Source organism: Pyxidicoccus sp. M6 (assembly GCF_055568925.1).
Window position 1 is genome coordinate 13,222,264 of the sequence record NZ_CM145714.1, and the last position, 113,975, is coordinate 13,336,238.

The following is a 113,975-nucleotide window of genomic DNA, read 5'->3' on the forward strand; positions in this document are numbered from 1 at the left end:
CAACACCGTCGCCATGCGGTTGGTGGTGAGCGGGAAGATGGTGGGCCAGACGCGCCGGCAGTTCCACAGCGACGTCTTCTCGGGCCAGCAGACCCTCACGCTGCCCGACGACTTCCTGCCCTCCGCCGAGCAGGGCTGGGTACGGGCCACCTTCTCCGTGGCGGACCCGGCGGGGGCCGGCGCCACCTTCGTGGAGAAGGGCACCCTCGTGCTTCCGAACGGGCAGCAGGAACTGCTCTGGGACAATTTCAACCTGCCCTCGGGCGCGCTGGCGGACTTCATCAACCTCACCTGGGTCGTGACGGAATGAGGGCGGCGCTCACGGCCTTCCTTCTTCTCTGCTGCACGGCGGCGTGGGCGCAGGACGCGGGGACTTTCGACGCGGGCACGGCCGAGTTGGACTTCCCCAACTTCCTGCGCGGAGGCTCCGAGGCCGCCGCGGGCCTGGACATCGCCACCGCGGGCGAGGTGGTGCACCCGTCCAACCCCGCCGCGCTGGTGGCCAGCCTGCGCAACGCGGGCGCCGTGCTGGAGGGCGGGCAGACGTCCTTCGTGGTGCAGTTCAATCCCTACCTCCTCACGACGGGCTACGAACAGCTCTACCCGGAGGCGCGCGCGGCGCGGAAGCAGCGCCTCAACCGCTACCTGCAGGACAGCGCCGTCACCCTCGCGATTGCTGACGAGACGCCCTACGAGGGGCTCAGCTTCGACGAAGGCCGCTTCGCCACGGTGATGGCGGGCGCGTCCGTGGACGTCTTCGGTGAGCGGAGCATCTACGGAGACGCGTACAGCGCGTGTCTCGACAAGGTGCTCGCGGACGAGAGCCTCTATCAATTTCCCGACGAGCCGCTGCCGCTCGAGTTCGACACTCCCGAGGCGTACCAGAAGGCCAAGGCGGACCTCCCCGCGGCGATGGAGCGCGCGAGGCAGGACGGCATCCAGAAGGTGCGCCAGGGGTTGAGCGCGTGCGCGAAGCAGGTGCGCGCAGCCTCGAGCGCCCTGTTCCTTTCGGTAGGAGGCCGGTGGGTGACACCGGGGCTCAAGTCGCAGGAGGGCGACGGCGTGTCCATCCAACGCGGCTTCGGCGCGGCCACGCTGGAGCTGCTGTCCGGCGGCGACGCCAGCGTGGAGGCGACGCTCCAGCTGCGAGCGCTGTACGAGCGGCAGAGCCCGGGCGTGCCGATGAGCAAGTGGCTGGACGTGGGCTTCTCGGTGGGCGTCGCCTCGCCGCGCCTGCTGTTCCGGGTGGAGGCGACGCAGTCCTTCGCGAAGCTGGAGGACACGGACACGAAGCGCGCGAGCGTCGTGGCCGCCACGCGAATCGTCCTGGCGGATAACCTGACGGTGGGGCTCGGCATACAGGGGAACGGGGAGGACATGAGCGATGCGCTGGGCCAGGTGCATCCGAGCCTCACGTTGAACTTCGCGGACCTGCCGACGCTGCTCCAACCGCTGAAGCCTCCGGGGTGACACGTCCGCCCACCGCGCGAGCGGCCGGGCCATGTCGGCGGTGCGCGGGGCCTGACGTTAGCGATTGTCCTTTCGGGGCCCGAGGGGCCGGGGGGAGGACTTCGTCATGAGCACCGCGTTTCCCGCTCGCTGGTGGCACAAGCTGGAGGACGGGCGTGTGCAGTGTGATTTGTGCCCGCGCGACTGCAAGCTGAACGAGGGGCAGCGCGGCTTCTGCTTCGTGCGCCAGCGCGTGGGCGAGGGGATGGTGCTGGACACGTATGGGCGCTCGTCGGGCTTCTGCGTGGACCCGATTGAGAAGAAGCCGCTCAATCACTTCCACCCGGGGAGCAGCGTGCTGTCGTTCGGCACGGCCGGCTGCAACCTGGGCTGCCGCTTCTGCCAGAACTGGGACATCTCCAAGTCGCGCGAGCAGGACACGCTGGCGGACGAGGCCTCGCCGGAAGCGATTGCGAAGCATGCGGCACGGATGGGGTGCCGGAGCGTGGCCTTCACGTACAACGACCCGGTCATCTTCGCCGAGTACGCGATGGACGTGGCGGATGCGTGCCATGCGCTCGGGGTGGAGACGGTGGCGGTGACGGCGGGCTACATCCACGCGGAGCCGCGGCGGGAGCTCTACGCGAAGATGGACGCGGCGAACGTGGACCTGAAGGCCTTCACGGAGGACTTCTACAAGCGGATTACGTTCGCACACCTGCAGCCGGTGCTGGACACGCTGGAGTATCTGAAACACGAGACGCGCGTCTGGTTCGAGGTGACGACGCTGCTGATTCCGGGGCACAACGACTCGGAGGCGGAGGTGACGCGGCTGTCGGAGTGGATGCTGGAGCACCTGGGGCCGGACGTGCCGCTGCACTTCACGGCGTTCCATCCGGACTTCAAGATGCTGGACGTGCCGGCGACGCCGCCCGCGACGCTGAGCCGCGCGCGAGCGATTGCACGGCGCACGGGGTTGCACCACGTGTACACGGGGAACGTGCACGACACGGAGGGCGACACCACGCTGTGCGCGGGGTGCGGCTCGGCGCTCATCGTCCGGGACTGGTACCGGTTGCTGTCCTATCGCGTGACACCGGAGGGACGGTGTCCGGACTGTGGAGCGGAGGTACCCGGACGCTTCGACGCGGCACCGGGAGCGTTCGGGGCACGGCGGGTTCCGGTGAGGATTCCGTCGAGTGCAACGGGCGTCTGACCCGAGCGCAAAGCTCGACGCATCCCCGGCACGACCTCTAGCATCTCCGCTCAGCGGAGAGCGCGTGGACAGAGAGGCTCCTCCATCCAGCGCCGCATTCTCCGCTGGGGGCTTGATGAAGTGCGGCCAGCGGCGGTTGGGCCTGTTCACGTTGGGTCTTGCGCTCGCCTGCTCGGGCACGCGCCAGTACTACGCACATGCGGAGTCGCCGAGACAGGAGGACAACCCGCTCCTCGGCGTGGCGCCAGATGAAGGGACTGCTGCTGCGAGGCCTGGTGACCCCTCCGCGATTCCGTGGCCCGAGGAAGAGCTCACTCCACTGGCGACCTTGGAAGGTACCGCCATCGTCGCTGCACATGCGGCGCTGGAGCAGGTCATGAAGCGCTTTCCGAAGGAAGCTCGGAAGCAGTGCGCCTTCTCTCCCAAGTCACTGGAGGTGCTGATTGGTCAGAAAGCGGGGTGGTACTTCGTTCGGGTCAACCACCGCGTCGACCAGTGCCCGGGATTCGGTCCGGGCTTCCAAGCAGAGTTCGACTGGTTCGAGCTCTACGCCTACTCCCCCGACGGCCGCCTGGAGCGCTATCCGTACGCCCCTTGAATCGGCTCACCCGCGAGGCAGCGTGACACCGTGCCTCGCGAGGTCCTCGGGGGTGTTCACATTCACCAGGCTGCGCAGCTCCGGGTCCACCGTGCGCAGCGTATCCTCGGGCAACAGTCGCATGCGCACTCGGGACAGCAACTGACGCAGCGACGGGTCCTCCTTCAGCGCCTCGCCCCATGCCGCCGCGAGCACCGTCCGGTACGCGGCGAGCAACGGCTCCAGCCGGCCCGACACCTCGAAGCACACCGCGTCCACCGCGTCGCTCCGTGCGCCCAGCAGCACGCGCAGGGCCTCCGTCGAAACGAAGGGCATGTCGCACGCCACCGCCACCACCCACGGCGTGCGCGCCGCGGTCATCGCCGCGTGGACTCCGCCCGGCGCGCCCTTGTCCTTCACCACGTCCGCCACCGTGCGCAAACCAAAGCGCGCGTAGGGCTCCGGCGCGTTCGCCACCAGCAGCGTGTCCCCGAAGTGGCGTGACTGCGCCAGCAACCGCTCCAGCACCGTGCGGCCATCCACCGACAGCAGTCCCTTCGGCACTCCGGAGAGACGGCGGCCCTGGCCTCCCGCGATGATGGCCAGCGTCACGTCTGGGAACTCGGGTCCGGCGGGTTGCATCGCTCATGCTCCTGGCGGGGTACCTGTGGAATGCTGTGACTCAGCCCACCATGAGTGAAGTGTCCACGTCTCGCCGCTCACCGTTCTTCAGGGTCATACGCGTGGGACGCATCGCCGCCTTCGTCGGGGAGCTGGGTTCCCATCCGCTCCGTCCATCCAGGCTTCGTCCTCGGTCTGTATGTCGCTCCCGTGACGGGCGTGGGCGCACTCGTCGTCATGGCGTTCCGTCTCCTCCTCGGCGCGGAGAAGACCTCCTGACGAACAGTCGCCTGCTCGTGAGGACAGGGAGCAGACATATCGCGGGGCCCCGTGGACAACTGGCAGGGCCCACGGACTAGGCTGCGCCGCCACCCATGCCGCTCACGCCCCTCTCCACCGCCCGGCAGGTCGCGCTCGACGCCATCGCCCCGGCGGCGCCCGAGCGCGTGTCCCTGCTCGACGCGCATGGCCGCTTCCTCGCGGCCGGAGTCACCGCGGCGCGCTCCCTGCCCGGCTGCGACAACTCCGCCATGGATGGCTGGGCCGTGCGCGCCGAGGAGACCCGGGGCGCCAACCGCGACCGGCCCGCACGCCTGCGCATCGTCGATACCGTGTACGCGGGGGCGCTTCCCGCTCGCTCGCTCCAGCCCGGTGAGGCGGCCCGCATCTTCACCGGTGCCCCCATTCCCTCCGGCGCCGATGCCGTCATCCGCCAGGAGGCCGCGCGCGCCAGTGACGATGGCCTCCACGTGGACGTCTTCATCACCGTCCCGCCCGGCCACGACATCCGCCGCGCCGGAGAAGAGGTCGGCGCCGGCGCCCCCCTCTTCGCGCCGGGCCAGCGCGTGGGCGCCGCGGTGCTCGGCGTGCTCGCGTCGATGGGTGAGACGACCGCCTGGGTGCGCCCCTCGCCGCGCGTGGCGGTGCTCGCCACGGGGGATGAGCTCGTTCCTCCGGGGATGCCTGCCCTGCCCCACCAGGTCTACGAGAGCAACCTCATCCTCGTCGCCGCGCTCGCTCGCGAGGCCGGTGCCGACGTGCGGCACCTCGACCGGGCTCGAGACGACGAGGGGGCCTTGCGCGATGCGGTCTCCCGGCTCGCTCCGCGGGTGGACGTGCTCATCACCACGGGTGGCGCTTCCGTGGGTGACAAGGACCACGTGAAGCGCGTGCTGGCCGCGCTCGGTGCCCGCTTCTACGTCGACGGCGTGGCGCTCAAGCCCGGCAAGCCCGTGGCCGTGGCGCGACTCGGGGACACCGCCGTCGTCGTGCTGCCCGGCAACCCGGGCGCGGCCACCGTCGCGTTCGACCAGTTCGCGCGCCCGCTGCTCCTCAAGCGACAGGGCGTCCTCGAAGCGCGCCGCCGCGTCCGCGCTCGCATCTCCGAGGCGCGTCACAAGCAGGCCGGGCTCACGTACCTCATCACCGCCGCGCTGGAGTACTCCGGCGCTGGCGAGCCCGTCGCGCGGCTCCGTCCCCAGGGCGCCGGGCAGATTCTGCAGAACGTCCACGGCGAGGGCTGGGCCATCCTCCCTCCCGGCCAGGCCGACTTCGCCGAGGGCGACACCGCCGAGGTGGAGCTGTTCCACGACGCCGCATACGTCGCGGTGGATGCAGCGCCCGGAGTGCCGGAATGAGCGCCGGCATCTTCGTGGGCAGCACGCTCGCAGTGGCGTCGCGTCACCGTGCCACCAACGCCAGCGTCATCCTCACGGGCGGCGCCGGGCACAGCGTGTTCGCGGCACCGTCACGCAACCGCCCCATTCCCGGCGGCCCGGAGACGCTCTCATGAGCGCCGTGCCCGCGCTGAGCATCGTCGGCTGGTCCGGCTCCGGAAAGACGACGCTGCTCACGAAGCTCATCCAGGAGCTGTCCTCCCGAGGCCTGCGCGTGGCCGCGGTGAAGCACTCCTCGGACGCGCACCCGCTGCACCGCCCGGGCAGCGACACCGCGCGCCTCCACGATGCCGGCGCCGTGCTCACGGGCTTCGCCACTCCGTCCGGCGTGCAGCTCACCACCGGCGACGCTCCCGCGGACGCGCTGCCTCCGCTCCTCTCGCGCTTCGCGGGCGCCGTGGACCTCGTCCTCGTCGAGGGCTGGAAGGACGGCCCACTCCCCAAGCTCGAGCTCTGGCGCGAGGGCCTCGGCCCGCCGCTCGCTCCGTCTCGCCCGGAAGTCCTCGCCCTGCTCACGGACTCCGCCGCGCGTCCCCCGGGCCTCTCCTCCGACGTGCGCATCCTCGACCGCGACGACGTGCGCGCCATCGCCGACCTCCTCCTCCTGCACCTGCGCCCGGGCCGTCGCGGCCCGCTGCCTCCCGTGGACTCACGCGGCGTCACCCGCCGCCCCGTGCAGCGGTGGAGTGGCGTCACCCTGTCCCCCGCCGAGGACGACGACGTCGCCATCGAGGAGCCGCTCGAAATCCGCGTCAGCGGGGACTCCGTCGCCATCACCATGCGAACCCCCGGTCAGGACCGCGAGCTGGCCACGGGCTTCCTCTTCTCCGAGGGCATCCTCCAGAGCGCCGAGGACCTCGGCACGCTCGCCCACTGCGGCCGCCCCGGTGACGAGGGCTGGGGCAACGTGCTCGAAGTCACGCCCGCCTCCGGCGCCACCCTCGACGTGGAGCGCGTGCGCTCCGCCCGCCGGGGCACCCTCACCACGTCCGCGTGCGGCGTCTGTGGCCGGCGCAGCGTGGAGGACCTGCTCGCCGTCTGCCCGCCCGTGCCGCCCGGCCCCCAGCTCCGTCCCGACGCCGTGGCCCGCGCCACCGAGCGCCTACACGACGTGCAGCGAACCTTCGCCCGCACCGGCGGAGTCCACGCCGCCGCCGCGCTCGACGCCGACGGCCACGTGCTCGCCGCCTTCGAGGACGTCGGCCGCCATAATGCCGTGGACAAGGTCATCGGAGCCCTCGTCCTCGCCGGAGCCGTGCATGGCGTGCGGGTCCACCGCGCCCCACTGACGCGTCAACCGACGGTCCTCGCTGTCAGCGGACGCGTCAGCTTTGAAATCATCCAGAAAGCCGCCATGGCCCGCATCCCTGTCGTCGCGGGAGTTTCCGCAGCCAGCTCCCTGGCGATTGAACTGGCGCTGCGTTCCAGAATGACGCTGGCGACGTTCGTCCGGGACGGCCGCTTCAATGTCTACACCGGAGCGGATCGCCTCACCCGCTCGTAACCCCGCGATTCTCCGTCCCACCCCTCCCATGACGCCCTGTAGTCCTGTCGCCGGTGAGATCCAAAGTCAGACCGGCACCGTAGATGCAATCTCGCCCGCCCGGCACCACCTGTGCGGCTCGGAAGGGGGGTGCTCCAAGGATGAGAATTCGAGGGGCCCAATCGACCCGGGACTGGGGTCGGGACGATCCCAAGAATTCACCTCCTGTCACGTCTTACTTGCAGGGCGGCGGTTGCAACGCGACGCAGTATCGGTGATAAGCTTTTCTTTCCGACTTGAAGATTTCTAGCCTCAACGGCATCCTCTGCCTGGACTGAACAATAGCATGCACTCAGCGCAGAGGGGGGTGGAGACGATGAGCAGCGCAACGGCAAGTGCGGCGGTCGGGGCTCCTGAGAATACCTCTCAGGGCGAAGGGCTGGCAGAGGTCCAGGGACCCAAGCTGGCTCCGGGGTTCGCGGCGAAGCTGAACCTGACGGTGGACCTGGCGTTGATGTCGGCGGTGCTGGTCGCCGCCGCGTGGCTCGGCGGGCAGCTCACTGCCGAGCCTGGCTGGGTCGTACCCGGTCTGGTGTTGGCGGCGCTGGTGACGTGGATCATCACTGGCACCGCGCTGTGTCTCTATGACTCGCGCTTCGCCGAGCGCAGCAAGCTGGACCACGTGGCGCTCGTGTCCGTCACGACGCTGGCGGTGGTGACGGTGCTCGCGCTTGGGAGTCTGGCGCTGCCGGACCGCGTGACGATGACGGGCGTGGCGCCGCTGCTGGTCATCTTCTGGCCGGTGGCGCTGCTGCTGCGTCTGTTCGTGTTCCGTCCGGTGGCGGCGAACGAGCGCCCCATGGACTCCGTGCTCATCGTGGGCACGGGCGCCATGGGCCGCTACACGGGCGAGGACCTGGTGAGCCGCGGCCGCCGCCAGGTGCTGGGCTACGTGCGCTTCAACGACGACACCAGCTCGGGCGAGCTGCCCGCTCGCATCATGGGCTCCGTGGATGACCTGGAGCGCATCCTCCGCAACACGGCGGTGGACGAGGTCTACATCGCGGGCAACACGCTGAAGCAGGGCGAGTCCATGCAGGCGGCCATCAAGCTGGCCGAGCGTTTCGGCGTGCCCTTCGCGCTGCCGGCGCACAGCTTCCGCCTGGACCGCGCGCGTCCCATCGAGCGCCGCGCGGTGTCCGACGGCTTCCTGCACTTCGCGGCGGTGAGCCCCAAGCCGCACCAGATGGCGATGAAGCGCCTGTTCGACATCTTCGTGTCCGCGGTGGCGCTGTGGATGCTGCTGCCGCTGCTCGCCTTCGTCGCGGCCGCGGTGAAGCTCACGTCCAAGGGGCCCATCTTCTTCAAGCAGCTGCGCGTGGGGCAGAACGGCAAGCCGTTCTACATGCTCAAGTTCCGCTCCATGGTGGTGAACGCCGAGGAGCTGAAGGAGAAGCTGGCGGCGATGAACGAGCAGACGGGCCCGGTCTTCAAGATGAAGAACGACCCGCGCATCACCGGCATCGGCCGCTTCATCCGCAAGTTCTCCATCGACGAGCTGCCGCAGTTCATCAACGTGCTGCGGGGTGAGATGAGCATCGTCGGCCCGCGCCCGCCGGTGCCCAGCGAGGTGGCCAAGTACGAGACGTGGCAGCGCCGCCGCCTCTCCGTGCGTCCGGGCCTCACCTGCATCTGGCAGGTCTCCGGCCGCAACCAGATTTCCTTCGAGGAGTGGATGTACCTGGACATGCAGTACATCGACCACTGGAGCCTGACGAGCGACCTGACGCTCCTGTTGCAGACGGTGCCGGTGGTGCTCACGGGCCGCGGAGCCAGCTAGTCCGCCGGAGGCGGGCCCTCGCCGGGTCCACTGGCCATCCAGGCAACCAGTCTTGCGGCGGGGGCGGCATTGACGTGCCGCCCCCGCTCGTCTTCTATGCACACGGGCATGACCGGCCAGGGCCGGGGGGGCCCGCATCCATCGTGAACAGTCCCAGCCAATCGATTCCGCAGGACGCCGAAGCGCGAGGTGACTCCTCGCACGAGGCGATGGGCGCGGTCCGCAACGGGCTCCAGCTCGGAGGCTCGTTGCTGGTGACGTACGTCATCGCGATGGGCGTGCGCTTCCTCTTGCCCAAGCACATGGGCGTGGAGCGCTTCGGCAGCTTCAACTGGGCGGACAGCTTCTCCGCCGTCTTCTTCGTCGCCACGCACCTCGGCCTGGAGATGTACATCCGCAAGGAGGTCACCCGCCGGCCCACGCACGCGAGTGACTTCTTCGGCGCCACGCTGCTCATCCGCCTGGGGCTCACCGCGGTGCTGATGGGCGTGCTCGCGCTCGTCATGGCGCGAGACAATCACTCGCTGGAGGTGCGGCAGCTCGTCTACGTCTCCGCGGTGGCGCAGTCGCTGGTGATGATCAACGCGTCCATGGCCGCGCTGCTGCACGCCAAGGGCAAGGTGGCGGGCCTGTCCGTCTCCAACATCGTCACCAAGCTGGTGTGGGGTGGCGGCCTCTTCCTGGCCGTGGTGCTGGACGCGTCGCTGCCTTGGTACGCGGTGTCGCTGGTGGCGTCGGAGGCGGTGAAGCTGGCCGTGGGCTGGTACCTCGCGAAGCAGCACATGGGGCTCGCCTTCAAGGTGGACGTGCCGGCCACGATGACGGTGCTGCGCAAGAGCCTGCCCTTCTTCATCACCGGCGCGGCGCTGGCCACCAACGGGCGCCTGGACGTGATGATTCTGGGCCTGAAGGCCTCGCACGAAGAGGTGGGCTACTACGGCGCCGCGTGGAACATCGCGGGCCTCACCTTCTTCCTCAACCCCGTCTTCGGCTGGGTGCTGATGCCGCTGGCGTCGCGCGCCGCCGAGCGCTCCGAGCAGGAGCTCACCCGGCTCATCCGCCGCGCGCTGGAGGGCACGCTCGCCGTCACCGTGCCGATGATGATGCTCATCGTCCTGGGCGCGCCGCTGTGGGTGGGCCTCCTGGGCGGCAAGTTCGGCCCGTCCGCCATGTCGCTGCGGCTGATGTCGCCGCTGTTCGTGCTGGCCTTCGTGACGATGAACGCCGGCCTCTGGCTCACCATGACGAACCGCGAGTGGTGGGTCACCATCACCAACGTCACCGGCAGCCTGCTGGTGATTCCGGTGCTCAACCTGGTGCTGGTGCCGCGGATGCACGGTGCGCTGGGCGACGGCGGCGGCGCCGCGGGCACCGCGCTGGCGATTCTGCTGATGGAGATTGGCGTCACCATCAGCCTGATGGGCCGCATGAAGGGCGCGGCCTTCGACGCGCGCCTGTTGGGAATGATTGGCAAGACGGCCGCGGTGTGCATCGCCGTGGTCGCGCTGGACCAGACGGTGTTCGCCCCGCTGAATCCGTGGGTGCAGTTGGGAATCGAGGCGGTGGTCTACGTGGTTGGGGTGCTGGCCACCGGCGCGGTGCGGCCGGCCGAGGTCATCCAGGTGGTGCGCCTGGCGCGCCGTCGTGGCCAGCCCGCTCCCGAGGCACAGGCCGCTCCCGCCGTGTCCATCTCACCCGCGCCGTGAAGAGGAACCTCCGTACGCCCATGCCGGCCCCGCTCCGACAGCCTCCGCCCTCCTCTCGCCTCTCACCGCGCGCGCTCTTCGCCTGCGTCGCGCTGCTGCTGGCCTCCGGCTGCGGCGGGCTGGGCAAGTACGTCTGGGTGGACGAGTACCAGGAGAAGCCGCCCCCGCCGGACGCCACCTATCGCATCGCCGCGGGCGACTTGCTCAACATCCGCGTGTGGAACCAGGAGGCGCTCACCACGCAGGCGCGCGTGCGCGACGACGGGCGCATCAGCCTGCTCTTCCTGGACGACGTGGAGGCGGCGGGCCACTCGCCGGCCATGCTGTCGCAGCAAATCAGCACGCGGCTGAAGGACTACATCAACCACCCCGTCGTCACGGTGGCGCTGGAGCAGGCGCGCCCCATCAAGGTGACCATGGTGGGGGAAATCAACCGCATCGGCCCGCTGGAAATCGAGGTGGGCTCCAGCCTCCTCCAGGCGCTGGCGGGCGCGGGCGGCTTCACCGAGTACGCCCACCGGGACCGCGTCTTCGTCATGCGGCAGGAGGACGGCGCTCCGGTGCGCATCCGCTTCCGCTACGACGACCTCATCCGCGCCGAGGGCAAGGCCCCCACCTTCCGCCTGCGTCCCGGCGACGTCATCGTGGTGGAGTGAGCCCATGCTGGGGGGAGTCCTCACCGCCGCGCTGCTGGAGGTGTCCTCCGCCTCCGTCACGTACAGCGTGGCGGCGCGGGTGGACTCGCGCGTGCGCTCCAACGAGGGCGCGACGGAGGATGCCCCCTCCATCGCCGGTGACACGGACATCACCCCCACGCTGGGCCTGGAGTGGCGCGAGGGCAACACCTCCCTCCAGTTGGACTACGCGCCGCGCATCAGCCTGCGCGAGGTCACCGTGCAGCCGCGCACCGAAATCCAGCACTCGGGCCGGCTCGCGGCGAACTGGCGTCCGGACCGCGGGCTGACGCTGCGCCTGAGCGAGGAATTGACGCTGGGCTCCGTCAACCTCTTCACCACGGACGTGACGCCGCTGCCGGACACCGGCACCACGGACCCGGACGGGCCGCTGCGTCCGCCCGAGAACGGCGGCCCGCTGCAGCCGCTGCCCCAGGCGGACACCGTCTACTTCCTCGCCTCCACCAGCACGCTGACGGCCACCACCAACGCCCTGGGCCGGCGGTGGAACCTGTCCGGCTCCACCGGCTTCTCCATCAGCGGCGGCCTCAATGGGGCCGCGCGCGAGGCCGTGCCCATGCAGTACGGCCCGCGCTTCGACGTGTCGCTGAGCCACGCGCTGTCGTCGCTCAGCGCCATCAGCACGTCCGCGTCCGTCAACCACTCGCGCTTCTCCACCGGCGCCAACAACACGGTGGTGACGCTGACGGAGTCCTGGGGCACGCGGTTGGACCGGCGCACCTCCCTCCAGGCGGGCCTCGGCGTCAGCGTCGTGAATTCCCTCGAAGCTCCAACGACCGGCGGGGACGAGGAGCCCACGGGCGAGGAGGCGACGGACGCGCCCCGCACGGAGCTGCTGCCCAACCTGACCTTCTCGGTGAGCCACCGGGTTCCCTCGCGGATGGCGGACTTCAACGGCTCACTGAGCGTGCGCGTGACGCCTTTCGTGGACCGGCTGACAGGACGCGTGTACCCGAGGGCCGACTTCACCCTGGCGGGCACGTGGGCACTGGGACCGCGCGTGCGGGTGTCTCCCTCGGCGGGCACCGCCTTCGCGGTGGGCGGGGCCACGGGGGACCGCATCGTCAGCGGAGGGCTGACGGCCTCGTGGATGCTCACAAGATGGGTCTCGGTGGACGCGGATACGCGGATGACGTCGAGCCGCTCGCCCGAGCTACCGGCGACCCGCCTCACATGGGCTGCCTCGCTGGGCCTGTCCGTGCGGCAAACTGGTATTCTCTGAGGGCGGAAGACATGGCGAAGCTCATCCTGATGTCCGTCCTCTTCATGACCATTACCCTGCCGGCCATGGCGGCGAGGGACCCGCACCCCGTGCGGGGGTTGAAGAAGGCCATCCTCTGGTTCGTCCTCTTCAACGCGGCATACACATACGGCGTCCTCGTCTGGGTGCCGAGGCTCGGGTTCGGCTGAGCAAGAGTTTCCGAAGAAAGGCTGACGACGGATGGAGCCCCAATTGCAGACCGTCTTCCTGGTGGAGGACGCCCCCTTCTTCCGGAAGATGCTGGGCGACTACCTCCGCGACATGGGATTCGACCAGGTGGTGGAGTTGCCCAGCGGACGCGCGGCGCTCAAGCACCTCGAGACGGCCGCGTGCCCGGCCCTGGTGTGCCTGGACCTGACGCTGCCGGACATCTCCGGCTATGACTTGTGTGAGCACATCCGCCGCACCCCGGCCATGAAGGACGTGCCGGTGCTGGTGGTGAGCGCGCGGGATTTGCCCGAGGACAAGGCCCACGCTGAAGAAGCGGGTGCCAACGGCTACCTGGGCAAGCCCTTCACGCAGGAGGAGTTCACCCGGCGCGTGCAGCAGGTGATGAAGGGCTCCGGACCGAGGAGGAAGCCGTGACGATGTCCGCGCCCGGGACTCCCGGGCCGCGCCCGCCGCCGGTGCAGCAGCCCCCCATTCCTCCGATGTTCGTTCCGGAGCGCCCGGAGACGTACGCGCCCGCGGACCTCATCGACTGGGGTCTGGTCATCGACGCGGTGGGCTACCTGAAGAACGCGGTGCTGCGGCACTGGTTCCTCGCGATGGTGGTCGCCGCCCTGGTGTCCGCGATGGCGGTGGGCGTCAGCAAAATCATGCCGCGCAAGTACCACGTGGAAACGCGGATGCTGACGCAACGCAATTTCATCATCTCCTCGCTGGCCAACCCGGGGCGCTCCATCCCCGTGGACGCGGACCAGCCCACGCGCGCGGCGTGGGAGATGATCATGAAGTACGACAACCTCAAGTCCATCGTCCACCAGGCGAAGCTCGTCGAGTACTGGGAGCTGATGCGCTCGCCCATCTCCAAGCTGAAGGAGAAGGTGACGAAGAAGCCGCCGGCGCCCATGGAGGACAAGGCCAAGGAAGAGGCCCTCGTCGCCATGCTGGAGCAGTCGATGATTGTGGGCGTGGAGGGTGGCAGCGGCAGCGTCACCATTGGCGTGGACTGGGGGGACCCGCAGCTCGCGCTGAACATCGTGGAGGCGGCGCAGAAGAACTTCCTCGACATGCGCCAGGCGGCGGAGATGGGCGCGGTGTCCGAGGCGATTACGATTCTGGAGAAGCAGGTGGTGGACGACGCGGAGGCGGTGCGCAAGGCCATCGCGGACCTGGACGCCACGGTGAAGCGCATCGAGCTCAAGCGCCGCAAGGAGGAGGAGAAGGCGGGCAAGAAGGGCACGCCCACGGCGAGCGGCGGCTTCATCAACACGGACCACCTGCTGGCGCAGATGCGCTTCATGATTCAGACGAAGCGCCGCGCCATCGGTGACGTGGAGGAGTTCCGCGCGCGCCGGCTGACGGAGCTGCGCAACCAGCTCTCCGAGCAGCGGGTCATCTACTCGCCGCAGCACCCGGTGATTACGGACCTGGAGCAGCGCATCTCCGCGCTCCAGGAGGACTCGCCGCAGTTGGTGGGGCTTCGCTCGGAGCTGAACGAGCTCATCAACGAGTACATCCGCACCGGCGGCAACCCGGCGGAGCTGGAGTCGGGCCTCTCGACGGCGGGGCTGCCCACGGGCTCTCTGGGCGGGCCGGCCACGTCGGACAACCCCGAGGTGTCGGTGGCGGCGGACAAGGTGCGCATGCTGGTGATGCGGCACCAGGAGAAGATGCGGCGGCTGGACCAGGCGAAGACGGAGCTGGAGATTTCGAAGGCGTCCATGAAGCACCGCTTCAGCGTGCTGGCGCCGCCCGCCTTCCCGGAGAAGCCGTCCAAGCCGAAGGTGCAGCTCATCATCGCCGCGGGCGTGGTGGGTGGCATTGCCATGGGCATCTTCGCGGCGGTGGCGCTGGACATCATCCGCCGGCGGATTCTGGAGCGGTGGCAGGTCGAGCGGCTGCTGAAGCTGCCGGTGCTGGCGGAGCTGGAGCGGCGCTGACCGCGTCTTGAGCGGCGCTGGGCGCCCTCGGGGGAGACTGTCGTGACGGTGTGGACCTGGGTGGATGTGGCGCTGTGCGTGGGGCTGCTGCCGGTGGCGGTGGCATGCGGCTACCTGCTGCTGCTGACGCTGCTGTCGTGGCGGCGGACGGCGCCGGTGCCCCCGGCGCCCACGCGGAAGTTCGACGTGGTGATTCCGGCGCACAACGAGGAGCTGGGAATTGCCCGGACGGTGGCGAACCTGTCCGCGGTGGACTACCCGGGAGCGCTGCGCCGAATCATCGTGGTGGCGGACAACTGCTCGGACTCGACGGCGCAGAAGGCGCGCGAGGCCGGCGCCACGGTGCTGGAGCGGCAGGACAAGGAGAAGCGAGGCAAGGGCTACGCCCTCGCGTACGCCTTCGAGTTCAGCCAGAAGGACGGCTTCGCGGACGCGGTGGTGGTGGTGGACGCGGACACGGTGGTGTCCCCCAACCTGCTGCACGCGTACGCGGCCCGGCTGGAGGGCGGCGCGCATGCGGTGCAGGCGCACTACGGCGTGATGAACCCGACGGCGTCGTGGCGCACGCGCCTCATCACGATTGCCCTGGGCATGTTCCACAAGGTGCGCTCGCTGGGGCGCGAGGCGCTGGGTGTTTCGTGCGGCCTGCGCGGCAACGGCATGTGCTTCACGCACGCGGTGCTGCGCGAGGTGCCGCACGACGCGTTCAGCGTGGTGGAGGATTTGGAGTACGGCATCCGCCTGGGCCGCAAGGGCCACCGCGTGTACTACGCATGGGAGGCGGAGGTGCTCGGGGAGATGGTGTCCGGCGAGAAGCAGAGCCGCTCGCAGCGCCAGCGCTGGGAGGGCGGGCGCCGGCAGATGCGCAAGCTGCACGGGTGGCCACTCCTGGGTGACGCGCTGAAGCAGCGCAGCGGGCTGCTGTTCGACCTGGCCATGGACGTGCTGGTGCCGCCGCTGAGCCAGTTGGTACTGGCGACGGTGGGCGGCGTGGTGGCGGCGGCGGTGGTGACGTGGCTGTCCGGCGGCACGGCGGTGCTGGCGGCGGGCGTGGCGGCCTTCGGTGTCACGTCGGTGGGCGCGTACGTGCTGCGCGGCTGGTGGGTGTCCGGCGTGGGCCCTCGCGGCCTGTTGGACCTGGCCTGGGCGCCCGTGTACGTGGTGTGGAAGGTGGGGCTCATGCTGCGCGGCCCCGGCGCGGAGAAGCGCGGCGAGTGGGTGCGCACCACGCGCGAGGAAGAGGCCCGTACCGACTCCGCGCAGGCCTCGCCGCCGCCCGGCGCTCCCTGACGCCCTACCCCGCCGCCGAGCGCTGCTCCGCGGCGGACTCCAGCACCTCGCACGCCTCCAGGTACTGCTCCTCGGTGAGCGCGCCCGCGGCGAGCCGCTCGACGATGGCGCGCGGCTCCACCGAGACGTCGTCACACGTCATCCGCAGGTACGCGCCGGGACGCAGCTCGGGCGTGAAGCCCCGGTGCGCCAGCGCCGACTCGAGCCACCCCACCAGCAACTGACGCACGCGCTGACGCTGGCCCTCCGGCGACAGCAGCTCGATGCCCGGCGGGCGGATGCGCCTCCACAGCGCCTCGCCCTCCTTCAGCAGCTCCGGCAGCGCCCGCAGCGACATGCCGCGCGGGTCGATGGGCGAGCCCGCCCACTGCTTCCGCATCTCCGGCAGCAGAATCTTCTCCGGCAGCTCCTCCCACGTCAGCGCCACCATGGCGTCGGAGACGGCGCGCTCGAACCACGCGTCCTCCGCCGCCCGCTCGCCTCCGAGCAGCTCCAGGCACCCGGACAGCGGAAGCGTGGGCTCGGCGGCCCCGGAAGCCCCACCGCGCCCCAGCCCGCGCAGCCGCTCCTCCAGCGGCGGGTGCGAGTCCCACGGCGAGGGCGGACGCTCCAGCACCTCGCGGAGGCTCTCCTCCACGTCGTGGCGCCGGCGCGTCTCGGCGACGAAGCGGCGGAACCCCTCCAGCATCGGCACGCGCACGCGCTGCTGGAAGAGGGGCATCAGCTCATGGCTGAAGTAGGCGCTCCACCGGGGGCCCAGCACGTGCACCTTGCGCAGGGCCTCGGCCGCGGGCGCGGGCCCGACGAGCGACGCCGCGAGCGCATCCGCCGCCAGCTCCTGCTGCCGGGACACCGTGCCCGACATGCGCAGGAAGAACCGCCCGTACAACTGGAAGGGCACGTCCAGGAAGAACGCCGAGTCCTCCAGCGAGTCCACCGCCAGCGCGATGGAGCGGCGCGTGCGGTACACCCACGGCCCCAGCGAGAGGTCACCTCCCGTCTGGTGGCCGTACTCGTGCGCCAGGACGGACGCCAGCTCCTCGCGGGTGAGGAAGGCGAACAGCGGCAGGCCGATGCCCACCACCGGCTCGCGCTTCAGCCCCAGCCAGCGCCGCTCCATGCCGATGAAGGCCGTGGCCTCGCCGGACAGGTACACCTTGCGCGGCGCGGCCGTGCCCGCGCGGGTGGCCACCTGGTCCAGCAGCGCGAAGAGCTCCGGGAAGGCCTCGCGCGACAGGGGCTTCGCCTCGCTGCGCTCGCTGCTGAACCAACCTCGCGGGCGCAGCGCCCACAGCACCGTCACCGCGCCCAGGCCGGCCAGGATTCCGCCCAGCCCCGGCGAGCCCGTGTAGCGCGCCTCGGCGACGGGCACCCAGAGCAGCGCCCCCGCGACGGCCAGCCCCAGCAGCCAGAAGCCCGCCCACAGCACCACCGTCAACGCCGCGCGCCGGGCCAGGCCCGGAGGATTCACAGGCTCCATGAGGAAATCGCCTCGGTGACGGAGCCGTGGAGCCAGTCTTCCTTCCGCGCCTGCTCGACGAGCCGCTGGCGCTCGTCCTCCGGCAGCGACGCGTTGCGAGAGCGGATGAAATACGCCGCCGCGCGGATGTCCGGCGTCACCTCGTTCACGTCCAGCGACGCGCGCTCCCCGCGGACGAAGCGCCGCAGGTCCTCCAGCTCCATGGGCCGCAGGTACGGAGCGCCGGCCAGGGCACGCTCGCTGTCCGCCGCGCCGGTGCGCACCGCCTCGCCATACGCCAGCGCCCAGGCCTCCTCCGTCATGACGGAGAACTCCTCCAGGGTGACGCTCGACGCCACCTTCAGCGCCTCCTTCGGGTCCTTCCCAATCACCTGCATCAACCGGCTCCCCGGCACGGTGGGGTCCTCCTTCACCTGCAGGTGGGCACGCAGCCGCAGCCAACCGAGCTCCCGGCCCTCGCTTTCGCTCTCCAGCGCGGAGATGAGCGCATCCGGCTTCGCCCGGCCGGCGCGCGCCGCCACGAGCGCGTAGAGCTCCGCGCACCGGGCCCGCGTGGTCTGCTTCCCGGACTTGAAGACGTCGGACAGCAGCGCGAGCGCCTCCTCGTGGCGTCCGAGCGCGACGAGCGCGGTCGTCTGGGCCTCGATGATGTCCCCCGCCTCCTCCGCGCTCTCGGCGCGCAGCCGCTCCCACAACCGCGTCGTTCCCTCCCAGTTCCCCACGAGGTAGCGGCCGTGCGCCGCCGACCGCAGCAGGTTGACGTCCTGGGGGAAGCGCTCGACGAGCTGCTCCAGGGCGCGCGCGCCCTCGGACCCGCGCAGCAGGCGGACATGGAGGTACTGGGCCGTGGACGAGTCCGGCGCCGTCCGGGCGCGCTCGGCGTACTCGGCCATCATTGCGTCGAGCTGGCCGTTACGCTCGGCGGCCCACTGGTAGGTCCGGTGGGTGTCTGGGTCCTCCGGGTGCGCATCCCGCCACGCCCGCGCGACGCGGAAGAACTCCGCGGGGCCCACGGCAATCGACGCCTGGAGCGCGAGCTCCGCCTCGTCCTTGCCCCACTTCGACAGGCGCGCCGCGGCCTCCGCGAAGGGCAGCGCCTCGCTCGTGCGGGAGTTCCCCATCAGATACCGGAAGCACATCTGGAGCGGGGGCTGCTCCGACATCGCGATGCCCAGGCGGGTGCGGACCACCCGGCTGCCGCTCGACGGGAGGTCGACTGTTTCGGGCGGGTCCCTGAGGACGTAGTCCACCGGCCCCAGCTCCACCAGTCGCTGCCCGCAGAACACCGTCGACGGGTAGTTCTTGTCGTCGTCCTCGCTGGGCCGCTCGCTGTAGACCACGCTCGCCAGGTAGAGGGGCATGGCGCCCGCGACGTTCCACGCGAGCACGCCGGCGTGGGACGTGACGTTCAGCTCCATCGCGTCCACCTCCGTGCCGTTGCGCGTGACGGCGCGCGCCTGCTGCGTGCCCATGGCCACCGGGAAGGAGACCACCTGTCGCGGAGGGACGGTCTGCTTCGCATCGCCCACCGTGACGACGAGCGTCTCCTCGAAGCCGTTGGCGATGTGCACGTCGCGGTAGCGCGAGGCATGGAAGGCCCGCGCCGCGCCCGTGGCCACCAGGGCGATGACGGAGAGCGCCACCGCGCGGCTCCACAGCCACGGCAGCGTCCCCATGGGCACGCGCGCGAAGAACGTCCACGAGCGGCTCAGCGGATTGCCGCCGCCGTCCCCCGGACGCACCACGTAGGCGCCGAGCGGGAGCAGCGGAATCACGAAGAGCGCCACCAGCGTGTGCGTCGCGATGGAGGTGCCGTCGTGCGGGTCCGGCTCCGCGCCGCCGAGCAGGGTGGCGCCGAAACCATTGAGGGTGCCGAGGAAGAGGCTGTTGCCCTTGAGCGGGCGGGCGAAGAGGCGGCGCCGGCGCAGCAGCGTGTCCAGCACCTCGCGGTGCGAGCGCAGCCTGCCGAGCCACCGAGCCCACATGAGCGCCCGGTACACCTTGAACGGGTCACCACGCTCCACCGCGCGGCGCACCCTCGCGTCCTCGCACAACGCCCGCAGCTCCGGGATGCGCTGGAGCAGCCCCGATGGGTCTTCAATCATCATCGCTCTGTCTGCCTTTTCCCCTGGCACGCGCGAGCCGAGGCCGGGTGCCAACGACAGACTATCCACAAAGCATGCCCTCTTGAGGAGCCCCCTCCCTCGAAGGTCGTGAAACCTGCCCCGGAATTCATGGACTCACAGCCATGATGGAACCGTGATGAAGCGCGGAACGCCCCGTGCGGACCGGCGCGCGTGTCTTCCGGAACATGGCCACCTCCCGCTTCACCGAGGTGGCACCGATGCAATTGCTCTCTCGCAGCCTGCTCTGCGGTCTCCTGCTGACGACGGCGCCCGCCGTGGCCCAGCCGGATGCCGGCGCCGAGTCCAGCGTCATCATCGGCACCGTCATCGATGCCCAGAGCCGGCAGCCCGTTCCCGATGTCGTCGTCACCGCGACCTCGCCCAACCTCCAGGGCGAGCAGACGGCCGTCACGGATGCGCAGGGCAACTACCGGATTCCGCGGCTCCCACCGGGCGTCTACACGCTTCGGTTCGAGAAGGAGCAGTACAAGACGTACACGCGCACGGACGTCCAGCTGCGCCTCAAGCGCACCATCCGGGTGAACGTGGAGCTGCTGCCCGAGTCCTTCATTGAGCCGCCGCAGCCCAAGGCCACCGCTCCGACCATCGACGTGGGCGGTTGCGGCATGTCCGTGGGCGTCAACGTGGACCAGGAGTTCATCAAGCGCATCGCCGTGGCCCGGCCTGGCGACAAGGCCGGTGCGGCCCGCTCCTTCGAGTCCCTGGCCGAGCTGGCGCCCGCCGCGGAGTCTGACAGCCACGGCGTGTCCATCAACGGCGCGACGGCACCGGAGAACGGCTACGTGGTGGATGGGCTGTCCACGAGCGACGACACCTACGGCATCAACGCGAGCCCGCGGGTGGCGAGCGCCCCTCCGCCGACGCCGTCCCGCATCCGCACGTCCGAGCGCACCGCGCCGCCCGACGGCGGCACGTTCTTCGACATGTACTTCAAGGGCTACGGCGTGAATCCGACGGTGGCGGCGGAGGAGGAGCGCTTCTCCACGTTCTCCGTGGACACGGACACGGCCTCGTACGCGCTGACGCGCGCGTACCTGGAGCGCGGGGGGCTGCCGGACGAGCAGGCCGTGCGAGTGGAGGAGTTCGTCAACAGCTTCGACTACGGCTACGAGGCCGAGCCGGACGCGCCCTTCAGCGTGCACGTGGAGGGCTTCCCGTCCCCGGCGCGCAAGGGCTACCAGGTGGTGCACCTCGGCGTGAAGGCGCGCGAGGTGACCGCGCAGCAGCGCAAGCCGAGTCACCTCGTGTTCGTCATCGACGTGTCCGGCTCCATGGCGGGAGAGGAGCGGCTCGGGCTGGTGAAGCGCGCGCTGAGGCTGCTGGTGGACGCGCTGGACGAGCGGGACCGGGTGTCCATCGTCGTCTACGGCACGCGGGCGCGGCGGGTGTTGGAGCCCACGAACGCCACGCAGAAGGAGCGACTGCTGCGCGCCATCGACAGCGTGCGGAGCGAGGGCTCCACGAACGCACAGGAGGGGCTGGAGATGGGCTACGCGCTCGCGGCGAAGCACCTGGTGAAGGGGGGCATCAACCGCATCATCCTGTGCTCGGACGGGGTGGCGAACAACGGCATCACCGACGCGGACGGCATCTGGGCGCGGGTGAAGGACCACGCGGCGAAGGGCATCACCCTTTCCACCGTCGGCTTCGGGATGGGCAACTACAACGACGTGCTGATGGAGCGGCTGTCGCACGTGGGCGAGGGGAACTACGCGTACGTGGACCGGCTGGAGGAGGCGCGGCGCATCTTCGTGCAGAACCTCACCGGCACGCTGCAGGTGGTGGCGAAGGACGTGAAGCTGCAGGTGGAGTTCGACCCGAAGGCCGTCGTGCGCTACCGGCTGATTGGCTACGAGAACCGGCTGCTGACGAAGGAGCAGTTCGCGGACGACAAGGTCGACGCGGGCGAGGTGGGCGCGGGGCACAGCGTCACCGCGCTATACGAGGTGAAGCTGCGCGAGCCCGGCGCGTCCTTCGGCACGCTGCGCATCCGGTACAAGGCGCCGGAGGGCGGGGACTCGAAGTTGATGGAGAAGGCGCTGCCGGTGTCGCTGCTGCGAGCGGCGTACGGCAAGGCGGCGCCGCCCACGCGCCTGTCGTACGTGGCGGCGGCGTTCGCGGAGAAGCTGCGCGGCTCGTACTGGGTGCGGCCGCTGTCCTACGACGGGCTGGTGTCCCTGTGGGAGGAGGTTGGCCAGCCGCTCAAGGGCCGCGAAGACGTGACGGAGCTGGGCGAGCTGATCCGCAGGGCCCGCGGGCTGGATCAGCGCGAGGACCGGTTCGAGCGCTTCGCCCCGGTGAGCACCATGGACTTCGACCGCGTACCCACGGTGCCTTGACGCGTCCGTCAGTCCGCCAGCGGCATGCCCCAGTCCGGCTGCCCGCGCTCGCCGAGCAGCCAGCGGTACACCTCCGCCACCTGCTCGGCCTTCGCCTTCCACGTGAAGTACTTGAAGACGCGCTCCCGGGCGCGCTCGCCCATGGGACGGATGACGGACGGGTCCGCCGCCAGCTTCGCCAGCACCTCGCGCACCCGCAGCACGATTTCCTCCGGCGTCCCTATCGGAATCGCGAAGCCCGTCGCCGGGCTCACGATTTCCCCCGGCCCGCCGTAGTCCATCACAATCGGCACCAGCCCCAGCGCCATCGCCTCGCACACCACCGCGCCGCCGAACTCGCGCACGCTCGGGAAGCCGAAGACGTGGTTCTTCGCCAGCCGCCCCTGCAGCTCCGTGTGCTTCACCCACCCGGCGAACGTCACGCCCTTCTCGATTCCCTCACGCGCCGCCTGCGCCTTGAGGTTCGGCATCTCCTGCCCGTCGCCGATGTACTCCAGCACCACCTTGCCCTCGCGGATGAGCGGCGCCGCCGCCTCCATCAGCATGGCCATGCCCTTGTACGGCACGAAGCGCCCCACGAAGGCCACCCGCAGCGGCAGCTCCACCGGGCCCTCCGACTTCGCCGAGCCGAAGCGCCTCGGGTCGATGGCGTTCTCCGGGATGTAGACCGTCTTCGGCTGCCACTGCGCCGCAATCTGCCCGCGCGTCGCCCGCGAGCCGGTGAGGATGGCCGACGCGTTCTCCCGCGTGGACTTGTAGAAGGGCATCAGCTTGTACGCCTCGCGCACGTAGCTCAGCCACTCCTTCTCCCGCCGCCGCGCGCCGCCGAAGCCCTTGGGCCACGGCAGGCCTCCGTTCAGCGGCCCCATCATGAAGGGCACTCCCGCCTTCTTGCAGCGCGCCGCCAGCGTGCTCGGCGTGGTGGGGCTGATGGGCGTGTAGCGGTGCACCAGGTCGAACTCCCGCGCCTGGATGCGCGCGCCGAAGCGCTGCCACAACACCTCCTCGAAGTAGTAGTACGGCAGCGCGCTCAGCGCCGTGGCCGTCGTCCAGCCCACGCCCGCGCTGCCGCGCAGCAGGCTCCCCACCTTGTCGAGCGGCTTCTCCACCGGCGTCGAGTCCAGCGCGGTGAAGCCCGAGCCCTCCTGCACGCCCTGCTTGAGGATGTTCTCCCGGTTGCGGACGTGGGTGACGAGGTGCACGTCCGCCACCTCGGTCAGGGCCCGGTAGAGCGACCACCCTTCCAGCGGGACGCTCACCCAGTCGGGGTTGCACAGCTCGGCAATCAGGAGGACGCGAGGACGGGAGGCAGGCATACGTGCCGCTTCATCTATCCCAACCTGCCCCCAAGCTGTAGCCTCCCCCCGCTACGATGTACTCCCCCGAGCGCCCACCCTACCTGCGCTACCTCGCGCTCATCGGCTTCCTGGTGCTCGCCACCGTGGGAGGGGGGGCCATCCATCCCGTCGTCGCCCTGGCCCCCGTCCTCGGCGTCACCGTGGTGTGGGTCATCCTCAAGATTCCCATCCGCTACCCCGTCTTCGCGGTGACGTACCTGACGCTCGCCGTGGACTACGTGGCCGAGCGCCCCCAGTCCGGCCTGTGGGAGTCGCCCCTGCACCCCCTGGGGGAGCTGCTGTTCGCCCAGCTCAGCTACATCACCAAGATTGGGGCGCTGCGGTTTCCCCTCATCGACGTGCTCATCGTCGGGCTGATGGGGCTGGCCATGTACCGGCGGGTGACGAAGTCCACCATCGACCCGCCGACGCCGCCCATGCCCCGGCCGCTCGTCGCGGTGACGGCGCTGTCCCTCATCGCCCTCTTGTGGATGGAGGTGCGCGGCGTCGCCCGCGGTGGGGACTTCAAGCAGTCCCTCTGGCAATGGCACCAGGCCGCGATGATGCCGTTCATCGTGGCCATGTACCACTATGCCCTGCGCGGGCCGCAGGACTGGCCCACGCTGTGCCGGGTGGTCATCGCCGCCGGCATCACCAAGGCGCTGGTGGGCAGCTACTTCGCGCTCGTCATCGTCCCCGCCCTGGGCGTCTTCGTGGAGTACACGACGTCCCACTCGGACTCGATGACGTTCATCTTCTGCCTCCTCGTGGTGCTGCTGCGCTTCATCGAGAAGCCGAAGGCGGCGCACCTCATCAAGGGCCTGGGCGTCATCGCCATCATCATCACGGGGATGGTGTTCAATGACAGGCGCCTCGCCTACGTGAGCCTCGTGGGCTGCCTGCTGGCCGCGTTCCTCATCAACCCGTGGACGCCGCTCAAGCGCCTCATCGTGCGGACGCTGCCCTTCCTGGCCCCCATCATCGCCGTGTACATCGCGGTGGGGTGGAACCGGCCCACGGGCATCTTCGGGCCGGTGGACACCATCAAGTCGCTGATTGAAGGCCAGGGCGGCGAGGGCAACCTGGACTACCGCGACATCGAGAACCTGGACCTCATCGCCACGTGGGCGCAGTTCCCCCTCCTCGGCACGGGGTATGGACACGAGTTCCTCCTGCCCGTGCCGCTGCCGGACATCGCCTTCGTGTTCCCCCAGTACCGGTACCACCCGCACGACTCGCTACTGGGGCTGTTCGCCTTTGGAGGGATGCTCGGCTACACGGGCGTGTGGATGTACCTCGCCGTCACCGTGTTCATGGCGGTGCGCGCATACCACCGCAGCGACGTCTCCGAGCACCGCGCGTGCGCGATGATCATCGTCGGCATCGTGGCCACGTACATCAACCAGGTGTTCGGGGACATGGGCATCATCTCGTACATCTGCACGTTCCTCATCTCCATGTGCGTGGCCATGTCGGGGAAGCTGGCGGTGCTCTCGGGGGCGTGGCCCATGCCCAACAGCACGCTGCTGCCGCTGGCGCCGGCCGCGCCCGTGCCGCCGCCCGGGGCCATTTCCCTCCCCAACGAGGATGGAGTCCCGACGCCCGCCTCGAGCGCGAGCTACGGCCGGCGGCAGGCCTGAGCGCTACAGCAGCGCGCCGCGGAGGACGAACTCGGCGGTGGTGAAGTAGATGACCAGCCCGCTGACGTCCACGAGCGTGGCCACGAAGGGCGCGGACGCGCTCGCGGGGTCGAAGCCGCAGCGCCGCAGCACGAAGGGCAGCATGGAGCCGGACAGCGTGCCCCACATCACCACGCCGAGCACGGACAGGCCCACGGTGATGGCCACCTTGGTGGCGTGCTCGCCGTAGCTGTGGAAGGCGGCCTGCCAGAGCAGGATGCGGATGAGGCCCACCACGCCCAGCACCGCGCCCAGGGCGAAGCCGGACAACAGCTCGCGCCGCATGACGCGCCACCAGTCCTTGAGGCGCACCTCGGTGAGGGCCAGCGAGCGGATGATGAGCGTGGAGGCCTGGCTGCCCGCGTTGCCTCCCGAGGAGATGATGAGCGGCACGAAGAGGCTCAGCACGACGGCGCGCGCGATTTCCTCCTCGTAGCGGGACATGGCGGTGGCGGTGAGCATCTCCGACACGAAGAGCACCAGCAGCCAGCCGGCGCGCTTCTTCAGCATGGCGACGAAGCCCACCTCGAAGTAGGGCGCGTCGAGGGCCTCCATGCCGCCGACCTTCTGGATGTCCTCGGTGGCCTCGTCCTGGACGACGCTGACGATGTCGTCCACGGTGACGATGCCCTTCATCCGGCCCTCGGCGTCCACCACGGGGATGGCCGCGAGGCCGTGCTCGGCGAAGAGGCGGCCGACGACTTCCTGGTCCGTCTCCTCCGTCACGGTGACGAGGTCCGTGCGCATGACGTCTCGCACCACCTTGCCCGGCGCGGCCTGGAAGAGCTGGCGCAGCGAGACGACACCGAGGAGGTGCTGCTCGGCGTCCAGCACGTAGCCGTAGTAGACGGTCTCCACCTTCTCGCGGGCCTGCTTGCGCAGGTAGGTGAGCGCCTCGTCGATGCTCGAGTCTGGCCGCACGCGGACGAAGCGGGGATTCATCAACCCGCCGGCCTCGTCCTCCTCGTAGGCGAGCAGCGCCTGCACCTCGCGGCGGGAGGTGTCGTCGAGCAGCGCGAGGAAGGTGCCGCGCTCCTCCGGCGGCAGGTGCTGGATGACGTCCGCCGCGTCGTCGGGCGCGAGCACCCGCATCCATGTGCGCCGCTCTCCGGGGAGCAGCGCCATGAGGAGCCCGGCCTGCTCCTGCGGGGAGAGCGTGAGGAAGAAGTCATCCGCGCTCGCGGGGGGCAGCAGGCGGAAGCCCTCCACGCGGTCGCGAGGGGACAGCACCGGCCAGGCGTCCCGCAGCTCGTCTTCGAGGATGGGCTCCGTCTCCGGGCTCACAAGTCGCCTCCACCCACGCGGCCGGGCAATGCCGCCGCATGGCTCGCCTTCAATCACGGAGGCACGCGGGAGGGAACCGTTTCGCGCCGCCCCGGCACGGGGTGTCCTGATGGATACGGACAGGCCGGGACGGGGTGAATTGCTTGGAGCAGCGAGCAGGCGGGCGCGCGGGCCTCAAGCCAGGGGAATCGCGACAGCCCCATACGTGGCGGAGCGCACGGGCGCGGCCTCGGCGCCGGGCACGGGCAGGTGCTCCAGCTCCAGGTCGATGTGTTTCGCCTCGGGGATGGCCTTTGTCCCTGGACACAGGTGCCCGGTATGCCATCAGCACCGACGGTCGCATCCTGCGGCGCAGCTTCGGCGCGGAGCCCGACGAAGTTCCCACTCCAGCGCCATCCGATGCCGGGCCTTCAGCGCCCCCCTCGGAGCCTGACCTCACTCCGGGCTCCCTTCAGGACATGCCTTCAACAGGCGTGAACCCGGAGTCGCCTGAAGGGCGAACTCCCCCACCCGGCAGCGCTGATTCCGGCGTGCCCTGATTCCCCGCGCTCAGCCCGTCGGCAGCACGACGTGGAAGGTGCTGCCCTCGCCCTCGCGGCCGGAGGACTCCGCCCAGATGCGCCCGCCGTGGCGCTCGACGATGCCCCGCGAAATCGCCAGCCCGAGCCCCAGCCCGCCGTAGGAGATTCCATGCGCGCGACTGAAGCGCTCGAAGATGTGCTCCAGCTGCTCCGTCGGAATCCCCAGGCCCCGGTCCATCACCTGCACGTGCACCTGCCTCGGCTCCTCGCGCGCCGTCAGCCGCACCGGCCCGCCTCCGGGGGAGTATCGCAGCGCATTGGACAGCAGGTTGGTGAACACCTGCTCCAGCCGCTCGCGGTCTCCGTGCAGCCGCAGTGACTCCGGCGCGTCCAGGCCGATGGGGTGCGCCTCCGACATCGGCTGGAAGTGCTCCACCACGTCACGCAGCAGCAGCGCCAGGTCCACCTCGCCCCGCGTCAGGTGCAGCTCGCCCAGCTGGAGCCGGCCCACGTCGAGCAGGTTCTCCACCAGGCTCGCCATCCGATTCACGGTGCGGTGGATGCCTCGCAGCGCCTTGTCCACGCCCGGGTCCATCCCCGCGCCCGCCATCACCTTCGCCAGGTGCGCGTAGCTCCGCGCCGCCTGCAGCGGCGTGCGCAGCTCGTGCGCCGCCATGGTGAGGAACATGTCCTTGGCCTCGCTGGCCTCCTTCAGCACCTCCACCGCGCGCCGCGCTTCGTGGATGTCCGTCGCCGTGGCAATCCACCCGACGAGCTCGCCCTCCTCGTCCCGCTCGGGCAGCGTGCGGCCCAGGAACCAGCGGTACTCGCCGTCCCTCGCGCGGCGCAGCCGGTACTCCGCCTCCAGCGGGTGGCCCGTGCGCAACGACGAGACCCAGGCCTCGTGCACACGCGGCCGGTCCTCCGGGTGCATGAGGCGGTGGTTCTCCTCGCCGCGCCGCGCCTGCGCGGGCGTCAGCCCCGCGTACTCCAGCCAGCCGCGGTTGGCGTAGCTGACGGTGCCGTCCACCAGCAGCGCCCACACGAACTGCGGCATCGAGTCCACCAGCCGCCGGAAGCGCAGCTCGCTCTGCCGCTCCAGGACGTGGCGCTCGCGCTCCCACAAGGCCGCCTCCTGGGCTTGCAGGCGCCGCTGCTGGCGGTGCAGCGCGACGAAGGCCTCCACCTTCCAGCGCAGCACGTCCGGGTTGAACGGCTTCACCACGTAGTCCGCCGCGCCCGTCGTGTAGCCGTGCACCAGGTGCGACTCGTCACGGCTGTGCGCGGTGAGGAAGATGATGGGCGTGTAGCGCGTGCGCTGACGCTGGCGGATGAGCCGCGCCGTCTCGAAGCCGTCCATGTCCGGCATCTGCACGTCCAGCAGGATGAGCGCGAAGTCCTCGCGCAATAGCCACCGCAGCGCCTCGGGGCCCGAGGACGCCCTCACCAGCCGCTGACCGAGCGGCTCCAGGATGGCCTCCAGGGCGAGCAGGTTCGCGTCGTGGTCGTCCACCATGAGGATGCTCGTGGCGGCCGGCTCGGCCCGGACGGAGACATTCGCGATGAGCGGCTGGGAGCCTTCCAACGACATTGCCTCCCTTCTCTCTTCTCGCTGAGAACCTCGCGGTAATCAGCGCCGGTCCTGCCGACAACGGGCCCCCGAGACTCCGCCTCCGCGACGGACGAGGCGGGAAGGACTGCCCGGTCAGGTCCCCTCATTGTGTTCCTGCCCCCGGGCGTCAGCCAGTCCTCGGCCGCGCGTTACATACCCGGAGCGAAAAAGCCCCCCGGGAATTGTTCGAGACCGCACCGCTCGTGTGGGAGGGCATCCGGACTTCACGGATTTGGGATGACCTTGAGGACGCCCTCGGGCCGGGGCGGGTGCTCCGCGAAGAAGAGGGCCAGTCATCCTCGCGCAGCTCGCGCACGGTGACGGGCGCGTCGTGGGGGCCCCGGCCGGCCAGCTCGTTGAGGCGCACGTGCAGCCAATCCGTCAGCGCGAGGCTCGCCTCCGTCTCCAGCGACGCGCAGGCACCGTCACTGCCGGGACAGATGCCGAACTTCTGCGCGTCCTTCTGGTTCAGCCGGCCGAGGATGCGCATCAGCGTGAAGACGCTCACGAGGAGCGCGCCGAGCACGATGCTGACGCAGCAGCTGCCCAGCGCGAGGAACCCTTCCTCGCTCGCCGCGGCCATCAGGGGCCACATGCGTTCCGGAGAAGAAAGCAGAACGGCGCACATGCCGGAGGAGCAGGTGCACCGCCCGTCACGAAGGCGACGCACCTGGGCTTGCGCTGTGCAGGTGCGCGACTGCCCGGAAGTGGGACCCGCATTCCCAGGTCCGGTCAGGCCCACCCGGCAGCGGGGCGCCGTCCACCGGCCCGCCCCTCGGGTCGTGCCGCTCCGGAGACCATGAGATGGTGGCATCCGCCTTGCTCATCGGGCCCCCAGGAGCGAGCCCGCCCCCGGTGCTCCTTCCTCACCTGGAGCAGTCATGGACACCGTCGCGCAGGACCTCCGTCAGGCCTTCCGCAAGCTTCTCAAGAGCCCGGGCTTCCTGTGTGTCGCGGTCCTCACCCTGTCGCTGGGCCTGGGTGCCAACACCGCCATCTTCAGCGTGGTGAATGCGGTGCTGCTCCGGACCCTGCCCATGGCGGACGCGGATTCGCTGGTGCGCGTGTTCCACCTGCACCAGCGCGGCAGCACCCTATCGTCCTCGGGGCTCGACTACCTCGACATGCAGTCGCAGAACCGCTCCTTCAGCGGAATGATGGGAGTGGACGCCACCGACATCAGCCTCACCGGCCCGGGCGGAGACCCCGAGCGGCTGCAGGGCGCGCAGGTAACGGCGGGCTTCTTCCAGGTGCTGGGGGTGCAGCCGCTGCTCGGCCGGGGCTTCCAGGCGGACGAGGACCAGCCCGGGAAGGGCAAGGTGGTGGTGTTGGGGAACACGTTGTGGAAGCGCCGCTACGGCGGTGACCCGGACATCGTCGGACGCACCCTCACGGTGAACGGCGAGCCCTACACCGTGGTGGGCGTGGCACGGCCCGGCTTCGCCTTCCCGGACCAGGCGCAGCTCTGGATTCCCCTCACCTGGGAGGGGTCCAACATCGACCCCGGCAACCGCGGCGCCCACTTCCTGAGCGCCTATGGGCGGCTGAAGCCGGGTGTCACGCTGGAGCAGGCGGGAGCGGACCTGCTCGCCCTGTCGAAGCGCCTGACGGAGCAGTACCCCGAGACCAACACCGGGCTCACGACCCTGCTGAAGCCCCTGCGCGAGGAGCTGGTGGGGGACGTGGAGCCGGCGCTCCTCATGTTGCTCGGCGCGGTGGGCGTGGTGCTCCTCATCGCCTGCGCCAACCTCTCCAACCTCCTGCTGGCACGCGCGGTGGGCCGCGAGGGGGAGATTTCGGTGCGTCTGGCGCTGGGGGCCAGCCGGGGCCGCATCATCCGCCAATTGCTGATGGAGAGCCTGGTGCTCTCGCTGGTGGGGGCCTGCGGCGGCCTGCTGATGGCGGGCTGGGGGCTGGACCTGCTGGTGATGCTCGCCCCCCGGGACCTCCCCCGGCTGGCGGAGGTGTCCATCGATGGCCGGGTGCTCGCATTCACGTTCGTGCTCGGACTGGCGACCTCCCTTCTCTTCGGCCTCGTGCCGGCGCTGCAGATGTCCCGCGTGGACCTCCAGCGCGTCCTCCGCGAGAGCGGCAGGGGCGCTGGCGGACGCGGCAACCGGACGCGCCACCTGCTCGTCGTCGGCGAGATGGCGCTGGCGGTGATGCTGCTGGTGGGCGCGGGGCTGCTGTTGAAGAGCTTCATCCGGCTTCAACAGGTGGACCCGGGCTTCAAGGCGGACCGGGTGCTGGCGCTCGACCTGGCGCTGCCGGAGACCACGTATCCCTGGGCCAGCCCGGCGGTGCAGACCTTCTATGACACGCTGCTGGAGCGGGTGCGGGGCCTGCCGGGCGTGAAGCAGGCGGGCGCGGCGTTCCAATTGCCCCTGGCGGGCGGCTCCATCGACTCGTCCATCCGGGACTTGTCCAGGCCGCCGCCGGAGCCGGGGCAGGAGACCATCGCGAACGTCCGTGTCGTCACTCCGGGCTACCTGGAGACGCTGCGCATCCCGCTCGTGCGCGGCCGGGTCCTCACGGCGCAGGACACCGCGGCGCAGGGCGCGCGCGCCGTGCTCGTCAGCGAAGAGGCCGCCCGGCGCTACTGGCCGGGAGAGGACCCCATCGGTCGCACCGTGGAAATCGGCGCCAACTTCGGAAATGGCCTCCTCGGAGGGCAGGTGGTGGGGGTGGTGGGAAACGTGCGCCATGAAGGCATCGCCAAGGAGCCGTCTCCGGAGGTCTACGTCCCCTTCCCCCAGGCGCGCCCCAACATGATGCGGCTGGTGGTGCGGACGGAGGGCGAGCCCCTCTCGATGGCCTCCCAGGTGCGCGCCGAGGTGCACGCCCTGGACAAGGACCTGCCGGTCGCCAACGTGCGCGACATGGAGGCCGTCGTCAGCGAGGCCGTCGCCCAGCCGCGCTTCTACATGTTGCTGGTGGCGGTGTTCGCCGGGGTGGCGCTGCTGCTGGCCGCGCTGGGCATCTACGGCGTCGTCACGCACGCCGTCACGCACCGCACGCGCGAGCTCGGCATCCGCATGGCGCTGGGAGCGGACGGGCGGCAGGTGGTGGGACTGGTGCTGCACCAGTACCTGCGGCTGACGGGCATGGGCCTGGCGCTGGGTGTGGGCCTGGCCTTCGCCGCGAGCCAGATGCTGGGCAGCATGCTCTATGGCGTGGAGCGCACCGACCCCATCACGTACGCGGGCGTGGTGGCGGTGCTGGGAGGCGTGGCCATCCTGTCGAGCCTCCTGCCCGCGTACCGGGCGACCCGCATCGACCCCATCATCGCGCTCCGGCGCGACTGAATCCGCGGAGAAGCCACGCGCGGAGCGAGCCGCATCCCGCGCTCAGCCGGCGGCTCGGGCCTTCTCCACCTGCGCGAAGAAACGGGCGGGAGTCATCGTCGCCGCGACGTGCTCGGTGCCGGGCACTCCGAAGTCGATCCACCCCGAGTTGACCCCGTCCAACATCTCCTCGTAGGCACCGGTGGTGCCAGGAGCCATGCCCATGGCTTCCATGCTGGCCGCCCACCTGTCGCGGGGAATCGGCCGCGCCTGGACCGGACGCCCGAGCACCTCACTCATCGCGCGGGCGATGTCGTTCGGGCTGTACCGGGTGCCGAGCTCCAGAACCCTCCTGCCGCTCCAGCCGCCCATCAGCAGCCGGGCGACGAGATTGCCGATGTCCACCGTGCCGACCATCGGCACGGCGCGGTCCGTCGGGGCGAAGAAGCTGTCGAGATACCCGGTGGAGGCCACCCTCCCGAGACCGTGGACGTAGTTGTCCAGGAACGAGCCGGCCCGGACGAAGGCGGTGGGAAGGGGCAGGCCGTCCAGCGCTTCTTCGAGCAGGTGGGTTGAGGTGATGAGCCCGAGCCCGCTGCGCTGCTGCGAGCCGAACGAGGACAGCACCCCCAGTCGCTGCGGAGGCGCCCGGCGCAGGGCCTCGCGGAAGCTCGCGCTCAGGGCCTTCGCCTCCGCGAAGTCCGGCCCCGGAGCGAGGACCGGGGGCACCATCAGGAAGGCGCCTTCGACTCCCTCCAGGGCCCCGGCGACGGCAGCGACGTCGTTGAAGTCTCCCCGGCGGACCTCCACGCCCTTGCGTGACCACTCCGCGGCCTTGAGCGGCTCGCGGACCAGCGCGCGCACCCGATGCCCTTCTTCCAGCAACCGCCGTGCAGCCGCGCCACCGACCTTGCCGGTGATTCCCGACACGAGAAACATGAGCTGAGTCTCCTCTCCACCTCGGCGGCGCTGGGGTGTCCCAGGCCGGCCGCGTGTGTCCTTCCGTGCGGCCCACATGGCCACACGGGTGACTCGCCGGCTTTGCGCCGGTGTCTTCACGCACCGATACGTAGCCCGTGTCTCCACGCCGCATTAGTATGCGTTTCTGAAAGCGATTGATGCCATGGATGCACGAATCGATTTGGACCTGAATGACGTCGCGCTCTTCGTGCGCGTCGTCCAAGCGCGCAGCTTCACCGCCGCCGCCCGCGAGCGCGGTGTTCCGGGCTCGACGGTGAGCCGGCGCATCGCGCGGCTCGAGTCGGCGCTCGGCATCCGGCTCCTCGAGCGCACGACGCGCAGCCTTCGCCTCACGGATGCGGGGCGCACGTACTTCGAACATGCCGAGCGGGCGGTCGACGACGTCTGGCAGGGGACGGACCACGTGCGCGAGCTCCGCAAGGAGCCGCGCGGCCGTGTGCGGATTCTCGCCCCCGTCGTCCTCGGCGCCTCCGTGGCGAATGTCATCTACACCTGCCTCGCGAAGCATCCAGGCGTGTCCATCGACCTCGAGCTCGATGAGCGGCGGGTCGACCTGCTCGCCGAGGGTTACGACCTCGCGATTCTCACGGGGAAGGTGGACAGCAGCTCCGACTTCGTCGCGCGCGAGCTGTGGCGGTCTTCGCGGAAGCTGCTCTATGCGAGCCCTCGCTACCTCGATGCGCGCGGCAGGCCGCGGCGGCTGGAAGACCTCTCACGCCACGACTGCATCGCGACGCGCGCGACCGATGGGTTCGCGACGTGGACGCTCACCCGGGGTCGCCACAAACGGCGAATCACGTTCGCGCCGCGCTTCTACGTGAACGAGTTCTCCGCCGCCCACCGCGCGGTGCTCGCCGGAGTCGGCATCGCGATGCTCCCGGAGGTGCGCTGCACGGAGGACGTCGCCGCGAAGCGGCTCGTCCGCGTCCTCGACGGCTACGAAGGCGAGTCGGGCGGTGTCCAGCTCCTCTATCGCGCCCACCGCTCGCTGACCGCTGCGGTCCGTGCGTGCATCGACCACTTCCTCGCGGAGCTGCCGGCCACCGACCCGTCCCGCATCGTCCACAAGGGGCGAGCCTGAAGCACGAAGGCCCCGCGGCACATGCCGCGAGGCCCCCGTGAACCACACAATCCCCGCCGCCGGGCAGGGCCTTCGCTTCAGCCCGCCTATGCAGCCCGCCGGAGCATCAGCGCGAGCATGTCCGCGCTGCGCTCGCTGCTGAACGTCGTCTCCACCTTGCGCCGGCCGGCCTCGCCCAGGCGCTGGGCCTCCTGCGCGTCCTTCGCCACGACCTGCAGCTTCTCCGCGAGCACTTTCGGCTGCGCCGGCGGAACGAGTAGGCCGTCCCTGCCGTCATCCACCAGCTCCGGCACGCCGCCCGCGCCCGTCACGACGACGGGCACGCGCATGGCCATGGCCTCCATGATGGCCACGCCCAGCGGCTCCTGGAGGCTGGCCAGCGAGAAGATGTGCGCACGCTCGATTTCACCGCGCACCTTGTCCTCGCTCACCGCGCCCAGCAGCGTCACCGCGTCACCGAGCTTCGTCTCCGCGAGCTTCGCCTCCAGCACCCTGCGGTACGTGGTGCCGCCCGCCTCGTCCTCGCCGGCAATGGACAGCCGCGCGTCGATGCCCTTCGCGCGGAGGAAGCCCACCGCGTCGATGAGGTCCGCGTGCCCCTTGCATGGGTTGAGTCGGCCGCACGAGAAGATGCGCAGCGGCCCCTCGCCCGTCCACGGCGTGTACGGCACCGAGCGGTTGAACTTGCGGAGCTCCACGCCCATGGGCGCCAGCTCGATGCGCGGCGGCAGCGCGCCGGCCAGCTCGTGGTTCACCTCGCTGAGGAGCTTCTTCGTAATCACGAAGGCGAACTTCGCGTGGCGCCACTTCTCCTTCTGGTTGGGGCCGTAGTCGTCCAGCGGCCCGTGCAGCGTCAGGCTGTAGGGCAGGCCCGACAGGAGGTTGGCGAAGAGCGCCACATGCGCCGCGTTGGCGCACGAGTGCACGTGCACGTGCGACCAGCCGTGCTCACGCGCCATCGCCGCGAGCCGCCCACCCATGACGGCGTAGGCGAGGAGCTGCGCGCGGCCCTTCGCATCCAGTCCTTCCGCGCGGGCAATGGACGCCAGGCACCGCGCCCAGCCGCCAGGCATGGCGCGAGCCATCTCCGCGGCGGCCTTGGCGACGCCCAGCGCGCCCGACGGCGAGAGGTACTCGGTGCGTGCCATGGCCTCCTTCGCCCAACTGTGGCTGATGATGCGCGCGGGCGGCGGACGGGTGGACACCAGCTCTGGCGATACACCCTTTCCTGGCAACGCCTGCAACTCGCGCCAGAAAAAGATATGCGTTTGACCAGGAAACTCGGGAATCAGGTAACCAATCTTCGGCACGAGCAATGATTAACATGTATCGCCGCCAGCGCTTACCTGCCTGCTTATGGGTAGAGATTGACACAGACTCTCCGTCAGCCCTGGCCCCAGGCAACGCCTGCAACTCGCGCCAGTCTTGATATGTATTTGACAGGGAATTCGAGTTTCAAACACCCCACCTTCCGCACGAGCGCTTGATTGAATGTCTCGTCGGCGGCGTTCGCCTGCCTGATGAGTGTCCCGGCGGACACCGGGTCTCCCGTCAGCCCGCGCAACACGGTAGCGTCCGGGCGTCCCTCATGAAATCCACCGCATCCGTCCCTGGCTTCCTGCGCGTCTACGCGCTACCCGCCCTCTGGCTCTTCGCCCTCCCGCTGTTCGGGTTGTGGTTCTCCGGCCACGCCATTGGCCGCTATGACCGCGAGGTGCTCGCCTCCATCGAGCGCGACATCTCCGCCGACACGCAGCTCGACGACGCGCGCCGGCAGGAGCTGCTGGAGTACTTCCGCACCGTCCCGGCCTCCGCGGCCTGCCTCTCCGAGGGAGAGGAGCTGGCGGGCTTCCGCAACAGCCTCGGCGAGGCGTGCTCGGACATCCGGCAGTTCGACTGGATGCAGCTCATCGCGCTCGCCTCCGTCGGCCTGGGCATCGCCTCCGCGCTGATTGCCCTGCTGTGCGCGCTGGCGGCGTTCGTCTCGCGGCCCTTCCAGTACGCCAGCTTCGTGGTGGGCTGGAACGTGCTCCGAATCACAGGCGCGCTGCAGGCGCTCGCGCAGGGCGTGCTCGCCGTGTGGCTGTCCTACTGGGTGACGGCGCTGTGGCTCGAGCGCTACTCCCCGAAGCTCATCGGCGTCATCGGCCTGCTGGCGCTCGCGGCCATCGGCCTCGTGGTGATGGCCATCTTCCGCCGCCCGTCGATGGACTTCGAGGTGGAGGCGGAGGTGCTGGAGCCCGCGCGGGCGCCGGACCTCTGGGCGCACGTGCGCAGGCTCTGCGAGCGGCTGCAGACGCCGCCGCCGAACAACATCCTCGTGGGCATCGACACCAACTTCTTCGTCACCGAGCACGACGTGCGCGTCGGGGACCGCACCCTCTCGGGCCGGACGCTCTTCGTGAGCCTGTCCCTGCTGCGCCTGCTGGAGCGCTCCGAGGCGGACGCGGTGCTCGCGCACGAGATGGGGCACCTGCTCGGCGGCGACACGGGCCACAGCAAGCGGCTGTCGCCCATGCTCGCGCGCTTCGGGCAGTACCTGGAGGCCCTCCACGAGGGCGGCCTCACCCGGCCCATCTACCACTTCATGCTCGCCTACCGCGGCCTCTTCGAGCTGTCCCTCGGACACAGCCGGCGCGCGAGCGAGCTCGCCGCGGACCGGCTCGCCGCGAGCATCACCTCGGGCCGCGACATCGCCCGCTCGCTGGTGAAGGTGGGCGCCTACGCGAGCTTCCGCAACCGCGTGGAGGAGGAGCTCTTCTCGCGCAGCCACCAGCATGAGTCCGTGGCGATTGCCCAGCGCGTGGCGGTCGGCTTCACGCACTACGCCCGCTCCGAGGCTGTGCATGGCGACCTGCGCGGCACGACGACGCCCCACCCGTTCGACTCCCACCCGCCGCTCGACGTGCGCCTGGAGAACGTGGGCCAGAAGCTCGGCCCGGATGACGTGGTGCAGATGCTGCTGGAGCCGGCCCAGGACTCGTGGGTGAGCGCCATCCTGGAGGCGGAGGCCATCGAGGCGCGCATGTGGGGCGAGTACGAGGCGCGCTTCGCGCAGGCGCATGACCTGGCGCTCGCGTACCGCTACGTGCCCTCCACCGAGGCGGAGCGCCAGCACGTGGAGAAGCACTTCCCGCCCCTCACCTTCGAGGGCAAGGAGGACGGGCCGGAGGTGAATCTCACCTACGCCGAGGTGAGCAACACGGAGTGGGACGCGCCCGTGCGCCTGGAGGACGTGAAGACGGCCACCAAGGCGGAGCGTATGTTCAAGAAGTACCTGGACCTCCAGGTGCAGGGCCGAGGCCTCTTCAAGGGCACCCGCTCCATCTGCCTGAGCAAGCTCCAGGACCCGGATGCGATGCTCGACGCCTTCGCGCGCTACCTCGGCCGCCACCGGGCTATGGAGGCGCACCAGAAGGAGTCGCAGAACGCCGCGTAGCGCGCCGCCCGGGGTACAGAAGCCGTTGAAATCACTGGGAGCAGGGTGCTTGACACCCGCTCCCCCGCCTGCCCGGGCAGGTCATTGGGCCTCGCCACGGCTTGGGCTATACCGGGCGCCTTCCCATGGCTGCCGACCCCAGCGCACCTCCCAGTCCCACGGATGCCGCTCCGCCTGACAGCTCCGTGCCTTCGCCGGAGCTGCAGCGGCTGTGGTTCGCGCTCGAGCGCCGCGCCTGGTCCTACCTCACCGTCGTCCCCGCCCAACCCGATGGGCCCGCGCTGGAGGCCGCCACCGCCATCCTCGAGGCCGGTGCGCCCTACGCGTACTCGCAGAAAATCCACCTCCAGGACGCCACCGGCATTTCCCCCGCCGACGCCCCGCGCCTCGTCGTCGAGCTCCGCGAGCGCATCGCCCGGGGTGAGCGCGTCGTGGTCGTCGTCGACTCACTCCTCACGCACCCCGCCAGCCTGCCCCTGGCCCTCGCCGCGGACGGCGTCCTGCTGTGCGTCGCGCTGGGGGAGACGCAGTTCGGCGCCGCGCGCAAGACGATGGAGTACGTGGGCCCCGAGCGCTTCGTGGGCAGCGTCATCTTCCCCAAGTCCAAGAAGAAGAAGCCCAAGGCCGCGCAGGACAAGAAGAAGAAGCCATGAGCACCGCTGACCTCACACCCCGCCTCAGCGTCGTCATCGCCACCTACAACCGGCTGCCGCTCATCACCCGCCTGTTGTGGCAGCTCGCGGGCCAGACGCTGCCGCCCGAGGACTTCGAGGTCGTCGTCGTGGACGACGGCTCCAAGGAGCCCGTGCGCGAGCCGCTGCTCGCCCAGAAGCTCCCCTACACCCTGCGCGTGGAGGTGCAGCAGAACGCCGGCGCCGCCGCCGCGCGCCACCGGGGTGTGCTGGCCTCGCGCGGTGAAGTCGTGCTCGTCACCGACGACGACATGCAGGTGGCCCCGGACTTCCTGGAGCGGCACCTCGCGCACCACCCGCCCGGCTCGCGCAACGTGGTGCTCGGCCGCATCCGCCCGGACCCGTCCATCGGCGACATGCCGCTGTTCGAGCGCTGGTACGCGTACCTCAACGGCCGCATGGCGGATGAGCTGTCCGCGCCCGGAGCGCGCGCTCGCGGCAACCACCTCTACACGGGCAACGTGTCCTTCCACCGCGCGGACTACGTGGGCGTGGGCGGCTTCGACAAGTCGCTGGGCCAGTCGGAAGACGTGGAGCTCGGCGTGCGGCTGGAGAAGGCCGGCTGCACCTTCGTCTTCGCGCGCGACGCGTACGTGCTGCATGGCAGCGACCACGTGTCCTTCGAGCGCTGGCTCAAGCGCGCCAACCGCTACGGCATGTTCGACACGCAGGTGGCGCGCAAGCACCCGGACGTGAGCGGCCTCAACCCGTGGCGGCTGCTCTTCGAGACCAATCCGCTCGCCCGCCCGCTGCTCGCCGCCACCGTCGTCGCGCCCGAGGCCACGCGCGTGCTGACGAACACGGTGATGAACGTGGCGAAGACGGCGGACAAGCTGGGCCTGGAGAAGGCCGCCTTCGCCGGCACCTCCGTGGCGTACGGCATGGAGTACCTGCGCGGCGCGCGCAACGAGGCCGGCGGCTGGACGGGCATCGCCCGCGAGGTCGCTCGCTACCTGCAGGGGAAGAAGGACTGAGTGGGCACCATGACGCGAAAGAGTTCGATGATTGGCTCGCTCGTCACGGACGCGCTGGAGCTGGCGAAGGCCGCCAACGGCACCTCGGATGCGAAGTCCATCGCCAAGGTGGTGCTGACGAGCGACTCGTACCGGATTACCGCGCTCAACCGCGCGCGCGAGGCGGCGCTGGCGCTGCGGATTCCCCTGGTCAACCACGTGCTGCGCGTGGCGCAGACGGCGGTGATGGGGATTGAAATCGGCAAGGAAGTGACGCTCGGCAAGGGCGTGTACTTCGTGCACAGCCTGGGCATCGTCATCGGCGGCGACGCGAAGATTGGCGACCGGGTGCGCTTCTACGGCAACAACACCGTGGGCACCGCGAAGGACAACGGCTACCCCGTCATCGAGGATGACGTGTGGATTGGGGCCGGGGCGCGCATCCTCGGGCCGGTGCGCATCGGTGCGCGCTCGCGGATTGGCGCGAATGCGGTGGTGCTCCAGGACGTTCCTCCCGACAGCGTGGCCGTGGGCATTCCCGCCCGCATCTTCCCGCGCAAGGACCAGGACGACGACGTCGCGCTCTGAAGCACCACGGGGGAGCGACCTCGGGGGGAGACGAAGCAGATGGAGGACGGAGTGAAGCGTGCGCGGATGAAGGCAGGCGCGGCCGTGCTGTCGTGCGCCCTGCTCGCGGGCGGGACGGTGGCGGTGGCCCAGGCAGTCAACTCGGGCGGCCAGGCGGCTCCCCCTTCCACACCGAATGCGGCGGCGGGCTCCGCGACGGCGCAGTCCACCGAGCGCGTCATGCTCTACGACGGAGGCCTGTCCTCCGGGTGGAATGACATCGGCTGGGCGCCTCGCGAGCTGCCGAAGGGGGCGCCCGCGCGCATGCGCCTGTTCAACTACGGCGGGTGGATTCTCTACCGGCCGAAGCTGGCGGGCGCCTTCGGAGCGCTCTCGTTCCGCGTCAGCGCGCCGGAGTCCTACGGCGAGTTCCTCGAGGCGCGCCTCGACACGCCCGGCGCCGTCATCTTCCCGCGCGTGCCGATTACCCCCGAGATGAAGGTCCGCAAGGACGGGGAGTGGACGGAGGTCGTCATCCCCATGGACCTGCTCAACCCGCGCGGCGAGGCGTTCGACCGCGTGGTGCTGCGCGCGTCCAGGGAGGTGGGCCGCGACTGGGTGCTCTTCGACAAGGTGGCGCTCGTGCCGCTGCCGCCGGAGGTCGCCGCCGCGCTCGCCGCGGGAGGCGGCAAGACGGGCAAGGGCAGCGGCCGCGAGGCGCGCATGTCCATCGACTGCACCGCGCCGAGCCACCGCATCAACCCGCTCATCTACGGCATCGCCGTGGACGGCCTGCATGAGAAGCAGGACACGCACCAGTTCCGCATGGGCGCCACCGCGCGTCGCTGGGGCGGCAACCCCACGTCCCGCTACAACTGGAAGCTGGGCGGCGCGTGGAACACCGCCAACGACTGGTTCTTCCAGAACGTCGACATCGGCTTCAGCGCCGACGACTTCCTGGAGACCAACCGCAAGCGTGGAATCCAATCCGCCCTCACCGTGCCGCTGCTGGGCTGGGTGGCGAAGGACACGAAGTCCGTCGGCTTCCCCGTGTCCCGCTTCGGCCAGCAGCAGAAGGAGGACAACGGCAGTGGCAACGGCGTAAGCCGGGACGGCACGCCGCTGAAGCCCGGGGAGCCCTCGCTCACCAGCGTGGAGGCCCCGCCCTCCTTCGTCGCCGAGTGGGTGACGGCCATCCGCGAGAAGGACAAGGCCCGCGGCGCGCGCGGCGTCCAGATGTACATCCTGGACAACGAGCCCATGCTCTGGAGCTCCACGCACCGCGACGTCTTCCCGGAGCCGCTCGGCTACGACGAGCTGCTGAAGCGGACGATTGAGTATGGCACCGCGGTGCGCAAGGCGGACCCCGACGCCGTCATCGCCGGCCCCGCCGAGTGGGGCTGGACGAACTACCTCTGGTCCGCGCTGGACTTCGCGCCGGGGAAGATGCACCACTCGGACCGGCTCGCGCACGGTGACATGCCGTTGCTGCCCTGGTACCTGCGGCAGCTCCGCGAGCACGAGAAGAAGACGGGCACGCGCATCCTCGACGTGGTGGACCTGCACTTCTACCCGCAGACCAACGTGGGCGTGGGGCTGGATGGCAACACGGACAAGGACACCAACGCGCGCCGCATCCGCAGCGTGCGCGGCCTGTGGGACCCGACGTACAAGGACGAGTCCTGGATTGGCGAGCCCATCCGGCTCATCCCCCGCATGAAGGAGTGGATTGCGGAGAACTACCCGGGCCGGGGCATCTCCATCGGCGAGTACAACTTCGGCGCCTTCAAGCACATGAGCGGTGGCCTCGCGCAGGCCGAGGCGCTGGGCCGCTTCGCGCAGGAGGGCATCACCTCCGCGTTCTTCTTCCAGTACCCGCCGGAGGGCTCGCCGGTGTTCTGGGCGTTCCGCGCGTACCGCGACTTCGACGGCAAGGGCAGCCGCTTCCAGGACAACTGGGTGCCGGCGAAGGCGGCGGACGGGACGAGCCTGTTCGTGTCTCGGGATGATTCGGGGAAGAAGCTGGTGGCGGTGGTGCTCAACTTCAACCCGGACGAGGCCGCGCAGGCGCAGATTGAACTGAAGGGCTGCGGTACGCTCGACAGCGTCCGCGTGCTGGGTTACTCGGGCGCGCCCGGGGGGTTCGCCGAGCAGACTCCCGGCGCGAAGGCGGAGGGCTCGCTGACGCAGCGCCTGCCGCCATACTCAATGACTGTGCTCGACCTGACGGTGAAGAAGCCATGAACGCCGCGACTCCCTCGACGTCCTCCTTCTCCACGGGGCGCCCGCGCCTGCGTATCGGCCAGCTCGCCATCGACCAGCTCACCTTCGAGGACGCCATCCGCGAGATTGGCCGGCTGGTGGACCTGCACCAGGGCGGCTACGTCTTCACGGCCAACGTGGACCACGTGGTGCTGGCCGAGGACAACGTGGAGTTCCGCGAGGCCTACAAGCGCGCCACGATTTCGGTGGTGGACGGGATGCCCATTGTCTGGGCGTCCAAGGCGATGGACGTGTCGCTGCCGGAGCGGATTGCCGGCTCCGATTTGATTCTTCCGCTGATGAAGCTGGGAGCGGAGCACAAGTGGCGCGTGTACCTGATGGGCGCGGGCCCGGGCGTGGCGGAGAAGGTGGCGAACACCGTCCGCGAGAAGTACGGCATCGAGGTGGTGGGCTGGGACTCGCCGATGGTGAAGCTGGACGGCGGGGACGCGCAGAACGACCCGATTGTCGCGAAGATTCGCGAGAAGGACCCGCACCTGCTCTTCGTGGCGCTGGGCAGCCCGAAGCAGGAGGTGTGGATTTCGCAGGTGGCGCACAAGCTGGGGCCCACGGTGGCCATTGGCGTGGGCGCGGGGTTCGACTTCATCGCCGGCACCGCGAAGCGCGCGCCGCAGTGGATTGCCCGTGCTGGGTTCGAGTGGCTGTACCGACTGGTGAACGAGCCGAAGCGCCTGTGGCGGCGGTACATCCTGAATGACTCGCGCTTCGCCACGATTCTGCTGCGCGAGTTCTGGCAGCGGACGGGTGGGAAGGCGGAGTAGCGACGCGGGAGCGCTCGCTACTCAAACCGCAACCGTGTCACTCCTGACACCCCTGGGGTTCCTTGCTCCGGCGATATAACCGCTCGGCGAGGCTTTTCTCGAAAGCCCCCGAGCGAGGTCATGAGCGAGAGGGAAAAGAAGTTGGCTGGCGTGGCAGAGCTCGCCACGGACCCGCTGCTTTCGGCGAAGGTCGGCGAGTACCTCGTCCAGGAGCGCATTGGCTCTGGAGGCATGGGCGTTGTCTATCGCGCGGTCCATCCGCTGATTGGCAAGCAGGTGGCCATCAAGGTGCTGCGTGCGGAGCTCGTCTCCGAGCAGCAGGTGGAACGGCTGCTGATTGAAGCCCGCTCCGTGAATGCCATCCGTCACCCGGGCATCATCGACATCTTCGGCTTCGGCAACCTTCCCGATGGGCGCCCCTACATCGTCATGGAGCTGCTCCAGGGACAGTCGCTGTCGGCCCTCATCCGCCAGCAGGGGCGGCTCGACGTCGACACCTCAGTCTGGATTCTCGACCAGATGCTCGCCGCGCTGGGTGCCGCCCACCGGGCTGGCGTCGTCCACCGGGACCTGAAGCCCGGCAACGTCTTCCTCGCCGAAGGCGTGGACGGCAACCGCTCCGTCAAGCTGGTCGACTTCGGCATCGCCAAGCTGGTGCAGTCTCACGACGGGCCCACCACGGTGGAGGGTGCCGTCCTCGGGACGCCGGAGTTCATGGCCCCCGAGCAGATTCGCGGCGAAACCGTCACCCCCGCGACGGACCTGTACGCGGTGGGAATCATCGCGTTCCAGATGCTCACCGGTGCGCGCCCCTTCAACGGCGAGCACTTCCAGGTGATGTTCGCTCACATCGAACAGACACCGCCGCATCCCTCGTCACGGGCATCCGGCATTCCTCCCGAGTTCGACACACTGGTGCTCCAACTCCTGGCGAAGAAACCGGCGCTCCGCCCTGAGTCCGCGGAGGCGGTGCGCCAGGCACTGAAGCGCATTCCCCGAACGGCGCTTTCGCTAGCCTCCGCGAAGAAGCCTGCCCCCGCGCCTTCGCACATTCCGGAAGAGCGAACGCGAACCACCTCGTTGGAAGAGGCGCGCTCCCCTGCTCCGAAAGTAAGCCGGGCGCCGCGCTGGATTGCCGGTGCGGCACTCGTGGCGGGCGTCGCGGGTGGGACGTGGCTGCTCTGGCCCGCTCGACCTGATGACGGTCCAACGACGCCTGTCGTGGCGGAGCCTCGACCCGTCCCCACCATGGCCTCCGTGGAAGCGCCCCAGCCGGGTTCGCCCGAGCCTGCCGAACGCGCGCCCGAGGCGGCAGCTACGCCCGAGCAACCGTCGAAGGAGTCCGCGCCGAGGGTCCAGGAGATTGCATCCTCCGAAGATGCAGTCGAAGCCGCCCAGCCCGCGTCGGAGCCCCCGCCGACACGAACCTCTTCTTCGACGTCACTCGGCAAGAAGAACAGGCTGTACAGGGGAACGGGCCAGAAGTCCGGTGAGCGCCAACCCCCAAGCAAGGAAGCAGTGGCGCAGCCGAGCGAGAAGGCAGCGGGCCGGCTCCTGCATCTCCCCATGCCTCCTCCACCGGAGGTGCAAACCGCGCATCGGCAACAAGAGTCCTCTCCGCCCACAGCCAGTGCCCTCAAACCCACGGACGCGCCTCCGGCAGAGGCTCCACCACACGCTCAGCAAGCCAAGGAGCTCAGACCAACGCAGAGCGCGCCCCAACAGGATGAGCAAGCGCTCCGGGAAAAGACGGTCGCCGATGTAGCAAAGTTCGAGCAATGGCTTCGCAATAAGGCAGGAAATGCAGTCGATGGTTCGAACGCCCTGCAGCACCTCAACGGACTGCGCGAACGCGCGCGGACCATCACCACACTCAAGGAGCGCGGCATCATTCTTGATAAGCTTTACGCCTGGAAAGAGCAGCAGCTCAATCCAACAGCTCCGGTGCAAGCTTCTGCAGACACCCAGGGGGAAGCCAACCAACGTGACCTGCTCGCCTCTATTCGTGAGGCCAGGCAACGGCTGCGGGCCAAGGCAGGTAATGCAGTGGACGGCTCAGACACCCTGGCCAAACTCAACACGCTGGAACAGCGGGCAAAGAGCGCCTCCAAACCTGAAGATCGCGCCGCCATTCGCGATGAGTTCGACGACTGGAAGCGCCACAAGCTACGGGGGCTGGAGATTGGGGAGGCACGATAAGGACCGTACCCCGGACGGAGCGACACCTCCGTGAGCTTCACGCCCGTGGCCTGGATGCGCTCCAGCGCGGTCTTGATGTCCTCCCGCCTCGGTGCGGAGTCGCAGTCGGAAGCTCAGTCCTCCGGGAACGTCAGGTTCCCGGCCCGCCACTCCTTGAGCGTCATCTCGGCGTCGAGCCTCACGGTGCCGGCATCCCCCTTGGCGAGCTGTTCCAGCTTCGCTTCGGCGGCCGCGGGGGCGAACTCCAGCACGTGCGACGCCGCCCAGACCTGCACGGGTGGGCTGCCGCTTTCCATCAATCGCAGGAGTGCCGAACGGCCCTCTTCACCCCGGGTCCTCAGTTCCTTCCACGTGGCAAGGAGCCGCTTGTACTGCGCGTTGGCGGCGCGGTGCTCGCCATTCTGGGACGCCTCACCATGGCGGGTAGCGGCCTCCTCGTAGAGGACGGAGAGCTCGTGCACGGAAGCCTTCTTCAAGGACTCGGCTTTCACGGCGTGACTCCCATGTCGCGAAGAACCTTCAGGCCAAAATCCCGCTGTGCCTCGAAGGACTGGGTGCTCAGCCATTGGCGCACGGTCATTCCGCCACGGCCTCCAACCTGAGCCCCACCTGTTCGGCTCCCAGTATCGAGGCCTCCGTGAATCGGGGGAGCAGCGGCAACCCGCTGTTCCACAGGGCCGTCAGCGTCGCGCTGGCTTCCTGACGCCCTTGCCGCGAGTGCGGAGGAACTCCCTCACACCCGGCTGGTTGCGGCGCTCCGACTCGATGCACAGTCGAATGGACTCGAGCGCGCGCGCCAGGGCTCGCGGCCCGCCCGCGAGTCGTGCCACGCGAGGACTCAGCAGGGCCTCGAGCTCGGCACGGCGTTGCTCGTCGCAGAGGCTCCCCGTCAGCTCGATGAGCCCGTTGCGCTGGTCGGAGCGCAGCTTGCCGGCGAGCCAGTCGAAGTGCTGACGATAGAAGTCCCACGCCTGCCCGCGTGACTCGGGAGTGAAGAAGGCCCTGTAGAGAATGCCAAGCGTGTCACGCAGGTCGAGCGCATCCGCGGCCACCAGCGCGAGCGCCTCCTTCAGGAGCACCGGGTCGCGGAAGGCTCCGAGCATCCCGAGCAGCCTGGAGCGCTCGTTGCGGTCCTTCGTCGCACGGGCCTGTGCGAGCAGCGTGTCGAAGAGGGAACGGTCGCCATTGAGTGCCGCCGTCCGCATGACCACCCAGATGCCCTCGGAGCTCACGGACTCGCGGTCCGCGAGCCAGGCCCGGGCGAGCCGGTCCGCATCCTTGCGCAGGACCGGATCGCCCACGGTGGCCACGAGTCCGACAATCTGCATGCGCAACTGCTTCACGTCATCGCTCTCGCCAGGCCTGGGCGTCCAGCCCAGCTCGCGAGCCCGAGGGCCATACAGGTCGCGAATCCACTCGTGATAGCGCTGGCGGTCCGCCTCGGGGAGCAGGTCGACGTGGACGGAGGAGAGGAGCTCGACGCCGCGCTGGATGAAGAGGTGATGGGTGGACGGGGTGACAGCGGGGATGAGCCGCAAGGCCTCTCCGAGTGGCAAATCCCCTCGGTCCACGGCAGCGCTCACGTCGGCCAGGAGCGCGAGCCACTCCTCGGGCCTCAGCTCGTCCCTGGGAACGGACATGAGTCGTGTGAGCTGCTCGAGTGAGTAGCCAACGCGGTAGTAGCCGGTGCCGCCCGCGTTGAGCATGAGCCATGAGGGACAGGCCTCCATCGGCAGCTCCAGCGCGCCCGTGGTGGTGGTGAGCAGCGTGCAGACGGGAGATTGCATGGAGTTCTTGCCCGTGCTCGCGCGAACGCACACGGGGATGTGCCACGTCCGCGCCGGGGAGCCGCTCGAGCCGGCGGGCAGGAAGCGCTCCTGGGACAGCGTCACCTGGGGGGCCATGCCCGGCGTGCACCGCAGCTCCGCTGAGACGCGAGGGACTCCTGGCTGGTCGATGTAGCCGCGGAAGACACCGGCCGCGTCGGGCCCCAGGGCCTCGCTCATGGTGGCCAGGAGGTCATCCGAGGTCGCCACCCGCCAGGCGTGCTTGCGCACGTGGGTGCGCAGCATGTCGCGCACACGGGCCTTGCCCTGCCAGTCTTCCAGCATGGCGAACACCGAAGCGCCCTTGGAGTAGGTCGTGGCGTTGTCGAAGCTGCCGATGATGTCGTCCTGGGTGGCGATGGGCTTGCGCACGGACGGCGAGGTGGTGAGCGAGTCCGCGCTGAACGCGGCCGCGGCGGAGTCGGCCTGGCTCGCCCGCTCGTACAGCCAGGCCGGCTCGAACTGGTCCGTGAGCTTTTGCTCGAGCCAGGTGGTGAGGGACTCGTTGAGCCAGACATCGTCCCACCACCGGCACGTGACGAGGTTGCCGAACCAGTAGTGGCCCAGCTCGTGGATGGCGACGCTCACATAGGCCTCGTGTCGCCGCGGCGTCTCCTCTTCAGGGCGGATGAGGGTGAGGGGCTGCCCCAGCGCGACGAGGCCTGGATGCTCCAGGGTGCCCTTGTAGCGGGGCACGACGGCCACCTCGAGCTTCTCGTACGGATAGGTCTGGTCGAAGAAGTCCTCGAGCAGCGTGATGATGCGCGGGGTGACGCTGGCCGCGTAGGCCGTCTCCTGGCCGCGGCCACGAGGAACGATGAAGCGCAGGGGCACGTGGGCGCGCCCGATGGAACCTCCGTCGACCACGTCGAAGGGACCGACCACGAAGGCCACGAGGTAGCTCGGCATGGGGCGGCTCTCGGCGAAGGTGACTCGCTTGAGGCCGCCGGGCAGCGGCTCCTCGGAGACCACGGCGTGGTTGGCGAGAGCCACGTGCTCCTGCTTCACCGTGAGGCGCAGGCGCCAGGGCACCTTGAAACCCGGCTCGTCGAAGCACGGGAAGGCTCGACGCGCGTCGATGGGCTGGAAGACCGTGTAGAGGTAGGGCTCACCGCCTTCCTCCACGACGTAGAGGCCCTGGCTGCGCTCGCGGTCCGCGCGGCCCGTGAAGGTGAGCGAGAGCCGGGCCGGGCCGGCGCCGAGCGGCTCGGGGAGCAGCAGGCCCAGCCGGCCTTCATCGGCGGTGACAGCCCTGGCCTCCACGCTCCGTCCGCTGGTGATGACTCGCGCCCGGGTCACCTGGAGGTCCTGCGCGTGCAGCCATATCTGGCGCACCGGCTCGTGGACCTCCACGTCGATGGTGACGGCTCCGGTATAGGTGGGCTCGGCGGGGAGGAGCGTCAGGTCCACCGCATAGCGAACCGGCCGCACGGTGTCGGGCAGGCGCAGCCGGGGCGGCTGGGGCTCGGGCCAGCTCGGAGCGGTGGCTGCCGGCGTGGGTGCGGTGATGGCCCGTGGGGCTTCGGGCGCATGGGTGCAGTGGAGGCAACCGAGTGTGACGAGGAGGATGAGGTGCCAGCGCATGGGCGGAGAGGGACAGGGTTGAGGGTGGTGGGCATGGGCGAAAGGCGCCAGCGCGGCGTGGCGGCTCCGGCACGAGCGCGAGCCGAGCGCTAGCGGATGCCGCGCTCCCGCATCAGGGCCTCGCTGGTGGCGTCCCGGCCGCGGAACGCGCGGTAGCCCTCGAACGGGTCCACGGTGTTGCCCGCGGAGAGCACGTGCCGCCGCAGCCGCGCCGCCAGCTCGGGGTCGTGCAGCCGCCCGGCCTGCCGGAAGGCCTCGAACGCGTCGGCGGCCAGCACGTCCGCCCAGATGTACATGTAGAAGCCGGCGGCGTACGCGTCGCTCGCGAAGACATGGCCGAAGTGCGGCATTCGGGAGCTCATGCCGACCTCCGCCGGGGCCCCGAGCTGCTGGAGCGTGTCTCGCTCGAACGCATCCGGGTCCAGGGGCTGGTCCTTCGCCAGGTGCAGCTTCATCTCCACCAGCGCGGAGGTGAGGAGGCTCACCATGGAGAAACCCTGGTTGAACGTCGCGGCCTTCTGGATTTTCGCCAGCAGGGCCGGCGGCATCGGCTTGCCCGTCTTGTGGTGCACCGCGAAGCGGCCCAGCACCTCGGGCGTCGCTACCCAGCGCTCCAGCAGCTCGCCCGGAAACTCCGCGTAGTCGTCCACCACGCGGATGCCACTCAGGGACGGATGGGACACGCTGGAGCTCAGCACGTGCAGCGCGTGGCCGAACTCGTGGAAGAGCGTCTGCGCGTCGCGCCAGCCGAGCAGGGCGACCTCCCCGGGCCCCGGCTTCACGAAGGGCATGCTGTTCGACACGATGGGGGTGACTTCTCCCCGGAATCGCTCCTGCACGCGGTACGGGTCTGTCTGTCCGCCGTTGTACTTGCCCTGGCGCGCATAGGGGTCGAAGTACAAGAGCCCCACGTGACGCCCGCTGGCGCCCTCCTTCACCTCGAAGACACGCACGTCCGGGTGGTAGACGGGCACGCCGACCGCGGGGGCGAAGGTGTAGCCGAACAGCTCGCCGGCCACCCAGAACATGCCTTCCCTCAGCTTCTCGATCTGGAGGTAGGGCTTCACCTCGGTGTCGTCGAAGTCATACTTCGCCTTGCGCACCTTCTCCGCGAGGTAGCGGTAGTCCCACGGAGCGAGGTCCTCCGTCAGTCCGGAGCGCCGGGCCAGCGCCCGCATCGCGGCGACGTCCGCGCGCACCTGGGCGACGGAAGGGGCCCAGGTGTCCATCAGCAGCTTCAGGGCGCGCTCGGGCGCGGCCACCATGGTCCCCTCGAGCTGTCGGTGCGCGTACGTGGGGAAGCCCAGCAGCCGGGCCTTCTCGGCGCGCAGGGCGAGGATTTCGCTGACGATGGCGTTGTTGTCGTGCGCGTCGCCGTGGTCGCCCCGGCCGTCGTAGTTGCGCCACACCTTCTCCCGCAGCGCCCGGTTGTCCAGGTACGTGAGGAAGTCCGCCACGGCCGAGCGGGTATTGGACACCACCCATCGGCCTTTCAGGCCGCGTGCCTCGGCTTCGGTTGCCCCGGCCTTGCGCAGGGCCTCCGGCAGTCCCGCGAGGTCCGCCTCGTTGTCGATGACCACCGCGTTCGCCTCGTCGGCGAGCACGTTCTGCCGGAAGGACGTGTAGAGGGCGGCGAGTCGCTGGTTGAGCTCGGCGACGCGCTTGCGGCCCGGGGTGTCGAGCTTCGCGCCGGCGCGGGCGAAGTCCCGGTAGTAGTACTGGACGAGGCGCCGCTGCTCGGGCGTCAGCCGCGCCAGCTCGCGCGAGTCATGGACGGCCTGGACGCGCTGGAAGAGGGCGAGGTCTTGGGACTGCTCGTCCCAGAAGGCCGCCAGCCGGGGCGCCATGGCGCGCTCGACCTGCTGGAAGTCGGGCGTGTTCATCACGTTGGACCAGGCGTTGTAGACCTCGTAGACGCGGTTGAACGTCCGGCCCGCGTCCTCCAGCGCGGCGATGGTGTTCTCGAAGGTGGGGGCCTCCTTCGTGCGAAGGATGGCGGCAAGCTCGCGCCGGTTCTCCTCCATCGCGACCTCGAACGCCGGCTCGAACTGCTCGACCTTCACCCGGTCGAAGGGCGGCACTCCGCCATGGGGGCCCGTCCAGGGCTCCAGCAGCGGGTTGGCGGGGGTGGCCGGGGCGGCCCGGCGCTCTGGCGCGTCGAGGGGGCCTGGCTCGTGCCGGACCGTCTCGCCCCCGGTCGTCTTCACCGGCGCGGTCTCCTCTACCGCCTCGCCGGCCTTGTGCGCGCCCGCTGCGCAGGCCTGCGAGGTGAGGGTGGCAAGAGCGAGGGCCACGAACGCCCAGGCCGTGTGATTGGCCCCCGTCGGTTCGATGCGCGCGATTGATTTCTCCACGACCGGGTCCTCCTCGTGTGACGCGTGCGTTGGCTCGGACCCAGGCACCTCTCCAGCGTGCGGGTGACGTGGGGGTCCGTCGAAGGCTCACGCTACCCGCGGGCGTACGGCGGCTCTTGAACGCGATTAGGGGTCGTGAACGCGTCTCACGTCGGCGATTGCCGTCGCAGCGCCCCCGGCGGGGCGCCCCGCTCGCGACGAATGGCCCTCGTCATATGACTCTGATCGGCGAAGCCGACCGCCGCCGCCGCTTCGGCGAGCCCGACCCCTCGGTCGATGAGCTCCATCGCGCGAAACACGCGATGGGCGCGCAAGTAGTGGCGCGTCGTCACGCCCCAGTGAGCGCGAAACGATTGCGCGAGGTGCACGGGGTGCGCGCCGACGATGCGCCCGAGCTCGCTCAGCGTTGGCGGCCGGGCCATGTTCGCCACGAGGAGCTCGCGGGCCTCTTCGAGCCAGGCTGGCGGACGCGGTCGGGGCATTTCATCGAGCGTGCGCAGAATCATGTGGGCCGCATCGCGTACGAGACGGGCCCGGCACGAGCGGGGCTCGCCGAACGCCCGCACCAGGAGCTGTCCGAGCTCGATGGCGGTAGCGAGACCGAGGCGGGGCGGGTCAATCGCGGCGCGCGCCCGTCGGTCGTCGGGGTCCAACTGGACGAACAGCAAGTGAGCGCCCCGCGCATGGTATTGGTTTTCGTGAGAGCGAAAGGGGCGCCGCGTGAAGAGGGCGAGCGGCGTGTGACTCTCGAGCTCGAGCCCGGCCCGTTCACTGCCCCCGCCTGCCAGCAAGACGCCGATTTTCGCCGTGTCGTGCGCGTGCGTAGGCACGACGAGCGCGGGCGCGTGACGCACCTCTATGAGGCGCATCCCGTCGATTCGCATCTCGTCGTCGATGACCGCGTAGCCTCTGACAAGGTTCATCGCACGGGCCCCTTGTATTCGCCCGATACCCTCACCCCGCCGGGGAAACGCGCACGCGACGCCGCGCGACCAGGGCACGGGCGCATCTCCGATATTCGATTACCGCGGCATACGAGTGCCAGGTCCGGCCTGGGACTGCTCCAGTTTCGTGGCACATGATGTCACCAGATTACTTTGGCATATATATGTCAGATACAATACATCCATCCCTGCATGCCGACGGTGACGCGCTCCCATGAGGCGCGTCCCTCTCTCGTCCCTCTAGCGGAGCGTGGCACCTGACCTGCTCCGCGGCTCAACGCGCGCCCGCGCGAGCCACGCACTCGCCGGGCGCCGCGGTCCACCGCCGGTTCATGGCGCTCCAGGGAATGGGCGGTCTCGCGACACGTGTCAGGAGAGGGACTTCAACCGCGTGAGCTTCTCGCCCGCGGGTGGCCCCCCCGGTGCACCTCATGCGGGTTCCGGTGCGGGCACTCGCAATTGTCTCCGCTGCGCGGAGACAATGCGCGTGGATGCAATTCGCGCAGCACCCTCGTGGATTGCCACCAGCGGAAACCTCCCACGCATGCCACGCGAGCCTCCCATCATCCTCCCCGTCACGCTGCCGCTGCTCGGGCATGCGAATCCGTGGGCGCTGCTGCTCGCGAAGGAGGAGGGCTTTCCGCTCTCCACCGCCGCCCTCCTGTCCGAGCGCTATGCACTGAAGAGCGACGAGAAACCCTTCGTGCGCGAATTGCTGAGCCGCAAGCGGAACATGTGGGTCTTCCGCTGTGACCAGCGCCGCTTCGCCGGAGACTTCGTCGTCGTGGACATGTCGGAGCCACGCCCGGAGAAGCGCCAGGTCGTGGTGCTGGACCTCAAGCTGGGTGCACCGCTCGTGCTCGGCGGCGGTGGCGCCGGTGTGCAGCTCACGAACGCACAGCAGGCCGTGGATGCGCTCGCCGCTCGACAGGGCCTCGTGTCCGCAGGCATCCCCTACGTGCTGGCCACGGGTGACAAGGCCGCGATGCTCGCCTTCCTGCGCTCGGGACGGCACTCGCGGCGCTCCACGTAATCGACGCAGCAGGTCCCCGCTCCCGAGCCCCTGGACAATCACTCACGAGATGTGACGGTCTTCGGACATGGGTTCCGCCAATCCAGAGACCGTGGAGGCATCGTTCGTCCAGGCACTCGAGGACGACGGCTTCGCCCTCGCGAGCGGTGCCGCCTCCGCGAGTCTGCTCGAGGCCCTGGATGACGCCTTCGCCTCCTCGCACGGAGAAGAGGAAGGCAGGCGCCGTGGGGGTCAGCGCAACGTGCTCGACGTGCCCGCCACCATGTCCGCGGCCTCCAGCGAATCAGGGGTCCGCCGGCTGGCGCAGGCCGTCCTCGGACCGGAGTGCTTCGTGGTGCGCGCCATCCTCTTCGACAAGACGCCCGAGGCGAACTGGAAGGTGCGCTGGCATCAGGACCTCACCATCGCCGTGCAGGAGCGCCGCGACGTTCCGGGCTTCGGCCCGTGGACGCAGAAGGAAGGCGTGCTGCACACCCATGCACCGGACCCGCTCCTCGCGCGGATGCTGGCCCTGCGCATCCACCTGGATGACTGCGGCGAAGAGAACGGTCCCGTGCGCGTGCTCCCCCGCTCCCATCTCTCGGGCCGACTCTCCGAAACGGACATCGATGCTTGGAAGGCCCGTGCACAACCCGTGACGTGTCTCGCCCGACGGGGAGACGTGCTCGCCTTCCATCCGCTCCTCCTCCACGCCTCGTCTCCCGCGACGCAGCCAGGGCATCGGCGCGTGCTCCACCTGGAGCTCGCGGCCGAGCCACTCCCCGGCGGCCTGGAGTGGCGATGGCGCCGGTGAAGCCGACACACGGCGACACGCAGGACGACTTCGCCGTGTCCTTCCCACGGCTCGTCGTCATCCGCATCTGGTCCATGGTCCTGGAGCTGCTCACGCGGCTCGGAGACCTCTCGGTACTCCTCCTGCGTCCGCGCCTGCTCACTCCGTACCTCGGCCTGTGGCTCCGTGAAGCCCTCGTCTCGCCCTATCGCGCGCGCCGCTCCTTCGAGCTGACGCGCCTCCTCCAGGCCAGCGGGCAGACCTTCAACGAGCTCATGTACGGCGAGACTCCCGTCCACACCGCGCTGTGGCTCTTCCGGAAGTCCGGGCTCGACAGCCACGGCCACCTCGTGGACCTGGGCGCGGGACGCGGGCGCACGTTGATCGCCGCCCGGTGGCTCGGCGCTTCGGCTCGCGGTGTGGAGCTGCTCCCGAGCCATGTCGCGCTCGCCTCCGGTCCCCTGAAGCGCGCGGGCGCGGAGCTCATCGTCGGTGACGCGACGCTCGCGGACCTCTCCGACGCCACCCACGTCTTCACCAACTGGACCGCCCTCACTCCGGAGACGCGCACCCGCCTCATCGAGCGCCTCCGCACCTGCCGCCCCGGCACGCGCATCCTCACCGTGACGCGCCCCGTGGAGGCCCAGGGCTTCACCGTCCTCTCGCGCCACCGGCTGCTCTTCACCTGGGGCCTCGAGGACGTGTGGATTCACGAGTACATCGGCTGAGCCGTTCTCGGGTATTGCGGTCCACTCGAAGCGGTGTCTTCATCCGAAGGCGACACGGCACGGGGGCACAACGTGGGTTACGGCTTCATGGTGTGGGCGGTGGACACGAACAAGCTGAAGCAGGCCGCCGGCTCGAAGGACGAGAAGCTCCGCCGCATGATTGGCGGCCGCTTCAAGCGCGACCTCGCCCGGCTCGATGAGCTCTTCGAGGACTCCATCGCCTCCGGCGGACCCAACACCTACGAGGCGCTCCGGCAAATCATCGACGGAACCGTGCCTCCGGATGCGCGCGGCGCCGTCTACACCTACGGCTTCAAGCTCCTCGTCGAGCACTTCGGACGCTTCCTCGACAACGGCGCCGTGTACCCGTGGAGCTCGCCCGACTTCGCGCCCGTGAATGCCGCGCTGAAGAAGATGGACGTGCCCTTCGAGCTCGATGACCTCTACGGCTCGCGCCTCCCCATCAAGCTTCCCTCCCCCGACGACTTCCCCCTCACCGGCTGGGTCGGCGAGGCCGAGGTGAAGAAGGTCGCCGCCGCCTTCGAGGGCGCGAAGACTCCTCGCGGTGAAACCGGCGCCATCGTGGAGTGCGTGCGCGGCTGGTTCCGAGACGCCGCCGCGCAGGGCCGGGGACTGGTCAGCTACTATCACTGAGTGACGCAACCCTTCCGGCCCGCACTCGTTGGGCCTGAAACAACCAGGAGCACGAACAGATGAAGGCATGGATGGCTGTGGTGGCGCTGACGGTGGTTCCCCTCGTCGGGTGTGGCAGTTCCTCGCGCGAGCTGAACAAGGCCAAAATCGAGGCGAACACCGCGAAGAAGGACGCGGACTCGCTGCGCGCGGAGAACAAGGCGCTGCAGGAGAAGGTCACCGAGCTGGAAGGTGAGCTCGCCGCCGCGGTGAAGGAGCGCGACGACTTGAAGACCGTCATCGAGCAGTCCGTCACGCCGGCCGCCGTGCCCGCCTCGGGCAAGAAGAAGGGCAAGAAGTAGGCGCGAGGCCTCGGAAGCATGAGCGGGAAACAGCGCACCACCGCGGTCCACGTCCGTGACGGCTGTGACGTCTACGTGGGCCGCGCCTTCCGCGCCTACGCGAAGCCGAGCCCCATCAACCCGGTGCCCGGCCGCTTCGGCAATCCGTTCAAGCCCGGAGGCGTGCGCACTCCGGCCGCGATGCTCCGCAACTACTTCGCCCCGTGGCTCTCCGCGCTGCCGGCGGAGGAACAGGAGCGCATCCGCGCCGAGGCCCTGCACCGCATGGGCCCCGACGAGGACGCCTTCGAGTCCTTCCGCTGGTACCTGGAGCTGCGCGCGAAGCACGACGCGGACTACCGCGCCGCCGTGCTGGGCCTGCGCGGCAAGCGCCTGGGCTGCTTCTGCAAGCCCGGCCCCTGCCACGCGGACGTCATGGCCGAGTGGGTGGACTCGCAGCCGGCGAAGAAGGTGCGGAAGTCGTAGGCACGGGCGCTCCCACGTCAGCGCGACGAGAGCACGAACTGGTTCCCGTCCGGGTCCTTGAACATGGCGAAGGTGCCCCAGGGCTGCTTCTGCGGCGGCCCGGTGAACTCCACGCCGCGCGCGCTCAGCGTCTCGTAGGTCTTCATCACGTCGTCGCAGGCGAACGAGCCGTTGAAGAAGCCGCCGACGCGATTCTCATGGCCCTCGGGCGTGAAGAGGACGACGTTCGTCTCCGCCCCGGGGATGCGCAGCTCAATCCAGCGCTGCTTCTCGTTGAACTGCTGGTCGGTGGCCACCTTGAAGCCGAGCTTCTCCGTGTAGAACGCGAGGGCCCGGTCCTGGTCGCCCACCGGGATGCTGACGAACTTCACCATCTTGATCATGTCGGCTGTCTCCACGCCCGCCACCGCCGGGCTCGCGGAGATTCTGGTAGCGCGGATTGCGGGCCGGGGGAAGGCGCCGCTTATGCACTATAGTGCCGGGCACTATAGCGATATGGACCATAGCGCATGAGCACCGTCCCCCTGGACGCGTACATCGTCGAGACGCTGATGCCGGACCTGGTGGGACATGACCGCTCGCCGTCCGCGTTCCTCGTGTACCTGCACCTGTGGCACCGCTCGGCCGGCTCGCGTGAGCGCAAGGTGGCGGCGAGCCTCGCACAGGTCGCCGAGGACACCGGCCTGTCCAAGAGCGCGGTGCAGGCCGCGCTGCGCCTGCTCAAGCGGCGCAAGCTGGTGAAGGCCGAGCGCGCCAGCCTCACCGCCGTGCCCGTGTACGAAGTCCTGCGGCCCTGGGTGCGTCGGTAGCGCGCCCGACACACGGCCGACATGTCGCCCCGCGTTCTCCGACACGTCGCACGCGGCCCCATTCGACGCTCGAAAGCCCCCGACGCAGAGGAGAGAGGAACGCCCGCGACAGGCCCTGGCACATGCGCTGCACAAGGGGACGGCAGGCGCGAACGGAACTCCCGGCGCGTCCCATCTCGAACTCGAAGGAGCCCTGCCATGCCGACCGTCTCCGTCCCCAAGCCCACGAACGAGCAGCCCTCTCCCCAGACGACCGAGAGCCTCAAGGCCACGCTCGTCAATCAGACCTCGGGGTCCCTCACCCTCGTGAACTCCGCCTCCGCCCTGCCGTGGGTGCAGGCACCGCCGGCCTCCATCGCTCCCAACCAGAGCGGGCAGTTCATCAGCCCCGGCAATTTCTCCAACGCCGCCAACGGCTACGTCATGTACGCGGCGCCCAATGGCGAGACGTTCTCCCTCGAGTGGGCCATTCCTTCCGTCGGCAAGAACAACATCACCTGGAAGACCACCTCGGGCCTGTCCGCGCAGGAGAGCGGCTCGCTGGACGGCTGGAACGTGTCGGCCGCGTGGGTCATCTCCTGAGTGGAGCCTGGCCCTCCCCGGTGCTGGAGTAGAATGAATCCGACTGGCCCGGGAAGCACCGCCGGAGGCCCCGCATGTCCCGCTCACTCGCAGACGTCTCCACCGCCGCCATCCCGAAACGGAGTGGCGGCCCCCAGGAGTCCCGCACCGTCCCGGCGCTGACCGTCGTCTCCCATCCGCTGTCCCGGCGTGTCGGGGAGCGGGTGCTGCTCGATGCCGTCAGCGCAGGCCGCGAGGTGGCCCTGTCGCGCAACGGGCCGGACTTCACGCGCCCCGGCTCCGCGCTCGGCGAGCCGCTGCTGGACCCGTTCATCAGCCGCAAGCCGCTGCACTTCTCGCCCGGCACGGCACCCGGCCGCGTGCGGCTGAGCAACAGCGATGGCGGCACGCAGGTGAGCATCGCCGGCACTCCGATGCAGGGGACGTGGGAGCTGGCGCCCGAGGAGCTCGCGGACGGCGTGCCGTTGGAACTGGGCGGGCGCGTGGTGGTGCTGCTGCACCTGACGGACCTCGCGGAGGAGTCGCCGTCCGCCGACACCCTGGGCATGGTGGGCGAGAGCACCGGCGTGCGCCGCCTGCGCCGCCACATCGAGCGAGTGGCGGACCTGGACGTGCCGGTGCTGATTCGCGGCGAGACGGGCACGGGCAAGGAGCGCGTGGCCCAGGCCATCCACCAGCGCAGCCGGCGCCGCGACGGGACGTTCCTCAGCGTCAACCTCGGCGCCATCCCCAAGGAGCTCGCCGCCGCCGAGCTGTTCGGCACGCAGAAGGGCGCGTACACGGGCGCCACGCAGGGACGCGAGGGCTTCTTCCGCGCCGCGCACGGCGGCACGCTGTTCCTCGACGAGGTGGGCGAGGCCCCGCCCGAGGTGCAGGTCATGCTGCTGCGCGTGCTGGAGACGGGCGAGCTGTACCCCGTGGGCGGCAGCGCGCCCATCACCGTGGACGTGCGCCTGCTCGCGGCGACGGATGCGAACCTGGAGGAGCAGATTCGCGACGGGCGCTTCAAGGCGCCGCTGATGCACCGGCTCGCGGGCTATGACATCCACGTGCCTCCGCTGCGCGAGCGGCGCGAGGACATCGGCCGGCTCTTCCTACACTTCGCCCGCGAGGAACTGGAGGCGATTGGCGAAGCAGGACGCCTGGACAACGACGATGCGTACGCGGAGCCGTGGCTGCCCGCGCCGCTCGCGGTGCGACTGGTGCGCTTCGCGTGGCCCGGCAACATCCGCCAGCTTCGCAACCTGGCGAGGCAGCTCGTCATCGGCAGCCGGGGTCAGCCTCGGTTGCTGGTGGAGCCTCGGCTGGAACACGAGCTGGAGGCCGCGGCGAGGAAGGCTCCGGTCAATGTCGTGTCCGCGGCCTCATCGATGCGTGGCCAGGCAACGACGGCGGCGTCCGTCACTTCAGAGCCGTCTCCCGCCGGAGACGAGAAGGCCGCGCCACGGCGGAAGGCCTCGCAGCTCACGGAGCAGGAATTGCTCGCCGCGCTGCGGGAGAACGACTGGGACCTCAAGGCCACGGCGGAGGCGCTCGGCATCGCGCGGCCCTCGCTCTATGACCTCATCGAGAAGAGCCCCAACCTGCGCACCGCGGGCGACTTGAGCACGGAGGAAATCACCCGCTGCTTCCAGGAGTGCGACGGAGACCTGGATGCGATGGTGCGCAAGCTCGAGGTGTCCCGCCGCGCGCTGGGACGGCGATTGAAGGAGCTGGGCCTCACGCCGCGCAACGCGTGAGGCCCCTCAGCGCTTCGTGCCCGCGACAGGGGTGAGCGCGTAGTGGCGCATCTCCTCGATGCGGCCGACATAGGGGCGAATCTCCGCGAAGAAGCGCGCGAACTCGGGGCTCTTGCGGAATCCCTGCAGGTGGCCCTCGGCGGAGTCCCACTGGATGCGGAGGATGAAGCGCGTCGCGTCCTCCGTGCAGCGCGACAGCTCCCAGCCGTGACAGTGGGTCGATGCTCGGAGCGCGTCCTGCGCGCGGGTGTAGCTGGCGATGAACGCCTCCGCTTCGGACTCGGGAATCGTGTAGCGGATGTACTCGACAATCATGCGGTGTTCCTTCGCTGTGCGGGCTTCGGGGTTTCGATTCGGGCTCCGACCTCATCCGCGATGCGCACGCCCCAGTCGTAGAGCGCCTGGAGCGTGGGCCGCGCGGACTCGCCCCTGGGTGTCAGGGCGTAGACGGCCTGCTTCGCCGCGCCGGGCCGCGTGACGCGCCGGATGAGCCCCTGCTCCTCCAGTTCGCGCAGCCGCTGGGTGAGCATCTTCTCGCTCATGCGCGGCACCAGCCGCCGCAGCTCCGCGTACCGCAGCGGCCCTTCCTTCAGCCGCGCGAGCATCACCACCTTCCACTTGCCGCCGAGCACCTCCAGCGCCAGCTCGACGGGACAGTTGAAGGTCCGTTCCAGGGATGAGGCCATGCCCTTCCCTAGCCTCCGTCCTCCGCGCATTCAACGAACCATCTGGTGCGTGGACGGCACGACTTTCGCTTAGGACTCACACGGAGCCCTGTACGCTGGTGGCTCGTCATCCAAAGGGAGGGAGCAGCACCATGCACAAGCGATTCGCCGTTGTGGCTGTGGTGGCCGTGGTCTGGGGAGTGGCCTGCGCGACGCGCTCGAAGGGCTCGGCACCGGTTGAGCCGGAGACCGTCACGATGGAGTCCCCGGACGCCGGAATCCGGTCCGACTCGAACTGCACGAACGACCTTTCGATTGATGTGGACCCTGAAGACGCGGGCAAGAAGTTCGACCCGCCGCCCAGGTCGGAGTGGCTGCTGTGCTCCACCGGCAAGTTGACCGTGACGAACGCGCTGAGCTACCCGCTCTGCCTCGTCATCGTCGACTCCATTGGCGCGAACGCCATCACCCCCATGGCCCTGGCCGCCTCGTCGGGTCCCACGGACGTCCCCAAGCTGAGCTCGGACCAGCGCTACACGCTCGGCGTCTGCAGGCAGAAGGACGGAGGCGACGGGGGCGACTGCTCGAGCGGGTGCAAGGGCGTCTCGCTCCAGGCCGACGGCGGCACCTCCATCATCGACACCATCAAGGGCAACATCAGCGTCGTCGGTAACCAGTAGCGGGCACCAGGCGGGCCTGCTCGCGGACCAGGGCCCGCTTCCGTGCGTCGTCGCTCGCGAGGACGCGCGCCAGCTCGTCCCGCGCCGCGCGCCACTGCTCCTGACGAGACTCGGGCGGTCCGGGTTGCATCACCCGCGCGGACAGCAGGGCGGCGCGAATCGCGAGCGCCTCCGCCCATGCGGGCCGCGCCGCCACCGCCGCCTCCGCCAGCGTCAGCCCCCGCTCCAGCACGGGCGTGGCGTCCAGGTGGGACTGCGAGCGCCACGCGCTCCACGTGAGACAGAAGCGCGCGAAGGCGGCGCGGGCCTCCGGGCGCGCGGGCTCCAGGTCCAGCGCCTTCTGGAAGGATTGGGCCGCGGCGTCGAAGTCCTCGTCGCGGCCCTCGCCGTTGCGCGCATGCCAGCGCGCCTCCACCGCCTGCGTCTCACCGAGGAGCAGCCACGCCTGCGCCAACGCGGGGTTGAGCTGGAGCGCGCGGCGCAGTGCCTCCGTGGCCTGCCTCAGGGAGCGTGTCGCGTCCTGCCCGTGCAGCAGTGCGTCCGCGGCCTCCACCCTGCGCACCGAGCCCAGCCACATCCACGGCTGCGGCACGTCCGGCAGCAGCGCCACGGCCCGCTGGAGCGCGGCCTCCGCGGCGCGCACGCTCGGCAGCGGGGACTCCGCGCTTCCGAGGAGGACGTCCGCGTGCCACGCGTGAAGCTCGCCGAGGTTGTTGTGCGCGAAGCCCTGCGTGGGGGCCACGGTGATGGCCTGCTCGAAGGCCTCCGCCGCCTGGCGCAGGAGGGGCCCGGCGTCGTCGCCGCGGTCCCACGCCTCCTTCGCCTGCTCGAGGAGGACGGTGCCCACGCCGTTGTGCAGGGGCGGCAGCTTCGCGTTGATGGACACTCCCCGGCGGTAGGCCTCCAGGGCTCGCGTCCACTCCGGCCCCGCGTCCTTTCCCGAGTCGCGCAGGCGGCGAGCTCGCGCCTCGTACACCTCACCCGCGTAGAACCAGGACGCGACGAGGCTGGGGTTGAGGGTGCACGCGTGCTCCATCGCCTCGGCCGCGCGCGCCAGGTCGCCGTCCGCGTCCTTCGCGCGGGGATGCGAGGCCCGTGACACGTAGGCCTGCCCCAGGTTGGTCCACGCGTCGGCCCGGCGGGAGTCCACCTCCACGGCGGTGCGGAAGGACTCGACGCTGCGGTCCCGGTACGGCAGGGCATCGCCGCCCAGGCCGTCCTCGGAGTCGGCCCACACCTTGAAGACGAGCCCGAGGTTGAGGTGGAAGTCGCAGTCGCGGGCCTCGGTGGGGATGCGCTCGAAGGTGGCGGCGGACTCGCGGAGCAGCTCGCGCACGTCCTGGCCCTGCTCCTGGAGATGGTTGGCACGCTGCCACGAGGCCAGCGCCAGCTCCGCCAGCGCTCTCGGCTCCGAGGGCGCGAGCGCCATGGCCTCACGCGCCGACGCCCGGGCCTCGTCCAGCAGGGGCTCCACCTCGCCGCCCTGCCGGGAGCGGTGCTCCGCGAGGCGACGGTGGAACGCGGCCCGCAGCACGTGGCTCATCATGTCGTCACGGGCCGCCGTGAGCGCTCGGCCGGTCGCCTCGACTCCGCGCGTGAAGGGAGGCAGCACGTCACCCTGTCCGTAGACCTCCATGATGAGGGCCTCGTACTCGAGCTGCGCCAGGGCGCGATGCACGGAGGGCACGCTGCGGCCGATGTCCGCGGCCTCTGCGTAGGCCTTGCGACCGGCATCGAAATCCGCGCGTGCGCCCTCGCGGTCCCCCGAGTTCCAGCGCCGCGCGGCGCGCGCGAGGTGGATGTCTCCGCGCAGCAGGGGTGCCTCATGGAACCACGGCAGCCGCGTGCCGAGCGCATCCAGCTTCGCGAGCGCCTCGTCGGTGCGGTCCTCGTGGAAGGCGCGCAGGGCGGTGACGTACTCGGGGGCAGGCACCTCCGCGCCCTCGCTGCGGCGCAGATAGTCCAGCGTGGGTGCGCGATAGCGGGCCGCCACTTCACGCAGTCGGGCCTCACGCTGCGCGGTGTCCCGCAGTCGCTCCGCCTCCAGTCGTTGCTCCTGGTAGAGATGGCCGAGCACCAGCGCCAGCGCGTACGCCACGCGAGGCTCCTGGTAGCCGAGCTTCCACGCGGCCTCCAGGTGCTCACGAGCGCGGGGCTCGTCTCCGAGCGCGAGGAAGCCGCGCCCCAGCGCGTAGTGTCCCGGCCCTTCCGCCACGGGGCCCGCGTCGCGCATCGCGGACTCGATGTCGCGCATGCGCGCGCGCAGGGCCTCGCGGTCCGCGCGGGTGTCGTGCAGCGGCGCGGTGCCGGAGTAGCGGGCCTGTGCTTCGATTCGCTCGACGCCCTCGGTGAAGCGGCGGGCCAGGGCCTCGCGTTGCGAGACTTCGCGGCGGGCGAGCACGGCCTGGCCCAGGCCGAAGGACACGGCGAGCAGCGCGACGGACGCGGTGGCCACGGCGCGGCGGTGCCGGCGCAGCCACTTGCGCGCACGGTAGCCGGGGCCGGTGCGGGCGAGGACGGGGGCGCCGTCGAGGAAGCGGCCCAGGTCCTCGGCCAGCTCGCGCGCGGAGCCATAGCGAGCAGAGCGGTCCTTCTCCAGACACTTGAGGGTGATGGCCTCCAGGTCCGCGGGGATGTCCTCGTCAATGGCGCGCGGAGGCCGGGGCTCCGCGGTGGCGATGTTGCTGAGCACCTCCAATCCGTTGTCACCGGGGACAGGGGATTGTCCGGTGAGGAGCGCGTACAGGGTGGCGCCGAGGCTGTACACATCTGCGCGCCGGTCCAACCGCGTGACTTCGCCCCGGGCCTGCTCGGGGGACATGTAGTGCGGCGTGCCGAGCACCGTGCCGGTGGCGGTGACGCCCTCCTTCCAGTCGCGAGCGAGGCCGAAGTCCATGACGTAGGGCTTCAGGCCGCCTTCCGGAGTGCGCTCGACGAGGATGTTGGACGGCTTGATGTCGCGGTGGACGAGCCCCGCGCGGTGGGCGGCGTGGACGCCCTCGGCGGCTTCGCGGAGGAGCATGGCCTTCTGCTCCACGGTGAGCGCGTCCACGAGCGCATTGAGGGGCTGGCCGTCCACGTACTGCATGGCGATGAAGACGCGGCCCTGGACTTCGCCGACTTCATAAACGCGGCAGACGTGCGGATGGTCCACGCGAGCCTGGGCACGGGCCTCGGAGACGAAGCGGCGGGCGAGCTCGGCGTCGTCGTCACGGACGAACTTGAGCGCGACCTGCCGGCGCAGGCGTGGGTCCCACGCGAGGAACACGCGCCCCATGCCGCCCTGTCCGAGGAAACGCACCGGTTGGTAACGGTCCCAGCCTGGAATGGGGAACGCGGGCTCGTCGGCGCGGGGGACAGAGGGTGACGGTGCCGGCGCGATATCCGGTTCGCGGTCGGTCGTGGCTCGGGGCGGGAGCTCGGGAGGGGAATCCGCAGGGTCCGGCGACGCGTCGTCAGAGCGCGGATCCGCGGTGCGAGCCTGCGGCGCCGGGGGCTGGACCGCGGCAACAGGTTGAAGCGTGTCGCTGGCCCGAAGATCCGCCGCGCCTTCGACATGAGGTGCGGGATGCGCGGTGGTAGCTGGATGAAGCGTGTCGTCCGCCAGGGCCTCACGGCGCAGCGCGATGAGCGAGTCCTCGGAGAGCCGCCCCTGCTCGCGCAGCAACTCCAGCGGGCCGATGCCCCGACGCGCGGCCTCCGCGCGCAGCGCGTCCGCATCCTCGCGGGACAGCACGCCCTCCGCGAGCGCATGACGCAGCTCGGCTTCGTATCGCTCGCTCACGGGTGGCCAGTCCCTCCCATCGGGAGCGTACCGAAGCGCCCTCGTCTCGCCCAACCGTGGGCGTACCTACCGCGGTTCCGCTCAAGCATCCTCCGCGAACGCCGCCCGAAGGTCCTTCATCCGCAGGTACATCCGGCGAGGCCACTCCTGGCCCTCGGGCACGGATGCCATCAGCGGCCTGTAGCCATGATGCGCATAGAAGCTGGCGGCCTTCGCGTCCTTCGCATCCACGATGACGAACACCACGCCCACCTGCGCGTTGACATGAAGCGCACGCCGGTGCGCGTCGTCGAGCAGCGCCACACCGACCCCCAGGCCCTTCACACGAACGTCGCGCGCCAGGCGTCCGATGATGACGACGGGCAGCGGATAGAGAGGAAGGCGCTTCGTGACTTCGGGAGGAGCCGAGCTCCGCTGAACCTCTCCCACCGTGAGCGTGTAGTAGCCCAACACGCGAGGAAGCATCGGGTCGTCATCCGCGCTTCTGCGAAGCACCCACGTGCGGCTGACGTCCCCTCGCTGGTTCTGCCCCGCCTCCTGGCGGAAGAAGCGGTTGAGCGCCTCTGATTCCAAGAGGAGGTGCGTCAGGTCGCATCCCCTACTTATTACATCCTCTCCTTACAAAGGACCTCTAGGGTCTTTCACGCCGTCGACGGTGCGACAGCTCCCGAAGCGCGGGGGCAGGCTTCGCGGGTGCCTCCAGCGACGCCGCGAGCCTATCGAAGTCTTCGTCCGGGAGGACGATCTGCTCCTTCCCCGAATGTGCCGCCCACTCCAGCCGGGTGAGCGAGGGAGAGCTGTACTCACGAATGACGGAAGGCTGGGCCGGAGACATGAAGGCAAGCCGACAACCCCTCCGCGCCTCCAGCACGGCCTTGGCGAACAGGTCGATGGCCTCCTGCACCACGGCACTCGTATCGAGCCCCAGCTCCTCACGGAGGCGCTGGAGTTGCTCCATCGCCGGAGCAGGCAGCGTCGCCTGAAGGCGTTCGGACTGGGCCATGACGATAACTCCCTTGCACACCGGGGCCTACTCAGAACCTACTCAATTTCTACTCAGTTCACAGTAGTCCCCAACCCCCTTCCGAGCAAGGCACCCCACCCCGAATCACACCGGAATGTCCTTCCACGGCCGCACGGAGGGCAGCCGGTTCCGGAAGTCCTCGATGCGCTGGGACACCTCCACCATCGTCTGCGTGTCCTTCAGCACGTCCAGGTACAGGCACCGCCGCGCGAGCGCCGTGAGGTCGAACGCCCAGTACATGCTCATCAGCGGGTTTATCCAAAGCGTGCTGCCCTCGGTGCGCACCGTGCGGTGGACGTTCCCGTACTCGCCCTCAATCGCCGTCACCACCGACAGCGACACGATGCTCGGCGCGCGAGGCATCCGCTCGCACACGTACGCCACCGCTTCCTTGTAGAGCGCCACCTCGCGCATCGGCTCCAGCAGCGCCGTCACGCCCAGGTACCCGCCCTGCTTGCTCAGCGCCGCCACCGACTCCAGGAAGTGCGCGTGGCAGACGCCATGGTGGAAATCCACGCCGAAGCCCAGGCACACCACCAGCTTCTCCCGCACATCCAGCCCGTCCACCGCCGTGAGACTGCTGAGGTCCTCCTCCGGCGTGCCCAGGCCAATCTCATCCCCGCGCATCAGGATGTCCGTCCCGCCATCCACCAGCACCACCGCGTCGAAGCCCAGCTTCTCCTTCAGCGCCGCATACGCCGCGCGCAGCGGCACCACGCCCATGTGCGCGAAGCAGTACACCGGCACGTGCTCGCCCCTGCCGAGGAACCACGCCGACAGCAGCCCCTCCGGGAAGTAGTGCACCGGCCCCTGGGTGTGGCCATCCACCTCCACCAGTCCGGGCGCCAGCGTGCGCCCCTCCACCCGCTCCAGTCGCGTGAAGCTCAGGTTCGCCAGCGACACCGTCTTCCCCAGCTCGCGCAGCCGGAAGTACAGCGGCAGCCCGCTGAACACATCGAAGCCTCCGCCCGCTCCCGCGATGAGCACATGCCGCGCGTCTTTCAGCCGCTCGAACAGCGGTGAAGTCGACAGGTCCACGTCACAACTTCCTTCCCGGCGCCAGCCTCGCGCTCACACGCTATATAGCCGCGCCATGCCCACCCTCATCCTCACCGCGAAGGACCTGCGCAGCCTCTACTCCGTCGAGCTCGGCCTCACCGCCGTCGAGCGCGCCTTCCGCGCCCACGGCCTCGGCGAGGCGCTCATGCCGCCCAAGGTCTACCTCTCCCTCCCCAAGTACGACGGCGACTTCCGCGCCATGCCCGCGTTCCTCGACGGCTCCGCGGGCGTGAAGTGGGTCAACGCCCATCCCCGCAACCCCGAGAAGCACAACCTCCCCACCGTCCGCGCCCTCTACATCCTCAGCGACCCGGACACCGCCTCGCCCCTCGCCATCCTCGACGGCACGCTCCTCACCGCGTGGCGCACCGGCGCCGCCGCCGGTGTCGCGTCCAAGTTCCTCGCGAAGAAGGGCCCGCGCACCCTCGGCCTCGTCGGCTGCGGCGTGCAGGCCCGCGTCTTCATCGAGGCCCACCGCGCCATCTACGGCGAGCTGGAATTGCTCCTCTCCGACGTCTCCGAGGCCGCCGCCAAGGCGCTCCAGGCCGAGAAGGGCGGCCGCATCGTCAGCCTCCAGGAGGCCTGCGGCGCCGACATCGTCTGCACCTCCACGCCCGTGCGCAGCCCCATCGTGAAGCGCGAGTGGATTCGCCCCGGCACGCACATCAACGCCATGGGCGCCGACGCCCCCGGCAAGCAGGAGCTGGAGCCGCGCATCCTCACCGACGGCCGCGTCTACATCGACGACACCGAGCAGGCCACCCACTCCGGCGAGGTCAACGTCCCCCTCCACGACGGCCTCTTCAAGGAGGAGCAGATTGCCGGCACCCTCGGCGAAGTCGTCGCCGGCAAGAAGCGCGGGCGCTCCGGTGACGAAATCACCGTCTTCGACTCCACCGGCCTCGCGCTCCAGGACGTGGCCCTCGCCCGCGCCCTCTACGACGTCGCCCTCAAGCGCGGCGTCGGCCAGCAGCTCGACATCGTCGGGGGCTGAAAACACCCCACCCCGCTGCCACTGCAACTCAATCACTGTCACGGGCGCGTATCGGAATACCGAGGGGTCAATTAAACCCCTGAGCAACCAGGGAGGTGTCCGAAACGCGGCTACTGGACACTTCCGGTTTAACTGGAGTATTCCATCAGTACGCGCTGACTGAGGGGGAAGTCCTTCCATCTCGTGGAGACAGCACCCGTCGGAGGGAGAGCCACTGCTCCCTCCGCGAGGGCCGTCCTACGTCTCGAGACCGCTCCTGAGGATTGGCGCGTGGGGGTCAATTCCTGACACCCGCTGTTGCCCTGGAGAGTCCATGCATCCCAATCCCTCACAGCGGCCCGCGCCGCGCCGCACCGGCCTGCTCGGGCTGGTGGCGCTGGCGGTGTCCGTCCTCGCCCTCCCCGCGTCCGCCCAGACGCAGACCAACACGCAGGCCACGCAGCGCGCCATCAACTTCCTCAGCGCGGACGTCGTCAACTGGACCAACGCCAACGGCTGCGTGGCCTGCCACCGGCAGGGCGCCGTGGTGTTCGGCATGTCCAGCGCCAAGGCCAACGGCTACGACATGAACTTCGTCGCCGCCAACGGGCAGACGAACGCGGCCAACCTGTCCGCCCTCGCCCTGCGCATCAAGAACGACCAGCTGGCCAACGGCTCGTGGATTCACGAGGGCGTGAACTTCCGCTACGAGAAGACGTCCTTCTCCACCTTCGGCCTGGCCGGGTACGACCAGAACGTCTCCACGCAGTACAGCGCGTCGCTCGTCGCCGCGGCCAACTGGGCGCTGACGGCGCAGTCGGCCAACCGGTGGCCGTCGGACCACGCCAACTTCCCGGTGGACCACGGGAGCGTGCCCACCACGGCGCGCATCATGACGGGCATCGCCCAGGCGAAGCAGCGCGTGGACCCGGCGAAGGCCGCGCAGTACCAGACCGCCCTGGACAACGCCGCCGCCTACCTGCGCGCCAACCTCAACAACAACGACACCTCCGCCCCCGGCGACGGCATGCCGTACACGTTCCAGATGGCGTGGGCGATTGTGGGCCTGAAGGCCGCGGGCCCCGGCCCCGGCGGCGCGAACACCACCGCCATCAACACCCTGGCGGACCGCCTCATCGCCCGCCAGTCCACCGCCGGAATCCCGGGCTGGGGCAACCTGGCCAACGAGGCCGCCAACGACTTCGCCACCGGCAGCGCCATCTACGGCCTGTGCCTCGCCGGCCGCGAGCCCGCCACGGACCCGCGCCTGCGCAGCGCGATTGAGTGGCTGAAGACGCGCCAGGCGGCGAACGGGAGCTGGGGCAGCGGCACCGCCAGCGTCGACATCCCCACCACCTTCGCGGCCCTCGGCCTGTCCTGCTTCGGCGACTTCAGCGTGAAGGTCACCGTGGTGGGCTCGGACAAGAAGGAGCTGCTCATCGACCACAACGCGCCGCAGACGGCGGTCTTCACCTTCCGCGTGAAGAACCACGGCTACCAGGCGGACTCGTACACGCTGAGCGTCCCGGGCGGCCTGCCCGGCTGGTCCGCGGTGGTGAGCCAGCCCACGCTGTTCCTCGCCGCCGGTGACGAGGGCACCGTCAGCATCACCGTCACCGCGCCGCCGAACCTGTTCCCCGCGCTCACCTCCGAGTTCACCCTCATCGCGACCTCGGTCGGCGCCCCGGGCGTGTCGGGCTCGGCGCGCGTCAACGCGTACACCCCGCCGCTGCCTCCCGTGACGGGCCGCCCCACCGTCACCGCCATCCAGACGCCCGCCGCCAACTCGCACATCATCATCGGCACGGGCGGCACGCTGTCCGCGCGCGTGACGGACGCGGGCGCCCCCATCGTGGGCCCGGGCCGTGGCGTCGTCACCTTCTACGTCGCGGGCGTGCCGGTGGGCGCGGACGCGGACGCGGACGGTGATGGCCTCTTCACCACGCCGTGGGTGCCCGCGGTGGACACGTGGACGGTGACGGGCGCGCAGGACTACCGCGCGGTGTACTCCGGCGTGGAGCTGCCGTCGCCGCTGGCCAACCTGCTGGGCAGCACGGACTCGCGCACGCTCATCATCGACCCGTTCCCGCATGACACGCCGATGGTGACCATCGGCAACCCGCCGGCCTTCACGCGCGAGACGAACCTGGACATCTGGGGCTACGCGACGCCGCGCGCTCCCGGTGCCTACGTCAACTACGCGGCCTTCATCGTGAATGGCGGCGAGCCCATCGTCCTCACGCCGGGCAACGGCGGCCTCATCTACACCTCCATCGTCCTGTCGGAAGGGCCGAACATCATCCAGATGACCGCGCGCGACACCTTCGGCGGCGTGACGACGAAGCAGGTCAACCTCACGGTGGACCGCGTGGCGCCCGTGCTCACCATCCAGTCGCCCGCGGACGGCGCGTCCATCGGCCAGTCGATTGTGGCGGTGACGTCGTCGGTGCAGGACCAGACGCCGGTGCGCGTGGAGACGCAGTGGGCCAACGTGTCGCTGCTCGAGTTCGGCAACGGCACCGTCACCCACAGCGTGCCGCTGAACTACGGCGACCAGGGCATCATGGTGCGCGCCACGGACAGCGCGGGCAACGTCACCGAGAAGTTCATCATCGTCTGGGTGGACCCCGGCACGCCGGTGGTGAGCACCACCTTCGCGGACAACCAGCTCTACGGGCCGCTGCCGAACAGCGAGCTCAGCTATGGCGTCATCGTGCAGACCATCTCCGCCACCACCGTGCGCATCAACGGCGGGCCGGTGATGTCGCTGCCTCGCGGCGGCGGACAGATTGACACGACGGCCGCGCTGCTGCCCGGCGTCAACACGCTGAACATCACCGTGACGAGCGAGACGGGCGTCACCACCACCACGACGCGCCGGGTGAACTACGACGTGGCGCCGCCCCAGGCCACGCTGCTCAGCCCCACGGCGGGCAGCACCGTCAGCGGCACGATTACGCTGCGCGCCCGCATCACCGACAACTTCGGGCCGGTGACCAACGTGGGCTTCAGCCGCGACCGCTCCGGCATCCGCGCCGGCACGCTCCAGTCGGATGGCACGTGGACCGCCGAGCTCGACACCCATGAGCTGCTCGACGGGCTGCACACCATCGACGTCTGGATGAGCGACGGCGTGGGCAACGCCACCGTGCAGAGCTTCAACATCAGCGTCGACAACTGAGCCAGGGCTCGCGCAGTGAGGACGGGACGCCGCGAAAGGCTCGCGGCGTCCCGTTCGCGTTCCAGGCGGCCGGACACGCTCGGCTTCTTCGCCGCTTTCACGGCCGTCCCGTCCGCCGCCGCGGTGTGCCCGACGTGCGGGCCGGGTCAGCCCGCCCGCGTCACCACGGGATGACGCCCTCCTCGTTCGCGAACGTGCCCGAGGGGCCGTCCGGGCCGAGGAGCGCGACGCGCACGGGCTCTCGCGCGGCCTCCTCGACGCTGCGCGTGCCCTCGAAGTTGTTGAGGTCCGTGGCGGTGAAGCCCGGGCACACGGCGTTCACCTTGATGCGGGTCGACTCGAGGTCCAGGGCGAAGGCGAGCGTGATGGCGTTGAGGGCCACCTTCGACGTGGAGTACGTCCCGAACATCGTGCGGTACGGGGTCTTCGGGTCCGCGATCAACGCGAGCGAGCCGGTGCTGCTCGAGACGTTGACGATGCGTCCCGCCGGCGCTTCACGGAGGAGCGGGAGCATCGCTTGCGTGACGGCGATGACACCGAACACGTTCGTCTCGAACACCGCGCGGAACTCGTCGAGAGACGCGACGCTCACACGGCCTGCCTTCGCGATGTCCGCGAGCGGACGGCCCGGCTTGCCCGCATGAGAGATTCCCGCGTTGTTCACGAGCACGTCGAGGCGACCGAGCTCGCTCCGGATGCGCTCCGCCGCGGCGGCGATGGACTTCGCGTCCGTGACGTCGAGTGCGAGCGCACGGGCGTCACCGGCGATGGTCCTCGCCGCCGCCTCGCCACGGTCGAGGTCGCGCGTTCCGACGAGCACGGTGAAGCCGCGTGCGGCGAGGTCCTTGGCGATTTGAAGGCCGATACCCTTGTTTGCCCCGGTGATGAGGGCGACTTGTTTGTCGTGCATGCCCAAGGGTTTACGGAGCCAGAATGCGGCGGACTTGGATTTTCTTGGCGGAAATCCCCGCCAAGAATGCCCAAGCCCGAGCCACCGCGGCGCGCTACGCTGGGAGGATGTCCATCGACGGTGTGGTCCCGGTTTCGCTCCCCGGCCTGCGAGTCCTGCGCTGGAAGACCGATGAGCTCCACGTCGGCATGAAGGAGCACCACGCCGTCGCGCGCATCGAGCACGGGCGCAGCGAGTGGTGGGCGCAGGGCAAGGTGTGGAACGGCGGGCCCGGCTCGATTCAACTGAAGCAGCCGGGCGACGTGCATCGCGACGTCGCGCACGACGGGCCTGTTACGGTCCAGCTCATCCTGCTGCCCGCGAGCGACTTCGAGCGCGTCCGCGACGAGGGCAAGGTCGTCGCGTATCCGCAGCTCACGCCCGGAGACGAACGCGGCCTTCCCTTCCATCGCCTTCACGATGCGGTCGCCGCCGGCGCGGATCGCCTCTCGCTCGAGGTCGCGGTGACCGAAGCCATCGCGGCGTTCACGGTCTTGAAGAGCGCCCTGCCGGACCACACGCGGCCGGTGCGCCGGGCGATGGAGTACCTCCGCGAGCGCCTGGACGACGCGATTACGCTCGAGGACCTCGCGCTCTACTCCGGCCTGGACAAGTTCCATCTCTGCCGCGCGTTCCGCGCCCAGATTGGGATGCCGCCGCACTCGTACCTCACGCACCTGCGCATCGCGCGAGCGAAGGAGCTGCTCGAGAGCGGCGTCCGAGCGTCCGAGGTCGCACCGCGCGTCGGGCTCTATGACCAGAGCCAGCTGAATCGCCACTTCCGGCGCATCGTCGGAACGACGCCGGCGCGTTACGGGAGCACGTGGCCGAAGTCGCGCCTCCGGACGTAGGCGCTGGGCCCATGCCGGGGCCCCGGGTGAGCGCGCGGAGCTGAGCACACATCAGGTCCACGCCCGGACGTGGGCTGAAGCCACGGAGCATCCCGCGCGCATCCTCCCGACTCCGCCCCGTCCGGGGGCAGGAAGCGCCCCCCGATACACCTGCTCCCGGATTGCGTTACTCCGGCGCCCCCCGGAATGAACCGTGGCCGGATTTTCGGGAGGGGTGCGTCCTCACCAGGGTGACCCGTACGGCGCCCATGGGCGGGACGTGTGCCGGAGGAGAGCGTTGAAGCTCGAGGAGGCCTACGCGGCGTACTTCCCCCGCATCCGGGAGAAGTGTGGCCGCATGTTGAAGAATCCGGGCGACGCGGAGGACGTGGCCCAGGAGACCTTCGTGCGGCTGTGGCAGGCGCGGCTGCAGGATGCCGACCCGCGCCGTGTGGTGGCCTGGGTCTACCGCACGAGCACACGGCTCGCCATCGACCGGATGCGCCGCAACCGCACGGCCGCGGAGCTGCCCGGTGAGGACACGCTGCGGCGGCTGTCCACGTCCGTCCCGCTGGAGCGTGAAATCGCCGGGCGCGACGCGCTGGCCTGGCTGATGGACCAGCTCCCCTCGGACGAGCTGGAGGCCGTCCTCCTGCACCGGGTGGACCGCCTCACCCAGCCAGAGCTGGCCGAGGTCCTCCAGATATCCGAGCGCACCGTGCGCCGGCTGTTGAGCCGCTTCGACGCGCGGCTGGCAGCGCTGAAAGGAGCGTCCTGATGGAGCCCCGAGCCGAGCACCCCTCGTTCCTGGAGCTGGACCGGCTGGAGTGGAGCGAAGGCTCCGAGGCGCTGCGCGCGCACGTGGCCGGCTGCGCGGAGTGCTCGGACCACCTGGAGCACCTGGGCCGGCCACGCCCCGTGCCCCCGTGGGCGCGTGAGCTGGAGGCACGGCCTCGAGGGTGGCTCTCGCTGCTCACGGGAGGCAGGCGCTGGGCTCGCGAGCCGGGGGAGCGCTTGCCGTCGATGGGCAACAGGCGCTGGATGTGGAGCGGCGCGGCGGTGGCCGGAGCCCTGGCGGTGCTCACGGTTTGGGGGGTCTCCACTTCCCTCCCTCCAGACGCCGCGCGTCCCTACGTGGGAGTGAAGGGTGTCCCCGTGGTGGTCGTGCACGTGCGCCACGGGCAGGACGTGTCGCCGTGGGATGGCAAGCGCCTCCTCGTCCCCGGAGACAGCGTGCGCCTGGAGGTCTCCGCGTCCGGCCAGCCCCACGTGCTGGTGGTCTCGCGCACTCCCGAGGGCGACTTCGTGCCGCTCTACGAGGGGACGCTCCCGGAGGGCGGCGCGCTGCTGCCGCGGAGCTGGACCGTGGACGCCGAGGGAGCGCGCGAGCACCTCGTCGTGGTGCTGAGCCGCGAGCCGCTCGCGTCCCCGGCACTGCGGCGTGCATTGAGTGGGCGCGACCTGCCCCCGGACGTATGGGTCACGGAGCTTCAACTGCCCAAGCAGTCCGCGCCCTGAAGCGCGCCGGCACGGGCGGAGGAACCGAGGACATGGACAGACGCATTCGGAGAGGCGTGGCACACCGTGCACCGTGGGCATGGGTGCTGCTCCTGGTCCTGCTGAGCACGAAAGCAATGGGAGCACCGGCGCGCATGGCGGTGGTGGTGGGCAGCAACGGCGCCGCGGCGGGCCGCCCCGCGCTGCGCTACGCCCACGAGGACGCGCGGCGCATGGCGGAGGTGCTGGTCCAGGTGGGCGAGTTCCGCTCCGAGCACGTGACGCTGCTCCTGGACCCCACGCCCGAGGCCCTGCTGTCCGCGCTGGATGCGCGCATCCGTGAGCTCCAGGGCAGGCCGGGCGAGACGCTGCTCCTGTTCTACTACTCGGGCCACTCGGACCCGAGCTTCCTCTACCCCGGAGGCCGGGAGCTCGCGCTGGAGGAGCTGCGCAAGCGCGTGGACACGCCGGCCGCCACCGTGCGGCTGGGCATCATCGACGCGTGCAGCGGCGGCGGCTGGACGCAGACCAAGGGGCTGAAGCCCGAGGCCCAGCCCTTCCAGGTCTACATGCCCATGGTGGTGCGCAGCGAGGGCAGCGTGCTGATTGCCTCCAGCTCCGGACGGGAGAACGCGCACGAGACGGAGGCGCTGCAGGGCTCCTTCTTCACGCACCACCTCGTGGCCGGACTGCGCGGCGCGGCGGACCAGGCGGAAGACGGCGAGGTCTCCGTGGTGGAGGCCTTCAGCTACGCGCGAGAGCGCACCGTGCGCGACACCGTGCTCATGGGCATCTCCCCGCAGCACCCCAGCTTCGAGCTCAACCTGAGAGGCCGCGCGGACGTGGCGCTCACCCGCGTGGCCTCCGCGGACAGCCTGCTGAAGCTGGAGCAGAAGCGCGGACCGCTCACGGTGCTGCAGGCCGGCAGCGGAGGTCAGGTCACGGAGCTGCCTCGCGGTGAGCGCAAGGCCGTGCTGGCGCTGCCGCCCGGGAGGTACCTCGTGGTGCGCAAGGACGCGAACGGCCCCGCGCATGTCCGTGAAGTCTCCCTAAAGGAGGGCGAGACGGTGACGCTGGCCGAGGACAGCCTGGAGCCCGTGAGCGCCGCCTCCCTGTCCCTCAAGGGAGGGCCGCCGCCCACCCGCACCGTCTCGCTCTCGCTCTTCCCGAGCGGTGAGTTCATCGGCGAGGCCTTCGGCATCGAGCTCGAGCAGGGCCTGGGACGCCACTTCTCCGTCGCGCTCGCGCCGTACCTCACCAACCGCTCCGCGCTGGGGCTGACGCTGTCGGGCCGCGCCTTCCTCGTCGGCCGGGCCCCTTCGGGCTTCTGGGTGGGCGCGGCCGGCTACGCCGAGCTGGAGGAGGACTATCCGAGACGGGGCGTGGGGCCCACGGCGGGCTACACGTTCGTGTATTCGCACTACATGGCCTCGCTCGGCGCCACCGCCTTCGCGGAGTGGTACAGCACCCCGGCGCCGGCCTTTGCCGGCGAAATCCTGAACCAGTCTCCTGGCTGGCACTACGGGGGCATCAACACCAAGGTACACGCCAACATCGGCGTGGCCTTCTGAGCCGGCGCATGGCCGGGTTCCGGCACCGCGTGCGTCCTTTTCTTGCCGCTGATGCGGCAGGAGACCTTCACATGACGAAGACGCAATGCCTGGGTGCGGTGCTCGCGGTGCTGCTGGTGGGTTGTGGCTCGGAGTCCCCCCGCACGACGACGGACGAGGTGCAGCAGACGCAGGGTGACGCCATGACTGGCGTGACCTGTGAGGACATCGAGCAGGTGGTGGACGCCATCCGCGATGGACTGGGTAGCTGCAAGCCCACCTTCGAGAACCAGGAGCCGCTGGCCTTCAGCCGCGCCGCGTGTGATGCGGGGCTGAGCACCGCGTGCGACGCCAAGGAGCTGGAGCTCATCACGCAGTACGTGGCGTGCCTCCAGGCGGTGGCGGCGTGTGTCCCCGCGCAGCAGGAGGCCTTCGATGACGCCATCGATGCCTGTCTCGACACGCTCCAGAACAGCGGAGCGGACGAGGAATGCTACGAGCTCGCCATCGGTGACTGAAGGCGGGCGAAGCTCGCGCCCCCTGCCCGTTCGTCCGTGAGGCGACCGGGCGGCCCCGGGTGCCAGCCAGGGGGACTGGCACCCTCTAACTTGGATTGGCGTGAGTCGCGCCAACGCATCCGCCGACGTCCACGAGCCCCCCGGCGTGGACGTCAACCGCCGCTTCTACCACTCGCTGCGAGGCTTCCTTCAGGGCGTCACCCAGGTGGAGAAGCGCTTCTGGCTCCTCGTGGTGGCCGTGGGCCTCATCGCGGGGCTGGGCGCGGTGGCGCTGCTCAAGGTGCTCCGCTTCACGCAGCAGCTCTTCTGGCGCAACGGCGGAGAGGAGTTCCTCGCGGGCGTGGCGGCCGCGCCCACGTGGCGCCGCGTGCTCATCCCCATCCTCGGCGGCGCGCTCGTCACCCTGGTGTCGCTCATCGTCGGCCGCCCGCTGCGCGGCCACGGCACCGCCGGCATCATCGAGTCCATCTGGGTGAGGGAAGGCTGGCTGTCCCTCCCTCGCGCGCTGCTGCGCGGACTGGTCTCCATCCTCGCCGTGGCGCTGGGCGCTCCCCTGGGCCGCGAGGGTGCGCTGCTGTCCACCGGCGCCGCGAGCGGCTCGGCGCTGGCGCGGACCTTGAGGCTGGGGCCCGGACAGGCCCGCCTGCTGGTGGCGTGTGGCGCGTCGGCCGGCATGGCCTCGGCGTACAACGTGCCCATCGGCGCGGCCCTCTTCGGGCTGGAGGTGCTGCTGGGCAGCTTCGCGCTGGAGATGTTCGGCCCCATCGTCGTCTCGTGCGTGGTGGCGACGCTGGTGTCGCGCGTGCTCATCGCGGACCACCCCAGCTACGTCATTCCCCACTACGCGCTCACGCACCCGCGTGAGCTCGCGCTGGCCATCGTGCTCGGGCTGGTGATGGGCGTGGCCTCCGCCCTCTACGTGCGCGGCATCAACCTGCTGTCGGACCTGCTGGACCGCGCCGCCGGGTGGCTGTCCGCCTTCCTTCCCCTGGTGGCCATGACGGTGGTGGGAGTCGCCGCGGTGTGGCTGCCGCAGCTCATGGGCAACGGCTACGACGCGGTGAACGCGGCGCTGCTGGGCCACGTGCCGCTGGTGATGCTGCTGCTCCTGCCGCTGGCGAAGCTGGCGCTCACCTCGCTGTGCGCGGGCGCGGGCGTGCCGGGCGGACTCTTCACGCCGTCGCTGTTCTTCGGGGCGCTATTGGGCGGTGCCTTCGGCGTGCTGTCCGGATACCTGATACCGGGCAGCACGCCCAGCGGGGCATACGCGCTGCTGGGCATGGGCGCGGTGCTCGCGGGCACCACGCACGCGTCGGTGTCCGCCGTGCTCATCATCTTCGAGCTCACCGGCGACTACCCGCTCGTGCTGCCGCTGATGCTCAGCACCGTGGTGGCCGCGGCGGTGAGCCGCAGGCTGGAACCCGAGTCGCTCTACACGTCCGTGCTCAACCGCCGCAACGTGCGCATGCCGGCCACCGTGCCGCAGTGGCTGCGCCAGGAAGGCGCCCGCTCGCTGCTCATGCCCGTGCGCCAGCGCGTGTCGCCCGCGGCGCCCTTCCAGGAGGTGGTGGCGATGCTGCTGGAGCTGCCCGCGGGCGAGGACCTCTACGTCACCGACGAGCAGGGCCGGTACCGCGGCGCGCTGGTGCTGGACGCGCTCAAGGGTCACCTGCCGGACCATTCGTTGCTCCAGGCAACCATCGCCGAGGACATCCTCGACTCGAGCGTGAGCCCCATCACCCCGGACCTGTCCCTGGCCGAGGTGGCGCGGCGCTTCTCCGAGACGGCGCTGGAGCGGCTCCCCGTGGTGGATGGCGGCTTCCGGCTGCTCGGCACCATCTCCAAGCGGGACGTGCTGAGGCAGGGGACGTTCTGAAGGAGGCGCGACGTGGAACACAGGCAGATGCCCCAGGGCCCGGCGCGCGTGTGGAGCATCGTGGTCATGTCCGTGCTGTGCACGGTGCTGACGGTGGTGCTGCTGAGAAACCCGGCCCCGCCCACGCGGCCTCCCGCGCCCGAGGAGCCCGCGCCCCCCGCGCCCCTCACCGACGAGCAGCGGCGCGCCATGTATCGCGCGTGGCCCCTGTTCGGCGGCTGGCCATTGCCGCAGCCTCCTGGAGGCCCGGGCCCGGAAGCCGCGCCCGGGGAGTCCTCCGAGGCTCCGCCCGCGCCTGACGACCGCCGCTGAGCCCTGCATGTGCGGCCCGGTCCGACGCCATCGCGCGTCATTCCCTTCCATGCCCACGCGGAGTGACGCCAATTCCATACGAGCAGCGCGAGTGCGGGGGTGGGTCTGAATACACCGACGCGTCAAAGGCACGTGAAGACGGATAGGCTTTGCATCCGCGAGAGCGCCGCACGTCCGAGATTGTCTGTGCCCGCAACCGGGTAAACACAGACATCACGGGTCCTTGGCGCCGTGACGCAAGCGCTCTCGAGACAGACAGTGGACAGTGACGGCCACGTGCGACCGGGAACCGGGTCGCCAACGCCCGGCGTTGCGTCCGGAATGCCTCGGGGTGGACATGACTCCGTGAGGCTTGCCTGGGTGGCAGGTGCGCAGTCCGGCAGGCATGCATATTACCTCACGGTCACTTGCTTGTATTTGCAGTCGCGGCGGTATCCTCTCATTCCAGGCTGTCCGTCTCATGAGCGCGGGGGGCGCGCACGGGACGCAAACACCTCCGTGCCCCCATGCCCTCTCGCGTCGATTCATTGTCATCACATCGCGCCCAGCTCACGCGGAGTGGTTGTCTCATCGCCGCGCTGCTGGCGCTGTTCCTCACGCAGACAGCGCGCGCCGCCACCAACGCCGAAGCCGCGCAGCGCGCCATCAACTTCCTCAGCGCGGACGCCGCCAACTGGGCCACGCAGTACAACTGCACGTCGTGCCACCGCCATGGCGCGACGATGTTCGGCCTCTCGACGGCGCGCGCCAACGGCTACGACCTGGACGCGCTGACGTACAACGGCCGCACCAACCGGCAGAACCTGGAGGCCATCGCCGCGCGCATGCAGTCCGAGCAGCGGCTCGACGGCTCCTGGATTCACCAGGGCAACTGGTACCCCTCCGCGAAGACGAGCTACTCCGCCTTCGGGCTCGCGGGCTACGACGCGAACGTGGGCACGCAGTACTCGGACGCGCTGGTGCGCGCCGCGGACTGGGCGCTGAGCACGCAGGTCAACGGCCGCTGGAAGGAGGACTTTCCCTTCTACCCGGTGGGCTACGGCAACGTGGGCACCACCGCGCGGCTCATGACAGCCATTGCGCAGGCGAAGCAGCGCGTGGACCCGGCCCGGGCCTCGCAGTACCAGGCCGCGCTGGACCAGGCCGCCGCCTACGTCATCGCGCACATGAGTGATTTGACGGACGGGCCCTCCACCGACGGCCAGCGCTACACGCACCAGATGGCGTGGGCCATCGTCGGGCTGAAGGCCGCGGGGCCGGGCGCGAATGGACAGAACACGGCCGCCATCAACACGCTGGCCTCGAAGCTGCTCGCCACGCGCGCGCTCGGGGACGCGCCGGGTTGGGGCGGGCTCGCGGGCGAGGCCCCGGATGAGTACGCCACCAGCCTCACCCTCTACGCGCTGTGCATCGCGGGCCGGAAGCCCGGCGCGGACGGGCGCATGGCCGGGGCGCTGGACTGGCTCAAGTCGCGCCAGGCCACCAACGGGAGCTGGGGCGCGGGCACGCGCTACCCGGACATCCCCACCACCTTCGCGGCCATGGGACTGGCGTGCTTCGGCGACTACAGCGTCGGCGTCTCCGTGAGCGGGCCCACGCGCAGGCCGCTCGAGCATGACCTGCCCAGCGTACAGACGGCCTCGTACGTGTTCACGGTGCGCAACAACGGGTACAAGACGGACGCGTACACGCTGAACGCGCAGGGCGGGCTGTCCGGGTGGTCGGCGTCGCTGGACAGGACGACGGTGGAGCTGGGGCCGGATGCGTCGGCCACCGTCACCCTCACCGTCACCGCGCCCGCGGAGCTGGAGGCGTCGCTGTCCTCGGACGTCATGGTGGTGGCGGCGTCGAATGGCGCGGACGCGGTGAAGGGCTCGGCGCGCGTGACGACGTACACCACGCCTCCGCCGCCCACGGAGGGCGTGGCGACGACGACGACGCTGCTGACGCCCGTGGACGGCGCGTCCCTCACGGTGGCGCTGGACAACAGGCTGTCCGCGCGCGTGGCGGACGGCCAGGGCTGGCAGGCGCGAGGCCCCGGCATGGGCGTCGTCACCTTCATGGTGGCGGGCGTCACGGTGGGCGCGGACAACGACGCGGATGGGGACGGGCTGTACTCGGTGGTGTGGCACCCGACGACCGCGACGTGGAGCGAGCTGGGCGCACAGGACGTGCGCGCGGTGTACTCGGGCGTGACGCTGCTGCCCGAGCAGTCCAACCGGCTGGGCAGCACGGACTCGCGGCAGGTGGAGGTGCTCCCGTCGCCGTACCCGAATCCGTCGGTGACGCTGTGCGGGTTGCCGGGCTTCACGGTGCAGACCTCGCTGCACGTCTGCGGCTACGTGACGACGGTGGCGCCGGGGACGCGCATCGAGTCCGCGGAGTTCATCCTCCATGGGCAGCGCTACCCGGTGGTGCCGGACGCCAACGGCGGCCAGGTGCAGGCGGACCTGCCGCTGACGGACGGGGCCAACGTCGTCCAGTTGGTGGGCATCGACTCGTTCGGAGGCATCTACATCGACGAGGCGACGGTGATGGTGGACAGCACCGCGCCGGAGCTGACCATCGTCTCTCCCTCGGAAGGCATGGGGCTTGCGGTGTACAGCGTGGACGTGCGCGTGGTGGTGCGGGACTGGTCGCCGGTGCGCGTGGAGACGAACCTGGCCCACGTCACCAACGTGCCCGCGGGCGGCGGCTCGGTGACGCACACGGTGTCGCTGGCTCCGGGGCCCAACAACATCCAGGTGCGAGCAACGGACGCGGTGGGCCACGTCACGGAGAAGGTGGTCAGCGTGTGGGTGGATGCCCAGCCACCGTGGGTGGGCACGGGCCTGCCGGACGGGTGGCTCATGGGAGCGCAGCCGGGGGACACGATGACGTACAGCATCGGCGTGTACTCGGCGTCGGCGACGCGGGTGACGCTGTCCACGGGCGGGACGTACACGTTGCCGCGCGGCGGTGGCGGCGTGAATGCCACGCTGCACCTGGTGCCGGGGAACAACACGTTCACGATTGATGTCACGGGCGAGACGGGACTGACGACGTCGCTGACGCGCACCGTGCGCTATGACAATGCGCCCCCGGAGGCGGAGATGGTGGTGCCGCTGCCGAGCGGGACGTACAGCGGCCTGGTGACGCTGACGGCGCGAGTCACGGATGCAGTGAGTGGTGTGCGGAGCGTGGCGTATACGCGGGATGGCTCGGGCATCCGTGGAGCGACGCTGCAACCGGATGGCACGTGGACCGCGGACCTGGATACGCGCGAGCTGGTGGACGGAGCGCACACCGTGGAGGTGTGGTTGACGGATGAGGCGGGGAACTTCGTCATCCAGTCGTTCCCGTTCTCGACGAAGAACCGGTGATGGGAAGGCAGTGGCTCCGTTCCGAATGCCGCGGAGAAACGAAGCGTGCTCACGTCCCCTTCGCGAGCTGCCGCATCACCTCCGCGTGCTCCGGGTACTGCGTCACGAGCGACTCCGCGGACGGCATCTCCCAGTCGGAGAAGTCGAAGCCCGGCGACACGGTGCAGCCCACCAGCGTGTACTCGCCGCGAGGCACCGCCGCCTGCAGCACGCCTGCGTACACCACCACCTGTGGCTGCTCGCCCTTCGTCACGTCCCTTCCGAGCACCACCTTCTCCAACGTGCCACTCGCGTCCACGAGGAGCAGCTCCAGCGGGTGCCCGTCGTAGAAGTGCCACACCTCGTCCGAAGTCACGCGGTGCCACGCCGCGAACGAGCCTCGTGGAAGCAGGTAGTAGATGGCCGTGCCCGCCGAGCGAATGCCCCGCGGCACCTCCACCGCCAGCGCCGCGCGGTACGTCTCCTTGTAGAAGCCACCCTCGGGATGCGGCTTCAGCCCCAGCCTGCGCACGAGCTCATCGACCATGGCCGCGCAGTGTACCGTGTGGCGGACCGCTCACTCCGGCAGCGACGTGGCTACGTAGTCCCGGCCGTTGCTCGCATGACAACCGTGGCACGTCGAGTGGGCCCGGCCGTAGTAGTTGTCGTCGTAGTCCGGCCCAACCCCCTCGAAGAAAATCCAGGTGTCCTTGCCGGCGCCGTCGGCCACCTTCACGTCGAGCGCATGGCCTCGCGGCGTCCTGCCATCCGACTCGTAGAGCTCCTTCACGGTGATGCTGCCGCGCGGGTGCGTGGTGTTGCCCGCGCGCAGGGACTCCGCCAGCACGTCGTTGAAGAACACGCGGACCTTGGAGCCATGTGAGCGCACCGAGTCCCGAGGCGCGGGCTCGGCGAGCCACGTCTTGTAACGGCCGCCGCGCACGAAGGCGAGGATGCCCGCCTCCGACGTGTCGAGGTCCCCCACCAACCCGATGCCCTCGTCGACGGAGGATGACGGACCACAGGCGGCGAGCAGTACGGCGGCGGAGATGGCGAACAGTCGCATGGAAGGAGCCTCGTGACGGAGGACGGGCGCGAGGCCCGCGATGACGGCTGTGCCCGATACGCCGCGAACACGGCATCGGTTACGCCGCGAGCACTTCGCCCGTTATCTCCACCTCCGGAACAGCTGCGCTCCGGAAGCCCCGGCACAGGCCCGAGCGCAGCCTGGCCCTGCTCCATCACAGGAAATCCCCGCCCAATTCTCCTCGGTTCCAGACCTTGGTCCACCCTCTGGAGCCTTTCTCCGGCCCCAACCTCATGGGTCCCCACGCGTCACCCCACCCTGTTAGGGTAGCGACCCAGGAGGTTGTCAGGACTTGCTCCAACCATTTCCTCGGGTCATGCTGGTTCTTACCACCCTGGCAGGTATGACGGTGGTCGCGGGAGAGCCCGGCGAGGAACGGCAGATGCGGCAGCGGCACATCACCCTCTCCACGGAGAACCCGGCGGCGGTCCACGGAGTCCACGTCGCCGCGGGCACCGCCACCGTGCTGCTGTTCGACTCGCCCGTGCTCCCCGCCAGCCTGGAGCTGGGCGCGTCGCGCGAGCGCTTCGAGCGCATCGACATCACCGAACGTGCCCTCATCCTCCTGCCCCGCCTGGAGCTCACGCCGCACGAGCGCATCCCCCTCACCGTGCGCTTCGCGGACGGCCACTTCCCCCACCGCGCCACCTTCGCCCTCTCCACCGAGCCCGGTGAGGTGGACCTCCAGGTCCGCGTCTTCCGCACCGCGCTCGCGCCCGAGGCCCTCGTGGAACAACTCAGCGCGGTGCAAGCCCGCTGCGAGGACTCGGGGAGGTTCTCCAACCTGCTCTTCTCCCATGACCTCGGAAACGGCATCGCCGTGGAGCGACTGAGTCCCCGTGTCGTCTCGGATGATGGCCCGCCGCCACTCAACGTCGTCGGCATGCGCGTCTTCATCGCGCCCGGCCTCCTGGCCTTCGAGGTTCCCATCCTCCTCGCCGAAGGCCAGCCTCCCTGGCGCCCCGGCAGGGTCGTGGTGCGCCGCGAGGAGACAGACGAGCCGCTCTCGGTGCGCGCGATGGACCTGGATGTACAGACGCTCCATCCCGGAGCCAGGGGAAGGCTCGTGCTGGAAATCCGGCCTCGTCCTGCCGCGCCCGCGGAGCTGCTCCGCATCGAAGTCCACGAGCAGGGCGGCTCACGCACCCTGAAGTTGCAGGAAGTGCGCTTGCCGCAGTCGCGTCCCGGGGTGGCGCATTGAGGGCGGAACATCCACTCGCGCTCCGCCCGGGCATGGCGGTGGGCCCATGGCGCATCCTCGCGCCGCTGGGCTCGGGCTCCTTTGGCATCGTGTTCCAGGTCGAGCACGAGGGGCAGCAGCACGCCCTCAAGTTCGCCCTGCGAGGACCCGGCAGCGACGACCTCAATCGCACCGACGCTCGCGCGGCGAAGGAACTGGCCTGTCTGCTCCAGGCCGTCCACCCCAACGTTGCACGGGTCTGGGCACATGGCCGGTGGCCAGATGCACGGACCGGCTACCACTACGTGGTCATGGACTACGTGGAGGGCGTCACGCTGAACGACTGGGTGAAGCAAGCGCGCCCGTCGGCACGTCGGGTGGCACGACTCTTCGCCCGGCTGGCCCGGACCCTGGATGAGCTGCACGCACGCGACGTCTTCCACCGGGACCTCAAGCCATCCAACATCCTCGTGCGCACCGCCGATGAGGAGCCCGTCCTGGTGGACTTCGGCAGCGCGGACCATGCCGAGGCGCTTCCGCTCACCGAGGGCACGCTGCCTCCTGGAACGACGCAGTACCGCAGCCCGGAGGCGCTCCGCTTCCACCGCGAGCACCATGACCGTCCCGACGCGCGCTACCCCTTCCGCGCCACGGATGACCTCTACGCCCTGGGCGTCACGCTTCACGAGGTACTGACGGGCGCACCCGCGTTCTCACCGAGCCTGCCCCGGGAATTCCTCATCGAGCACATCGAGGAGCGCCTGCCGCCCCTGCCTTCCCAGGTGAATCCCCGGGTCCCGAAGGCACTGGAGGCCATCACCCTGCGGCTGGTCCAGAAGCGTGCCCGGGAGCGGTTCCCTCATGGCGAGGCACTGCACGCGGCTTTCGAGGAGGCGCTGCACACCGCCGGGCCAGAGTGGGATGAGCCCTTGTTCCCCGGAGACGGCCTCTCCGTCAGGAGCCTGTCGAAGGGCAGCGCCGCGGGCATCGCGCCGAGCCGGACTCCCGGACCGCCGTCCCCCCACGCCCCTGGGTTGCGTCGCGCTCCCGAAGCGACAGGGGTCCCAGGCCCTGCGTCCGCGCAGGTCCCGGAGACAGCCTCCACCCGGGACTCCAGCCCGGACACGGCCCACGACGTCCCCGGGGCTCCACGTCGGGCCTCCTGGAAGTTGCTGGGGGCGGCGGTGCTCCTTGGACTGCTGGCCCTGCTCGGGTGGAGGAGCACGGATGCAGGTATGGAAGTGGGCCTGGAGATGTCGACGAAGCCGACGACGCATGGAACGCCCAACTCGAAGCGCGCATGGCCGGTCTGCATCGCGGGAGTCGCCGCGGCCGCCAGCCTCCACTGCGCGAGCACGACCTATGCGACGCCGGTGGGAGAGCATCCCCGCAGGAACGAGCCCTGCTCTCCCAATGCCATGAGGAACATGGACAAGCTGTTACGGAAGTTCCGCGGCGCGTACAGCCTTCCGCTCGTCGGCACCGCCCAGCTCGACTACCACCAGGACTACGTCGACGGTGACGTGCTCGTCGGCGGGCTGAGGACCGGCGCCATCAGCAGCATCGTCCGGAACCCCGGCGCGTTTCCCTCCGGCACCATCCTGTACGGCTGGGCCTGGGTGGATGGGGAGAACGCGGAGATTCAGTGGTTCGAGGCAGACGTCCCGCGGTTCGGGAAGGAGTTCGCCAGCCGAATCACCGTCTGCGCCCGGGTGGGTGACGAGCGGCGCCGGACGGTGCGTCACGCACCGGGGTCCACCTCGAAGGACCCCATCTGGGTGCGGACCGATGACTACGTGGTGGTGGACCGGTGGTGACGCGCCGGCCCCCGCGCCACCCGCTCCGATGCCCGTCCCACGCGTGGGGCTGGCGACGCCCTACTTCTTCTTCTGGTGCATGGCCGAAGCCACCAGGTTCATCAGCTTGAGCTGCACGGGGGACAGCTTGCGCAGGTTGCGCATCAGCCGGCGCATCTCCGGCGTGTCGTCCTCGCGAGGCTTGGCGTTGGCCGGGGCCGCCTTGTCCTTGCCGGGCGGCGGAGCAGACAAGTCTTCACCCAGGCCGAGCAGCTCATGCGGCGGCACGTGGAGCACCACGCACAGCCTTCGCAGGTTCTGCACGCTGGGCAGCATGTGCCCGCGCTCCAGCCGCCCGTACACCTCCGACGCCATGCCAATCCGCTCCGCGACGTCGGCCTGCGTCAGTCCCATGCGCACGCGGGCGGCCCTCGACGCGGCTCCCAGCATGCTCGCCAATTCTGTGTCCATGCGCGTGTCAGTCCACGAAAGGAGGGGCCCCGCTCCAGCCCTCTCGGGGGGCCTATAGATAACCCTCAAGGTCGGGTACTTTCACCATACCTTCAGCGTTTTTTAAAACAAGGCTCCGCCCCACATCTCGGCCTCTTGCGGGCACGACGTGCGTTGCGTGGAGTCACGCGATTCCAGCATCCGCGCACTGCTGACGGCCGCGCGCTTCGTGACGACTCACAGGTCCGCGCTACGGGCCTCGGCCTCGGCGGCTTCCGTCGCGTCCAGCAGCGCGCGGCGGCGCTCGGCCGCGGTGAAGAGCATGGCCAATGGCAGCCCGAGGAAGACGGCGTACAGCACAATCTGCGGGAATTGCGGCACGTCGAGGAACCACGGGTAGTAGCCGCGGGCGAAGAACTGGAAGCTCACCAACCAGATGAAGATGCCGAAGAGCATTCCCACCGCGGCCTGGAACTCCCAGCGGCCGCGCCCGTCCGGCGGCAGCATGGCGTCCAGGAGCGAGTAGAGCAGTCCAGAGAGCGCGGACAGCGCCACGTGGACGCCGAAGCCCACGAGCAACGCCGTGCCGGTGGACACCAGCGGCGTGAAGACGCGCGGCCCCAGCACCACGCCCGCGGACATGCGCACGGGCCGCAGGGGGCTGTCTCCCGCCGCCACCGCCAGCACCACTTCCGCCAGCGCCAGCACCACGCCCGCGGCCACGCCGAACAGCAGGCCATTCGTCGCAGACCAGGGGGTGTACCTCCGCCGAGCCATCGCGCCTCGCCTCCTTGCCAGGGCCGCCGCGTGCACGGCCCTCTCTGGCGTCAACGTGGGCATGCGGCGCGCGGGCGGGCAGCCAGAGCGCGGCGGAGGCTCGGGGCTCCGCCTCCCCAGCGGGCGCGCGGGCAGTCCGCTGGTGGACGCGGGACGACACCGTCGAACAGTGACGGCTGGCCCCCGCGCTCCGCTATCCGGGAGGCGGGCGAGCCCTCCCCCGCTTCCGGACTCCACGGGCCCGTCCGAGGAGCTTCGATATGTCGCGTCTGACTGGCTGTCTGGCGGTGCTTGCCTGCCTCGCCCTCGTGCCTGGATGCAGTGACGATGATGACGACGACGAGGGCGGCGACGAGGTGGAGTGCCCGACTGGCGGCACGCAGCTCACGGAGCAGAACTTCGGCCGCGCCTTCCTGGACACGTACTGCACGCGCTGCCACAGCTCCACGCTCACCGGCTCCGCGCGCAACGGCGCGCCCGTGGGCTTCGACTGGGACCGCATCGAGTCCGTGCGCGAGCACGCGGACGAAATGAACGAGGAGGCCGGCGCCAACGCGGACAGCAGCGTGAATCGCGACATGCCGCCGAGCGACCCGCGCCCCACGGATGCCGAGCGCCGCCAGCTCTCCGAGTGGCTCGTGTGCGGAGCCCCCTGAGCCGCGCACGTGCCCACTTCCCGCACGTGCGCATCGTGATGACCTCGCCGCGCGCGTGCACCGTGCCTGGCGCGCCACACCCGTGCGCCGTGGCCGGCGCGCCGCGCGTCGGCGGCCCCACTCTGTCATTTCTTCCGCACCCCGGGCCTGGAGCCTGTAACTCCTCCACCCTGAGTCGCCGCACACCTGGGAATCCCCTCGGACTCCCAGCGCGGGTCGGCAGGCACGCCGTTGGCAAGGGAGGAGCCCCGGAAAGGAACGAAGACGCCGGGTATGCCGCAGCTCCGCCACCACAGCCAGGGTCCGCACCGCGTGCACTATGCGCCCCGGGCCTGGCGCGAGGTGGGGCGCATGTCCGCGGAGACGTTCCTCGCGCTTCAGGAGGTGCTGGCCAGCCTGGGCGAAGCGAGCGGGCGTGCTCCCGAGGCCGCTCACGGCATCGCCCGGCACACCCTCGCGCAGCACGGGCTGGAGCTCGAGTACACCTGGGAAGAGCGCTCGCGCACCCTCACGCTGCTGTCGCTCGTGCGCATTGCGCGCAGGCCGTGAGCGGGGTGCGCCTCAAAGCCCCACGTGGCAGAGCCTCTGCACCGCGTCCAGCAACTCCTCGACGATGAATGGCTTGCGCAGCAGGCCTCGCGCGCCTGGCGGTGCCTCCGTGGAGACGGCGGTCAGCACCAGCACCGGCACGTCCTGCATGACCGGCGTCTCGCGGATGCGCGCGAGGAACTCGTGGCCGTTCATCACCGGCATCATCAAGTCCAACAGGATGAGGCACGGCCGGCGCATGTGCCGGAGCTCCTCGAGCGCCTCGCTGCCGTTCGCGGCGATGGCTACGTCGTAGCCCTCCCCCTCCAGGATTTCGGCGATGGCGGCTCGGATGTCCTCGTCATCCTCCACGACGAGCACGGACCTGCGCGGCGCTGCGGTGCCCATGAGTGGAAGCATAGAAGCCCCGCAAGCCGCGACGCGACGGGAGTGCCTCTCGAGCCAGCATTAGTGGACAGAAACACCTCTCGCGGGCGCCTCCCTCAACAGACATTTCCGCTGAGCTTCAAAACGGAGACTCCGCGTCGAATCGAGGAAACGCGGGGCGTGCTGGTTCATCCAGGAGGCCGCCCTGGCGTCGGAGGAACGTGCAGTCCCACACGGGAGGCTCGGGCGGCGGTGGGCCAGGGGTTACCTGGGCGTGGGGCGCCTCCCTACTTTGGAGCGGTCATGTCCCGAATCGCAGAGGGCACCAGGGTGCGAGGACAGGGAGGCGGCGAGGCACGGCCGTGGAAGGCTCGCGCGTGGGCGGAGCTGGAGACGGCGCGCTCGCGCGTGCTGGGCATGCTCGCCGGGCTGCCGGAGGCGGAGCTGCTGCGGCAGCACTCGCCGCTGATGTCGCCGCTCGTCTGGGACGTGGCGCACGTGGCCAACTACGAGGAGCAGTGGCTGCTGCGCGCGCTCGGCGCACCGGCGCTCACGGACCCTGCGTTCGACGCCATCTACGATGCCTTCAGACATCCGCGCGCCACGCGCTCGGAGCTGCCGCTGCTCACGCCCGAGTCCGCCTTCGCCTACGCGGCCCGCGTGCGCGCGGCCGTGCGCGAACATCTGGACTCACTGCCGGAGACGAGCACCGAGCCGCTGCTGTCGGGCGGCTACGTCTTCGGCATGGTGGCGCAACACGAGCAACAACACGCGGAGACGCTCGCCGCCACGCTGCAGCTCATGACGTCCTTCGAGTACCGCCCGCCGTCACCTCGTGCGCGCCCGCGTCCCGGCGCGGTGCCGCTGTCCGAAGTCCTCATCCCCGGCGGCCCGGTGCGCCTGGGCAGCGACGGCGCGTGGGCCTACGACAACGAGCGGCCCGCCTTCACCACGCACGTGCCGGACTTCCTGCTGGACGCGCACCCGGTGACGAATGGCGACTACCTCGTCTTCGTCGAGTCCGGCGGCTACGAGGACTCGCGCTGGTGGCACCCGAGGGGATGGGAGTTCGTCCAGTCGGAGGGCTGGAAGCATCCCCGGTTCTGGCTGCCGCAGGGTGGGCATGTCTGGCTGCGGCGTCGCTTCGGCACGGTGGAGCCATTGCCGAAGGACGAGCCGGTGCAGCACGTGAGCTGGTACGAGGCGGACGCGTACGCGCGCTGGGCGGGCAAGCGCCTGCCCACCGAGGCCGAGTGGGAGAAGGCCGCGCGCGGCAGCGACGGCACGCCGCGCGAGCACCCGTGGGGCGACGCGGCGCCGACGGAGGCGCACGCCAACCTGGGCGGCGACACGTGGGGCCCGGCTGCGGTGGGCAGCTACCCGGCGGGCATCAGCCGCGACGGCATCTGGGGCCTCCTGGGGGATGTCTGGGAATGGACGGCGAGCGACTTCCGCCCGTACGCGGGCTTCGCCGCGTTCCCCTATCGCGAGTACTCCGAGGTGTTCTTCGGGGACGAATACAAGGTTCTGCGGGGAGGAGCGTGGGCCAGCGCGCCGGTGGCGGTGCGCAATGGCTTCCGCAACTGGGACTTCCCGCAGCGCCGGCAGATTTTCGCCGGCTTCCGCTGTGCACGGGACGTGAGGTGAGGCGATGCGTGTGAGGACGGCACAGACGACGGGGACTCCGGGCGGCGGCACGCAGGGCGCCGCGGGTGTGAAGGTGGACGTGTACGTGCGGCCGGGCGACGCGAAGCGCGCGCTGCGGGCGGAGGCGCTCCAGGGGCTGTGCGGGAGCCCGAAGGAGCTGTCTCCCAAGTGGCTCTACGACGAGCGCGGCAGCCAGCTCTTCGACGACATCACCCGCCTGCCCGAGTACTACCCCACGCGGCGCGAGCGCGAAATCCTGCTCGCCCACGCGGGGGACGTGGCACGGCTGAGCGGCGCGGACACGCTGATTGAGCTGGGCAGCGGCACCAGCGAGAAGACGCGCCTGCTGTTGGACGCCATGGAGGAAGCGGGCGCGCTGTCGCGCTTCGTGCCCTTCGACGTGAGCGAGGGCTTCCTGCGACGCGCGGCGTACGCACTTGCGCGCGAGTACCCGGGCATCACCGTGCACGCGGTGGTGGGCGACTTCGAGCGACACCTGGGCCAGTTGCCCGGCGGCGGGCGGCGACTGGTGGCGTTCCTCGGGGGCACCATCGGCAACTTCAAGCCGGTGCAGCGCGCGCTCTTCCTGCGCGAGCTGTCCGCGGGCCTGCAGCCGGGAGACGGGCTGCTGTTGGGCACGGACCTCATCAAGGACCGCGAGCGGCTGTACGCCGCGTACAACGACAGCGCGGGCGTCACCGCGGAGTTCAACCGCAACGTGCTCCGGGTGCTCAACCGCGAGCTGGGCGCGGACTTCGAGCCGGACGCGTTCGAGCACTTCGCGCCCTTCGACGAGAAGAACGCGTGGATCGAAATGCGCCTGGTGTCTCGGCGCGCGCAGGCGGTGTGGCTGTCCACGCTGCGGCGGCGCGTGGACTTCGCCGAGGGCGAGGTGCTGCGCACCGAGGTGAGCTGCAAGTTCAGACAGGAGCAGGTGGAGGCGGAGCTGGCGTCCGCCGGGCTCACCCTCACCGAGTGGTGGACGGACACCGCGGGCGACTTCGCGTTGTCCTTGGCGCTCAAACGTTGAGATTGGAAGAATATTTCACGAGGAACTCGCAACTCACGGGCGCTCGTGCCGAGAATGGTTCGATGCCGGACGGGTGTGGCCGGCAATCGGGTCCAAAGGGCCGGGGACCCTCGTGGTCGCCATCCTGAAGTGGGTACGCGCGTCGGAGTGACACTCCTTCCTCCTGCCGGAGAGGGAGCATCGGGAGCCTGACGTTTCGCCTCCTGGCACGGAGGCTCCCGGGGTCTTCTCGACCCGTTCGCGCCCCAGGGAGGGACGGAGAGGCCAACACATCCCGCCGGGGGGATGCATCGGGCGGGTGGCAGGGATTCACCCCGCCGCTCAGCCCGATGTCTTGCGGGATTCCCGAGCCCACGCGTCACGTTCCACGGAGAAGCTCACGCGGAAGGACTTCATGCGTGCCGCGCCAGGGTGAGCGGCGAGATGGAGGGAGTCCGCGGGCCGCACCGCCGGGAGAGGCGGGGCCGGGGTGGAGCGCCATCACCGAAGCGGTGAGGCTGGGGCGCGGCTTCTTTTTGAAGGCGCCGCGCGAGGAGCTGCCTGCGGACCGCGCGTCAGCGACGCGGCGGGTTGCGGCGGGACGACGCGCGCACGGGCACCGGGACGGGCTGCGCGTTGGGGCGGGTCCACGCGGCCCAGAGTCCGGCGACGACGGTGGCAATGACTCCGCCGGCGACAATCACCTGCTCCCCCAGAGGGCCAAGGTCCACGGTGGCGAGTGGGAGGGGGAGCATTCCGGAGAACGACATGCGGGGACTCCTGGCAAGGCACTGCGTGGGAGGTCCTGATGGGTCCGGGCGGGCACCCAACGCGGGCCGGGGAAGTGAAGGTTAAGTAACCGTGACGGAATGTGGAAGTCCCTCCGCGAGGATGACGACGTGGCGTGCACGGAAGTGCACCCCGCGTCCTGTCCTCCAGGGCATGAACCCGTCCTTCCGTTCATAATGCGTTGGACACGCGGCGCACGCCGGATGTTCACGCGGGCGCCGCGCCTGCCTGGTTCCTCCCTCGCGCGCACGGTGGCATCGGCCTATCCTGAGCCTCATGCCGTCCGACCTCCCGAGCACGTTTCAGGCCTTCCCGGGCAGGCGATGGACTCCCGAGGAGTACGACGCCCTCGTTCGCTCCGGCATCCTCGCGGACGACGAACGCGTCGAACTTCTCGAAGGAGCCCTGGTCCCGATGACGCCGCCCGGCCCTGCCCATACCAACCTCATCGCGCGGCTGAACCATGCACTGGTGTCGGCAACCCAGGACAAGGCCCTGGTGAGTCCCCAGAGCCCGCTGGATTGTGGTGACAGTCGCCCTCAGCCGGACCTTGCCGTCCTCCCGCTCTCGGAGAACCGCGGAGACCGGCTGCCGCGCAAGGCGCTCCTGGTGGTGGAGGTCGCGGACAGCTCGCTCGCGCGGGACAGGCTCAAGTCGGCCATCTACGCCAAGGCGGGCATCCCCGAGTACTGGCTGGTCGACGTGGCCGCGCGCACGGTCGAGGTCCACTCAGAGCCCACGGCCCGAGGCCACGCGCGCTACCGGACAGTCCATCTGCTTGGCGTGGAGGACACGCTGACGACGCCAGCCCTACCGAAGCTCAAACTCCCGCTCGCCACGCTCTTCGGGCGTAGCAGGCACTGACACGCGGGCTCAGGCCCGAGCCCCGGGCCCGCGGACTCCACCCGTTTCGGTTCGAGCGTCTCGACTCCAGTCCCGCGCCCCGAATCAGGTCCGCGCCCCCGCGGACGCCTCCCGCTCGTGGCGGAGCTTCGACAGCTCGATTTTCATGCACCGGTCCTGCACCACGCGGATGCCTGCGCGGGCCAGCTTCTCCGCGGCCGCGTCGTTCCGGATGCCGAGCTGGAACCACACCACCCGCGGCTTCTTCTTGAGCAAATCGTCCACGTGCCCGTCGATGTCCTCGGGCTTGCGGAACACCTCCACCACGTCCACCGCCCCGGGCACGTCCGCCACCGCCGAGTACACGGGCTGCCCCAGAATGGGCCCCTTCTCCCCGTGCACCGACACCGGGACGATGTCGTAGCCGTGCGACTGCAGATAGTGCGGCACCGCGTACGCCGGCTTGTGGGCCTGCGCCTCCGAGCGGATGCCCAACACCGCCACACGGCGGCTGTTCGCGATGATTTCCTGAACGCCGGCATCGTCCACGACGAGGTTGTCCTTCCAGTCCATGGCAGCCTCCTGCGCGGAAGGTTGCCACGACCGGGCCCGGCGGCGAGTGAGCAACTCGCCACTCCGGCCTCCGAGGAACACCACCGTCAGCGAGGCGTGGACTGGACCTCGATGTTGCGGCATGCCTCGGTGGCCTCGAGCACGTCCTCCGGCGAGGCACCGGGCAGGCTGGCGCAGAGGAACAAATCCTCCCCCAGCCGCCGCGCACCGAAGAACCCCGGCGTCTGGAGCCCGAGGCCCCCGTCCGCCAGCTTCGGCGCCATGGTGATTCGGAGGAGCGTGTAGCCCTCCGTCTCCTCCTCCTGGTCCAGCGAGACCTCGTAGCCCTTCAGCTCCGCGCGGACGCGGTCCGCCAATTCATCCGCCGAGGGCTTCCGCGCACCCTGCCCGCGCTTCCGGTCCATGCGCAGCACCGGGCGGCCGGGCGGGCCCGCCTGGACGCTGCCGTCGGAGGACACCTGCCCGGACCAACCATCCGGCAGGTGCACCTGCACATCCGAGCGCTGGGAGGCACCACGCGCCGAGCCGTCCTCACTGGGAGCGGCCGGCGCGGCGTCCTCCTGCTTGCAGCCCTTGCAGCCGAGCAGCGCGCAAAGCGCCAGCACCAGGGCCGGCGCGATGTGCTTCCGGGCGAGCACTACTTCTTTTCGCCACCCGGAGGAGGCGGCTTGCCACCGCCGATGTTCTCCATCTTCAGCGAGCCCTCGAAGATGACGCCGCGGTCCATGGACAGCGACGGCGTCTCGAGGTTGCCCTTCACGCGGCCGGGCGTCTTGAGCTCGATGATTTGGGTGGCCTTCACGTTGCCTTCGACCTGGCCGTTGATGATGACGGTGCCGGCCTGGATTTCCGCCTGGACGCGGGCACCATCACCGATGACGAGCACGTCCTTGGTGACAATCTGGCCGTTGAACTTGCCGTCGATGCGGACCTGCCCCTCGAAGGTGAGCTTGCCCTCGAACTCGCTCCCCTTGCCCAGGAGCGTATGAACCTCACCGGAACGCTGCGACACGGATTCCTCCTCCCGCCTGAACAGAGGCTTGCTGCTGGGTGCTTCGTCTTTTTTCCCGCCAAGGAGCGCCACGTCCTACTCCTTCCTGAGAAGCTTCAAGAGCCGGTCGAGGTCATCGTACGAGAAGAAGTCCACCTCGATGGTGCCCTTTCCGGGACTCCGTTCAGTGAGCCGAACCTTCGTCCCCAGTCGCCGCTGAAGCTCCTCCACCAGTGACTTCACCTGCGGGCTCTGCTTGGGCGGCGTCTTGCCCGCATCCTTCTTGCCCGAGGAGCGACTCTGCTGGACGAGCCGCTCCGTGTCACGCACGGAGAGCTTCTTCTCCGTCACCTGCTTGGCCAGGTTCTGCAGCTCCGGCAGCCGGGGCACGCCCAACAGCGCCCTGGCGTGGCCCATGCTGAGCGAGCCGTCCGCCACCAGGCCCTTCACGTCCGCGGGCAGCGCGAGCAGCCGCAGCGCATTGGCCACCGTCGAGCGGTCCTTGCCCACGCGCTGGCTGACCTGCTCCTGCGTGAGCTTGAACTCCTCGACGAGCCGCTTGTAGCCCTCGGCCTCTTCGATGGGGTTGAGGTCGGCGCGCTGGAGGTTTTCGACCAGGGCCAACTCGAAGGCCTGGACCTCCGTCACGTCCTTGACGATGGCGGGCACCTCCTTGAGGCCCGCGGCCTGGGAGGCGCGCCAGCGGCGCTCGCCGGCGATGATGCGGTAGCCGTCACCGTCCTTGCGGACGAGGATGGGCTGGAGGACGCCCTGCGCCTTGATGGACTCGGTGAGCTCCTTGAGCTTCTCCTCGTCGAAGTGCTGGCGCGGCTGCTCCTTGTCGCGGTGGATGGATTCGATGGGCAGCTTGAGGACGCCGGCCTTGTTGGCCGCCTGCTCGCCCCCCTTGCCGGAGGACGAGGGGGCGGCCTGGGGGATGAGGGCGGAGAGCCCTCGGCCGAGCGCCCGCTTCTGCATGTCTGCTTTCACCACGTCGTGACTCCAGCGCCGCTTGGGGCATTCACGGCGGCCATGAACGACAAAGGCTCCCCGGCAACCTCGGAGAGCCCCCGCTGCTTCCGCAAAGACTTAGCGCACTTCAGGCGACGCGGCGGCGCGGCGCCTTGGGGGTGTCCCGCTTCATGAGCTCGCGGCCGAGCGCGAGGTAGCTCTCGCAGCCCTTGGACTTGATGTCATAGAGGATGATGGGCTTGCCGAAGGACGGGCACTCGGACAGGCGCACGTTGCGCGGGACGATGACCTCGAAGACCTGCTTCTTGAAGTAGCCGCGCACCTCGTCCACCACCTGGTGGGCGATGTTGGCGCGCGAGTCGAACATGGTGAGGAGGATGCCCTCCATCTGCAGCGCCGGGTTGAGGCCCTGCTTCACCAGGTCGATGGTGTGCGTGAGCTGGGAGAGACCCTCGAGCGCGTAGTACTCGCACTGGAGCGGGATGAGCACCGAGTCCGCGGCGGTGAGCGCGTTGAGCGTCAGCAGGCCGAGCGAGGGCGGGCAGTCGATGATGACGTAGTCGTACTCGGCGGCCAGCGGGCGGAGGGCTTCGCGGAGGCGGAACTCGCGGCGCTCGGCGCCGACGAGCTCGACCTCGGCGCCGGTGAGGTCCGGCGTGGCGGGGATGACCTGGAGGTAGCGCAGCTCGGTGGGGTGGAGGAGCTCCTTGGCGGGGCGGCCGTTGAGGAGCGCGTCGTAGACGGTGCCGTGAAGATCGTCGCGCTTGAGGCCGAGCCCGCTGCCCGCATTGCCCTGCGGGTCCATGTCCACCAGGAGCGTGCGGCGCTCGGCGGAGGCCAGGCTCGCGGCGAGGTTGATGGCGGTGGTGGTCTTCCCCACGCCGCCCTTCTGGTTGGAGATGCAGATGATACGACCCACGTGGTCCATCCTCTCTCTGGCCCGGACAGTGCCAGGCCCCGCGCGTGAAGCCGTGCACGGTTGCGCGCTGATCCACGCTCCTAGCACTCGCTTCGGGGGAGGATCAAATTGTCGGCGACCCTTGCCTACCTGCTCTCTCGGCCGTGTTTCCGTGGGGGGTGGATGGAGGAGGTGGAGGCGGGTTTTCGGGGGTGGCGGTTCCGCGTGGAACGGGGGGTTGGACGAGACGCTTGGGGTGCCGAGGTTCCGCGTGGAACGGGATGGCGACTGGACGTTTCTGGAGCCGTGGTTCCGCGTGGAGCGGGATGACGACTGGGGCGCTTCGGAAAGAGCGGCCCGTGTCGGCGCGGCGCGGGTCGTAACGGTTTCGTGTCAGGTGGTTGGGCCGAGAGACATGCGCGCAGCGCGAGCGGAGACGCACGGCGAAGCAGCGCTGGCAGGCGTGCGCATCGCATGACGACCTGCGTATCGAGGCGATGGGAGCGCCGAGCATGCGGCGTCACCTGGGCGTGCGGGCAAGGAGCCGATGCGGTGGCGACGCTGAGCCGGTGCCGCGCGGCAGGCCCGATGCGCTACCGACATCGAGTTGGTGCCGAGCGAAGTGCGCAATTCAGTAACGGCGCCAGGCATGTGCACGCTGATGGATGGGCGATGCTCATGCGCGAGTTCCGCCGTGGGAACCAAACCGCGACGTGTTGCAGCGAAGCGCTGGCCGCATCTCGCGACCACTGGGGACAAGCTGCCCGGTGGGTGCAGCCGTGCTGACGACTCGAGGTGGCATCGACCGGCAGGGGAATGGGAGCTCGTGTGAGCCGAGCACGGTGGGCGCGGAGGTTCGCGATGACGCCTGTGACCATCCGGCTGCGACTTGCGATGGAGGTGCCCGACCGGTGGCTTCTCGCGCCCTATATAAAGGAGGCGGCGCCCGCCCCTGTCCTCGCGGCAGAAGGGAGTGCGCCGCAGGTCGCTGGCCCGGATGCTCAGGAACCAGGTGCACTGGCGCAAGATGAGCCGCGCCGAGTCCCTCGTCCAGCCCACCCGCCTGGACCACGAGGGGTCCGCTGCAAGGCCCCTCTATAAGGATACGGCCATGCGGTCAGGCACCAAGAACATGCCGCCCTGGTTGCTCCTGTCTCCTGCTTCGCGGCTCGCAGACCTGCGCCAAGCAATGTTCGCAGCTCCCAACAGCCCCTGGATTGCTGGGCCTTCACCAACTCGCGGTTCCGCTCCCGACTCGCTCGAGTGCCGTGTGCCGCGACCTCCCAGCTTCGTGCGTCGACGGAACTTCACGTGAGCACCGACCACGCGAAATGCGCGCCGGGCTACTCAGCATCAACGTGGTCGCGATGACGTCGTCCACCGGGTCTCCATTCCGGAGCATCTCGCCCGCGGCAGGTCATCGCACGATGCCGCCCTGCCCCTCCCCAAGGAGCCACTGACCTGACCACCGCGGCGGGATGAGCACGTACCGCACGCACCTTCATCCCGCTCCCGCTCGCGAGCCTCTGCCCACAGCGCCAACGGCACTTCAGCATCGCTTCCATGTGGAACGGGTTCGCGCCCAGACCCGGCCTGCCCCAGGCAGTGAGCTGAGTACCAACCCTGATGCCCGTACAAACCTGGAGGCTCGGTCGCGCGGTCCATGCAGGAGTGGCTCGAGACTCCGCGGATGCCGTTGCCGTCGCCCAGCTCGCACTGCACAGCGGATTCAGGTTCAAGCGGGGCATCGGAGCCGGTAGCGCGTGCTCACCGCATCACACCGCTGTCGTCGCGAACTGCGTTCGCACCGCGAGCCCTGGTCCTTCCATGAGCCCCGAACCCAAGTCGATGCATCACGACATCCCTGCACGGCGAGCACATGCCCCGTCTGGGGGGAGAATGGGCCTGAGCGTTCGTGCGTGACAGGTGAGGCGCGGAGCCAACGTCGCGCACTGTCGCCGCGCGAGTCCTCCGTGTTCCCCATCCCAGTGGACCAGGACCTCGCCGCCTCTTGCTTCGCGATTCCGACGTGAGCCGCGCCCCATGCCTGCGGACACTGCATGCCCGTGGCGATGCGACATCACCGTGGACCTCACTCGTCGGCGGCCACGCGACGCCACTGTGTAGCACTGGCGATGCCTGTGGACCTCGATCGTCCGTGGCCACGTGACTCCGCCGTGAACCACGGCTCCTTGCTCGGGGACCTTGCTCGTGCGCGGGTGCGCGACTCCGCTGTGGCCCCTGCTCCCTATCCATGGACCTCGCATGCCTTGCATCCACACGGGTGCGCGCGCCGCTGCCCCTTCATCACGGAGACTCCATCGTGGCGACCGCTGACAACCACGAGCGCGGCCTGCGGCGAGATGTGGTGACTCGCGGTTCCACGTGGAACCCGAGCACCTCTTGAGCCCCCATTCCGGACGCGGTGACGCATCTGGATGTCCGGCGGCCGGCTCGAACCGGGACGCCCTCTGTTTGCCGACCATGGGGCTGGCTCAGCGCGCATGAGTCACTGAGCCACCGCGAACATCCGCGGCACGCGTGACGTGGAGGGCGAAGGTCATCACGGCCGATGCTCCCGCAGCTCCGCGCGCGACGTCACCGCACCGTCCGACGCACCATGACTCCGCGACGGGCAGGCTCCACGGCCGATGCTCCCGCGGCTCCGCGCGCGACCTCACCGCCCCGTCCAACTCACCACGACCCCATGAAGGGCCGGCTCCACGGGACAGCGGCAGCAGGACATGAAGCGCCCGAGCCCACGCTGAAGCTGGGTCCACAGCCCGCCCGGGACGACTACCTCACCGAGCCCGTGATGCCTCCATGAGGTGGCAGGTGAAGTGCCAGACCGCCCATGTGGAGCAGGGCTTCGCGCTCAGGCTCGCGCGCGCCGGATACTCAACTCATGCTTCGCAGAGACCTGCCGGAGAGCACCGATGAAGCGCCTCCCCTCTTCCCCTGGTGCGCGGCATCGCATGCGTCGCGGCGACATCGGCATGGCCGTGGATGACCGGTGACAAGGGTCGAGCAGCGCCCCGCGCGTTCCACATGGACCGAGGCTTCGAAGCTCACACCTCCGCGAAGACCTCCCGCGCTCCGCGAAGACCGCGCGCGAGGAGTCCCGTGCTCTTCACCGGCTCACGAGTACCGCCCTGCCCTTTCGCACCGCGCGGCGGCTCGATGCTCGAACCGGTCGCGCTCATCTGAGTTCCACGTGGAACGGGTAACCGGACGCGGTGGTCCTGACCGCACGGTGGGTGGTCGCCCCGTGTCCATGGTGGCGGTGGGCCTCTGCGTTCCACGTGGAACGAGCCCTCGGCTTTCGCCAGACAGGCACCGCCAGGCTTCGACCCGCATTGATGGGCGGGCACCTCGCATCCGTGTTCCACGTGGAACCGGATGAGGTGCTCTTCGCGGCGAGCCATCGGGCCGTGCGACGCATCCACCGCGACGACTCCATGAGGAACCGTCCGCGTTCCGCGAGGCTCTCGGCCGCGCCCGCGAGCCCTGCGGCGAGAACACCGAGGCTCCGGACCGAGGCGCCGAAGCTCCGGCCGAAACCATCTTCGTTCCACGTGGAACGGGATGCCGCGTGGGCGGGCTCGGTCGTGGCTCGAACCGGAGCGCATGTCGAAGGCCTCCGCATGTCCGCGCTCCACATGAGTCGCGGTGCCGGGAGTGCCGGTCATGAGTTGGCTCGGCCTGAAGAGGTCGCGGCGGCCATCGGCCATCCGCGCTCCGCATGAACCGTGATGCCGCGCGGGGCCGTTCGACTTCGACCTGATGAGCCGGCAGCTCCGAAGCAGCGAAGGCCGCTGCCCACGTTCCACGTGGAACGAGAGGTCATGCGAAGTGGCTCGAATCGGAGAACCCGATGTGGCGGATGACGGCGGGTCGTGTTCCACGTGGAACGCGAGGCCTCGCAGGTCGGCGCAGCACTGGCTCGAGCCAGCCACCGCGAAGGCCCTCCTCGCCCCACCCATGCGGCTACCCGAGCACGCGACACCGCACCTGCCGGAGCAACCGCGATTCGAACCAGGTGTCATGAGGACGGGGTGAAGCGCGCGGTACTCCACGCCGAACGAGGCACCGCGCATGACCACGCGGCCCCGGTTCGGAACCGTGCGCTCGAACCATGGGATGGAGCCGCATGTGTTCCACGTGGAACTCAGCGCCACGCATCTCCGTGCATGCGAGCCACGCGCGCATTCGTGCGTGGGAACCAATGCGCCTCATCGGTTCCACGTGGAACACGCCCTTCCCCGCATGCGCGGCTCGAACCAGCGCACGCGCGTGACCGGAGGCACCGCCCCGGGAACTCCAAGGCGCGCGCATCCGCGCACGCGTGGCTTGAACCGATGCGCGCCGCGGATGGCGTGCGTGCCCTTGTGCCCAGGTTCCACGTGGAACGCGAAGTCGCGCGCATGCGCGCCTCGAACCCATGCGTGCGCGCCGCCGGATGTGGTGGCCGGGTTCCACGTGGAACGCGAAGTCGCGCGCATGCGCGCCTTGAACCCATGCGTGCGCGGCGCCGGATGCGATGACCGTGTTCCACGTGGAACTCGAAGTCGCGCGCATGCCCTGAACCGAAGCCGGCGCCATGTGCCGATGCACCATGGATGCAGCCGGCTGCGTTCCACGTGGAACGCGAAGCCGCGCAGGTCCGCGCAACCGCGGCGCGCACCGGTGTGCCCATGTGCTGGATGCGGCCGGCGGCGTTCCACGTGGAACGCGTGGTGATGGCCAACGCATCAGCCACGGCCTGGACCGGGGCACATGAGCAAGGTGAAGGCGCCTGCGTTCCACGTGGAACGCCTACGCCGCACACGCTTGCGGCCGTGGCGTGAACGGATGCGCGTGAGCACGCTTGAGGCGTCCGCGTTCCACGTGGAACTCAGCGCCTCATGACCTCGCGACCACGCATGGCTTGAACGGATGCGCGTGAGCGCACGCGGTGTCCGCGCTCCACGTGGAGCGCAGCGCCGCATGACCTCCCGACCGCGCGTGGCCTGAACAGATGCGGGTAAGCACGGGTGAAGCGTCCGTGTTCCACGTGGAACTCCGTGCCCAAGGCCTTGCGACCGTGGCTCACCTACACCGATGCGCGTGAGCGCGCGCGAGGCGTCCGCGTTCCACGTGGAACTCAGCGCCGCATGACCTCGCGACCGGCCTGACTTGAAGCACCTGTCATCGGTTCGCGTGGAGCGTCCGCGTTCCACGTGGAACTCCACGCCCCGGGGCCTTGCGACCGTGGCGTGCATCGATGCGCGTGAGCACGCACGAGGCCTCCGCGTTCCACGTGGAACTCAGCGCCACATGACCTCGCGACCTCGCGTGGCCTGAACAGATGCGCGTGAGCATGGGTGAAGCGTCCGCGTTCCACGTGGAACTCAGCGCCGCATGTCTTCGCGACAGTGCACGACCTGAAGTGCCGCGCGTCGGTTCGCGTTCCACGTGGAACTCCCCGCCCAAGGCCTTGCGACCGTGGCTCGCACCGATGCGCGTGAAGGCCTGCACGGCGCGACCTGCGTTCCACGTGGAACGCGTGGCCGCCTCGCTCCCGCCACGGCGTCCCGAAGTAGCCGCGCCAATGGCTCCCCACACCTGCTCGGACTCCACCCGGAACGTGATGCCTCACGTACCCACGCGGCTTCGGTTCGACCCGGAGATGTGATGCGCGAGATGTCGTCACCGCGTTCCACGTGGAACGCGATGCGCCTTCATCGCTGCGCTTCTTCGGTGCCTCCCGACGCCGCGCATGAAGGCGACGTACGGCACGAAGACCAGTTCCACGTGGAGCGCGCCACGGCACTCGTCGTTCCGGCAATCGCTTCAGACCATCGCTCCGGTGTGGCGGGTGAAGACGCGGGCGATGGGCGCTCAGCGGTTCAGTTCCTCGGCTTCAACGAGCGCTTCAACGCGTGCCACGGACGGACCCGGCACACGGTCATCCGCCACGAACGCGGTGGCCCGATCCCCACTTCAGCGGCGCATCGATGTCCGTGTTCCACGTGGAACGAGCCCATCGCTCGCGGCACTTCGATGACGGACCCGAGGACTCGAACCAACGGCGATGAGGTGATGCTGCGCGAGCCGCGTTCCACGTGGAACAAACGCCGCCCCATCCACATGCCGACGTCGGTGGGCGTCGGCATCACGTGCGAAGAGAAGCGGAGTCGCTTCGCGTTCCACGCGTGGAACCACCACCGCCATCGCAGACTCTGCTGCGCCCCCAAACCCCCACCGGCGTGGATGAAAGGAAGGTCGCCGCGGCTCGCGTTCCACGTGGAACCCGGTGCCGTCACGGTCCACTCCTGCGCACGCGGCAAGAGACGGTCGAGTCGCCTCGCGTTCCACATGGACCCCGCTGCCGTCACAGTCCACGCACGCGCGCGACGAAACAGTCGAGTCGCTTCGCGTTCCACCTGGAACCAACACCAGTGCGTTGGGGGTCGGCTCACGCCGGGGCCCACCAGGCCACCGTCGTCTCGTCGACGTGAGCCCCCGGCCTCATCGTTGACGGAGTCCCCCGCGTCGGCTCACCTCGAAGGCCGATGCTTCAGCGCTCTTCTCCGCCCGCACCTCCGACAGATGACGAGCTGCACTTCCGCACCTTCGCCGCGGCGATGCCGCAGATTGTCTGGACCGCCACCGCCAACGGCAACACCAACTACTTCAACCCCGCCTGGCATGCCTTCACCGGTCTGCCCACGAGCCTCATCGGCTCGGCGGCATGGGACGCCGCGCTCCATCCCGATGAGCTCGCCTCCGTCGTGAGCGCGTGCCTCCAGGCCGAGTCCACCGGCGCGCCCTACTCGCTCGAGCTGCGCCTCCGCCGCGCGGACGGCACCTTCCGCTGGCACCACGCCCAGTCCATGCCGGTGAAGAACCCTGACGGCTCCGTCCGCTTCCGGCTCGGCACCGCCGTCGACATCCATGAGCAACGACTCGCGCGCAGCAGACTCGAGGACAGCGAGCAACGGCTCGCCCTGGCGCTCGAGTCCTCTCACCTGGGCACCTGGGACTGGGACATCGCCACCGACTCGCTGCGCTTCGACCCGCGCGGCGAGCAAATCTTCGGCATGGCGCCGGACTCGTTCCGCGGCACCTTCTACAAGGACTTCATCCAGTTCGTTCACCCCGACGACCGCGCTCGCGTCATCGCGCATGTCGACGCCAGCATCCGCGAGCGCACCACCTACCGCCTCGAGTTCCGCACCATCTGGCGCGACGGAGGCATCCACTGGGTCCAGGCCATCGGCCGCGCGTACTACGACGCTGCCGGCGTGCCCTCGCGCATGGCCGGCACCGTCGCCAACATCGACGAGCGCAAGACGCACGAGGAGCGCTTCGAGCACATCGTGCAGACCACCGGACTCGGGCTCTGGTACTGCGACCTGCCGCTCGACGTCATCGCCTGCAACGCCATCTACCGCGCGCAGCACGGCCTCCCCTCCGATGGCCCGGTGACGCTCGAGATGATTCGCCGGCAAATCCATCCCGAGGACCGCGCGCTCGTGGCCAAGGCGGTCCGCCTCGCCATCGACGAGCAGGCGCCGTACGACCTCCGCTTCCGCGTGCTGCGCTCCGGCGAGGTGCGGTGGATTCGCAGCCAGGGTCGCGTCTTCTGCGATGCGCACGGACGGCCGAAGCGCTTCGACGGAATCACGCTCGACGTCACCGCCGAGCAGCAGCTGCAGGAGTCCCTGCGCCAGACGCTGCACGAAAAGCACGAGTCCCTACAGACGCTCGAAGTGGTGAACGCGGTGGGCCAGACGCTCGCCGCGGAGCTCCAGCTCGAGAAGCTGGTGCAGAGCGTGACGGACGCGGCGACGCGGCTGTGCCGGGCCGCGTTCGGCGCGTTCTTCTACAACGTGCTCAATGAGCGCGGTGAGTCGTACATGCTGTACACGCTCAGCGGCGTGCCGAAGGAGGCCTTCGCGAAGTTCCCCATGCCTCGCTCGACGCCGGTGTTCGAGCCGACGTTCAAGGGCACGGGCATCGTCCGCAGCGATGACATCACGAAGGACCCACGCTACGGACAGAACCCACCGCGCCGTGGGATGCCCGAGGGACATCTTCCCGTGCGCAGCTACCTCGCGGTGCCCGTGGTCTCCCGCTCGGGTGAGGTGATTGGCGGGCTGTTCTTCGGCCACCCGACTCCGGGCACCTTCACGGCTCGCGAGGAGACGCTCGTCGCGGGGCTCGCGGCGCAGGTGGCGGTGGCCATGGACAACGCGCGGCTGTTCCAGCGCGCGCAGGACGCCATCTCCGCGCGCGACACGTTCCTGTCCATCGCCTCGCACGAGCTGCGCACGCCGATTACGTCCATGAAGATGCAGGCGCAGTACATGCGCAGACGCATCGCCGCCGGAGACCCGGCCGCCTTCGAACCCGAGCGCGTCACGCGGCTCGTCGAGCAGACGGAGCGCTCCATCGGCAGGCTGAGCCGGCTCGTCGAAGACATGCTCGACATCTCGCGCATCGCCATGGGGCGGCTGAACATCCAGCTCGAATCGGTGGACCTCGCCGAGCTCACGCACGACGTGGTGGAGCGCTTCCGGCAGCAGCTCACCGAGGCGGGCCATGCGCTCGACGTGCGACTGACGTCTGGCATTGTCGGCCGGTGGGACCGTTACCGGCTGGAGCAGGTGCTGACGAACCTGCTCACCAACGCGCTCAAGTACGCGCCGGGCACGCCGCTGAAGGTGACGGCGCAGGCGATGAACAGCACGGCCGTGCTCGAGGTGGAGGACCGGGGGCCAGGCATCGCGCCGGAGTTCCAGCACCGCATCTTCGAGAGGTTCGAGCGGCTCGTCGGTGCCAGCGAGGTGAGTGGGCTCGGGCTCGGACTGCACATCGCGCGGCACATCGTGGAAGCACACGGAGGCACGCTTCGGGTGCGAAGTGCACCCGGTGAAGGCGCGTGCTTCATCGCCGAGCTTCCCGTCGCGGGACCTCCGGAGGGTGCGAGTCCGGCGAATCAGTCACGGACCGGTGCGTGACAGCGTGGGAGCCATCGCGCGCGACGCCGTGCTTCCCTTCGCGCGCGGGCTCGATGTTCCACGACGCCACATCTCCCCGGCGCTTCATCAGAGTGCGAGCCCGGCGAATCTGTAGCGGCCCGGTGCGTGACACCTTCGGTGAGGCATCTCTCGGGGACAACGCAAGACTCCGCGCGCCGTTCCCGACGCGGGCTCGAGCCTCATCGGACTGACGAGCAAGCGACGACGCTTCGCTTCACGTCAGGCTCGACACCCCATCGCACCGACGCGCCGGACACGGGGCGCCACCCCGCCCTCCCCTTCCGCGTACAAGCAGTTGCTCGTACGGGCACATGGCCTCAGGTCCGAGCCATGTGCCTCACTGCGTCCGCGCGTCTCTCGCTCCGCATGGACCGGAGTCATGCACGATGTTCCGCGTGGAACCGGCGGTCGGTCCGTCAGCGTTCCGCGTGGAACAGGTAGCCCGTGGCGAGCTGGTACAGCTCCCGCTCCAACAAGCCGCCCTCGAGCAATTCGGGCTGCTCGGTGACAGCCTTGTGGGTCAGCGCTTCGAGCGACGTCTCGATGATGACCGCGGCGACGGCGGGCTGCAGGCCTCTCGGCAGACGGCGCGCATGCGTGCGGAGGAAGCGCTCGATGAGCTCGGTGATGCGGCGGTTCGTGTCCATCACCTCGGCGATGCGGCCCACGCGCGGCACCTGCTCGAAGAGGAGTTTGTGGAGTTCGGGAGAGATGCGGTGCGTGTCCACGCCGACGCGGATGATGGCTCGCAGCCCTTCCTCGAGTGAGGCGTTCTTCAAGTTGGCGAAGGCCTCCTCCGCGACCTGCACCAGCTCACCCGTGTGCCGTTCGATGAGCGCGGCGACCAGTGCTTCCTTGCTCGGGAAGTATTGGTAGAGCGAGCCCACGCTCACGCCGGCCCGCTCGGCGACGCGCGCGGTGGTCGTCTTCTCGTAACCGTGCTCCACCAGAACCTGAGCCGCCGCTTCGAGCAGCGCGTCCACCGTCGCTCGCGAGCGCGCCTGACGCGGGAGTTTCCGAGGGGTTGTGTCGATGGAATGCATGCGCGCCTCGCGTTCCGGAATGCGAATACCGAATGTGACGAAACCTTCGCATATTGCCTCCCGCTTCAACAACGGAGGCACGCATGGACGGTCGCGGTACGTCGGAAGCTCGGAAGAACGGCAGCAAGGTGGTCCTGGTGACGGGTGCATCCTCCGGCCTGGGCCGGGCCACGGCGGCTCGGCTCGTCGCGCGCGGTCATCGCGTCTACGGCACGAGCCGCCAGCCCTCGGGTGACTCGGGCTGGCCCATGCTCGCGCTCGACGTGTGCTCGGATGAGTCGGTGAAGGCGTGCGTCGGCGAGGTGCTCGCTCGCGAGGGGCGCATCGACGCCCTCGTCAACAACGCGGGCTACGCGTTCATCGGCGCGGTGGAGGAGACGAGCCTGGAGGAGGCTCGCGCGCAGTTGGAGACGAACTTCTTCGGTGCGCTGCGGATGATGCTGGCGGTGTTGCCGTCGATGCGGGAGCAGGGCGCGGGGCACATCGTCAACGTCAGCTCGCTGTCGGGTGTGGCGGCTCCGCCGTTCCTCGGTGCGTACGCGGCGAGCAAGCACGCGCTGGAGGCGATGTCCGAGGCGCTCGCGCACGAGCTGCGCGGCACGCGACTGCGCGTCACACTGCTGGAGCCGGATGGCATGCGCACGAGCATCGGGTTCCATCATCCGCGCGTCGAGCGTCCAGACCTTGCCATCCGGAGGAAGCGACTGGTGTCACTGCTGGAGCGCGCGACGCGGGAGGACGGGAGCGACCCGGACGTGCTGGCCCGTATCGTGGAACAGGTCCTCGACGACAGCGCGCCGCCGTTGCGCATCGTCATCGGCGAGGGGGCGAAGCGGCTCATCGAAGCCCGCCGCACGTTGCCGGAAGCGGAGTTCGGCAGACTGCTGGCCACGGCGCTCCAGCTCGACGGCGACACGGCTACGGCCTGAGTGGAGACGCCGATGACGGGACTGTCCTTCACGATTGCCACGGAGCTCGCCGCGATTGCCGACCCTCGGCATGCGCGGATGCTCGCGGACTACACCGTGCAGCGCGAGGCGATGCTCGGAGTCATCCGGATTGGAGTCGAGGGTACGGAGGGTTTCTGGGAGCGCCACGACGGAGGCGATGAATTGCTCGTCCTCGTCTCCGGTCGCATGACGATGACGCTGCGTCCGTCGAGCGGTCCGGACCAGGCGCATGAGCTGGGCCCCGGAGATGCACTGCTGATTCCGAGGAGCGTCGCGCACTCCGCGCGGCTGCACACGCCCGAGGTCCACATCCTCTTCGTCACGCCCCGCGAGGGGAACGAGGCGTGGACCGAACATCCCGAGGGAAAGCGTCGGCACTGAGCCAGGCATCCCGGGCCTCCGCCGTCATGCGAAGGCCCGGGCCCTCCCCTACTCCTTCGTGAACACCGCGACCTGGCGCTCCGCTCCGGAGAACGGGAGCCGGTACGCCCGCGCGGACACGACGCGCAGTTGCCGCTCCGCCGCGCGCGCCTTCAGCTCATCATCCGTCTGCGCCTTGCCGAGCATCGCCACCACGCGCCCGCCCGGCGCCACGTACGCCGGCGCCAACGCGAGCCAGTCCGGCAGGTCCATGAACGCTCGCGCAATCAGCAGCTCCGCGCGCGGAATCCCCTCCGCGTCCGGATTGCCCTCCGCGCGCGCGTGCAGTCCGCGCACGCCCTGCAACCCGAGGCTCGCCGACGCCGCCTTGATGAACGCCACCTTCTTCCCCACCGCGTCCACCAGCGTCACGCCCAGCGACGGCAGCGCCAGCTTCAGCGGCAGTCCCGGGAAGCCCGCGCCCGCTCCCAAATCCAACAGCGTCGCCGCCCCCGTCACCTCGGGCAGCACCGCCAGCGAGTCCAGGAAGTGCTTCTCCAGCACCTCCTCCGGCGCGGTAATCGCCGTGAGGTTCACCTTCGCGTTCCACTTCAGCAGCTCGGCCATCAGCCGCTGCAGGCGAGGCCCCACGTCCTCCGGCACCGTCACGCCCAGCGCCCGGCTCCCGGATGCCAGCAGATCTACGAACCGCGCGTTATCCACAACGCCTCCACGGCCAACATGTCCACAAACCCCTGGAATCACTCAGGCTACGAGCGTCTCCAGAATTTCCCACACGTTATCCACAGCCCGGTTCCTGATCACTCCACCGGCTGTCCACAGCTCCCGGACGCCCCGCTGCCCCGCTTCAGCGCCACCAGCAGCAGCGACACCGCGGCCGGCGTCAGCCCCGGAATCCGCTTCGCCTGCCCCACCGTCCCGGGCCTGTGCGCCGTCAGCTTCTCCACCGCCTCCGAGCTCAACCCGCGCACGTCCCGGAAGCAGAAGCCCTCCGGAATCCGCCACCGGTCCGTCGCCTCCGCCTCGCGCGCCGCCGCCCTCGCCGCCTGGGCGATGTAGCCCTCGTACTTCACCTCCACCTCCACCTCCTCGGCCACGTCCTCCGGCAGCGCCGGCCAGTCCACCCTCCCCTCCCCCAGCTTCGCGTACGACTCCTCGGGACGCCGCAGCCGCATCGCCAGGCCCGTGCGCTTCAGCCGCGCCACCTCTTCCGCCACCGTGCGGGCACGAGCCTCCGCGCGCTCCAGCGCCTCGCGGGGCAACAAACCCACGCGGTGCCCGTGACGCGCGAGCCGCAGGTCCGCGTTGCCCTCGCGCAGCTTCAGCCGATGCTCCGAGCGGCTGGTGAACATGCGGAACGGCTCGTCCACGCCCTTCGTCACCAGGTCATCCACCAGCACCGCGCCGTGCGCCTCGTCGCGGCCGAGCAACAGCGGCGGCTCGCCCTTCACCGCGAGCGCCGCGTTGATACCGGCCCACAGTCCCTGGAAGGCGGCCTCCTCGTAGCCCGAGGTGCCGTTGAGCTGCCCCGCGAAGTACAGGCCTGAAATCGCCTTCGTCTCCAGCGTGGACTTGAGCTGCGTGGGCGGCGCGTAGTCGTACTCGACCGCGTAGCCGTAGCGGACCACCTCCACCTTCTCCAGGCCGGGAATGGTGCGCAGGAAGGTGAGCTGCACGTCCGCGGGCAGGCTGGTGGACAGGCCCGCCGGGTACACCAGCGGCGACGTGGGGCCTTCCGGCTCGAGGAAGACCTGGTGCCGCTCGCGCGCGGCGAAGCGCACCACCTTGTCCTCCAGCGACGGGCAGTAGCGCGGGCCGCGGCCGACGATTTCCCCCTGGTACAGCGGCGAGCGGTGCAGGTTGTCGCGCAGCACCTGGTGCGTCTGCACCGTCGTCGCGGTGATGCCGCAGACGACGTCGGGATGCCGGGGGAACGGCGCGCCCGAGGCAACCTCCACCTTCGTGCGCCAGGAGAACGGGCGCGGCGGGAAGTCTCCGGGCTGCGGCTCCACCGCGTCCCAGTCGATGCTCTCGCGAGCGAGCCGCGCAGGAGTCCCCGTCTTGAAGCGGCCCAGCGAGAAGCCGAGCGCGCGCAGCGAGTCGGACAGGCCGCGAGCCGCGTCGTCACCGAGGCGCCCGCCGACCTCCTTCTTCTCGCCCACGTGCATCAGCGCCTGGAGGAAGGTGCCGGTGGTGAGCAGCACCGCGGAGGCCCGCACCTGCGTGCCGTCGCCCAGCACCACGCCCGACACTCGGCCACCCTCGGCGACGACGGTGGACACTTCACCTTCGAGCACCGTGAGGTTCGGCTGCGAGAAGAGGACGGCGCGCATCCCGGCGGAGTACGCGTCGCGGTCGCACAGCACGCGCGTGGCCTGCACGGCCGGGCCCTTGGAGGCGTTGAGCGTCTTGAAGTGCGTGCCGGCCGCATCCGCCGCGCGCCCCATCTCTCCGCCGAGCGCGTCCAATTCGCGCACGAGGTGGCCCTTGGCGGTGCCACCGACGGCGGGGTTGCAGCTCATCACCGCCGCGCGGTCCTTCTTGAGGGTGAGGCCCAGCGTGGCCAGTCCCATCCGAGCGCAGGCGAGCGCCGCCTCGCAGCCCGCATGGCCCAGGCCCACCACGATGACGTCGTATCGGAGTCCCATCGCTCACGAGGGTCGCCTAAGAGCACCGGTGCCTGACAGCGCCCCGGCGTCCATGTTGGCACCCGGGCACCCTGGCTCCGCGCGCCGCGACCTTTCCGCGCCTGGGTATGTCTCCGGCGCGCGGGCTTGGCAAGCAAAGGCCTCGCGCCGGGGACGTTCGATGCTGGAGAGGTCCGCTCCTGGTGGGATGACGGGCAGGCGAAGGCCCGCCATTGGCGGTGAGCTTGCGGCGGAACGAGCCCCCTCCCCTCCCCTGCCCTTCCTCGCTGATGCGGACCGCGACCTGGCTCGCGCCCATGGGCCGCGGCTCCATTCAGCCAGCCACGGCCCGCAGGTAGCGCTCGAACGAGGCGACCACGGCCGCGCGCCCGCCCCCGAGGATGTTGCGCCCCCACGTGTAGCCGAACACGTCCTCGAAGTCGTAGGGCCGCAGCCGCTCGCGCATGCTCCGCACGTCGCTCGGCTTCATGGGGATGCAGTTGGGATAGCTGTACATGAAGGTGACGTGGCGCCGGTCGGACACGACCTGCAACGCGTCACCGGGGAACAGCGCCCCGCCGGCGCGAGGCCCCCGCTTCCAGTGCAGCGCGGTGCTGCCCGGGAAGTGGCCACCGCAGCGGATGAGCGTGACGTCCTCCGAGAGCCGGAGCACATCCCCACTCCAGAACCGGATGTTCGCCGACGGTCTGCGCACCCATTCCCTGTCGGCCTCGTGCAGCAGGACGGGCACTCCGCCCAGCGCCTCGCTCCACTCCACCATCGACGTGTAGAAGTGCGGATGCGAGATGACCATCTGGTCCACGCCCCCGCGCGCCTTCAGCGCGGCGACTGCTTCATCGGTGACGAGGCTGATGCACTCCCAGAGCAGGCGGCCCGCGTCCGTCGGCAGGTGCAGCGCCCGCTGGGGAATGGCGAAGTCCGACGGGAGGCTGAGGCCCAGCAGGCCCGCGTCCTCCTCGATGCGCAGGGTGTACTTCCTCGCGAGGGCCTCGTGCGTCGTCCAACGCTGGCCGTTCCAGCCCACGTACTGGCGCTCGTCCTCGCATACGGGACAGTGCTCGGGAGGCGTGGGCGTCTCCGCGTACTGCGTGCCACAGGTCTCACACAGGTAGAGAGGCATGATGGGGGCTCGGATGGATGGGGAACATCAACGCGTCGCCGGAGCAGTTCCCTGCTGGAACAGCACCTGACGGGCCTCGGCGGACAGGTCCACCTTCTTCGAGTACACGTCCTCGACGGAGTCGTAGACGCGCTGGGTGGCGGGCCGCTGCTGGATGCGCTCGAACCAGCGTTCCACGTTGGGAAAGGCCGAGAGCGTCTGTCCGTGCGCCGCGTGCGGGACGACCCAGGGGTAACAGGCGATGTCCGCGATGGAGTACGCCCCACCCGCGATGTAGTCCCGGCCCTCGAGCCGGCGGTCGAGCACGCCGTACAGGCGTGATACCTCCCGCGTATAGCGCTCGATGGCCGAGGGCTGGGGCTCGGACGCGTAGACGCGGAAGTAGCCCGCCTGCCCTGCCATCGGTCCCAGTCCGGCGACCTGCCAGAACAACCACTGCGTGGCTTCGAGGCGGGCGCGGCCGTCCGCGGGCAGGAGCTGACCGGACTTCTCGGCGAGGTAGTGCAGGATGGCGCCGGACTCGAACACCGGCAGCGGCGCGTCCCCATGCAGCGGCGCGTGGTCGACGATGGCCGGAATCTTGTTGTTCGGAGAGATGGCGAGGAACGCCGGAGCGAACTGCTCCCCGGCCGAGAGGCGGACCGGGACCACTCGGTACGGGAGGCCGGTCTCCTCCAGGAACAGACGAATCTTCAGGCCATTCGGCGTGGGGCTGAAGTACAGGTCAATCATTCGGAAGCTCCGTGGCGTGGCCAGGTGTCGCGGTCACGATGGAGCTCAGACTAGGCAGGCGTTGGCCCGGCGATTGAGCCAGCTGTTGCGATTCTCACCAGGCCAATGACGTGGCCCATGGAACACGGAGCCGGCCAGGCAGGCCAGCGGGCCCACGGCGGCTCTGCATTCGGGGACGAGAAGGTTTACGGGAGCGCACGAGGCAGGCAGTGGGAGGGGTTGAGGCTCTGCCTGCCTCGCGCGCACCGGCCGTCCTCCGGAAGGCCGAGCCAGTCCTGCTGGCTGCGTCCCCCCGGCCTGGGCGGCGTCTTGAAATGTTCGCGGGACGGTCCGGGTGCGGCGTCGCCCTCCCCTGGTGGGCGACACACCTGCCGTCAGTGCGGCCCCGAAGGTCCGCCCGCGCTGGCACACGCTCCGGTTTCCCCCTGCACCGGAAGGCACGTGCGCCGTCTCCACGCGAGGCTTCCCCGGCCCGCGCGGCGAGAGTCTGGTGTCGCGCGACACGGAAGGTGGACCTGTCCGTGCGGTGAGGGCGCAACGGTGGACGCGAGCTCGGGCCTCAAATGGGTCCGACACCTCCGTGTGCGCGACGGGGATATGAATAGCCGAGGGGTCTGACATGCCGGCTGGCGCGGGGCCGGTACCCAGCGGGGTAGTCGGACAGCCGGGCTGTTCCATTTCCGCAACCGGTGTATGCGTGTTCGGACCTTCCCTCAGGGGTAGGCCGCCGCTATTTGCGTGGAATGGACGTTCCACTTCGCTCCGCCCCGCGCGGCACGCTCGGACTGGAGCTGCTGCTCGGGACGCTGACGGCCTTCGCCCCGCTGTCCATCGACATGTACCTGCCCGCGCTGCCCCGCATCGCGGAGGACCTTCATTCGAGCGCGTCGCTCATCCAGCTCACGCTGGCGTCGTGCTTCGCCGGCCTGGCGCTCGGTCAGCTCATCACCGGTCCGCTCATCGACCACTTCGGCCGCAAGCGTCCGCTCCAGCTCGGGCTGGTGCTCTATGTGCTGGGCTCGTTCGGCTGTGCGCTCGCGCCCAACGCGCCGGCGTTGGTGGGGTTGCGCTTCGTGCAGGCGCTCGGGGGCGCGGTGGCGCTCGTGACGCCGCGAGCGGTGGTCCGTGACTTGTGGTCCGGCGCCGAGGCCGCGCGGACGATGTCCCGGCTGATGTTGGTGGTGGGCGTGGCGCCGGTGCTCGCGCCGCTGCTGGGTGGGTTCGTGCTCGAGCACACGGGCTGGCGCGCCATCTTCCTGGTGCTGGCCGCCGTGGGCGCGCTGGCGCTGCTGGCGGTGGTGAAGGTGCTGCGCGAGACGGCGCCGCCGCGCACGGGGGCGCCACGGACGATGCGCTCACGGCTGGGCGAGCTGCTCGGGGACGCGGACTTCGTGGGCCCGGCGCTCGCGGGTGGCTTCGCGTACGCGGCGATGTTCGCGTACATCGCGGGCTCGCCGTTCGTGTTCATCTCGCTGCACGGCGTGAGGGCGCAGGACTTCGGCTGGTTCTTCGGCGCCAATGCGGTGGGGCTGGTGTCCCTGGCGCAGCTCAACCGCAAGCTGGTGAAGCACATCCCGCTGCACCGGCTGCTGCGGTTGGCGGTGACGCTGCACGTGCTGACGGCGGTGGGCGTGCTGGTGGTGTGCTGGACGGGGTTCCTCGGACTGTGGGGACTGGCCGGCGCGCTGTTCCTGTTCGTGTCGACGCTGGGGTTGGTGGGGCCGAACTCCGCGGCGATTGCGCTGGAGCGGCATGCCGCGCACGCGGGGCTCGCGTCGGCGCTGCTCGGCGCGTTGCAGTTCACCGCGGCGGCCACCGCGTCGTGGGCGGTGAGCGCGCTCAACGACGGCACCGCGTTGCCCATGGGCGGCGTGGTGGCCGGAGCGGCCGCGCTGGCGTGGCTCGCGGGCGTCTTCGGGCACCGGGCGCGCTCGAAGGAAGCAGGGGAGGGGAGCCAGGTGCAGCCCGCGCAGGGCGCCCAGCAGCGCACGGCGTGAGCGTGCCTCGCGTCACGGCTCCTCGTAGGGCCAGAAGCGGGCGCGCCTGCGCTCGGGCACGGCATCGCTGCCCGCGCCAACGGGGACGCTCAATGCCTGGACGAGGCGGAAGAGCCACTCGTGGGGCGGCTCGAACTCGCGCCCGGGGTGCATGAAGCCCTCATCATCCTGAATCACGATAGTCGGTGCATCTCCACTGTCGAGCCGGCGCGTCCACTCCTCATGAGAGGAGGCGGGGAGCACCTCCACAATCCATGGCTTATGGAGCAGCTCCGCCTTCGGCTTGAAGAGCTTCGCCTTCAAGGCGTCGAGCGCGCCCGAGGGCTCCTGGTGGTACACGGCCTCGACGCCGACCTGGACCGGGTACTCCGCCCAGGGTGCCGCGGCGGCGGAGAAGAGGGCCTCCAGCGTCTTGCGCGCCTTCGACTTCGAGACTCCCGCCTGCTCCACGGCCGGCAGCCACTGCTCGGGCGTCGGGGAGCCGAGCCCGACGCCACAGTCCTCCGTCGAGAGCGCCACCTCGAAGAAGAAATCGTCGATGCGGTCCGGAATCCAGAGCAGCTGCCCGTCCAGCCGACACGCGGACCAGCAGGTGGCGTCCTTCGCGCACCACAACTGCCAGTCCCCCTTCGCAGCCTGGGGCACCAGGCCCTTCAGCCATCCCGCGACGATGGCTCGGGCCCGCTCGACGGACAGGTCCTTGCGACGAAGCTCCTCGAGGATGCGAGCGGCGGACTCGTGGCTCCGGAAAGGCCGCGTGGGCAGCCAGCGCGGCGCCTCCGGCACCCAGGCGGGCCGGTTGAGGAGCCGTCCATCCGGAGCGACCTGAGCGGGCTCCAGCCACTCGCCCGCGTTCACGTCGTACAC

The 113,975-nt window shown here is 69.8% G+C and carries 95 protein-coding genes (2 of these 95 only partly in view); 57 read left to right on the forward strand and 38 right to left on the reverse strand.

The window, feature by feature from the left end:
* From ACVTJA_RS52365 to ACVTJA_RS52380, 4 genes are all read left to right on the forward strand, one after another.
* Positions 1-310 carry the 3' portion of a hypothetical protein gene (locus ACVTJA_RS52365; protein WP_465832451.1) on the forward strand. The gene continues 95 nt to the left of window position 1, outside the view, so the window shows 310 of its 405 coding nt (coding positions 96-405); its start codon lies off the left edge, out of view; the stop codon is at positions 308-310.
* A complete protein-coding gene (locus ACVTJA_RS52370) occupies positions 307-1,470 on the forward strand; it encodes a hypothetical protein (protein ID WP_465832453.1) in 1,164 nt (387 codons plus the stop codon). Before ACVTJA_RS52365 ends, ACVTJA_RS52370 begins: the two co-directional genes overlap by 4 nt.
* 106 nt (positions 1,471-1,576) lie before the next feature.
* Positions 1,577-2,665: an AmmeMemoRadiSam system radical SAM enzyme gene (gene amrS, locus ACVTJA_RS52375; RefSeq protein WP_465832455.1), complete on the forward strand. Its 1,089-nt coding sequence runs from the start codon at positions 1,577-1,579 to the stop codon at positions 2,663-2,665.
* A gap of 136 nt (positions 2,666-2,801) precedes the next feature.
* Positions 2,802-3,263 carry a hypothetical protein gene (locus ACVTJA_RS52380; protein WP_465832456.1) on the forward strand — a complete coding sequence of 154 codons (462 nt, stop codon included), beginning with the start codon at positions 2,802-2,804 and terminating at the stop codon, positions 3,261-3,263.
* 6 nt (positions 3,264-3,269) lie between these two features.
* On the opposite strand, the gene mobA is transcribed toward ACVTJA_RS52380, so the two are convergent.
* The gene (gene mobA, locus ACVTJA_RS52385; RefSeq protein ID WP_465832458.1) at positions 3,270-3,884 is read right to left on the reverse strand and encodes a molybdenum cofactor guanylyltransferase; all 615 of its coding nucleotides are present in this window, start codon (positions 3,882-3,884) and stop codon (positions 3,270-3,272) included.
* Between the two features lie 353 nt (positions 3,885-4,237).
* Here mobA and ACVTJA_RS52390 point away from each other — a divergent pair, with 353 nt between their 5' ends.
* The 11 genes from ACVTJA_RS52390 (at position 4,238) to epsU (ending at position 15,919) form a co-directional block, all read left to right on the forward strand.
* Positions 4,238-5,500 (forward strand): molybdopterin molybdotransferase MoeA, encoded by a 1,263-nt coding sequence (locus ACVTJA_RS52390; protein ID WP_465832460.1) that lies wholly within the window; start codon positions 4,238-4,240, stop codon positions 5,498-5,500.
* Positions 5,497-5,655 (forward strand): hypothetical protein, encoded by a 159-nt coding sequence (locus ACVTJA_RS52395; RefSeq protein ID WP_465832461.1) that lies wholly within the window; start codon positions 5,497-5,499, stop codon positions 5,653-5,655. The genes ACVTJA_RS52390 and ACVTJA_RS52395 overlap by 4 nt, the downstream gene beginning before the upstream one ends.
* A complete protein-coding gene (gene fdhD / locus ACVTJA_RS52400) occupies positions 5,652-7,043 on the forward strand; it encodes a formate dehydrogenase accessory sulfurtransferase FdhD (RefSeq protein WP_465832463.1) in 1,392 nt (463 codons plus the stop codon). Before ACVTJA_RS52395 ends, fdhD begins: the two co-directional genes overlap by 4 nt.
* A 346-nt stretch (positions 7,044-7,389) precedes the next feature.
* A complete protein-coding gene (gene epsZ / locus ACVTJA_RS52405) occupies positions 7,390-8,862 on the forward strand; it encodes an exopolysaccharide biosynthesis polyisoprenyl-phosphate hexose-1-phosphate transferase EpsZ (protein WP_465840735.1) in 1,473 nt (490 codons plus the stop codon).
* 143 nt (positions 8,863-9,005) lie between these two features.
* The gene (wzx, locus tag ACVTJA_RS52410; RefSeq protein ID WP_465832465.1) at positions 9,006-10,568 is read left to right on the forward strand and encodes an exopolysaccharide biosynthesis flippase; all 1,563 of its coding nucleotides are present in this window, start codon (positions 9,006-9,008) and stop codon (positions 10,566-10,568) included.
* A 20-nt stretch (positions 10,569-10,588) separates the two neighbouring features.
* Complete coding sequence (gene epsY, locus ACVTJA_RS52415) at positions 10,589-11,224, forward strand: exopolysaccharide export protein EpsY (protein ID WP_465832467.1); 636 nt, start codon at positions 10,589-10,591, stop codon at positions 11,222-11,224.
* A 4-nt stretch (positions 11,225-11,228) separates the two neighbouring features.
* A complete protein-coding gene (epsX, locus tag ACVTJA_RS52420) occupies positions 11,229-12,485 on the forward strand; it encodes an exopolysaccharide export protein EpsX (protein WP_465832469.1) in 1,257 nt (418 codons plus the stop codon).
* Positions 12,486-12,496: 11 nt separating this feature from the next.
* Positions 12,497-12,673, forward strand: a complete 177-nt coding sequence (locus ACVTJA_RS52425; protein ID WP_465832470.1) for a hypothetical protein — start codon at positions 12,497-12,499, stop codon at positions 12,671-12,673.
* A 31-nt stretch (positions 12,674-12,704) separates the two neighbouring features.
* Positions 12,705-13,109 carry an exopolysaccharide biosynthesis response regulator EpsW gene (gene epsW / locus ACVTJA_RS52430; protein ID WP_465832471.1) on the forward strand — a complete coding sequence of 135 codons (405 nt, stop codon included), beginning with the start codon at positions 12,705-12,707 and terminating at the stop codon, positions 13,107-13,109.
* Positions 13,110-13,111: 2 nt separating this feature from the next.
* A complete protein-coding gene (epsV, locus tag ACVTJA_RS52435) occupies positions 13,112-14,629 on the forward strand; it encodes a PCP family exopolysaccharide biosynthesis protein EpsV (protein ID WP_465840736.1) in 1,518 nt (505 codons plus the stop codon).
* Between the two features lie 42 nt (positions 14,630-14,671).
* Positions 14,672-15,919 carry an exopolysaccharide biosynthesis GT2 family glycosyltransferase EpsU gene (epsU, locus tag ACVTJA_RS52440; protein WP_465832473.1) on the forward strand — a complete coding sequence of 416 codons (1,248 nt, stop codon included), beginning with the start codon at positions 14,672-14,674 and terminating at the stop codon, positions 15,917-15,919.
* Positions 15,920-15,923: 4 nt separating this feature from the next.
* Here epsU and ACVTJA_RS52445 read toward each other — a convergent pair whose 3' ends face one another.
* Positions 15,924-17,399 (reverse strand): M48 family metallopeptidase, encoded by a 1,476-nt coding sequence (locus ACVTJA_RS52445; RefSeq protein ID WP_465832475.1) that lies wholly within the window; start codon positions 17,397-17,399, stop codon positions 15,924-15,926.
* A complete protein-coding gene (locus ACVTJA_RS52450; protein WP_465832477.1) occupies positions 17,387-19,507 on the reverse strand; it encodes a tetratricopeptide repeat protein in 2,121 nt (706 codons plus the stop codon). The genes ACVTJA_RS52445 and ACVTJA_RS52450 overlap by 13 nt, the downstream gene beginning before the upstream one ends.
* A 236-nt stretch (positions 19,508-19,743) precedes the next feature.
* Here ACVTJA_RS52450 and ACVTJA_RS52455 point away from each other — a divergent pair, with 236 nt between their 5' ends.
* The gene (locus ACVTJA_RS52455) at positions 19,744-21,885 is read left to right on the forward strand and encodes a YfbK domain-containing protein (RefSeq protein WP_465832479.1); all 2,142 of its coding nucleotides are present in this window, start codon (positions 19,744-19,746) and stop codon (positions 21,883-21,885) included.
* 8 nt (positions 21,886-21,893) lie between these two features.
* Here the strand turns inward: ACVTJA_RS52455 and epsH are convergent, their stop codons facing one another.
* The gene (epsH, locus tag ACVTJA_RS52460; protein WP_465832481.1) at positions 21,894-23,201 is read right to left on the reverse strand and encodes an exopolysaccharide biosynthesis glycosyltransferase EpsH; all 1,308 of its coding nucleotides are present in this window, start codon (positions 23,199-23,201) and stop codon (positions 21,894-21,896) included.
* A gap of 56 nt (positions 23,202-23,257) precedes the next feature.
* Here epsH and wzy point away from each other — a divergent pair, with 56 nt between their 5' ends.
* A complete protein-coding gene (gene wzy, locus ACVTJA_RS52465) occupies positions 23,258-24,862 on the forward strand; it encodes an exopolysaccharide repeat unit polymerase (protein WP_465832483.1) in 1,605 nt (534 codons plus the stop codon).
* Between the two features lie 3 nt (positions 24,863-24,865).
* Here wzy and mgtE read toward each other — a convergent pair whose 3' ends face one another.
* From mgtE to ACVTJA_RS52480, 3 genes are all read right to left on the reverse strand, one after another.
* Positions 24,866-26,185, reverse strand: coding sequence for a magnesium transporter (gene mgtE / locus ACVTJA_RS52470; RefSeq protein ID WP_465832485.1), 1,320 nt, complete (start codon positions 26,183-26,185; stop codon positions 24,866-24,868).
* Between the two features lie 549 nt (positions 26,186-26,734).
* Positions 26,735-28,297, reverse strand: coding sequence for a response regulator EpsF (epsF, locus tag ACVTJA_RS52475; RefSeq protein WP_465832487.1), 1,563 nt, complete (start codon positions 28,295-28,297; stop codon positions 26,735-26,737).
* Positions 28,298-28,445: 148 nt separating this feature from the next.
* Positions 28,446-28,901 (reverse strand): hypothetical protein, encoded by a 456-nt coding sequence (locus tag ACVTJA_RS52480; RefSeq protein ID WP_465832489.1) that lies wholly within the window; start codon positions 28,899-28,901, stop codon positions 28,446-28,448.
* A gap of 298 nt (positions 28,902-29,199) precedes the next feature.
* Between ACVTJA_RS52480 and ACVTJA_RS52485 the strand changes: the two genes are divergently transcribed.
* Positions 29,200-31,623, forward strand: a complete 2,424-nt coding sequence (locus ACVTJA_RS52485) for an ABC transporter permease (RefSeq protein ID WP_465832491.1) — start codon at positions 29,200-29,202, stop codon at positions 31,621-31,623.
* A 42-nt stretch (positions 31,624-31,665) separates the two neighbouring features.
* Here the strand turns inward: ACVTJA_RS52485 and ACVTJA_RS52490 are convergent, their stop codons facing one another.
* Positions 31,666-32,541 carry an NmrA family NAD(P)-binding protein gene (locus ACVTJA_RS52490; RefSeq protein WP_465832493.1) on the reverse strand — a complete coding sequence of 292 codons (876 nt, stop codon included), beginning with the start codon at positions 32,539-32,541 and terminating at the stop codon, positions 31,666-31,668.
* A gap of 184 nt (positions 32,542-32,725) precedes the next feature.
* Here ACVTJA_RS52490 and ACVTJA_RS52495 point away from each other — a divergent pair, with 184 nt between their 5' ends.
* Positions 32,726-33,664 (forward strand): LysR family transcriptional regulator, encoded by a 939-nt coding sequence (locus ACVTJA_RS52495; RefSeq protein WP_465832495.1) that lies wholly within the window; start codon positions 32,726-32,728, stop codon positions 33,662-33,664.
* Positions 33,665-33,750: 86 nt separating this feature from the next.
* Here the strand turns inward: ACVTJA_RS52495 and epsE are convergent, their stop codons facing one another.
* A complete protein-coding gene (gene epsE, locus ACVTJA_RS52500) occupies positions 33,751-34,974 on the reverse strand; it encodes an exopolysaccharide biosynthesis GT4 family glycosyltransferase EpsE (RefSeq protein ID WP_465832497.1) in 1,224 nt (407 codons plus the stop codon).
* Between the two features lie 278 nt (positions 34,975-35,252).
* Here epsE and ACVTJA_RS52505 point away from each other — a divergent pair, with 278 nt between their 5' ends.
* The 7 genes from ACVTJA_RS52505 to ACVTJA_RS52535 all read left to right on the forward strand — a co-directional run bounded on the left by ACVTJA_RS52505 (position 35,253) and on the right by ACVTJA_RS52535 (position 44,558).
* A complete protein-coding gene (locus tag ACVTJA_RS52505) occupies positions 35,253-37,103 on the forward strand; it encodes a M48 family metallopeptidase (RefSeq protein WP_465832498.1) in 1,851 nt (616 codons plus the stop codon).
* Between the two features lie 125 nt (positions 37,104-37,228).
* On the forward strand, positions 37,229-37,756 hold the full coding sequence (locus ACVTJA_RS52510) for a hypothetical protein (RefSeq protein ID WP_465832500.1): 528 nt from the start codon (positions 37,229-37,231) through the stop codon (positions 37,754-37,756).
* A complete protein-coding gene (epsD, locus tag ACVTJA_RS52515) occupies positions 37,753-38,769 on the forward strand; it encodes an exopolysaccharide biosynthesis glycosyltransferase EpsD (RefSeq protein ID WP_465832501.1) in 1,017 nt (338 codons plus the stop codon). The genes ACVTJA_RS52510 and epsD overlap by 4 nt, the downstream gene beginning before the upstream one ends.
* Before the next feature lie 9 nt (positions 38,770-38,778).
* The gene (epsC, locus tag ACVTJA_RS52520; protein ID WP_465832503.1) at positions 38,779-39,336 is read left to right on the forward strand and encodes a serine O-acetyltransferase EpsC; all 558 of its coding nucleotides are present in this window, start codon (positions 38,779-38,781) and stop codon (positions 39,334-39,336) included.
* 66 nt (positions 39,337-39,402) lie between these two features.
* Positions 39,403-41,559 carry a GH44 family glycoside hydrolase EpsB gene (gene epsB, locus ACVTJA_RS52525; RefSeq protein WP_465840738.1) on the forward strand — a complete coding sequence of 719 codons (2,157 nt, stop codon included), beginning with the start codon at positions 39,403-39,405 and terminating at the stop codon, positions 41,557-41,559.
* A complete protein-coding gene (gene epsA / locus ACVTJA_RS52530; protein ID WP_465832505.1) occupies positions 41,556-42,359 on the forward strand; it encodes an exopolysaccharide biosynthesis glycosyltransferase EpsA in 804 nt (267 codons plus the stop codon). The genes epsB and epsA overlap by 4 nt, the downstream gene beginning before the upstream one ends.
* 120 nt (positions 42,360-42,479) lie before the next feature.
* The gene (locus ACVTJA_RS52535; RefSeq protein ID WP_465832506.1) at positions 42,480-44,558 is read left to right on the forward strand and encodes a serine/threonine-protein kinase; all 2,079 of its coding nucleotides are present in this window, start codon (positions 42,480-42,482) and stop codon (positions 44,556-44,558) included.
* Between the two features lie 113 nt (positions 44,559-44,671).
* Here ACVTJA_RS52535 and ACVTJA_RS52540 read toward each other — a convergent pair whose 3' ends face one another.
* The 4 genes from ACVTJA_RS52540 to ACVTJA_RS52555 all read right to left on the reverse strand — a co-directional run bounded on the left by ACVTJA_RS52540 (position 44,672) and on the right by ACVTJA_RS52555 (position 51,245).
* Complete coding sequence (locus ACVTJA_RS52540) at positions 44,672-45,049, reverse strand: DUF2019 domain-containing protein (protein ID WP_465832508.1); 378 nt, start codon at positions 45,047-45,049, stop codon at positions 44,672-44,674.
* A gap of 189 nt (positions 45,050-45,238) precedes the next feature.
* Positions 45,239-47,968, reverse strand: a complete 2,730-nt coding sequence (locus tag ACVTJA_RS52545) for an ERAP1-like C-terminal domain-containing protein (protein WP_465832509.1) — start codon at positions 47,966-47,968, stop codon at positions 45,239-45,241.
* A gap of 89 nt (positions 47,969-48,057) precedes the next feature.
* Positions 48,058-49,992 carry a M3 family metallopeptidase gene (locus tag ACVTJA_RS52550; protein WP_465840739.1) on the reverse strand — a complete coding sequence of 645 codons (1,935 nt, stop codon included), beginning with the start codon at positions 49,990-49,992 and terminating at the stop codon, positions 48,058-48,060.
* Positions 49,993-50,468: 476 nt separating this feature from the next.
* Positions 50,469-51,245, reverse strand: coding sequence for a helix-turn-helix domain-containing protein (locus tag ACVTJA_RS52555; protein WP_465832511.1), 777 nt, complete (start codon positions 51,243-51,245; stop codon positions 50,469-50,471).
* Between the two features lie 565 nt (positions 51,246-51,810).
* Between ACVTJA_RS52555 and ACVTJA_RS52560 the strand changes: the two genes are divergently transcribed.
* From ACVTJA_RS52560 to ACVTJA_RS52585, 6 genes are all read left to right on the forward strand, one after another.
* The gene (locus ACVTJA_RS52560) at positions 51,811-52,299 is read left to right on the forward strand and encodes a hypothetical protein (protein ID WP_465832512.1); all 489 of its coding nucleotides are present in this window, start codon (positions 51,811-51,813) and stop codon (positions 52,297-52,299) included.
* Positions 52,300-52,366: 67 nt separating this feature from the next.
* Positions 52,367-53,092, forward strand: coding sequence for a phytanoyl-CoA dioxygenase family protein (locus tag ACVTJA_RS52565; RefSeq protein ID WP_465832514.1), 726 nt, complete (start codon positions 52,367-52,369; stop codon positions 53,090-53,092).
* Positions 53,080-53,799: a class I SAM-dependent methyltransferase gene (locus tag ACVTJA_RS52570; RefSeq protein ID WP_465832516.1), complete on the forward strand. Its 720-nt coding sequence runs from the start codon at positions 53,080-53,082 to the stop codon at positions 53,797-53,799. Before ACVTJA_RS52565 ends, ACVTJA_RS52570 begins: the two co-directional genes overlap by 13 nt.
* Positions 53,800-53,832: 33 nt before the next feature.
* Complete coding sequence (locus ACVTJA_RS52575) at positions 53,833-54,453, forward strand: DUF7691 family protein (protein ID WP_465832518.1); 621 nt, start codon at positions 53,833-53,835, stop codon at positions 54,451-54,453.
* 59 nt (positions 54,454-54,512) lie between these two features.
* Positions 54,513-54,794 (forward strand): hypothetical protein, encoded by a 282-nt coding sequence (locus tag ACVTJA_RS52580; RefSeq protein ID WP_465832519.1) that lies wholly within the window; start codon positions 54,513-54,515, stop codon positions 54,792-54,794.
* 18 nt (positions 54,795-54,812) lie between these two features.
* On the forward strand, positions 54,813-55,259 hold the full coding sequence (locus ACVTJA_RS52585) for a DUF4326 domain-containing protein (RefSeq protein ID WP_465832520.1): 447 nt from the start codon (positions 54,813-54,815) through the stop codon (positions 55,257-55,259).
* A gap of 17 nt (positions 55,260-55,276) precedes the next feature.
* Here the strand turns inward: ACVTJA_RS52585 and ACVTJA_RS52590 are convergent, their stop codons facing one another.
* Positions 55,277-55,642 (reverse strand): VOC family protein, encoded by a 366-nt coding sequence (locus tag ACVTJA_RS52590; protein WP_465832522.1) that lies wholly within the window; start codon positions 55,640-55,642, stop codon positions 55,277-55,279.
* A 126-nt stretch (positions 55,643-55,768) separates the two neighbouring features.
* On the opposite strand from ACVTJA_RS52590, the gene ACVTJA_RS52595 reads away from it, so the two are divergent.
* From ACVTJA_RS52595 to ACVTJA_RS52605, 3 genes are all read left to right on the forward strand, one after another.
* Positions 55,769-56,068 (forward strand): hypothetical protein, encoded by a 300-nt coding sequence (locus tag ACVTJA_RS52595; RefSeq protein WP_465832523.1) that lies wholly within the window; start codon positions 55,769-55,771, stop codon positions 56,066-56,068.
* 198 nt (positions 56,069-56,266) lie between these two features.
* Entirely contained in the window at positions 56,267-56,650 is a 384-nt protein-coding gene (locus ACVTJA_RS52600; RefSeq protein WP_465832525.1) for a hypothetical protein, read from the forward strand.
* Between the two features lie 74 nt (positions 56,651-56,724).
* Positions 56,725-58,389 carry a sigma 54-interacting transcriptional regulator gene (locus tag ACVTJA_RS52605; RefSeq protein ID WP_465832527.1) on the forward strand — a complete coding sequence of 555 codons (1,665 nt, stop codon included), beginning with the start codon at positions 56,725-56,727 and terminating at the stop codon, positions 58,387-58,389.
* A gap of 6 nt (positions 58,390-58,395) precedes the next feature.
* On the opposite strand, the gene ACVTJA_RS52610 is transcribed toward ACVTJA_RS52605, so the two are convergent.
* Together ACVTJA_RS52610 and ACVTJA_RS52615 are read right to left on the reverse strand one after the other, a co-directional pair.
* Positions 58,396-58,704: a putative quinol monooxygenase gene (locus ACVTJA_RS52610; RefSeq protein WP_465832528.1), complete on the reverse strand. Its 309-nt coding sequence runs from the start codon at positions 58,702-58,704 to the stop codon at positions 58,396-58,398.
* Positions 58,701-59,075: a winged helix-turn-helix transcriptional regulator gene (locus ACVTJA_RS52615; RefSeq protein ID WP_465832529.1), complete on the reverse strand. Its 375-nt coding sequence runs from the start codon at positions 59,073-59,075 to the stop codon at positions 58,701-58,703. Before ACVTJA_RS52615 ends, ACVTJA_RS52610 begins: the two co-directional genes overlap by 4 nt.
* Before the next feature lie 131 nt (positions 59,076-59,206).
* On the opposite strand from ACVTJA_RS52615, the gene ACVTJA_RS52620 reads away from it, so the two are divergent.
* On the forward strand, positions 59,207-59,734 hold the full coding sequence (locus tag ACVTJA_RS52620; RefSeq protein WP_465832530.1) for a hypothetical protein: 528 nt from the start codon (positions 59,207-59,209) through the stop codon (positions 59,732-59,734).
* On the opposite strand, the gene ACVTJA_RS52625 is transcribed toward ACVTJA_RS52620, so the two are convergent.
* The 4 genes from ACVTJA_RS52625 to ACVTJA_RS52640 form a co-directional block, all read right to left on the reverse strand.
* Positions 59,712-63,518, reverse strand: a complete 3,807-nt coding sequence (locus ACVTJA_RS52625; protein WP_465832531.1) for a protein kinase domain-containing protein — start codon at positions 63,516-63,518, stop codon at positions 59,712-59,714. The two genes, ACVTJA_RS52620 and ACVTJA_RS52625, sit on opposite strands and share 23 nt — an antisense overlap.
* A gap of 81 nt (positions 63,519-63,599) precedes the next feature.
* The gene (locus tag ACVTJA_RS52630; protein ID WP_465832532.1) at positions 63,600-64,091 is read right to left on the reverse strand and encodes a hypothetical protein; all 492 of its coding nucleotides are present in this window, start codon (positions 64,089-64,091) and stop codon (positions 63,600-63,602) included.
* 58 nt (positions 64,092-64,149) lie between these two features.
* Positions 64,150-64,521, reverse strand: a complete 372-nt coding sequence (locus tag ACVTJA_RS52635) for a hypothetical protein (RefSeq protein WP_465832534.1) — start codon at positions 64,519-64,521, stop codon at positions 64,150-64,152.
* 105 nt (positions 64,522-64,626) lie between these two features.
* Positions 64,627-65,580 carry a DUF1152 domain-containing protein gene (locus ACVTJA_RS52640; protein WP_465832535.1) on the reverse strand — a complete coding sequence of 318 codons (954 nt, stop codon included), beginning with the start codon at positions 65,578-65,580 and terminating at the stop codon, positions 64,627-64,629.
* 55 nt (positions 65,581-65,635) lie between these two features.
* Between ACVTJA_RS52640 and ACVTJA_RS52645 the strand changes: the two genes are divergently transcribed.
* Positions 65,636-66,595, forward strand: a complete 960-nt coding sequence (locus ACVTJA_RS52645) for an ornithine cyclodeaminase family protein (RefSeq protein WP_465832536.1) — start codon at positions 65,636-65,638, stop codon at positions 66,593-66,595.
* A gap of 313 nt (positions 66,596-66,908) precedes the next feature.
* Positions 66,909-69,755, forward strand: coding sequence for an Ig-like domain-containing protein (locus ACVTJA_RS52650; RefSeq protein WP_465832538.1), 2,847 nt, complete (start codon positions 66,909-66,911; stop codon positions 69,753-69,755).
* A 160-nt stretch (positions 69,756-69,915) separates the two neighbouring features.
* Here the strand turns inward: ACVTJA_RS52650 and ACVTJA_RS52655 are convergent, their stop codons facing one another.
* The gene (locus tag ACVTJA_RS52655; protein ID WP_465832540.1) at positions 69,916-70,665 is read right to left on the reverse strand and encodes an SDR family oxidoreductase; all 750 of its coding nucleotides are present in this window, start codon (positions 70,663-70,665) and stop codon (positions 69,916-69,918) included.
* Between the two features lie 107 nt (positions 70,666-70,772).
* Between ACVTJA_RS52655 and ACVTJA_RS52660 the strand changes: the two genes are divergently transcribed.
* The 8 genes from ACVTJA_RS52660 (at position 70,773) to ACVTJA_RS52695 (ending at position 80,649) form a co-directional block, all read left to right on the forward strand.
* Entirely contained in the window at positions 70,773-71,555 is a 783-nt protein-coding gene (locus tag ACVTJA_RS52660; protein WP_465832541.1) for a helix-turn-helix domain-containing protein, read from the forward strand.
* Between the two features lie 277 nt (positions 71,556-71,832).
* Positions 71,833-72,312, forward strand: coding sequence for an RNA polymerase sigma factor (locus ACVTJA_RS52665; RefSeq protein ID WP_465832543.1), 480 nt, complete (start codon positions 71,833-71,835; stop codon positions 72,310-72,312).
* Positions 72,312-73,052, forward strand: a complete 741-nt coding sequence (locus tag ACVTJA_RS52670; protein WP_465832544.1) for a hypothetical protein — start codon at positions 72,312-72,314, stop codon at positions 73,050-73,052. The genes ACVTJA_RS52665 and ACVTJA_RS52670 overlap by 1 nt, the downstream gene beginning before the upstream one ends.
* A 116-nt stretch (positions 73,053-73,168) precedes the next feature.
* Positions 73,169-74,602, forward strand: coding sequence for a caspase family protein (locus ACVTJA_RS52675; protein WP_465832546.1), 1,434 nt, complete (start codon positions 73,169-73,171; stop codon positions 74,600-74,602).
* Positions 74,603-74,673: 71 nt separating this feature from the next.
* Complete coding sequence (locus ACVTJA_RS52680) at positions 74,674-75,099, forward strand: hypothetical protein (protein WP_465832548.1); 426 nt, start codon at positions 74,674-74,676, stop codon at positions 75,097-75,099.
* Between the two features lie 100 nt (positions 75,100-75,199).
* Positions 75,200-76,975 (forward strand): chloride channel protein, encoded by a 1,776-nt coding sequence (locus ACVTJA_RS52685; protein ID WP_465832550.1) that lies wholly within the window; start codon positions 75,200-75,202, stop codon positions 76,973-76,975.
* A gap of 12 nt (positions 76,976-76,987) precedes the next feature.
* A complete protein-coding gene (locus ACVTJA_RS52690) occupies positions 76,988-77,287 on the forward strand; it encodes a hypothetical protein (RefSeq protein ID WP_465832551.1) in 300 nt (99 codons plus the stop codon).
* A gap of 506 nt (positions 77,288-77,793) precedes the next feature.
* The gene (locus ACVTJA_RS52695; RefSeq protein ID WP_465832553.1) at positions 77,794-80,649 is read left to right on the forward strand and encodes an Ig-like domain-containing protein; all 2,856 of its coding nucleotides are present in this window, start codon (positions 77,794-77,796) and stop codon (positions 80,647-80,649) included.
* Between the two features lie 49 nt (positions 80,650-80,698).
* Here the strand turns inward: ACVTJA_RS52695 and ACVTJA_RS52700 are convergent, their stop codons facing one another.
* Both ACVTJA_RS52700 and ACVTJA_RS52705 read right to left on the reverse strand, forming a co-directional pair.
* Positions 80,699-81,175: a cupin domain-containing protein gene (locus tag ACVTJA_RS52700; protein ID WP_465832555.1), complete on the reverse strand. Its 477-nt coding sequence runs from the start codon at positions 81,173-81,175 to the stop codon at positions 80,699-80,701.
* 30 nt (positions 81,176-81,205) lie between these two features.
* The gene (locus ACVTJA_RS52705) at positions 81,206-81,694 is read right to left on the reverse strand and encodes a hypothetical protein (RefSeq protein WP_465832557.1); all 489 of its coding nucleotides are present in this window, start codon (positions 81,692-81,694) and stop codon (positions 81,206-81,208) included.
* Between the two features lie 337 nt (positions 81,695-82,031).
* Here ACVTJA_RS52705 and ACVTJA_RS52710 point away from each other — a divergent pair, with 337 nt between their 5' ends.
* Together ACVTJA_RS52710 and ACVTJA_RS52715 are read left to right on the forward strand one after the other, a co-directional pair.
* Positions 82,032-82,916, forward strand: a complete 885-nt coding sequence (locus ACVTJA_RS52710; RefSeq protein WP_465832558.1) for a DUF2381 family protein — start codon at positions 82,032-82,034, stop codon at positions 82,914-82,916.
* 32 nt (positions 82,917-82,948) lie between these two features.
* Positions 82,949-84,712 (forward strand): serine/threonine protein kinase, encoded by a 1,764-nt coding sequence (locus ACVTJA_RS52715; RefSeq protein WP_465832559.1) that lies wholly within the window; start codon positions 82,949-82,951, stop codon positions 84,710-84,712.
* Positions 84,713-84,772: 60 nt separating this feature from the next.
* Here the strand turns inward: ACVTJA_RS52715 and ACVTJA_RS52720 are convergent, their stop codons facing one another.
* On the reverse strand, positions 84,773-85,162 hold the full coding sequence (locus ACVTJA_RS52720) for a helix-turn-helix domain-containing protein (RefSeq protein WP_465832561.1): 390 nt from the start codon (positions 85,160-85,162) through the stop codon (positions 84,773-84,775).
* A gap of 216 nt (positions 85,163-85,378) precedes the next feature.
* A complete protein-coding gene (locus ACVTJA_RS52725; RefSeq protein WP_465832563.1) occupies positions 85,379-85,918 on the reverse strand; it encodes a hypothetical protein in 540 nt (179 codons plus the stop codon).
* A gap of 260 nt (positions 85,919-86,178) precedes the next feature.
* On the opposite strand from ACVTJA_RS52725, the gene ACVTJA_RS52730 reads away from it, so the two are divergent.
* Both ACVTJA_RS52730 and ACVTJA_RS52735 read left to right on the forward strand, forming a co-directional pair.
* Complete coding sequence (locus ACVTJA_RS52730) at positions 86,179-86,574, forward strand: hypothetical protein (protein WP_465832564.1); 396 nt, start codon at positions 86,179-86,181, stop codon at positions 86,572-86,574.
* A 273-nt stretch (positions 86,575-86,847) separates the two neighbouring features.
* Positions 86,848-87,123, forward strand: coding sequence for a hypothetical protein (locus ACVTJA_RS52735; protein ID WP_465832565.1), 276 nt, complete (start codon positions 86,848-86,850; stop codon positions 87,121-87,123).
* A 12-nt stretch (positions 87,124-87,135) separates the two neighbouring features.
* Here ACVTJA_RS52735 and ACVTJA_RS52740 read toward each other — a convergent pair whose 3' ends face one another.
* Positions 87,136-87,510 carry a response regulator gene (locus ACVTJA_RS52740; protein ID WP_465832567.1) on the reverse strand — a complete coding sequence of 125 codons (375 nt, stop codon included), beginning with the start codon at positions 87,508-87,510 and terminating at the stop codon, positions 87,136-87,138.
* Between the two features lie 282 nt (positions 87,511-87,792).
* Here ACVTJA_RS52740 and egtB point away from each other — a divergent pair, with 282 nt between their 5' ends.
* Positions 87,793-89,136 carry an ergothioneine biosynthesis protein EgtB gene (gene egtB, locus ACVTJA_RS52745; RefSeq protein ID WP_465832569.1) on the forward strand — a complete coding sequence of 448 codons (1,344 nt, stop codon included), beginning with the start codon at positions 87,793-87,795 and terminating at the stop codon, positions 89,134-89,136.
* A gap of 4 nt (positions 89,137-89,140) precedes the next feature.
* A complete protein-coding gene (egtD, locus tag ACVTJA_RS52750; protein WP_465832571.1) occupies positions 89,141-90,166 on the forward strand; it encodes an L-histidine N(alpha)-methyltransferase in 1,026 nt (341 codons plus the stop codon).
* A 554-nt stretch (positions 90,167-90,720) separates the two neighbouring features.
* On the opposite strand, the gene ACVTJA_RS52755 is transcribed toward egtD, so the two are convergent.
* Positions 90,721-90,915 carry a hypothetical protein gene (locus ACVTJA_RS52755; protein ID WP_465832572.1) on the reverse strand — a complete coding sequence of 65 codons (195 nt, stop codon included), beginning with the start codon at positions 90,913-90,915 and terminating at the stop codon, positions 90,721-90,723.
* 295 nt (positions 90,916-91,210) lie between these two features.
* Here ACVTJA_RS52755 and ACVTJA_RS52760 point away from each other — a divergent pair, with 295 nt between their 5' ends.
* Positions 91,211-91,798 carry a Uma2 family endonuclease gene (locus ACVTJA_RS52760; protein ID WP_465832574.1) on the forward strand — a complete coding sequence of 196 codons (588 nt, stop codon included), beginning with the start codon at positions 91,211-91,213 and terminating at the stop codon, positions 91,796-91,798.
* 84 nt (positions 91,799-91,882) lie between these two features.
* Here ACVTJA_RS52760 and ACVTJA_RS52765 read toward each other — a convergent pair whose 3' ends face one another.
* The 5 genes from ACVTJA_RS52765 to ACVTJA_RS52785 form a co-directional block, all read right to left on the reverse strand.
* Positions 91,883-92,350: a CoA-binding protein gene (locus tag ACVTJA_RS52765; RefSeq protein WP_465832576.1), complete on the reverse strand. Its 468-nt coding sequence runs from the start codon at positions 92,348-92,350 to the stop codon at positions 91,883-91,885.
* Between the two features lie 86 nt (positions 92,351-92,436).
* Complete coding sequence (locus ACVTJA_RS52770; RefSeq protein ID WP_465832578.1) at positions 92,437-92,988, reverse strand: hypothetical protein; 552 nt, start codon at positions 92,986-92,988, stop codon at positions 92,437-92,439.
* Positions 92,988-93,434, reverse strand: a complete 447-nt coding sequence (gene bacM, locus ACVTJA_RS52775) for a bactofilin BacM (protein WP_465832579.1) — start codon at positions 93,432-93,434, stop codon at positions 92,988-92,990. Before bacM ends, ACVTJA_RS52770 begins: the two co-directional genes overlap by 1 nt.
* 3 nt (positions 93,435-93,437) lie before the next feature.
* The gene (locus ACVTJA_RS52780) at positions 93,438-94,334 is read right to left on the reverse strand and encodes a ParB/RepB/Spo0J family partition protein (protein WP_465832581.1); all 897 of its coding nucleotides are present in this window, start codon (positions 94,332-94,334) and stop codon (positions 93,438-93,440) included.
* Between the two features lie 106 nt (positions 94,335-94,440).
* Entirely contained in the window at positions 94,441-95,232 is a 792-nt protein-coding gene (locus ACVTJA_RS52785) for a ParA family protein (protein ID WP_465832583.1), read from the reverse strand.
* 6,533 nt (positions 95,233-101,765) lie between these two features.
* Between ACVTJA_RS52785 and ACVTJA_RS52790 the strand changes: the two genes are divergently transcribed.
* Positions 101,766-104,216: a PAS domain-containing sensor histidine kinase gene (locus tag ACVTJA_RS52790; RefSeq protein WP_465832585.1), complete on the forward strand. Its 2,451-nt coding sequence runs from the start codon at positions 101,766-101,768 to the stop codon at positions 104,214-104,216.
* Positions 104,217-104,653: 437 nt separating this feature from the next.
* On the opposite strand, the gene ACVTJA_RS52795 is transcribed toward ACVTJA_RS52790, so the two are convergent.
* Positions 104,654-105,280 carry a TetR/AcrR family transcriptional regulator gene (locus ACVTJA_RS52795; protein ID WP_465832587.1) on the reverse strand — a complete coding sequence of 209 codons (627 nt, stop codon included), beginning with the start codon at positions 105,278-105,280 and terminating at the stop codon, positions 104,654-104,656.
* An 83-nt stretch (positions 105,281-105,363) separates the two neighbouring features.
* Between ACVTJA_RS52795 and ACVTJA_RS52800 the strand changes: the two genes are divergently transcribed.
* Together ACVTJA_RS52800 and ACVTJA_RS52805 are read left to right on the forward strand one after the other, a co-directional pair.
* A complete protein-coding gene (locus ACVTJA_RS52800) occupies positions 105,364-106,209 on the forward strand; it encodes an SDR family NAD(P)-dependent oxidoreductase (protein WP_465832589.1) in 846 nt (281 codons plus the stop codon).
* A 12-nt stretch (positions 106,210-106,221) separates the two neighbouring features.
* Positions 106,222-106,611, forward strand: coding sequence for a cupin domain-containing protein (locus ACVTJA_RS52805; protein ID WP_465832591.1), 390 nt, complete (start codon positions 106,222-106,224; stop codon positions 106,609-106,611).
* Positions 106,612-106,659: 48 nt separating this feature from the next.
* Here ACVTJA_RS52805 and rsmG read toward each other — a convergent pair whose 3' ends face one another.
* The 4 genes from rsmG to ACVTJA_RS52825 all read right to left on the reverse strand — a co-directional run bounded on the left by rsmG (position 106,660) and on the right by ACVTJA_RS52825 (position 111,111).
* Positions 106,660-107,313, reverse strand: a complete 654-nt coding sequence (gene rsmG / locus ACVTJA_RS52810) for a 16S rRNA (guanine(527)-N(7))-methyltransferase RsmG (protein WP_465832593.1) — start codon at positions 107,311-107,313, stop codon at positions 106,660-106,662.
* 98 nt (positions 107,314-107,411) lie between these two features.
* Positions 107,412-109,259: a tRNA uridine-5-carboxymethylaminomethyl(34) synthesis enzyme MnmG gene (mnmG, locus tag ACVTJA_RS52815; RefSeq protein ID WP_465832594.1), complete on the reverse strand. Its 1,848-nt coding sequence runs from the start codon at positions 109,257-109,259 to the stop codon at positions 107,412-107,414.
* A 313-nt stretch (positions 109,260-109,572) separates the two neighbouring features.
* A complete protein-coding gene (locus ACVTJA_RS52820; protein ID WP_465832596.1) occupies positions 109,573-110,379 on the reverse strand; it encodes a hypothetical protein in 807 nt (268 codons plus the stop codon).
* Positions 110,380-110,406: 27 nt separating this feature from the next.
* Positions 110,407-111,111, reverse strand: a complete 705-nt coding sequence (locus tag ACVTJA_RS52825; protein ID WP_465832598.1) for a glutathione binding-like protein — start codon at positions 111,109-111,111, stop codon at positions 110,407-110,409.
* Positions 111,112-111,854: 743 nt separating this feature from the next.
* On the opposite strand from ACVTJA_RS52825, the gene ACVTJA_RS52830 reads away from it, so the two are divergent.
* A complete protein-coding gene (locus ACVTJA_RS52830) occupies positions 111,855-113,108 on the forward strand; it encodes a multidrug effflux MFS transporter (protein WP_465832600.1) in 1,254 nt (417 codons plus the stop codon).
* Between the two features lie 12 nt (positions 113,109-113,120).
* On the opposite strand, the gene ACVTJA_RS52835 is transcribed toward ACVTJA_RS52830, so the two are convergent.
* Positions 113,121-113,975 carry the 3' portion of a hypothetical protein gene (locus ACVTJA_RS52835; protein ID WP_465832602.1) on the reverse strand. It continues 297 nt past the right edge of the window, so the window shows 855 of its 1,152 coding nt (coding positions 298-1,152); its start codon lies beyond the right edge, outside the window; it ends in the stop codon at positions 113,121-113,123.

What these genes read in the sequence shown, in the direction of transcription:
- epsC (WP_465832503.1), top strand. Translation starts at nt 38,779, where the DNA reads ATGACGCGAAAGAGTTCGATGATTGGCTCGCTCGTCACGGACGCGCTG.
- ACVTJA_RS52700 (WP_465832555.1), bottom strand. Translation starts at nt 81,175, where the DNA reads ATGGTCGATGAGCTCGTGCGCAGGCTGGGGCTGAAGCCGCATCCCGAG.
- ACVTJA_RS52755 (WP_465832572.1), bottom strand. Translation starts at nt 90,915, where the DNA reads ATGTCGTTCTCCGGAATGCTCCCCCTCCCACTCGCCACCGTGGACCTT.
- fdhD (WP_465832463.1), top strand. Translation starts at nt 5,652, where the DNA reads ATGAGCGCCGTGCCCGCGCTGAGCATCGTCGGCTGGTCCGGCTCCGGA.
- egtB (WP_465832569.1), top strand. Translation starts at nt 87,793, where the DNA reads ATGTCCCGAATCGCAGAGGGCACCAGGGTGCGAGGACAGGGAGGCGGC.
- egtD (WP_465832571.1), top strand. Translation starts at nt 89,141, where the DNA reads ATGCGTGTGAGGACGGCACAGACGACGGGGACTCCGGGCGGCGGCACG.
- epsX (WP_465832469.1), top strand. Translation starts at nt 11,229, where the DNA reads ATGCTGGGGGGAGTCCTCACCGCCGCGCTGCTGGAGGTGTCCTCCGCC.
- ACVTJA_RS52790 (WP_465832585.1), top strand. Translation starts at nt 101,766, where the DNA reads ATGCTTCAGCGCTCTTCTCCGCCCGCACCTCCGACAGATGACGAGCTG.
- ACVTJA_RS52825 (WP_465832598.1), bottom strand. Translation starts at nt 111,111, where the DNA reads ATGATTGACCTGTACTTCAGCCCCACGCCGAATGGCCTGAAGATTCGT.
- ACVTJA_RS52455 (WP_465832479.1), top strand. Translation starts at nt 19,744, where the DNA reads ATGCAATTGCTCTCTCGCAGCCTGCTCTGCGGTCTCCTGCTGACGACG.
- epsH (WP_465832481.1), bottom strand. Translation starts at nt 23,201, where the DNA reads ATGCCTGCCTCCCGTCCTCGCGTCCTCCTGATTGCCGAGCTGTGCAAC.
- amrS (WP_465832455.1), top strand. Translation starts at nt 1,577, where the DNA reads ATGAGCACCGCGTTTCCCGCTCGCTGGTGGCACAAGCTGGAGGACGGG.
- ACVTJA_RS52590 (WP_465832522.1), bottom strand. Translation starts at nt 55,642, where the DNA reads ATGATCAAGATGGTGAAGTTCGTCAGCATCCCGGTGGGCGACCAGGAC.
- mnmG (WP_465832594.1), bottom strand. Translation starts at nt 109,259, where the DNA reads ATGGGACTCCGATACGACGTCATCGTGGTGGGCCTGGGCCATGCGGGC.
- ACVTJA_RS52635 (WP_465832534.1), bottom strand. Translation starts at nt 64,521, where the DNA reads ATGGCCCAGTCCGAACGCCTTCAGGCGACGCTGCCTGCTCCGGCGATG.
- mobA (WP_465832458.1), bottom strand. Translation starts at nt 3,884, where the DNA reads ATGCAACCCGCCGGACCCGAGTTCCCAGACGTGACGCTGGCCATCATC.
- ACVTJA_RS52480 (WP_465832489.1), bottom strand. Translation starts at nt 28,901, where the DNA reads ATGGCCGCGGCGAGCGAGGAAGGGTTCCTCGCGCTGGGCAGCTGCTGC.
- ACVTJA_RS52820 (WP_465832596.1), bottom strand. Translation starts at nt 110,379, where the DNA reads ATGCCTCTCTACCTGTGTGAGACCTGTGGCACGCAGTACGCGGAGACG.
- ACVTJA_RS52610 (WP_465832528.1), bottom strand. Translation starts at nt 58,704, where the DNA reads ATGATTGTCGAGTACATCCGCTACACGATTCCCGAGTCCGAAGCGGAG.
- epsA (WP_465832505.1), top strand. Translation starts at nt 41,556, where the DNA reads ATGAACGCCGCGACTCCCTCGACGTCCTCCTTCTCCACGGGGCGCCCG.
- ACVTJA_RS52395 (WP_465832461.1), top strand. Translation starts at nt 5,497, where the DNA reads ATGAGCGCCGGCATCTTCGTGGGCAGCACGCTCGCAGTGGCGTCGCGT.
- ACVTJA_RS52600 (WP_465832525.1), top strand. Translation starts at nt 56,267, where the DNA reads ATGCCGACCGTCTCCGTCCCCAAGCCCACGAACGAGCAGCCCTCTCCC.
- ACVTJA_RS52585 (WP_465832520.1), top strand. Translation starts at nt 54,813, where the DNA reads ATGAGCGGGAAACAGCGCACCACCGCGGTCCACGTCCGTGACGGCTGT.
- ACVTJA_RS52725 (WP_465832563.1), bottom strand. Translation starts at nt 85,918, where the DNA reads ATGGCTCGGCGGAGGTACACCCCCTGGTCTGCGACGAATGGCCTGCTG.
- epsV (WP_465840736.1), top strand. Translation starts at nt 13,112, where the DNA reads ATGTCCGCGCCCGGGACTCCCGGGCCGCGCCCGCCGCCGGTGCAGCAG.
- ACVTJA_RS52675 (WP_465832546.1), top strand. Translation starts at nt 73,169, where the DNA reads ATGGGAGCACCGGCGCGCATGGCGGTGGTGGTGGGCAGCAACGGCGCC.
- epsD (WP_465832501.1), top strand. Translation starts at nt 37,753, where the DNA reads ATGAGCACCGCTGACCTCACACCCCGCCTCAGCGTCGTCATCGCCACC.
- ACVTJA_RS52715 (WP_465832559.1), top strand. Translation starts at nt 82,949, where the DNA reads ATGGCGGTGGGCCCATGGCGCATCCTCGCGCCGCTGGGCTCGGGCTCC.
- ACVTJA_RS52740 (WP_465832567.1), bottom strand. Translation starts at nt 87,510, where the DNA reads ATGGGCACCGCAGCGCCGCGCAGGTCCGTGCTCGTCGTGGAGGATGAC.
- ACVTJA_RS52735 (WP_465832565.1), top strand. Translation starts at nt 86,848, where the DNA reads ATGCCGCAGCTCCGCCACCACAGCCAGGGTCCGCACCGCGTGCACTAT.
- ACVTJA_RS52655 (WP_465832540.1), bottom strand. Translation starts at nt 70,665, where the DNA reads ATGCACGACAAACAAGTCGCCCTCATCACCGGGGCAAACAAGGGTATC.
- ACVTJA_RS52560 (WP_465832512.1), top strand. Translation starts at nt 51,811, where the DNA reads ATGCCACGCGAGCCTCCCATCATCCTCCCCGTCACGCTGCCGCTGCTC.
- ACVTJA_RS52425 (WP_465832470.1), top strand. Translation starts at nt 12,497, where the DNA reads ATGGCGAAGCTCATCCTGATGTCCGTCCTCTTCATGACCATTACCCTG.
- epsF (WP_465832487.1), bottom strand. Translation starts at nt 28,297, where the DNA reads ATGTCGTTGGAAGGCTCCCAGCCGCTCATCGCGAATGTCTCCGTCCGG.
- ACVTJA_RS52620 (WP_465832530.1), top strand. Translation starts at nt 59,207, where the DNA reads ATGCACAAGCGATTCGCCGTTGTGGCTGTGGTGGCCGTGGTCTGGGGA.
- ACVTJA_RS52805 (WP_465832591.1), top strand. Translation starts at nt 106,222, where the DNA reads ATGACGGGACTGTCCTTCACGATTGCCACGGAGCTCGCCGCGATTGCC.
- ACVTJA_RS52445 (WP_465832475.1), bottom strand. Translation starts at nt 17,399, where the DNA reads ATGGAGCCTGTGAATCCTCCGGGCCTGGCCCGGCGCGCGGCGTTGACG.
- ACVTJA_RS52705 (WP_465832557.1), bottom strand. Translation starts at nt 81,694, where the DNA reads ATGCGACTGTTCGCCATCTCCGCCGCCGTACTGCTCGCCGCCTGTGGT.
- ACVTJA_RS52495 (WP_465832495.1), top strand. Translation starts at nt 32,726, where the DNA reads ATGGATGCACGAATCGATTTGGACCTGAATGACGTCGCGCTCTTCGTG.
- ACVTJA_RS52545 (WP_465832509.1), bottom strand. Translation starts at nt 47,968, where the DNA reads ATGCGCTGGCACCTCATCCTCCTCGTCACACTCGGTTGCCTCCACTGC.
- ACVTJA_RS52760 (WP_465832574.1), top strand. Translation starts at nt 91,211, where the DNA reads ATGCCGTCCGACCTCCCGAGCACGTTTCAGGCCTTCCCGGGCAGGCGA.
- ACVTJA_RS52580 (WP_465832519.1), top strand. Translation starts at nt 54,513, where the DNA reads ATGAAGGCATGGATGGCTGTGGTGGCGCTGACGGTGGTTCCCCTCGTC.
- ACVTJA_RS52505 (WP_465832498.1), top strand. Translation starts at nt 35,253, where the DNA reads ATGAAATCCACCGCATCCGTCCCTGGCTTCCTGCGCGTCTACGCGCTA.
- ACVTJA_RS52490 (WP_465832493.1), bottom strand. Translation starts at nt 32,541, where the DNA reads ATGTTTCTCGTGTCGGGAATCACCGGCAAGGTCGGTGGCGCGGCTGCA.
- ACVTJA_RS52765 (WP_465832576.1), bottom strand. Translation starts at nt 92,350, where the DNA reads ATGGACTGGAAGGACAACCTCGTCGTGGACGATGCCGGCGTTCAGGAA.
- ACVTJA_RS52795 (WP_465832587.1), bottom strand. Translation starts at nt 105,280, where the DNA reads ATGCATTCCATCGACACAACCCCTCGGAAACTCCCGCGTCAGGCGCGC.
- ACVTJA_RS52555 (WP_465832511.1), bottom strand. Translation starts at nt 51,245, where the DNA reads ATGAACCTTGTCAGAGGCTACGCGGTCATCGACGACGAGATGCGAATC.
- ACVTJA_RS52605 (WP_465832527.1), top strand. Translation starts at nt 56,725, where the DNA reads ATGTCCCGCTCACTCGCAGACGTCTCCACCGCCGCCATCCCGAAACGG.
- ACVTJA_RS52645 (WP_465832536.1), top strand. Translation starts at nt 65,636, where the DNA reads ATGCCCACCCTCATCCTCACCGCGAAGGACCTGCGCAGCCTCTACTCC.
- ACVTJA_RS52710 (WP_465832558.1), top strand. Translation starts at nt 82,032, where the DNA reads ATGCTGGTTCTTACCACCCTGGCAGGTATGACGGTGGTCGCGGGAGAG.
- ACVTJA_RS52510 (WP_465832500.1), top strand. Translation starts at nt 37,229, where the DNA reads ATGGCTGCCGACCCCAGCGCACCTCCCAGTCCCACGGATGCCGCTCCG.
- ACVTJA_RS52535 (WP_465832506.1), top strand. Translation starts at nt 42,480, where the DNA reads ATGAGCGAGAGGGAAAAGAAGTTGGCTGGCGTGGCAGAGCTCGCCACG.
- wzy (WP_465832483.1), top strand. Translation starts at nt 23,258, where the DNA reads ATGTACTCCCCCGAGCGCCCACCCTACCTGCGCTACCTCGCGCTCATC.
- ACVTJA_RS52595 (WP_465832523.1), top strand. Translation starts at nt 55,769, where the DNA reads ATGAGCACCGTCCCCCTGGACGCGTACATCGTCGAGACGCTGATGCCG.
- ACVTJA_RS52370 (WP_465832453.1), top strand. Translation starts at nt 307, where the DNA reads ATGAGGGCGGCGCTCACGGCCTTCCTTCTTCTCTGCTGCACGGCGGCG.
- ACVTJA_RS52660 (WP_465832541.1), top strand. Translation starts at nt 70,773, where the DNA reads ATGTCCATCGACGGTGTGGTCCCGGTTTCGCTCCCCGGCCTGCGAGTC.
- ACVTJA_RS52800 (WP_465832589.1), top strand. Translation starts at nt 105,364, where the DNA reads ATGGACGGTCGCGGTACGTCGGAAGCTCGGAAGAACGGCAGCAAGGTG.
- epsW (WP_465832471.1), top strand. Translation starts at nt 12,705, where the DNA reads ATGGAGCCCCAATTGCAGACCGTCTTCCTGGTGGAGGACGCCCCCTTC.
- ACVTJA_RS52390 (WP_465832460.1), top strand. Translation starts at nt 4,238, where the DNA reads ATGCCGCTCACGCCCCTCTCCACCGCCCGGCAGGTCGCGCTCGACGCC.
- ACVTJA_RS52680 (WP_465832548.1), top strand. Translation starts at nt 74,674, where the DNA reads ATGACGAAGACGCAATGCCTGGGTGCGGTGCTCGCGGTGCTGCTGGTG.
- ACVTJA_RS52550 (WP_465840739.1), bottom strand. Translation starts at nt 49,992, where the DNA reads ATGGAGGAGAACCGGCGCGAGCTTGCCGCCATCCTTCGCACGAAGGAG.
- ACVTJA_RS52670 (WP_465832544.1), top strand. Translation starts at nt 72,312, where the DNA reads ATGGAGCCCCGAGCCGAGCACCCCTCGTTCCTGGAGCTGGACCGGCTG.
- ACVTJA_RS52565 (WP_465832514.1), top strand. Translation starts at nt 52,367, where the DNA reads ATGGGTTCCGCCAATCCAGAGACCGTGGAGGCATCGTTCGTCCAGGCA.
- ACVTJA_RS52450 (WP_465832477.1), bottom strand. Translation starts at nt 19,507, where the DNA reads ATGATGATTGAAGACCCATCGGGGCTGCTCCAGCGCATCCCGGAGCTG.
- epsB (WP_465840738.1), top strand. Translation starts at nt 39,403, where the DNA reads ATGAAGGCAGGCGCGGCCGTGCTGTCGTGCGCCCTGCTCGCGGGCGGG.
- ACVTJA_RS52570 (WP_465832516.1), top strand. Translation starts at nt 53,080, where the DNA reads ATGGCGCCGGTGAAGCCGACACACGGCGACACGCAGGACGACTTCGCC.
- ACVTJA_RS52485 (WP_465832491.1), top strand. Translation starts at nt 29,200, where the DNA reads ATGGACACCGTCGCGCAGGACCTCCGTCAGGCCTTCCGCAAGCTTCTC.
- ACVTJA_RS52730 (WP_465832564.1), top strand. Translation starts at nt 86,179, where the DNA reads ATGTCGCGTCTGACTGGCTGTCTGGCGGTGCTTGCCTGCCTCGCCCTC.
- epsY (WP_465832467.1), top strand. Translation starts at nt 10,589, where the DNA reads ATGCCGGCCCCGCTCCGACAGCCTCCGCCCTCCTCTCGCCTCTCACCG.
- ACVTJA_RS52650 (WP_465832538.1), top strand. Translation starts at nt 66,909, where the DNA reads ATGCATCCCAATCCCTCACAGCGGCCCGCGCCGCGCCGCACCGGCCTG.
- ACVTJA_RS52720 (WP_465832561.1), bottom strand. Translation starts at nt 85,162, where the DNA reads ATGGACACAGAATTGGCGAGCATGCTGGGAGCCGCGTCGAGGGCCGCC.
- ACVTJA_RS52695 (WP_465832553.1), top strand. Translation starts at nt 77,794, where the DNA reads ATGCCCTCTCGCGTCGATTCATTGTCATCACATCGCGCCCAGCTCACG.
- ACVTJA_RS52615 (WP_465832529.1), bottom strand. Translation starts at nt 59,075, where the DNA reads ATGGCCTCATCCCTGGAACGGACCTTCAACTGTCCCGTCGAGCTGGCG.
- ACVTJA_RS52830 (WP_465832600.1), top strand. Translation starts at nt 111,855, where the DNA reads ATGGACGTTCCACTTCGCTCCGCCCCGCGCGGCACGCTCGGACTGGAG.